The organism is Cryptosporangium phraense, from assembly GCF_006912135.1.
GTDB classification, from domain to species: Bacteria; Actinomycetota; Actinomycetes; order Mycobacteriales; family Cryptosporangiaceae; genus Cryptosporangium; species Cryptosporangium phraense.
Window position 1 is genome coordinate 1 of sequence record NZ_VIRS01000020.1, and the last position, 113832, is coordinate 113832.

A 113832-nucleotide genomic window follows, 5' to 3' on the forward strand; every position below is an offset into this window, starting at 1 on the left:
CCCCCGCCGACCGCGGCGCGCGCGTCGCAGGGCTCAACGGCCTGGCCGTGTCCGCGGTCGCGACGATCGCGCTCACGGTGGCCGGCGGTCTCGGCCTCACCTCGGGATTCCTGCTGCTCATCGTCCCGCTGCTCGCCGTGCTCTTCCTCTGGCAGGCGATCTGGAGCGTCATCCTCCGACGCTTCGGCGCCCCGGCCTGGCTCATCGCCCCGGTCGGCGCGCTCGTCGTCGCCTGGCCGCTAGCGACGGCGCTCCCGCTCGTCTGAGTGCAGTGGTAGCCCGGTAGAAGAAAGCGGGCGAGCCCGACACCCTCGGAGCATCCACATTCGAGCCCTGGAGGAGAAAGAGATGGCGCTCCCGAACCGTGACGGCGCTCGCCGCCACTCTGCCATCGGGCAAATCCTGACCGGTCTCCGGCACGGCGCAGTGACCGTGACCGACGACCTGGAGAACACCACCACGTTCGGCTACCTGTTCCCGAACCTGGTCAAGGACGCCGACAAGCACCTACCCGTCGACGACCCGCCCACCGTCGTCGCGAACCTGACCGCGCTCGGCGAGGCGATGGCCGACGTCAACCCGGCGTTCGGCGAGTTCGGTGAGAGCAACGACTCGACGATCCCGGCCGTCTACACGTACCTCGGTCAGTTCGTCGACCACGACCTCACCGCGGCCACCGACCGCGACAACCCGGACGTCGGCACGGTCACCGACGACAACCTGCACCCGGCCGACCCGGACCTCATCGTCCAGAAGCTCCACAACGCCCGCTTCCCGGCGCTGAACCTGGACTCGCTCTACGGCGACGGCCCGACGTTCGATCCGGACGACCCGACCGCGGCCCAGGACTTCTACGACGGCATCAAGCTCAAGGTCGGCCAGGTCCAGAAGCTCGGTCAGAACATCGCCAAGAAGATCCCGCTCGAGGGCGACCTCGACCGCGACCTGCCCCGCACCCCCACCGGCGCCACCCCGGCCGAGAAGCGCGTGGCCCGCATCGGCGACGGCCGCAACGACGAGAACCTGATCATCGCCCAGCTGCACGTCGCGTTCCTGCGCTTCCACAACGCGGTCGTCGCCCAGGTCCGCGCCGGTTCCGGCCCGGAAGCCACCGACGAGGACGTGTTCACCGAGGCGCAGCGGCTGGTCCGCTGGCACTACCAGTGGATCGTCCTGCACGACTACCTGCCGACGATCGCGCTGCCCGGCGTCGTCGACAAGGTGCTGTCCGACCCGGCCAACCTGCTGGTGACCGCGGTCGGCCAGCGCGGCGACGACGAGCCGACGTTCATGCCGCTGGAGTTCGCGACGGCCGGCTTCCGGTTCGGGCACAGCATGGTCCGCGCGGTGTACGACTTCAACCGCAACTTCGGGCGCGGTGCGGCGGCCGGCGCGACCTTCGCCCAGCTGTTCCAGTTCACCGGCACCGGCGGCTTCCTTCCGGCGGCGACCGCGACGAAGCTCCCGTCGAACTGGATCGTCGAGTGGGACCGGTTCACCGAGTTCGACCCGCGGTTCCCCGACCGGTTCTCCCGGCGGATCGACACGAACCTCGCCGACCCGCTGTTCGACATGAAGAACCAGATCGCCGGCATCGACCCGCCGCCGTCGCCGACGGTGGCCCACGTCCTCAAGCACCTGGCTGTGCGCAACCTCCGGCGCGGGTACCTGCTGTCGCTGCCCACCGGCCAGGCGGTCGCAGCCGAGCTCGGCCTCGACGCGCTCACCGAGGACGAGCTGCTGCACGACACGACCAGCAAGGTCGCGGTCGCGCTGCAGAAGGGCGGCTTCCTCGAGCGGACCCCGCTCTGGTTCTACCTGCTCAAGGAGGCCGAGGTCCGGGCCGGCGGCAACTCGCTGGGCGAGGTGGGCAGCACGATCGTCGCCCAGACGCTCGTCGGCCAGCTGCGCCTCGACCCGGGCTCGTACCTCAACGTCCAGCCCGGCTGGGTGCCGGAGGACGGCGTCCGGCTGTCCGACGGCCGGGGCGTCCGCACGATCAAGGACCTGTTCCGGGTGGCCGGCGTCTTCCCGGTCCGGCCGTAGTTCCCGCCACTGTGCCGTCCGTCAGGACGGACGGCACAGGTCGGCGACGGCCCGCGCGAACTCCTCCGGCGCCTCCTGGGGCACGTTGTGCTCCGCGTCCAGCACCCGGTAGTCCACCAACGACGAGAACTTCCGCTCGTGCGCGCTGCGCGGCTGGGGCGGGCGCACGGTGTCGTGCTCCCCGTCCAGAACGATCGTGGGGACGTCGATCCGCGGCAGTTTCGCGATCGCGTCCTCGGTGGCCGCGTACGCGGGGTCCCCGTCGACGAGGCCGAACCGGTGCCGGTAGGAGTGCACGACGACGTCGACGTAGTCGGCGTTGTCGAACGACGGCGCGGTGGCCGCGAACTCGGCGTCGGTGAACGACCAGGTCGGCGACCACTCGCTCCACAGCAGCCGGGCGTACTCGGCGCGGTACCGGGTCAGCCCGCGGACCCCGCGCTCGCCGTGCAGGTAGTACTGGTACCAGAGCCGCCGCTCCGACGCCGGATGCGTCGGGGCGTCCGACCCGGCGATGTCCTGGACGTTGTAGCCGTTCGCGGTGACCAGCCCGCGCACCCGGTCCGGCCACAGCGCGGCGACCAGGCAGGCCGCGCGCCCGCCCCAGTCGTACCCGGCCACCACCGGCCGGTCGAGCCCGAGGGCGTCGATCAGCGTCAGCAGGTCGTGGGCCAGCGCGGCCTGCTGACCCGAGCGGACGGTCCCGGCGTCGAGGAACCGGGTCGGCCCGTAGCCCCGCAGGTAGGGCACGATCACGTCGGCCTCGGGGAGCGTCACCCGGTCGAACGACCGCACGTCGTACGGGAAGCCGTGCAGCAGGACCACCGGCGGGCCGTCCGGGTCGCCGCGCCGTTCGTAGGCGACGTCGAGGACTCCGGCGCGGACGTGGTGCAGAGGGTCGGTCACTCAACTACTCAACCGCATCAGGCTCTCCGCCGTCGCCAGGATCGCCTCCTCCGGAGGCCGCGGGTTCCAGCCCAGCTCGGTGCGGATCCGCGCGATCCGCAGCTGCTTCGGCGTCACGTCCGGCCCGTCGGCCTCGGCCGCCGGGAGCCGGTCGGCGAGCTCCGGGTACCGGTCGCGGAGGATCCGCGCGATCTCCAGGTAGCTCGCCTGCGCGCCGAGGTACGGATCGTCCGGCGCGGCCGCCGTCGCCAGGTAGCGCCGGCCGGCCGCGGCCGGCGCGGTCATCGCGCGCACGTGCGCGTCGGCCACGTCCCGCACGTCGACGATCCCGAACGACGACTTGGGGACGGTCGGGAGCGCGCCCTGGAGCATCGCCGCGACCATGCCGACCGACGCCGAGAGCGACGGGTGCAGGGCCGGCCCGAAGATGCCGGTCGGGTTGATCACGACGAGTTCGAGCCCGTCGTCGTGCGCGTAGTCCCAGGCCGCGCGTTCGGCGATCGTCTTCGAGCGGACGTAGGCGGGCAGGTCGTCGGCCGGGTCGGTCCAGTCGGACTCGTCGTAGGGGCGTCCGACCGGCGGGGCGCTGTACCCGATCGCCGCGAACGAGGACGTCATCACGGCCCGCCGGGCCTTCCGGGCGGCTCGGAGCACCCGGAGCGCCCCGTCCCGGGCCGGGACGATCACGTCGTCCGGGTTCTCGGGCTCACGCGCCGGGAACGGGGACGCGACGTGCAGCACGTACTCGCAGCCGTCGACCGCGCGCTCCCATCCGTCGTCCGAGAGGAGGTTCGCTTCGACGACGTCGACGTCGTGGTCGAACGTGGGGGACCGGTCGAGGGACCGGACCGTCGTCCGCACGCGGTGGCCGTCTTCCCGCAGGCGGGCGATGGTGTGTGACCCGAGGAACCCGGTGCCGCCGGTGACCAGGACGTCGGCCATCAGCGCAGCTCCCCGGTGACCGCGATGGTCTCGTCGATGGCGGCCTGCTCGGCGGCCACGTCGCCGCGCTCGCGGGCGGCCCAGAGCCGGACCTTGGCGTCGAGGTAGCGCCGGCGGACCTGCAGCCGCTCGATCTCGTCGGCCAGCCGGGCCGAGTGACGCTCGAACAGCTCGCGCTGGTGGCTCGGGTCGGTCATGCCGCGCAGGTAGGCGCGCATGTCGTCGATGCCCATCCCGGCCGTGCGCAGGCAGGCCAGGGCCTCGATCGTGTCGACGGTGCCGTCGTCGTAGCGGCGGTGGCCGCTCTGCGGATCGCGCGGGACCGGGGCGATCAGCCCGATGCGTTCGTAGTACCGGAGGGTCGCCTCGGGGAGCCCGCTGCGCCGGGTGACCTCCTGGATCGATGTCATGCTCCTACTCTGCAAAACCTGAAGTGCTTCAGGTCAAGAGCGACGAGGGAGCCGGATGCGCGCTCGCCCAAGTTCGCCCGCCTGCGCTGCCGCGGGCGGAGGCGGCCAGACCCCGCGCCGCCCGGGGCTTCGATCCGTCGGCGCGGCGGCCGCACCAGGTGCAGAACGGCCCGGCCTGGGTTGGCCCTAACGGTTGGTGCGGCCGAGGTCGACGGGGAGCTGGATGCCGGTGACGTGGCGGGCCTCGTCGGACGCGATCCACGCGACCGCGGCCGCGATGTCGTCGGCCTGACTGATGCCGTCCGGCAGCGACCCCATGTACAGCGGCCCGAGCGCCGGGTTGGCGCCGATCAGGTCGTTGATCTCAGTCATCGCCAACCCGGTCTGCACGCCGTACGGATGCACCGAGTTGACCCGGATCCGGTACTCGGCCAGCTCGTTGGCCAGCGTCTTCGACAGCCCGGTGACGCCGTGCTTGGCCGACACGTAGTCGGCCAGGAACGGCAGCCCGACGAGCCCGGCGACCGAGCTCGTGAACGTGATCGACCCGCCGGTGGCCTGCTCGATCATCGTCGGGATGGCGGCCTTCGCGGTGTGGAACGCACCGGTCAGGTTGATGTCGATCGTGGTCTTCCAGTGCTCGGCGTCGATCTCCCAGGCCCGCGCACCGGTCGTCATGCCCGCGTTGGCGATCACCACGTCGAGCCGGCCGAGTTCGGCGACCCCGGCGTCCACCGTGGCCTTCACCGCGTCGTAGTCGCGGGTGTCGGCCTGGCGGGCCACGATCCGCCGGTCCAGCTTCTCGACCAGCCGGACGGTCTCGGCCAGGTCCTCGGGCGTCGACCCGGCGTAGGTGGTGGTCGGGATGTCGGCGCAGAGGTCGAGCGCGATGATGTCCGCGCCCTCGGCGGCCAGGCGCAGCGCCTCGGCCCGGCCCTGCCCGCGGGCGGCGCCGGTGATGAACGCGACCTTGCCGACGAAACGCCGGGCGATCGGGGTGTTCGGGACCGGCGCGGCCGGAATCTCCGTCATAGGACTCTCCTTGTGACCAGCACTAAATCGCTTTAGCGGACGCTACCCTAGAGCCATGCCGCGCACGAGGGTCACGCTGAAGGACGTCGCCCGCCTCAGCGGTGTCTCGCCGGCCACCGCGAGCTTCGTGCTCAACCAGGTGCCCGGGCAGACGATCCCGGCGGCCACCCAGGCCCGGGTGCGGCAGGCCGCCGACGAGCTGGGTTACGTCCCGCACGGCATCGCCCGGGCGCTGCGCGAGGGCACGTCCCGGATCGTGATCCTCAACGTCGGGCGGCTACCGCGCCGCTCCACGCTGGAGAGCTTCGTCGACGGGCTGGACGCCGAGCTCACCCGGCTCGACCACACGCTGCTGGTCCGGTACGGCGGATCGCTCAGCCGGGCCGTCGGCGCGGCGGCGCCCCGGGCCGTGCTCGACCTGGCCGGCCTGTACGCGAGCGAGGACCCGGACGCGCTGGACGGCGGCTGGATCGCCGGACTGGCCGCGCACACGCTGACCCAGATCGCCCATCTCGCGCGCACCGGCCACACCGCGATCGGGTTCGCGGTGCCCGAGGATCCCCGCGTCGCCCGGCTGGCCGAGCTGCGGTCGGCGCAGGCCCGGACGGCGGCGGCCGGCCTCGGCCTGGCCGAGCCGGTCACGTTCCCGGTCGGCGAGTCGGCCGTCGCCGGCCTGGCCGCGCTGCGCGCCGGCCATCCCGAGATCACCGCGGTAGCGGCCTTCGACGACGACGTCGCGATCCGCCTCCTCGCCGCCGCCCGCGAGCTGGACGTACCGGTGCCCGGTCGGCTCGCGGTGATCGGCTTCGACGACGCCGACTACGGGGCACTGTGGACCCCGGCGCTGACCACGGTCCGGATCGACGGCGCCGCCTACGGCCGCTGCGCCGCCCGGGTAGCCCTCGGCCTCCCGCCGGGTTCCCTACCCCCCGACGCGGCGGTCGTCGTCGAGCGCCAGTCGGCATAGCCCGGCCGATCGACGCGAAACCGGGGTTGTGAGGCACCCCGAAGCCCCGATTACCGGCCAATCCGCGGGTCAGGGCAGCGGGCTGACCGGCGCGAGCCACAGGCCCACCAGCGCGTCGGTCAGGCCGGACGCGGCGGACGACCAGCCGACCCAGGGGCCGTGCCCGCCCTCGGCCAGCACCCGTTCGCACTCGGCGAGCAGGTCGACGATGAGCAACCGGGTCATGTAGTTGCGCTGCAGCCGCACCTCGAGCGGCAGCGGGGGCGAGCAGCGGTTGAGGCCGTCGAGCACGTCGGTGAGGATCGGGTCCTCGAGCGCCTCGGACGTGACCAGGTCGCGATAGGCCGGGTCGGCCATCAGCTGCGCGCTGAAGCGGGCGAACCACGTCGGGGCGCCGAGTGACTCCAGGTAGTCGGTGGCGGGCCGGACCCAGCAGCTGATCCAGTCGCGGGGGTCCTCCGAGCCGCGGATGCTCTCCACCAGCGCCCGGCGTCGCTCGATCACCGGGCCGTGGTGCCTGCGGAGGATCGCCCGGACCAGGTCGGTCTTCGTGCCGAAGTGGTAGTTCACCGCCGCGTTGTTGCCCTGACCGGCCGCTTCGCTCACCTGACGGTTCGACACCACGGTGAGCCCGCGCTCGGCGAACAGGCGCTCGGCCGCGTCGAGGATCGCCTCGCGCGTCGCCGTCGCTCTGGTCGTCTCCATCCGGCCATCTCCTCGCTGTGGCTCACGACACCTGCGGCCAGCTTGACGCTTGTATCAAGCAACCGATTACATGTGGGTAGTCAAGCAGGTGATTTAAACACTCTCACTAAGGCGCAGTCGTGCAAACATCCGAACGGTCCGAGCGGACGAATCTCGTCGTGGCCGTGCTGGCCGCGGCGGGCATCTCGGTCTCGCTGATGCAGACCCTGGTCATCCCGTTGATCCCGGAGCTGCCGAAGCTCCTGCACGCCGCCCCGAGCGACGCCGCCTGGGCCATCACCGCGACGCTGCTGGCCGCGGCGGTCGCGACCCCGGTCGTCGGCCGGCTCGGCGACATGATCGGCAAGCGCACGATGCTGCTGTTCAGCGTCGTCCTGATGATCGTCGGGTCGGTGATCGGGGCGCTGAGCGACAGCCTGACGCCGATGATCGTCGGACGCGCCCTGCAGGGCGCGGCGGCGGGCGTGATCCCGCTGGGCATCAGCCTGATGCGGGACACCGTCCCGGCCGAGCGTCTCGGCTCGGCGACCGCGCTGATGAGCGCGTCGCTCGGCATCGGCGGCGCGCTCGGGCTGCCGGCGGCCGCGCTGCTGGCCGACCACGCCGACTGGCACGCGCTGTTCTGGGTGTCGGCCGCGGTCGGCGCGCTGGTCGGCCTGCTGGTGCTGGCGTTCGTGCCGCACTCGACCGTGCGCACCGGCGGTCGCTTCGACTACGTGGGGGCCGTGGGACTGTCCGCCGCACTGATCTCCCTGCTGCTCGCGATCTCCAAGGGCGGCGACTGGGGCTGGACCAGCGGTCTGACGATCGGGCTGTTCGTCGTCGCGGTCGTCGTCGTGCTGGCCTGGGGCTTTTACGAGCTGCGCACCACTCAGCCGCTGGTCGACCTGCGGACGACGGCCCGGCGCCAGGTGCTGCTGACGAACCTCGCGTCGATCGGGATCGGCTTCGCGATGTTCGCGATGTCGCTGGTCATTCCGACGCTCCTGCAGCTGCCGACCGCGACCGGGTACGGGCTGGGCAAGAGCATGCTGACCGTCGGCCTGGTGATGGCGCCGTCCGGCCTGGTGATGCTGGTCGCGGCCCCGCTGGCGGCCCGGGTCGCCCGGGTGCGCGGCTTCAAGCTGACGCTGATCATCGGCGCGGTGATCATCGCCGCCGGGTACGGGTTCGACGCGCTGTTCATGGACGCGATCTGGCAGCTGGTGCTCGGCACCTGCATCATCGGCGCGGGCGTCGGCTTCGCCTACGGCTCGATGCCGGCCCTGGTGATGGCGGCCGTGCCGGTCTCCGAGACCGCGGCCGCGAACAGCCTGTCGACGCTGATGCGCTCGCTCGGGACGTCGTTCGCGAGCGCCGTCGGCGGGGCGATCATCGCGAACATGACCGTGGCGCTCGGGCCGGTGTCGGTGCCGTCGCAGAACGCGTTCCGGGTCGTGCTGCTGCTCGCGTCGGGCGCGGCCCTCGTCGGCGCGCTGATCGCGGTGTTCATCCCGCGGCACACGCGTCCGACGCCGGACGCGGCGATCCCGGCCGAGGAGGCCGACGGCCTCGAGGCCGCCGTCGCGCACTGACCTCGTCGACGACGACGGGGCGTCCCGTCGTTGTTTGAACCATTCCAGAGACGGACAGGAGACGAACGTAGGCAGACGATCCCAATCGACGACGTGAGGAGTCTGCGTATGACCAAGCCCACCACTACGGACGCGGGGATTCCCGTCGCCAGCGACGAGCATTCGCTGACGGTCGGGCCCAACGGTCCGCTGCTGCTCCAGGACCACTACCTGATCGAGCAGATGGCGAACTTCAACCGGGAACGCATTCCGGAGCGCCAGCCCCACGCCAAGGGCGGCGGGGCGTTCGGGTCGTTCGAGGTGACGCAGGACGTCAGCGCGTTCACCCGGGCCGCGGTGTTCCAGCCCGGCGCGTCGACCGACGTCCTGATCCGGTTCTCGACGGTCGCGGGAGAGCGGGGCAGCCCCGACACCTGGCGCGACCCGCGCGGGTTCGCGGTGAAGTTCTACACCAGCGAGGGCAACCTCGACATCGTCGGCAACAACACGCCGGTGTTCTTCGTCCGCGACCCGATGAAGTTCCAGCACTTCATCCGCTCGCAGAAGCGCCGGGTCGACAACAACCTGCGCGACCACGACATGCAGTGGGACTTCTGGACGCTGTCGCCGGAGTCGGCCCACCAGGTGACCTGGCTGATGGGGGACCGGGGCATCCCGCGGACCTGGCGCCACATGAACGGCTACTCCAGCCACACGTACATGTGGATCAACGCGGCCGGCGAGAAGTTCTGGGTGAAGTACCACTTCAAGACCGACCAGGGCGTGGAGTGCTTCACGCAGGACGAGGCTGACCAGATGGCCGCGATCGACACCGACTACCACCAGCGTGACCTGTTCGAGCACATCCGGGACGGGGAGTTCCCGAGCTGGACGCTGAAGATGCAGATCATGCCGTTCGAGGACGCGAAGACCTACCGGTTCAACCCGTTCGACCTCACGAAGGTGTGGCCGCACGCCGACTACCCCCTGCAGGGCGTCGGCCGTCTCACCCTCAACCGCAACGTGAGTGACTACCACACGGAAATGGAGCAGGCCGCGTTCGAGCCGAACAACGTCGTGGCCGGCACCGGGCTCTCGCCGGACAAGATGCTGCTCGCCCGGGGCTTCAGCTACTCCGACGCCCACCGGGCTCGGTTGGGCGTCAACTACCGGCAGATCCCGGTGAACTCGCCTCACGTCGAGACGCACGCGTACTCGAAGGACGGCGCGATGCGGATCCACAACAGCAAGGATCCGATCTACGCGCCGAACTCCTACGGCGGCCCGGCCGCCGACCCGGCCCTGACCGACGACGGCGGCACCTGGTACGCCGACGGCGACCTCGTGCGCAGCGCGTACACGCTGCGCCCGGAGGACGACGACTGGGGCCAGGCCGGGACGATGGTCCGGGACGTGCTGTCGGACGACGAGCGGGCGCGGCTGGTGGACAACATCGTCGGCCACCTGCTCAACGGGGTGAGCGAGCCGGTGCTGGTGCGCGCGTTCGAGTACTGGCACAACGTCGACAAGGGCCTGGGAGACCGGGTCGAGGCCGGCGTGCGGGCCAAGCAGTCGGAGAAGGACCCGAAGGCGGCGGACCAGGGCAACCCGGCCCGGTCCAGCGCCCAGGCCAAGGCGTAAGCCCACCGCGCGACGCCCCCGCAGCTGCGGGGGCGTCGTCGCGCGTCCGGCGTCAGCAGTCGGATTCGGCCTCGAGGCAGACCTGGACGGCCGGAGGGCCGTCGCACGGGCCGGTCTCGGCGGTTGGGCCGGCGCACGCGTCGCCCGGCGTGGCGCACGGGTCGGTGGCGGCGCGGGCGGCGGCGTCGCCGCCGGCGAAGCGTTCGGCGGCGGCGGCGAAGGCCGGCAGGTCCTCGGGCGTCACGTGCGCGAGCAGATGACGACGGACGCTCGCCAGGTGGGTGGGCCAGGCGGTCTCGAGACGGGCCAGGCCGGCGTCGGTGAGCACGGCGGTCCAGCCGCGGCCGTCGTCGCAGGCTCGTACCCGCTCGACCGCCCCGGTGCCCTCGAGCCGCGACACGATGCGGGACATCCCGCTCAGCGAGAGCGCGCAGCGGGCGGCCAGCTCGGTCATCCGGAGCCGCCGGTTCGGGGCCTCCGACAGCTGCATGAGCGCCGAGTACTCGCTCAGTGACATGCCCTGCTCACGCAGCAGGTCGGCGTCGAACACGCGCGGGACCGTGAGGATCGCCCGGCCGAAGGCGCGGACGAACGCCTCCTCGGACGGGTCGAGCGGCACGGGCGCGTCGGTCGTCACGTGAGGAATACTACTGCGACGGAGTGGTTGCTTGACAAAGCAAGTACTTCCAGATTTGCTTGAAGCGGCAAGTAAACCGACCCCTCAGCAGGAGACAACGCGTCATGACCCGTATCGGGATCATCCTGGGCAGCACCCGTCCCAACCGCAACGGCGAGCAGGTCGCCAAGTGGGTGCTCGACATCGCCTCGCAGCGTGGGGACGCCGAGTACGAGCTGGTCGATCTGCGTGACTTCCCGCTGCCGCACCTCGACGAGCCCATCCCGCCGTCGGCCGGGCAGTACCAGAACGACCACACCAAGGAGTGGGCCGCGAAGATCGCGTCGTTCGACGGCTACGTCTTCGTCACTCCGGAGTACAACCACAGCGTCTCGGGCGTCCTGAAGAACGCGATCGACTACCTCTACGCGGAGTGGAACAACAAGGCCGCCGGCGTCGTGTCCTACGGCGCGGTCGGTGGTGCGCGCGCGGCCGAGCAGCTGCGGCTCATCCTCGGCGAGCTCCAGATCGCCGACGTCCGCCAGCAGGTGACGGTCTCGCTGCTCACCGAGTTCGAGAACTTCAGCGTGTTCAAGCCGACCGACTACCTGGCCCAGGCGCTGGGCACCCTGCTCGACCAGACGGTGGCCTGGAGCAACGCGCTCGAGGCGGTCCGCACGCCGGCCGCGGTCGGAGCCTGATCACTCCCCAGCACTCCGCCCGGCCGGGAACGGCCGGTGCGGAGGACTGCGGGCAGCTGCCGGTCGAGAACGGCGAGTTCGTCCGGCGGATTCTGGACACGGTCGGAGGCCGGTGGCCCCTGCTCGTGCTCGCGCATCTGGACGGCGGCCCGCGTCGGTACCGCGAGCTGGAGCAGGTGCTGACCGGGATCTCGCAGCGCATGCTCACGCTCACGTTGCACCGGCTGGGGGAGGACGGCCTGATCAGCCGGGCCTCGTTCGCCGAGATGCCGCCGCGGGTCGAGTACTCCCTGACGCCGCTGGGAAAGTCGCTTCTCGACGCGGCGGCCGGGCTGGTGCGCTGGGTGTCCGACCACCATTCGGCTATTGATCGGGCGCGCCGACCCGGACGATGATCTTGCCGCGGAAGTGGCCGTGCTCATTCATTTTCTGGGCCTCGGCGAGTTCGCGGAGCGGAAATTCGGCGGCGATCTCCGTGGCGAATTCGTTCGCGGCGGCCCGAGGGAGTACGTCGCGGAACGAGTCGGCGAACAATTCGAGCGGGCCCGGCCCCATCGTGATCGGGACGCCCAGTGCCGGGGCGTCGAGATCCACGACGGTGAGGATTCTGTTGGCCGGGACCAGCGGAAGGATCCGGCGGACGAATCCGCGGCCACCGCAGTCGAGCGCCCGATCGACGCCGTCCGGAGCGACGGTGGCGAGCTGGTCGAGCATCGCGTCGCCGTATTCGATCGGGGTCGCGCCGAGCCGGCGGAGGTAGGCGTGGTTCTCCGGCCGCGCGGTGCCGACGACTTTCGTTCCGGACCCGGCGAGGAGCTGGACGGCGGCGCTGCCCACCGCGCCGGCGGCCCCGTTGACCAGCACTGTTTCCCCTGCGCTGACGGCGAGCTCGGCCAACGCCCGGCGAGCCGTCTCGACGCCCTGCGGGATCGTCACGGCGTTCCGCAGCGGTAATTCGTCGGGCACGATCGCGACCCGATTCGGCGTGGTGAGCACGTACTCGGCGTCGCCGCCGCCGCGCACGAACCCGGCCACCCGGTCGCCGACGCGGAAGTCGTGGTCGCCGTCTCCGACGTGGTCGACGATTCCGGAGATCTCGTTCCCGAGAATCACCGGGAAGTTCTGGGGGAGGATGTCGGCCAGGAGGCCGGAACGGATCTTCCATTCGATGGCATTGAGAGCCACGTAGGCGACGCGGATGCGGATTTCGCCGGGGCCGGGTGTGGGGGTGGGGATCTCGGTGTATTCGAGGACGTCGTGATCGCCGTAGCGGGAAATGACTTGAGCGAACATGGGCGCAATGATGCATCGCATTTCGATCGCCTACAAAACGCACATCGATGTTCGTTCGGAGTGTTCCAGTAGGGTGACCCGCGGCGTCTCCCGTGAGGCCGTCCGCCGCTCGGAGCTCGCCAGGCCGGCCGCCAGCACCTCGAGCAGCACGGTCGCCCCGACGGTGGCCACGAGCGGGCGCCGTGCCAGCCCCCGGCCGAGCGCGGCCCACCGACGCGGCTCCGGCCCGGAGTGGCCGAAGACCGGGATGCGCGGCCAGAACACCCGGCGTCCGAGCAGCACCAGCAGCGCCGCCACCACGAGACCGGTGATCAGCAGCAACGTCCCGTCGATCCCGTCGAACACCGCGTCGAGGTCGGCGCCGAGCGCAGCCGGTCCGGTGACCGCGACGGTCAGACCGGCCGGATGGTCGGCCACCAACGCGCGGGCCTTCGGCACCGCGTCTCCGCCCGGCCGGCCGACCGGAACGCGCACCACCATCGCGGTTCCGTCTGTCGAGATCTGGACGCTCCGCGGCGAGCCGCCCGGCGGGTCGACGCTCTGCGGCGGGCCGCTGGCGAACTCGGCGGTCAGAGTGCGGAGGTGCCGCTCGGCGGCCGCCCGGTCGGACGCCGTGACCCCGCCGTCCCGGTGGTACACCACCTGGAGGTCCTCGTCCGGAGGCGTCGGCAGGCTGTCCCTCCAGGCGGCGACCGTGACCCACGGACCGTAGCGGTCGGCGATCTTCACGGGTTCTCTCCGGTCGGAGCGGGATGCGACGCACCGAAGCGTCGCCCCCGACCCGGTGCCGGGTCGTCGGCGCGGAGCGGTCAGTCCGCCGTACTCCCGGAGGAGTACGAGGCCCCCCGGAACTGCGGCCGGCCGGCTGACCGCCGCCACTTCGCCTGATTCGCACGACAGAGCTCATCCGAACTCCTCGGCGCGAACTTCGTGAACCTCGGTCAGGGCCCGGCCGGCGGGGGCCGAGAACACGTCCGCGAGATCGGACCCCCGTGGCATCTCGGTCAAGACCGAACGGCAGAACTCTTCCAACACATCCAGGAACTCGCGGACCGCGTCATCGGGGCGCAGGAAGGCGGAAGTCAGCGACTGGCGCCCGCCGAGGGCGTCGGACAAGGCTTTGACATCGAGCGCATCCGAGCTCCGCAATCGCGCCCAATCGAACGGCTCGTTGCCGGCTTCGAGCCTCGCCGCATCGATCTCACTCTCGGTCTCGGAAACCTCTCGCCGAAATCGGTCGATGAGTAGCCGAACCTCTCCGGGCGCCGGAAAACGGAGTTCATTGGCGGGCGAGACGATGCCCACCTTATCGGTGGCGAGACGCTGTGTTTTGCGGCCGCCGAGGTAACTGATCAACAACCGCACCTGGTAGGCCAAGCGGTCGTCACCGGGCATGGCGTGGTCGAACAGCGTTCCGCCCCCGTGCGGTTCTACTTCGGCCCTGATGACGAATCGGTCGGACTCGCCGGCTTTCAACTCGTGAGACAGGTTCAGCCCGTCGGACCCTCGAACAGCGCGCTCCAAGGGGTGCGGAGCGGCCTTCGCGCCGGCGAACGATCGACCGACCGCCTTCTCCGGACTCGGCAGCAAAACCGTGTAGTGGGCGGACGGAGGGAGGAGAGCTGCACCGCTCCTGTCGTCCTTCGCGACCGGCGGCCGAACGTGCGTGAACCGGCGGGCCCAGACGACCTCCACATCGCAGCCGACGATGAGCGCCGTGCCGGTTCCGGAATTGACGAGACGGACGTCTATCGTCGGCGGCGTTTGGCCGAAAGTCCCCTGCGGGGTGTCGATCCCGCTCACATCGAGGTGCGGATATCCGTCGACGCGGAGGCCATTGGTACGAACGACTGGCCTGATCTTCGGTCTGCGATACCGATTCACGTACCAGGTGATTCCGCTTCCCAGAAGCGCAGCTAAGACAGCGGCCAGAGCGATCCAATTCGCTGCGTGCACCGTTCAACCGTAGTCCTGATCGTCAATGAGGCGGGGTCGTCAGTGGCGCCGAACTACGGAATTGCCGCCGCCGGGCTCAGCCGCCCAGGGATCGCTCCAGTTCCCGCTTGAGCAGCTTCCCGGTCGCCGAGTACGGCAGCGCGTCGACGAACCGGACGTGGGCGGGCACCTTGTAAGGCGCCAGGGTCAGCCCCACCCACTCCCGGACCTCCCGCGCGCTGAGCGACGACACGACCACCGCCAGCACCTCCTGGCCCAGATCGTCGTGCGGCACCCCGATCACCGCCGCGTCCAGGATCGCCGGATGCTCGGACAGCCGGTTCTCGATCTCGATCGGGTAGATGTTCTCGCCGCCGCGGATGATCATGTCGCGCAACCGCGACTCCAGCTGCAGCATGCCGCCGAGGATCCGGCCGTAGTCGCCGGTGCGGTACCAGCCGTCGGCGTCGAGCACCGCCGCGGTCGCGGCCGGGTCGCCCCAGTAGCCCAGGAACCCGCTCGGGCAGCGGATCGCGATCTCGCCGACCTCGTCGCCCTCGGAGAGCACCCGCACCTCGGACGTCGGCGTCGCGTACCCGATCGACTGCGGGTTGTCCACCAGCAGCTCACCGGCGATGTTGGTGCCCTGCCCGCAGGTCTCGCTCATCCCGAACCCCATGGCCGGCCGCGCCCCGGGGATCACCGACCCCAGCAGCGCGGCCAGCTCGGACGACATCGGCGCGCCGCCGAACCCGATCGTCCGCAGGGTGCTCACGTCGTAGGAGGCCAGAGCCGGATGGCGCAGCAGCCGCAGCAGCTGCGTCGGCACCCCCGACCACTGCGTGACCCCGTACCGCGCGGTCAGCGACAGATGGACCAGCGGGTCCCAGCGCCCGCGCGGCGGGAACACCATCGTCATCCCGTTGAACGGGCCGCCGGCCAGCAGCGGTCCGATCCCGGAGATGTGGAAGAACGGCCCTACCAGCAGCGAGACCGGCGGCGACGAGGGCGTCTCCCGGCCGGCCAGCAGCGCGTCGGCGGCCCCGCGGAACTGCGAGTCCTGGGCGAAGTTGACCAGGCCCCGGTGGGTGATCGTCGCGCCCTTCGGGCGCCCGGTCGTCCCGCTGGTGAACAGGATCGCGACCGGATCGTCCTCGCCGAGCTCCGGGTCCAGCGGTGCGGCGGCCCGTCCGAGCTGCGAGAACACCTCGCCGAAGGTGACGGTCGGCAGGCCCGGGTCCTCGGTCAGGCGGTCGAGCTGCCTCGGCTCGCCCACGAGCACCCGTGGCTGCGCCACGGCCAGGCCGTGACGCATCTCCGCGCCGGTCCACCAGCCGTTCAGACCGACGCTGATCGCGCCCAGCCAGGCCACCGCCCACAGCGTCAGCGCGTACTCCAGGCTGTTCGGTCCGACGACCGCGACCCGGTCGCCCCGCCCCACCCCGTAGACGTCCCGCAGGACGGCGGCCACCGCCGGGATCCGGTCGACGGCCTCCTTGTAGGTCAGCTGCCGGTCCGGAAACACCAGATACGGACGGTCGGAGTGCTGCTCGGCCGCGGCCAGCAGCACTGCGGGAAGATGGGGGTGACGACGCGCGAACACCGTCATCGGCACCCCGCGCACGTCGTCGCGGACGAGCTCGAACGGGCTGTCGGGCGCGAGCAGCCCGGATCTCAGGTCGGCGGGGAATCGGTCGAGGTCGTTCGCGAGCAGCGCCATTGCTGGTCCTTCCGAGGGGAGCGGGGAGGACGACCAATGGTTATCGACAATATTGAAACCGAAGTCTATTTTCAATGGCGAAACACCGGGCGCACGAAGGAGCGGCATGGCCATCGCGTTGACCGAGGAGCAGCAGGAACTCAGCGCCGCCGTCGAGGGATTCGTGGCGCGGTACGCGTCGCGCACCCGCGCGGACCTGGACTCGTTCGCGGCCGGCGAGCGGCCCGACCACTGGCGCGCGCTGGTCGCGCAGGGCCTGCACGCCGTGCACCTCCCGGAGTCCCACGGCGGCCAGGGCGGCGGCCTCGGCGACCTCGCGGTCGTCCTCGACGCGGTCGGCCGCGGCCTGCTCCCGGGCCCGTTCGTCCCGACGGTGCTGACGTCGGCCGTGGTGTCGCGCACGCCCGAAGGCCCGGCCCGCGACGACCTGCTCGACCTGCTCGTCCGCGGGGCGATGGCCGCGCTGGTCCAGCCCGGGAGCAACCTCACCGCGACCCCGTCGGCCGGCGGCTGGGTGCTCGGTGGGCAGTCCGCGCCGGTCCTCGGCCTGCTCGCCGCCGACGTCCTCGTGGTGGGCGCGGAGACCGGCAGCGGAACGGTCTGGCTGCGGCTCGACCCGGACGCCGACGGCGTCGAGCGGGTCGCCGAGGAGGGCGTCGACCTGACCCGGGACATCGGACGCCTGTACCTGGACGAGGTCGCGGTGCCGGCCGGCGCCGAACTGGGCGAGCTCGCCGACGTGCGTCACCTGGTCACCGCGCTGTCCGCGGCCGAGACCGCCGGGGTGATGTCGTGGTGCGTCCGCTCGGTCGTCGAGTACGCGCAGGTGCGTGAGCAGTTCGGCCGGCCGATCGGATCGTTCCAGGCGGTCAAGCACAAGACCGCGCGGCTGTTCGTCGCGGCCGAGCTCGCCGCCGCCGCGGCCTGGGACGCCGTCCGCAGCCTCGACCAGGACGCCGACCAGCAACGGCTCGCGGTCGGCAGCGCGGCCGTCGTCGCGCTGGGCCGGGCCGTGGACGCGTGCCTCGAAGCCGTGACGCTGTTCGGCGGCATCGGCTTCACCTGGGAGCACGACGTCCACCTGTACTGGCGGCGGGCGATGAGCCTGGCCGCGCTGACCGGCCCGCCCGGCACCTGGCTGGCCGACCTAGGCGAGGCCGCGCTCGATCACCGGCGGTCGGCGAGCGTCGTGCTGGCCGACGAGGACTCGGACTTCCGCCGAGCGATCGGCGCCACGATCGACACCGCTCTCGACCTCCCGGAGGACGGCAACGCCCGGCGCCGGTTCCTCGCCGACGCCGGGCTGATCTCCCCGCACTGGCCCGCGCCGTACGGTCTCGGCGCCACCCCGGCCCAGCAGCTCACGATCGCCGAGGAGTTCGCCCGCAGGAGCTACACCCCGCCGAGCACGGTCATCGGCGAGTGGGCGATGCCGACGATCCTCGCCCACGGCACCCCCGAGCAGGCCGAACGCTTCGCCGGCCCGACGCTGCGCGGCGAGCTCGTCTGGTGCCAGCTGTTCAGCGAGCCCGGCGCGGGCTCCGACCTGGCCGGCCTGTCCACGAAAGCCGTCAAGGTCGACGGCGGCTGGCGGCTGGACGGGCAGAAGGTCTGGAACTCCGGCGCCCACCAGGCCGACTGGGGGATCTGCCTGGCCCGCACCGACCCGGACGCTCCCAAGCACAAGGGCATCAGCTACTTCCTCGTCGACATGCGCGCCGACGGCGTCGACGTGCGCCCGCTGCGGCAGGCCACCGGAGCGTCGGAATTCAACGAGGTGTTCCTGACCGGGGTGTTCGTCCCCGACGACGGTGTCGTCGGCGCGCCCGGCGACGGGTGGCGGCTGACGATGACGACGCTCGGGAACGAGCGGACCTCGATCTCTTCGACGCTGGGAAGCCGCGACGAGGAGCCGCTCCGCGACCTGATCACCAAGAACCTCTACGCGGGCAGCCGGTCGGACGCGATCGCCGCCCTGGGCCGGACCGCCGCCTACGGGAACGCGCTCGGCGCGCTGACGCTCCGGGAGACACTGCGCCGGCTGGCCGGGCAGCAGCCCGGCGCGGGAGCCAGCGTCGCCAAGGTGGCCAGTGCCCAGCTGCACCGGGACGCGGCCGACCAGACGTTCGCGCTCGGCGGGCCGGAGGCCGCCGTGCGCAGCGGCGGGCCGGCCGACGTGGCCCGGCTGGAGCTCGGCGCGCCCGCCCAGCTGATCGGGGGCGGAACGGTGGAGATCCAGCTCAACGTCATCGCCGAGCGCGTGCTGAAGCTACCCCGCGGCTGACCCGCCGGGGTGACGAGTAGAAGGAGACTCCGAGTACCGTTCATCCAGTAATCCGAACAAAGGGCGGTTGGAGTGGCGGAGCAGACGCAGTCCCCGGCCGGCGGGCTCTCGATCGAGGGCATGCCCGCCTGGCAGCTCGCGCGCCGCGAGAAGATCGTCCTGGCCGGCCTGCACCTGCTCGAGTCGCAGGAGTACGACCGCATCCAGATCCGGGACGTCGCGGCCGAGGCCGGCGTCGCGCTGGGGACGCTCTACCGGTACTTCTCGTCCAAGGAGCACCTGTACGCGGCGGTGCTGATGGAGTGGTCGGCGCTCGGCAAGTCGGTCGAGCGCCGGTCGAGCAAGGGCAGCCCGGAGCAGCACCTGCGGTCCCGGATCCGCGGGGTCATCAAGGCGTTCGAGCGGCAGCCGCAGTTCTACAAGGTGCAGGTGCTGCTCCAGAGCAGCACCGACCCGAATGCGAAGACGCTGCTCAACGACTTCGGCGAGGCCGCCCAGGTGAGCCTGGTCTCCGACTTCGCCGCGCTCGGCCCGCAGCGCGCCGAGGACGCGGCGACGATGATGTGGGCGATCATCAGCTCGATGCTGACCCAGTCGATCTACCACGGCGTCCCCATGCGCGAGGTCTACCGCATCGCCGACGGGTTCCTCGACCTACTCGTGCCCGATCTGGGGTAGCACCACGACCCGGCGCAGGTAGGCCCGGAGCTTGGGCTCGGTCGACGTCCGGGGCGTGTCGTACATGAGCAGCGACAGCAGCCAGCGGACCAGCGTCTCGGTGATCTCGTCGAGGTGCGGCTCCAGCCGCGGGTCGTAGTCGACGATCGGCGCGAGGATCGCCCTGGTCATCGCCAGCGCCTCCTCGGTGAGCTGCTGGTCGACGGCCCACGGGTCGGTGCGGGCGTGGCTGATCGGGTAGAACGCCGGCTCCTTCCGGAATTCCCGCCGGGCGACGACCAGCGCCTCCACCGCGAACTCGGCCGCGGTCCTGGCCCGGCGCCGGGCCGAGGCCACCACCCGCCCGGCCACGTCGGCGGCGGTGCGTTCCATCGCCGCCCCGACCAGCGCGTCCCGGGTCTCGAAGTACGCGTAGACGGTCGGCCGGGAGACGCCCGCGCGCAGGGCGATCGCGCTGATCGAGGCCCGCTCGATGCCGTGCTGCCGGATGCAGGTGACGGCCGCGTCGACGATCGCCGTGTGCACCGACGACCCCGGGGGAGCCGCCCGTGCGGTCTCAGAGCGATACACCGTGCGGTGCGCTCGGGGTGAACGTCACCGGCAGGCCCTCGTACCCGCTGACGAACGACGCCGGCCGCAGGTCCGGCTCGTCGGGGGACGCCAGCGAGAGGTCGGGGAGCCGGTCGAGCAACGCGGTGAAGATCGACGTCAACTCGAGCCGGGCCAGCGAGTTGCCCAGGCAGAAGTGCGCGCCGACGCCGAACGCGAGGTGGTTGTTCGGGGTCCGGGTGATGTCGAAGCGAAACGGGTCCTCGAACACCTCGGCGTCGCGGTTGGCGCTCGGGTACAGCAGGAGCAGCTTCTGGCCCTGCTTCAGGGCCTTTCCCCGGAAGGTGACGTCCCGGGTCACGGTCCGGGCCATGTTCCGGATCGGGCTCACCCAGCGCAGCATCTCCTCGATCGCACCCGGCAGCAGCGATCGGTCGGCCCTTAGCCGTTCCCACTGCGACCGGTCACGCAGCAGCTGGTACAGGCCGCCGGTGATCACGTGGCGGGTCGTCTCGTCGCCGCCGATCAGCAGTAGCAGCGAATCGAAGTACAGCGCCTCGTCGTCCAGCCCGTGCCCGTCCACCGACGCCCGCACGAGAACGCCGATCAGGTCGTCGCCGCCGTTCTCCCGGCGGTCGGTCAGGACGCCGGTGATGTACTCGCCGTACTCGGCCGCGGCGACGAACATCTTCTCCTGGAGCGCGGCGTCGTCGGGGGTGCCCTGGCCCCGCATCATGTCGTCCGACCAGCGCAGCAGCCGGTCGTACTGGTCCTCGCGCACCCCCAGCTGGTCGCCGATGACGATCAGCGGCAGCCAGGCGGCCAGGTCCCAGACGAAGTCGCAGGCCCCGCGTTCACAGACGCGATCGATCAGCGCGTGGGTGATCTGATCGATCCGGGCCCGCTGATCGGCGACCCGCCGGGGCGTGAACCCCTTGCTGACCAGCCGCCGTCGCTGCAGGTGCTGCGGGTCGTCGAGGTCGATCATCATCGGGGTCGGGTCCTGGTCGGGCCGGATCCCGCCGGCGCTGGAGAACAGCTCCGGGTGCAGCGACACCTCCCGGACGTCGGCGTACCGGGTGATGCCCCAGACCTGGCCGTGCGGGTCCCAGTACACCGGGTCGTTCTCGCGCAGCCAGGTGAGCGCCGAGTGCGGGTCGGCGCCCCAGAAGGCGCCGACCGTCAGCCGAGGCTGATCAACCGTGGTCAAGGTCGATCACCCCGCGGATGTTCACCCCGGCGTGCATGTCCTTGTAGCCCTCGTTGATCGTGTCGAGCGTGTACCGGTTGGTGATCATCTCGTCGAGCATCAGCTGGCCGGACTGGTAGAGCCGGAGCAGCGTCGGGATCTCCTTGCGGCCGTTCGCCGCGCCGAACAGCGTCCCGCGCAGTTCCTTCTGCCAGATCGTCAGCTCGAACAGCGACATCGTGACCTGGGTGTCCTCCATCGGGGACACCGCGGTGACCACGACCCGGCCGCCCTTGGAGACCAGCGACATCAGCCCGGCGATCTCGTCGCCCCGGGCGATGCCGACCGTGTAGATCGCCGCGTCGGCCATCATCCCGCCCGGGGTGATCTCCTTGAGCAGCTCGACGGCGTCGGCGACGCTGGCCGCGGTGTGCGTGGCCCCGAACGTCTTGGCCTGGTCACGCTTGAACTCGACCGGGTCGACCGCGAGGATCTGCTCGGCCCCGGCGATCCGCGCGCCCTGCACCGCGGCCGCGCCGACCCCGCCGATACCGACGACGACGACGGTCTCGCCCGGCTGAACTTTCGCCGTGTTGACGGCCGAGCCGTAGCCGGTCGTCACCCCGCAGCCGACCAGCGCGGCCGCATCCAGCGGGATGTCGTCCGGGATCTTCACCAGCGAGTGCTCGTTCATCACCGCGTACTGGCTGAACGTCGACAGGAAGCACATCGTGAAGACGTCCTGCCCGCGGGCGTGCAGCCGGGTGGTGCCGTCCAGGCCGATGCCCATCATCAGCGTGCCGCCGACGTCGCACAGGTTCGAGCGGCCCTGCGCGCACCAGCGGCACTGACCGCAGGCCGGGATGAACATCGGCACGACGTGGTCGCCCGGCTTCAGCGCGGTGACGCCCTCACCGACCTCCTCGACGATGCCCGCTCCCTCGTGGCCGCCGACCATCGGCAGGATCGTCGGCATGTCTCCGGTGACCGCGTGGTCGTCGGAGTGGCACATGCCGGTGTGGATCAGCTTGACCAGCACCTCGCCCGCCTTCGGCGGGTCGAGGTCGATCTCTTCCACGCTCCACGGCTGGTTCCGGTCCCACAGCACCGCTGCCCTGGTCTTCATTTGGCGCTCCAGCCACTCGGGAGGTTGACGGACTGGTACTCGATGTAGGCCGCGAGCCCTTCGGGCCCGAGCTCCCGGCCGAGGCCGGACTCCTTGAACCCGCCGAACGGCGCGCAGTTCTCCAACATGAACGTGTTGACGTTGAACGTCCCGGTCCGGACGCGACGGGCGACGTCGAGCCCGGCGTCCGGGTCCTCGGTCCACACCGAGCCGGAGAGCCCGTAGCGGGAGTCGTTGGCGATCTTCACCGCGTCGTCGACGTCGCCGTACGGGATCACCGACAGGACCGGGCCGAAGATCTCCTCCTGCGCGATCGTCATCGAGTTGTCGACGTCGGTGAAGACCGTCGGTTCCACGTACCAGCCGCGGTCGAAGCCCTTGGGCCGGCCGCCGCCGAGCGCCACGGTCGCGCCCTCCTTCTTGCCCGCGGCTAGGTAGCCCTCGACGCGCTCGCGCTGGGTAGCGCTGACCAGCGGCCCGATGTGGGTGTCCTCGCCCAGCGGGTCGCCGACGACCTGCGCCGAGACCTGGTCGACGAGCGCGTCGACGACCTCGCGGTAGCGCTCGCGGGGGGCCAGGATGCGGGTCTGCGCGACGCACGCCTGCCCGTTGTTCATCAGCCCGACGTTGATCACCTGCGGCAACGCCGTCGCCAGGTCGACGTCGGGAAGGAGGACGGCGGCCGACTTGCCGCCGAGCTCCAGCGTCACCCGGCGGAGGTTCTCGCCGCAGAGGCTCGCGATCCGGCGGCCGGCCGCGGTGCTGCCGGTGAAGCTGACCTTGTCGATCCCCGGGTGCGTCACCAGGTACTCGCCGACCGCCCGGTCGGCCGGAACGATGTTGACGACGCCGGCCGGGAGGCCGGCCGCCTCGATCGCCTCGCCCAGCATCTGCCCGGAGATCGGGCTCGCCGGCGCCGGTTTGAGGACGACCGTGCAGCCCGCGGCCAGCGCCGGGGCCAGCTTCAACATGCTGACGTAGAGCGGGACGTTCCACGGCACGATCGCCGCGACCACCCCGACCGGGGCCCGCCGGACGACGGTCGGGCCGAGCAGACCGGCGCGGGTCTCCTCCCACTGGGTCTCGCGAGTCAGGCCGGCGTAGAAGTCCAGTGCCATCGTGGCCGCGAGCACCTGGCCGAAGCGCGAGAACTGGATCGGCGAGCCCATCTCGGTGCTGATCGTCCGGGCGAAGTCTTCGAGCTTCTCGTTGATGATCCCGGAGAGCCGGGCCATCGCGTCGGCGCGCTCCTCCGGGGTGGACCGCGGCCAGGGTCCTTCGTCGAAGGCCTTCCGGGCCGCGGCGACCGCTGCGTCGACGTCCGCCTTCTGCGCTTCCGGCACGCGCCCGACGATCTCTTCCGACGAGGGGGAGATGACGTCGAACGCGCTGGTGTCAGACGGGGCGACCCACTCGCCGCCGATGAAGAACGAGTCGTACGTGAGCATAAGAAGAGCCCTCTTCCGATTTCGGGTGGGCGGGCGGGGGGTGTAGGGCCGGAGCTCCTCAATTGACGCGGCGGTCGGATCCGGCCCAGTACTTGGCGCGGAGAGCCTTCTTGTCGGACTTGCCGACGGGGGTGAGCGGTAGCGACTCGGCGATGTCGACGGACTTGGGCGCGTGGATCGGGCCTTTCGCCTCACGGACCAGCGCGATCAAGGCGGCGACGTCGATCTCGGCGCCCGGGCGGGGCACGACGACGGCCTTGACGGCCTCGCCCCACTTCTCGTCCGGAACCCCGATCACCGCGGCCGCCGAGACGTCGGGGTGCGTGGTGAGCACGTCCTCGACCTCGCGCGGGAACACGTTGAACCCGCCGGAGACGATCATGTCCTTGGTGCGGTCGACGATCGTCCAGTAGCCGTCGTCGTCCTCGCGGGCGACGTCGCCGGTGTGCAGCCAGCCGCCCCGGAACGCCTCCTCGGTCTGTTCCGGCAGCTTGTGATACCCGGCCATGACCAGCGGGCCCTGGACGCAGATCTCGCCGGCCTCACCCCGGGGCACCGGCTCGCAGTTCTCGTCGAGCAGGGCGGCGCGCACCCAGGGCACCGGGCGGCCGCAGGTGGCCAGCCGGTCGGGCGTGTGCTCCTCCTTGCGGAGCACGGTGATCGTCATCGGGGCCTCGTTCTGCCCGTAGAACTGGAAGAACACCGGGCCGAACCGGTCGATGGCCTGCTGCAGCCGGGCCGGCGACGCGGCCGAGGCGCCGTAGAAGACCGTGTCCAGGCTGGACGTGTCGGTCGTGGCCAGGTCGGGGTGGTCGAGGATCGCGTACAACATCGCCGGCACGATCATCGTCGCCGTGATCTTGTGTTCCTCAACGGCGGCGAGCCACCCACCGGGCGTGAATCCGGGCAGCACGACGAACGAGCCGCCGCGCAGCAGCACCGGGATCGTGAACGCGGCCGCCGCGTGCGAGAGCGGCGCGGCGATCAGGAACCGGATGTCGTCCGGCCACTGCCACTCGGCCATCTGGATCCGGGTCAGCTCGGCGCCGCCCCGGTACGTGCTGAGCACGCCCTTCGGCCGGCCGGTGGTGCCGCCGGTGAACGACATCGAGGAGAGCGACCCGGAGTCGACCTTGGGCGGCTCGAGCGGGCCGGGCGTGTACTGCGCGGCCAGCGCGATCAGGTCCTCGCCGAGGTCGGACGGGCCGAGCGAGAGCAGCCGCCGGAGCCGGGGCGCCCTCTTGGCCACCTCGGCGACGTGCTCGGAGAGCGCCGGATCGAACACCAGCGTGTCGATCTCCGCGTTCTCCAGGACGTACGCGTGGTCGTCGGCCGACCCGAGCGGGTGCAGCGGCGTGCCGCGGCAGCCGGTCATCATCGAGGCCCCGGTGGCGAACAGGACCTCGGGCTTGTTGCGGGACAGGACCGAGATGCCGTCGCCGGGGCCGAGCCCGACGGCCCGGTACACCTGGGACCAGGTGCTGATCGCCTCGCGGTAGCCGCGGTAGGTGATCGTCTCGCCGTCCACGAAGACGGCCGGACGATCGTCGTAACGGGACAGTGCGTGGACCAACAAGTCCGGCATGAGGGGCGGTGTGTGCAACATCGTCGTCGACATGAGCGCCTCGCCGTAGCAGGGGAGCGAGCCGTAGCAGATTTACACATCCGCTCTCCAGTGACAAGGGATCCGCGCGGTAGAACGTGTTCTCATGATTGGTTCTTCAGAACTCTGAACGCCGATTCACTGCTCGGCGTACGGTGGTGATCCGGCGCACCGCGGCCGTTGGTAGAGCCCGAGAACGAGTTCTAGGAAGGACGGGTCGATGACGACGAGCGGCCGCCCCGAGACAGCCCTCGACGTGCACGGCGCCGCGTTCCGCGACGCCAACTACGCGATCTACGACGACCTGCGCGCGCGGTGTCCGGTCGCCTGGTCGACCGAGAACGGCGGCTTCTGGCTGCTGACCGACTACGACTCGGTGTTCGAGGCCACCCGCGACGACGAGCTCTTCACGTCCACGCCGGGCACGAACATCCCGTACGGCGCCGGCGACCGGGACGTCGGGCTGGCCACCGTGCTGCCGCCGATCCACACCGACCCGCCGCTGACCGGCGCGATGCGCGCGCTGACCGTCCGGCTGCTGTCGCCGGCCCGGGCCGAGGAGCTGGAGCCGGAGATCCGGGCGATCGCCGACGAGCTGATCGACGAGTTCATCGCCGACGGCCACGCCGACCTGGTCACCCAGCTCACGACCCCGCTGCCGGCCCGGGTCATCCTGCGCCTGCTCGGGTTCGTCGAGTCGGACTGGCCCGACTGGGTGCTGGTGATCCACACGTTCATCCACGGCAACGAGTACGGGATGACCCGGGAGCAGGCGACCGACCGCGTCACCACGCTGATCTTCGACGAGCTGAGCCGCCGGGAGCAGTACGACGCTCCGCCCGACGACCTGGTCGGCTCGATCCTGAACGGAACCGTCGACGGCCGGCCGCTGACGATCGAGGAGCAGTTCGGCTACATCCTGCTGCTGCTCTTCGGCGGCATGGACACGACCAGCGGCCTCACCGGCAACTCGCTGCTGCGCATGATCGAACAGCCCGAGCTGCGGCAACAGCTGATCGACCGGCCCGAGCTGATGCGCTCGGCGACCGAGGAGTTCCTGCGGCACGGCACCCCCACCCAGGGGCTGGCCCGCACGGTCAGCCGCGACACCGAGTGGCACGGCGTCCGGCTCGCGGCCGGCGACAAGGCGCTGCTGACCTGGGCCGCGGCCAACCGTGACCCGCAGGCGTTCGAGTGCCCGGCCGAGATCGACCTGGCCCGCGCGCCGAACCGGCACCTGGCGTTCGGCGTCGGCCAGCACCGGTGCCTCGGCTCCAACCTGGCCCGGGTGATGTTCCGGGTGATGATCGAGCAGATCCTGACCCGGTTGCCCGACTTCGCGCTCGACGGTGAGCCGGCCCGCTTCGACGACGCGTCCGCCGTCTACGCGCTCAAGGAGCTGCCGGTGCGCTTCACGCCCGGGGTGGCCCGGTGAGCCCTCGGGAGCAGCGTCGCGCGCAGCGCGTCGCGACGAGCCGCGAGCAGATCCTGGACGCGGCCGAGGAGCTGTTCGGCGACCAGGGCTACCGGGCGACGAGCCTGCAGCAGGTCGCCGGGCGGGCCGAGTTCTCGGTCGGTGCGCTCTACCAGTTCTTCGCGTCGAAGGACGAGCTGCTGAGGGCCGTGATGAAGCGGCGCGGGCTCGTGCAGCTGGCCGAGATGACCGCGGCCGCGGACGACGGGCTGCTCCCGCTGGTCGACACGATCCTCGCGTTCCACCGGCGGTACCCGGCGTTCGGCCGGCTGTCGGCCCGGGTCTACTCGCCGGGGTCGGACGCCCCGGCCGGGTACGACGCGACCGAGCCGACCTACCGCACGGCGATGGACCTCTACGCGACGGCGATCCGGCGGGGCCAGGCCGCGGGCCGGGTCCGGGGCGGGGACCCGCAGGCGCTGGCCCGGCTGCTGTCGAGCCTGGTCACCGCGTTCCACCGGGTCGACGCCGAGCTCGGCCAGGACGGCCCGACGCTGGACGACGGGACGTTCCGCCGGATCCTGACCCGGGCGTTCGCCGCGTGACGTCGCCGCGGCAGGCTCGCCGGGCCCAGCGGGTCGCGCTGTCCCGGGAGCAGATCCTGGACATCGCCGAGGAGCTGTTCGGCGGCCAGGGCTACCGGGCGACGAGCCTGCAGCAGGTCGCCGACCGGGCCGAGTTCTCGGTCGGGGCGCTGTACCAGTTCTTCGCGTCCAAGGAAGACCTGCTCCGGGCGGTGATGTACCGCCGGGGCGGCGACCTGCTCGCGCTCATGCGGGCCGCGATCACCCCGGCCGGGAGCCTGGTCGCGCTGGTCGGGGCCATCAGCGGGTACTTCGCCCGGTACCCGGCCTACGGCCTGCTCACCGTGCGGCTGGCGTCCCCCGGCGAGGACGCGCCGAAGGACCTCGGCCCCGGCGGCGACGGGTTCGCCGGCGCGCTCGCCCTGTTCGCCGACGTCCTGCGGGCCGGCCAGCGGGCCGGCACCGTCGGGCCCGGCGACCCCGCGGCGTTGGCCGAGCTCGCGTCCAGCATGATCACCGCCCACCTCCGGGACCCGACAGGCCTCCCGGCCGACGACTTCGCCGACATCCTGACCGCAGCCTTCGCCGCGTAGCGGTCCCACCGCTCGAAGGAAGGGCGCCCGCATGAGCACACGGATCCCGTTCGTCGACTACCTGGTCCTCGATCCCCAGCCGCACCTGGTCGCGGCCGAGTGCACCGGCTGCGCCGCCCGCTACTTCGGCCGGCGCAACGCCTGCGCCCGCTGCTCGGGCACCGGCTTCCGGTCCGTCGACGTCGCCTCGTCCGGCGAGGTCCGGGCGTTCACGATCGTGACGTTCGCCGCGCCCGGCGTTCCGGTCCCGTTCGTCGCCGCGGTCGTCGACTGCGACGGCACGAGCGTCCGGACGAACCTCACCGACGTCGACGCGAGCCCGGAACACGTCCACCTGGGAATGAAGGTCGAGCTGACGACGACGGTCGTCGGAACCGACGACGACGGCGTCGAAGCCGTGAACTACGCCTTCCGACCGGCCGGGGAGCACTGACATGGCCGAGGACCTCTGGATCCTCGGGATCCACATGACGAAGTTCGGGAAGCACCCGTCTGCTGACCTGGTGGACCTGGCGTCCGAGGCCGCGCTCGGCGCGCTGGCCGACGGCGGGGTCACGATGACGCAGATCGGCGTGCTCGCCGCGGGCAACCTGCTCGGCGGCGGAGGCATCGGCCAGCTGCTGCAGAAGCAGATCGGGCAGACCGGCATCCCGGTCTACAACGTGGCCAACGCCTGCGCGACCGGGGCCACCGCGCTGCGGACCGTCTGCCTGGCGATCAAGGCCGGCGAGGCCGACCTGGGCCTGGCCGTCGGCGTCGAGAAGCTCTCCGGAGCCGGGCTGCTGGGCGCCCGGCCGCGGAAGGAGAACACCGGCACCTGGACCCGGTCGGGCCGCGACGGCGCGGTCGGCACCGTCGACGGACGCATCGGCACCGAGACGATGGCCGGGGTGTTCGCGCAGGTCGGCATGGAGTACGGCCACAAATACGGCGGGACGTCGTTCGAGCTGTTCGCGCGCATCTCGGAGAAGAACCACGCCCATTCGACGCTCAACCCGCTGGCCGCGTACCAGAAGAAGATGAGCCTCGAGCAGATCATGAACGACGTCATGATCGCCTACCCGAACACCCGGCCGATGTGCTCGGCGAACACCGACGGGGCGGCGGCGGCCGTGGTGATCAGCGGTTCGGCGCTGGCTCGTCTGAGCCGGGAGCAGCGGCGGCGGGCGGTGAAGATCTCGGCGTCGGTGCTGACGTCCGACCCCTGGTCGGAGTCCTGCCAGATCCTGCCGGACGTCAACACGCTGACCCGCAACGCCGCCACGCAGGCCTACGAAGCGGCCGGGATCGGGCCGGACGCGCTCGACCTGGTCGAGCTGCACGACTGCTTCGCCACCGCGGAGCTCGTGCACTACGACAACCTGATGCTGTGCGAGCCGGGCGGGGCGGTGGACTTCTTCGAGTCGGGCGCGCCCTGGCGGGACGGGTCGATGCCGGTGAACGTGTCCGGCGGGCTGCAGTCGAAGGGGCACCCGATCGCCGCGACCGGCATCGCGAACGTCTGGGAGGTCGCGACCCATCTGCGCGGCGAGGCCGGTCCGCGCCAGATCGAGGGCGCGCGGGTGGGGCTGGCCCACGTCATCGGGCTGGGCTCGGCGTGCGGGGTGCACATCCTGGAGAGGGCGGTGACCGGGTGAGTCCCGTCCTGCGGGACGCCGGGTTCGGTGGCAGGCTGGGGCGATGGAGTCGGTGTGGGACTACCCGAGGCCGCCGCGGCTGGAGCGCACCTCGGCACGGGTGACGATCGTGCACGCGGGGGAGACGATCGTCGACAGCGACCGGTGCTGGCGGGTGCTCGAGACGTCGCACCCGCCGGTCTACTACGTGCCCCGCGGTGATATCGCCGAGGGTGTGCTGGAGCCGAGCGCGGGCCGGTCGTTCTGCGAGTTCAAGGGCGTCGCCGACTACTGGGACGTCGTCGTCGGGGCGGCCCGGGTGCGCCAGGCCGGCTGGTCCTACGCCCACCCCACCCCGGCGTACGCCGACATCACCGACGCGGTCGCGTTCTACCCGAGCCGGGTCGACGAGTGCCGGGTCGACGGCGAGGTGGTCCAGCCGCAGGAGGGCGACTTCTACGGCGGCTGGATCACCGCGGACATCACCGGCCCGTTCAAGGGCGCCCCGGGCACCATGGGCTGGTGAGCCGGTGATCACCGGGCGGCGGCGCCCAGCGCCTGGCGGGCGATGATGACCTGCTGGATCTGCGACGTCCCCTCGTAGATGCGGAACAGCCGGGCGTCCCGGTAGAAGCGCTCGACCGCGACCCCGCGCATGTACCCGGCGCCGCCGTGGATCTGCACCGCCCGGTCGGCGACCCGTCCGACCATCTCCGAGCAGAAGTACTTCGCCGCCGACGGTCCGCTCACCTGGTCGGTGCCGGCGTCGTAGTTGCGGGCCACGTCCAGCACCAGGGCCCGGCCCGCGTAGTGGTCGGTGATCGAGTCCGCGATCAGGCCCTGGATCAGCTGGAACCGTGCGATCGGCGCCCCGCCCTGCTCCCGCGTCCGCGCGAACTCGACCGACTCGTGCACCAGCCGCCCGGCCATGCCCACGCACAGCGCGGCGATGTGCGCGCGCCCGTGCGCGAGGCACCGCGCGGCGATCCGGAACCCGTTGTTCACGCCGTCGTCGCCGCCGACGACCGCGTCCAGCGGAATGCGGACGTCGTCGAGGTGCACGTCCGCGGTGTGCGCGCCGAACTGCCCCATCTTCCGGTCGGCCGGTCCGATCGAGACGCCCGGCGTGTCCGCCGGGACCAGGAACGCGGAGATGCCCCGGTTCCCGGCCGCGGTCGGATCCGTCCGGGCGAAGACCATGAGGACGTCGGCGACGGGCGCGTTCGTGATGTAGCGCTTCGAGCCGTCGAGCACCCAGTGCGAGCCGTCGACGCGGGCCGAGGTGGACAGCGCCGACGGGTCCGACCCGGCGTCCGCCTCGGTGAGCCCGAACGACGCCGTGACCTCGCCGGACGCCAGGCGCGGCAGCCAGGTCTTCTTCTGCTCCTCGGTCGCGCCCTCGAGCAGCACGTGCCCGGCGATGCCGTTGTTCGTGCCGAACAGCGACCGCAGCGCCGGCGTGGTCCAGCCGAGCTCGAAGACCAGCTCGACCTCCTGGGCGACGGTGAGCCCGAGGCCGCCGTACTGCTCCGGGATCGTGAACCCGTACAGCCCCATGGCCTTGCAGGCCTCGACCAGCGACTCCGGGATCGTGTCGGTCGCGTCGATCTCCTCTTCCCGGGGGACGACCTCGGTGCGGACGAACGTGCGCACGGCGTCGATGATGTCGGCCAGGTCGGCGGCGTCCATGGGGCTCCTTTGTTCTCGGCCTGCGATGCCATCTTCGTCCCGAACGCGGCGCCGCGCATCGGCAGGAACACCCGGCCGGGTCCGGGCCCGGCCGGGGGAGCCGGTGACGCGGATGCGCGCGGACCTCGGTCGAGTCGACCGACACCTCCCACGTCGTTGGTCCACGGACCTGCGGTCTCGACGGCGGATCGGACACCACCTGCGCCCGCGTGCCACTGCGCTGCCGAGCCCGGAACAGCGCCTGACGCTCGGGCAGGTCGCGCCACGAAGCGCCGATCCGTGCGCGCTGTTCGTCGGATGAACGGGTGAGCGCATCGTGCGTACTCGGGCGGATGGAATAATGTATATCGCCAGCGCGATCCGAGGAGGCTCACGATCGTTCCGCGAACAGGGGCAGCGCGTCAGGACGTCGACTTCGTGGACTTCGTCGCCGAGGAGACCGGCGGGCTGTCCCGCCCGACCAGCGCCCAGCAGGTCGCCGCACACATCCGGCGGATGATCTTCGACCAGCGGCTGCGGGCCGGCGAACGCGTCCCGCAGGACGAGATCGCGGCCGAGCTCCGGGTCAGCCGGGTCCCGGTGCGGGAGGCGGTCATCGCGCTCGACCGGGAGGGCTGGGTCACGTCCCGCCCGCACCTCGGCGCGTTCGTGAACGGGCTCGACGAGAACTCGGTCCGCGACCACTACGAGCTGCTCGGGCTGATGTACGGTCTGGCGGCTCGCCGGGCGGTCGAGCGCGGGTCCGACGAGGGGCTGGCCGCGCTCGGTGAGATCGCCAAGGAGCTGCAGGCCACCTCGGACCCCGAGCGGTTCGGTGCGCTGAACGTCGCGTTCCTGCGTCAGTTGCTGCTGATGGCGGGTTCGCGACGGATCACCGCGGTGGCGCGGGTGATCACGACGAACATCGTGCCGGGGAACTTCTTCGCCGAGGTGCCGGGGGTGATCCGGATCCGTAAGCGTGGGGTTCGGGCAGTGCTCAAGGCGCTGAAGGCCGCCGACGGCCCGGCCGCCGAGGCCGCCCTCCTCGAGCTCCTCCGAACCGAAACCGACAGCGTGGTAACCCTCCTCGAGACCCGCGGTCTCCTCTCGTAGTGGGCGGCCCGCTGAGAACGACGCTGCCGAGCGGGCGCGACCACTTGAGTACGACCTGGTACGCGGCGTAGTCGCGCCCGATCGGCAGCGCCGCCCTCAGCGGGCTCCAGCTCACTACCACCGCGCTGCGGCGCGTACGGCGATGTGCGTGGGGGAGTGGCCGGCTTCCGCGCCCAGCGCCGGCCGGCCCCCGAACCGCGGCCGGTAGATAGTTTATACATTATTTACTCCACCAAGCACTTGCTCGGGCGAACGAAGCCGTGAAAGCTGGCCCACCCGGGGACGATGCTGCCCCCACTTGACGCCCCACCAAATAAGCCGGTCCGAACCGTTTCAGCAACATTTACGAAGCATTGACCGAAGATGAATTCCAGTTCTACTATTCGCCCACGCCGTGGCGGCGCCGCACCCCCGCACCGCCCGAGCGCCGGAGCCCGCAGCGCCTCGGCGACCACCAAGGCCACGGCAGCCCGCACCACGCTCCTCCCGTAGACCGCAGCCGAAGTATCTGGATCAACGGCGATCGGATGGTGTCCAATGACTGCTGCTTCTGACCCGAGCCTCACGGGCGAGCGGGTCGCGACCCCACCGCCGCAGGTGGCGCCGCCCCCGCCCCACACCCCGCCCGCGCCCCACACCCCGCCCGCGCCCCCGCCCCACACCGCGGCCCCACCGTCCACACCGGCCGCCCCACCGGCCCAGCCGCTGCCCTCCCGCCAGTACGCGTCGGGCGAGCCGCCGCGGCACCGGGTGCTGCGCAGCGTCCTGATCGGGCTCGGGGTGTTCTTCCTGGTGGTCGCGATCCTGGTCCCGCTGTACGTCTACCCGCGGGTGGCGGTGCTGCCGGCCGATCCGCAGCAGGAGCAACAACTGCAGGCCACCGGCGCGAAGATCCTCATGCCGGACGCGAACGACCCGGCCGGCGCCCGGGTGCTGGAGAACGTCGACGTCACGGTCACGAACTACATCTCGAAGGCCACCGACGCCGACGGCAGCGGCGACGACAACGTCTGGGACCTCGCGACCGAGATCTCGGTGCCCGGCCACGGCATGGTCAACGCCCGGGTCGAGCGGATCTCGATCGACCCCCGCACCGCGAAGCTGACGAACTGCTGCGGCGACCGCCTGGTCGCCGACCTCGACAAGCCCGACGGCAAGCCGATCACCCACGAGGGGTACATCGCCTGGCCGTTCGAGGTCGAGAAGCACTCGTACCCGGTCTGGGACATCAACTCGCTGCACGCGGTCACCGCGAACTACATCGGTGAGGCCGAGCGCGACGGCATCCACACCTACATGTTCAAGACCGAGCAGCCGATGCAGAAGGTCGGCACGATGGACCTGCCCGGCGGGCTGTTCGGCTCCAAGGAACCGAACGTCACCGCCGACGCGATGTACGCCGACACCAAGGTCTATTACATCGAGCCCGCGTCCGGGAACGTGATCGGCGTCAAGGACGACATCACCCAGCAGTACGTGTACAACGGCACGACGCTGACCGCGTTCGAGGCCAAGCTCGAGAGCCCGTCGATGCGCGGCGACACGCTCACCCAGGCCAAGCAGGCCGCGACGATGCTGCCCTGGATGCGCGGCCGGGTGTCGATCGTGCTGGTGCTGCTCGGTCTGGCGTTCTTCGTCGCCGCGTTCCTCATCGGCCGCCCCCGCCGAGCCAAGCACGTCGCCGGGTAGCCCGGGTCACGACCGGTCGGCCTGCTCGCCCCGCCGTCGCGGGGCGAGCAGGTCGACGAACGCGTCGGCGATCCGGTGGATCTCGCCGAGGTCGCCGCCGCGGTAGATCGCCTGGCTGAGGCGGGAGGTGATCAGCGCCCAGAGCATCGTCGCCGCGTCGTCCGCCCGGGCCGGGCCGAGCCCGGCCACCTCCGCGGCCAGCGCGGCCCGCGCGACCTGGCCGGACGCGGTGAGCAGGGCCCGCGCGTTGGGATCCGCGCTGCTCTGCAGCGCCACGTGCGCCTTGTAGAACTGCGGACGCCGCTGGCAGGCGGCGATCACCGCGTGCGCCCGGGCCCGGACGCCGGCGGCGGGGGCGCGCCCGACGTCGGTGAGCCAGTCGAGCAGGACCGCGGCGTAGAGGTGTTCCTTCGAGCTGAAACAGCGGTAGAGCGTGCCGAGCGCGACGCCGGCCCCCTGGGCGACGTCACGCATCTGGATCTGCTCGTACTCGTGGCGTTCGAGCGCGGCCCGGGCCGCGGCGAGGATCCGCTCGCGCCGGTCCTGCTCCTCCACGGCCGCTCCTCTGGGAGAGAGAGTGACTACTGTATATTCTATTCAACGCGAGAGGGATCTGATCATGCGGGTGTTCACGTCGGTCGACGAACTCGAGCAGGCCGTGGGCACCGAGGTCGGGGCGAGCGAGTGGCTGACCGTCACGCAGGATCGGGTCGACCTGTTCGCCGACGCCACCGACGACCACCAGTGGATCCACGTCGACGTCGAGCGGGCCGCGGCCGGGCCGTTCGGCGCCCCGATCGCGCACGGTTACCTCACGCTCTCGCTGCTGCCGTCGTTCGCCCGTCAGATCTTCCGGGTCGAGGCCCGGATGGCGGTCAACTACGGGCTGAACAAAGTGCGGTTCCCGGCGCCGGTCGCGGTCGGCTCGTCGATCCGCGCGGTGGTCCGGCTCCTCGAGGTCACGCGGGTGGGGGAGGCGGTCCAGGTCGTCTCGTCGACCACGGTCGAGATCCGGGGCGGAACCAAGCCGGCGGTCGTCGCCGAGACCGTCGGTCGCTTTTATCTGTAATCACTCGGTACGGATCTGTACCAAGAGTCGAAATTCGGTTTCGGAAATTGGTCCGGCCGTTACAGACTGAGAGATTTTGCTGAATCTGCACCAAGAAATCGAATTCTACTTACACTGGTGTATGCCGGTTTCCTACCGGCCACGATCGAAATAGCCAGCTCGGTACAGAGGAGGTGGGTGTGCGAATCGGCTTGCTCTCGTACCGCAGTAAACCGCACTGTGGTGGCCAGGGGGTATACGTCCGTTACCTGAGTCGCGGTCTGGTCGAGTTGGGGCACGAGGTAGAGGTGTTCTCGGGCCAACCCTATCCGGAAGAGCTCGACCCGCGAGTGAAACTCACCAAGGTCCCGAGCCTCGACATGTTCGGCGGTCCGGACTTTCCCCGCCGCGTCCGGTGGCAGGAGTTCCGCGACCGGTACGACTGGCTCGAGTACCTCACGACCAAGACCGGGACGTTCGCCGAGCCGCTGGCCTTCACCTACCGGATCGCGCACCTGATGCGTGCCCGCGCCGCCGACTTCGACGTGATCCACGACAACCAGTCGCTCGGCTACGGGCTGCTCTCGCTCAAGCGGCGGGGGATCCCGCTGGTCGCGACGCTGCACCACCCGATCAGCCGCGACCGCCGGGTCGAGCTGTCGGCCGCGCCGCTGCGTAAGAAGTACGGCGTCGCCCGCTGGTACGGCTTCGTACGGATGCAGGCCCGGGTGGCCCGGCGGATGCCGATGCTGATCGGCGTCTCCGACGTCGCCAGCGCCGACGCCGTGGCCGACTTCAAGCTTCCGCCGGGCCGCTTCCGCGTGGTGCCGCTCGGCGTCGACGTCGACGTGTTCCGCCCGGTCGCCGACCGCGTCCCGGGCCGGATCGTCGCGGTCGCCAGCGCGGACCGCCCGCTGAAGGGCGTCGCCTATCTGCTGGACGCGGTAGCGAAGCTCCGCGTCGACCACCCGGTCGAGCTGCAGCTCGTCTCGGCGCTCGAGCCGGGCGGCGCGACCGAGCGCCGGATCGCCGAGCTCGGCCTGCAGGACTGCGTGACGGTCCGCACCGGGCTGACCGACGCGGAGCTGGCCGCGCTCCTCGGATCGGCCGAGATCATGTGCGTGCCGTCCCTCTACGAGGGATTCTCGTTACCCACCGTCGAGGGCCTCGCCTGCGGGACCCCGATCGTCGCGAGCCGTGCCGGAGCGTTGCCCGAGGTCATCGGCGACGCCGGCGTCCTGGTCGAGCCGGGCGACGCGGGTGCGCTGGTCACCGCGCTCGACGCGCTGCTGCGCTCGCCCGCCGAGCGCGCCCGGCTGAGCGCGGCCGGCCGCGCGCGGGCCGAGGAGAAGTACAGCTGGCTCTCGGTCGCCCGGGCGACCGTCGAGGCCTATTCGGACGCTATCCGCGAGGGGAAGGTGGCCTGACCGTGCTGACCGTGGACTTCGATCGGTTACGGGTCGGGCGCCGCACCCGCTTCATCGACGTCGGCGCGGGTGGGGGCAGGCACTCCTACGAGGCGCTGCGCCGCGGAGCCGAGGTCGTCGCCTACGACCTCGACGAACCCGAGCTCAAGAGCGTCGCGGACATGTTCGCGGCGATGGTCGAGGCCGGCGAGGTGCCGCCCGGCGGCAGCGGCCGGGTGCAGGTCGGCAACATCCTCGACATGCCCTACGACGACGGCCACTTCGACGTCGTGCTGGCCTCGGAGATCCTCGAACACGTCCCCGAGGACGACGCGGCGATCGCCGAGCTCGTGCGCATCCTGGCCCCGGGCGGAACGCTCGCGGTCACCGTGCCGCGCTGGCTGCCCGAGGCGGTCTGCTGGGCGCTGTCGGACGAGTACCACGCCAACGAGGGCGGCCACATCCGGATCTACCGGGCCGACGCGCTGGAGAAGAAGCTGGTCGCGGCCGGTCTGGAGGCGACCCACAAGCACCACGCCCACGCGCTGCACTCGCCGTACTGGTGGCTGAAGTGCGCGGTCGGCCCGAACCGGGAGAACCATCCGGCGGTCAAGGCCTACCACCAGCTGCTGGTCTGGGACCTGATGAAGAAGCCGGCCGCGACCCGGCTGGCCGAGAAGGCGCTCGACCCGCTGATCGGCAAGAGCGTCTCGCTGTACTTCCGCAAGCCGGTGACGCCGTGAGCGATGTCCCCGCGCTCGAGGGCGTGCTGACGTCGTCGGAAGTTCTTCGTACCGCGGAGGCGATCGCGGAGGTGCAGGAGCCGGCCGGAGCCATCCCGTGGTTCCGCGACGGCCACCTCGATCCCTGGGACCACGTCCAGAGCGCGATGGCGCTGACCGCGGCCGGCCTGACCGGCCGGGCCGAGGCCGCGTACGAGTGGTGCCGTCAGACCCAGCGTCCGGACGGCTCCTGGGCGTCGAAGTACGTGGCCGGTCGGGTCGAGGACGCGAGCGCGGACGCGAACTTCACCGCGTACGTCGCCACCGGCGTCTGGCACCACTGGACGATCACCCGCGACCGGGCGTTCGTCGAGCGGATGTGGCCGGTGGTCCGGGCGGCGATCGGCGCGGTGCTGTCGCTGCAGACGTCGGGCGGGGAGATCCACTGGGGCCGGGAGCCGTCCGGCGCGGTCAAGCCCGAGATCCTGCTGACCGGGAACGCGAGCGTCCACCTGAGCCTGCGCTGCGCGGTCGCGCTGGCCGAGGTGGTCGGCGAGCTCGCGCCGGAGTGGGAGCTGGCCGCGGCCCGGCTGGGTCACGTGGTCGAGCGTCACCCCGAGCGGTTCGCCGACAAGCACCGCTACTCGATGGACTGGTACTACCCGATCCTGTCCGGCGTGCTGAGCCGAGCGGACGCCGACGCCCGGCTGGCCGCCCGCTGGGACGACTTCGTGGTGCCGGGCCTGGGCATCCGCTGCGTCGCCGACCAGCCCTGGGTCACCGGGGCCGAGACGTGCGAGCTGGTGCTGGCGCTGGACGCGATCGGGCGCCCGGACGACGCCCGCGAACAGCTCGCGGCCATGCAGCACCTGCGCCACGACGACGGCTCGTACTGGACCGGCTACGTGTACCCGGACGCGACCCGGTGGCCGGTAGAGCAGACGGCCTGGACCGCGGCCACGGTCATACTGGCCACCGACGCGCTGTCCCGGACGACGCCGGGCAGTGGACTGTTCCGCGGCGAGGGGCTGCCCAGCGGCGTCCTCGCCGGAGCTCTGGAGGGAACCTGCTCATGTCCGGCGAACCGGTGACGTTTCCTGCTTCTCTGGCTTCCCTGGCGTCGTCCGTACGCGGGTTCATGCCGTCGGACGAGGGACTGGCGTTGCACTCGGCGGCGGTGCGGTACCTCGGCGCCGGAGGCGTCGCGGTGGAGATCGGCACGTACTGCGGGAAGTCGACGCTCTACCTCGGCCACGCGGCCTCGGTGACCGGCGGGACCGTCGTCACGGTGGACCACCACCGCGGGTCGGAGGAGCACCAGGAGGGCTGGGAGTACCACGACCGGTCGCTGGTGGACTCGACCGGACAGCTCGACACGCTGCCGGTGCTGCGGGAGACGCTGGCGTCGGCCGGGCTGGAGAACGTCGTGACGCCGATCGTCGGACGCTCGGCGGCGGTCGCGGCCTGGTGGGGCTGCCCGATCGACCTGCTGTTCATCGACGGCGGGCACACCGACGAGGCGGCCCAGGCCGATCTGCGCGGCTGGGCACCGCACGTGCGGCCCGGGGGAGCGCTGGTGATCCACGACGTGTTCCCGGACCCGGCCGACGGCGGTCAGGCGCCGTACCGGATCTACCGCTCGGCGCTGGACTCCGGGTTCACCGAGGTGAGCGTGGTGGGGTCGCTGCGGGTACTGGAGCGAAAAAGCTGATCGGACTGTTGACCGTGTGACGGGCCATAACTAGAGTCCGATCCCAGTTTCGGCTCTCATCCTCCGCACGTGAACCTTGCGTGTCCGCGCGGAAGGCTCCGTCATGTCGTCACCCGGTAGTAGACGCCTGCGCACCGGCCACCTGCTGATCTTTCTGCTCGTCACCCACACGCCGCTCACCCTGCTCTGGGGCGCGGTTCCCGAGACCTACCGGGTCGGTCAGGTGGAGGCGACGCCACTGGTGTTCGCGCTGGCCGGGCTCGTGCTGCTCGGGTTCGTGTTCGGCTACAGCGGCATGGCCAAGCGGCTGCGCCACCCCGGCGGCGTGTACGTCCAGGTCGCCCACGGCCTCGGACGCCCGGCCGGCATCGGCGCAGCCGCGGTCATCCTCGTCGCGTATCTGGGGCTGGTCGCCGGGCTTTACAGCTTCTTCGGCGGGATCCTGAAGGGGTTGCTGTTCAACCTGTTCGGGGTGAACGTCCCGATCGGGTTCGGGATCGCGATCTGCGTGGCCGGTGGGGCGCTGCTGAGCCGGTTCCGCGCCCGGCAGGTGCTCCCGATCTTCGCCGTCATCCTGGTGATCCAGCTGGTCACGCTGGTCGTGACGCTGGTCGCGGCGTTCTCCTCGCCTGCTGGCGGGGTCATGTCGTTTGAAGGGCTGGAGCCCGGTGGGCTGCTGACCGGGTCGTTCGGGGTGACGCTGGTGTTCGCGCTGATGGCGTCCAGCGGCACCGAGACCGCGGCCAACTACACCGCCGAGCTGGCCGACCCGGCGCGGTCGCTGCCCCGGGCGACGTACTTCTCCTACACGGTGACGACGTGCGTCACGGTCGCCGGTGCGCTCGCGGTCAGCGGGCTGGTCGGACCGGCGAACGCGCCGCTGATCGCCCAGCGGACCGGCCCGGCGCTGTTCCCGGTGCTGGTCGCGCAGGTCGTCGGGCCGGCCCAGGCCGCGACCGTGGTGAACGTGCTGATGGCGGTGCTGCTGACCGGGATCTTCGGGGCGACCGCGGGGTTGCAGGGTGCGCTGGTCCGGCAGCTCTTCGGGCTGGCCGGCGACGGCGTGCTGCCGTCGGTGCTGGTCCGGAAGCGTCCGGTCCTGCTCTCCGTTCTGCACCCGGTCGTCGGGGGGTTGGTCGCAGTGTTCGGGGCGGACGCGACCGGTGCGCTGAAGCCGTGGGTGCTGATCGGGTGCACGCTCGGGTTGTTCGGGATGCTGGCGCTGGCGTCGCTGTCGGCCGCGGTGTGGTTCCTGCGGGGTGAGGCGGACGAGGCCGGGTTCTTCGGGTGGGAGGGTCAGGTCGTAGCGGCGGGGTTCTCGGCGCTGACGCTGTTCTTGATCGTCGGGTACGGGTTCACGCATGTGGGGGAGTTGGATACCGGGCATACGGCGGGGGCTACGGGGTTGGTGGTGGGGGTGGTGGCGGTTCCGTTCGTGGGTGGGGTGGTGTGGGCGGGGTTCTTGCGGGTGGTGAGGCCGAAGGTTTACGCGAGAATCGGCCGGAGCGGTTTGGCATCATTCGATGCGCCGGAGGCTCCGGGGACGGCGAGTGTGTCGGATGCTTCGGGGATATCGGATGCGCTGGGGGTGCAGGTCGCGCCGGGGGCTCTGGGGGCGCCGGGGGTGCCTGGCTTGGCCTCGGCCGCCGGACCGGGCTACTCGGCTGCGGCTGCGGGCGCGCCGCCCTACGCAATGCCGCACCAGCCGGCGGCGGTCCTGTCTCCGGCAGCGGACCCGTACGCGGGACCACAGCCGTACGCGGCGCCCCAGCCATACGCGACGGCCCAGTCACACGGTGCGCCTCAGCACCACGGTGCGCCTCAGCAGTACGCGCCGCCTCAGCCGGCGGCGGCCCAGCCCTACGCATCGCCTCAGCGGCACGCTGCGTCACTGCCGTTCGTGTCGTCGGCTCAGCCGTATGCCCAGCCTCAGCCAGCGGCGGCCCAGCCACACGTGTTGCCTCAGCCGTACGCGGCGGCTCAACTGCCTGTGTCGGCTGAGCCCGCGGTGACCGCGCCACATTCAACGGATCAGCCACCGGCGGCGTTGAATCCGGAGGTTCCGCCTCCGGTGGAGTTGTACCGGTCGCCGGGGCCGCCCGCATCGCCCGAGCCGTATGCACCGCCCGAGCCGTACGCAGCGCACGGGTCGCCCGGACCGCACGCGTCGCCCGAGCCGCATGCGTTCTCCGGGTTGCCCGGGCCGCAGGCGGCCGCTCCACCGAGCGGGGCCGCTGAGTCGCAGGCCGCGCCGGGCTTGTATTCGGCGCCGAATCTGCACGCGGCGCCGGAGCCGTTCGCGGTGCGGCCGCACCCGGAGGCGCGGGCGGTTGCAGAAGAGGCGGACCCGACGGTGACCCGGCCGTACGTGGCGGCGGCGGAGCCCGAAGGCCCGCCCGCCCAATGGGAGCCTCCGCGGCCACGATCGGCGCTGGACAACTTCCGCCGCGACACGCCGGTGACCGCCCGCGACTGGTGGGACCGCCCGCCGAACTGATCGCCGCCCAGCCCGGACGCGCACTTCGATCGCCGGACCGCACCCCGCAGCGGCCCCCCACCCACCGGCGACCCGCAGGAGTCGGCCGCCGCCCCGCGGCCCGCCGCCCCGCGGCCCGGTGTGCGGTGGCCCGGTGTGCGGTGGTCCGCCACCCGGTGGTCCGCCGTCCGGTGGTCCGCCGCCCGGTGGCCCGGTGCACTCTTCGATCACGTGTCGTCCTCACCCGCGAGGCATCGGCGCGCGCGAGCGCGACGCACATCACGACACACGGCACGCGCCCCGACGTCGTAGTGAACGACTTCATGGACGGCTCATGGCCACCGCACAGAAACTTTGCGGACAGTCGACCTGTGACCGAAACCGTCCACGCCCGCCCCGCGGCGCCGCCCAGACCCCGAACCCCGCTCTGGTGGGGCGACTCCGCCGTCACGGCGGTCGGGCTGAGCCTCCTGGTCGTCGTCGCGCTCTGGGTCTCGCACGGCGGCGCCACGCAGCTCTCGAGCGGCCACTGGGCTGCGGTGAGCGCGGGCGGGCGGCTGGCCGGCCTGCTGGCGTCCGACCTGATGCTCGTGCAGGTGCTGCTCCTGGCCCGCATCCCGCTGGTCGAGCGCGCGTTCGGCCAGGACCGCCTGGCCCGCTGGCACCGCTGGACCGGCTTCGCGTCGTTCGACCTCATGCTCGTGCACATCGTGCTGATCACGCTCGGTTATGCCGGGCCGGTGCACACCCCGGTGCTGCGCGAGTTCTGGGACCTCGTCACCACGTACCCCGGCATGCTGCTAGCCGCGGCCGGCAGCGGGTTTCTCGTCCTCGTCGTCGTGACCTCGGTCCGAGCCGCACGGCGGCGGCTGCGCTACGAGTCGTGGCACCTCCTGCACCTGTACGCCTACCTCGGCGTCGGTCTGGCGCTGCCGCACCAGCTCTGGACCGGGGACGACTTCATCGCGTCACCGTGGGCCCGGGCCTACTGGTGGACGCTGTACGCGGCCGCCGCGGCCGCGGTGCTGGTGTTCCGGATCGGGGTGCCGGTCTGGCGGTCGTGGCGGCACGACCTGCGCGTGGTCGACGTCGTGCCGGAAGGACCGGGGCTGACGTCGGTGTATCTCCGCGGGACGCACATGGACCGGCTCCCGGTCCGTGCGGGCCAGTTCTTCCAATGGCGGTTCCTCGACGGTCCGGGATGGTCGCGGGCGCACCCGTACTCTCTCTCATCCGCGCCGGGGCGCGACGACCTGCTGCGGATCACCGTGAAGGACCTCGGCGACGGGAGCGCCCGGGTGAGCACGCTCCGGCCGGGCACCCGCGCGCTGATCGAAGGGCCGTACGGGCGGCTCACCGCCGAGACGTATCCGGGCGGTCCGGTCCTGTTGCTGGCGTCCGGGGTCGGCATCACGCCGCTGCTGGCTCTGCTGCAGGAGCTGCCGTACGGACCGGGCGAGGCCACGCTGGTCTACCGGGCGCGCACCGAGGCCGACCTGGCCTTCCGGGCCGAGCTCGACACGTTGGCCACCGAGCGGGGCGTCCGGATCGTGCCGCTGGTCGGGCCGCGGGCGGCGGCCGGCTCATGGCTTCCGGCCGGGTATCCGGAGCTCACCGACGCCGAGGCGCTGCGTGCGCTGGCCCCCGAGGTCGAGCGCCATCAGCTGTACGTCTGCGGGCCCGAGGGCTGGACCCACGCGGTCCGGGCGGCGGCGCACGCGGCCGGGGTGCCGGGCGGTTCCATCCACATCGAACAGTTCGCCTGGTAGGAGGGTCGGTCTCGATGCGCAAGATCACGCTGTGGCTGCTGTCGACGGTAGCGGTCGTCGTGCTGCTGTTCAGCTACCGCACGAGCACGGGCGGGAGCGGCTCCCCGACGACGGCGGCCGCGGCCGCCGCGCCGTCGTCGTCCGGCTCCGCGGCCGCCGCGCCGTCGTCCGGCTCCGCGGCCGCCTCGGGACGCACCTACTCCGGGTCCGTGGCCTCCACCCAGTGGGGGAACGTGCAGGTCACGATCACGGTCTCGGACGGGAAGATCACCGCCGTCGACGTGCCGGTCTATCCGGACGGCAACCGGCGGGACGCCGAGATCAACGAGTACGCGCTGCCGGCGCTCGAGAAGGAAGTGATCGCCGCGCAGAGCGCCGACATCGACACGATCTCCGGCGCGACCGTCACCAGCGACGGCTACCGCGAGTCGCTCCAGGCGGCGATCGACGCGGCGCACCTGTCGTGAGCGCCGACCGGAAGGCCTGGGTCCAGCAGATCATGGGGTTGCCGGTGAGCGTGCACGTCCGAGGGCCGGATCCGGCCTCGGCGCAGCCCCGGGTAGAGGCCCTGTTCGACGCGCTGCGCGCCGCCGACCGGGTGTTCAGCACCTATCGGGACGACAGCGATCTCGCGCGGTGGGAGCGGGGGGCCGTCGACGTGGATCCGGCGCTGGGCGAGGTGTTCGCGCTCTGCGAGGAGGCTCGGGTGCGCACCGGCGGATGGTTCGACGCCCGGTCGCTGCCCGATCCGCGCACCGGGCGGCTCCGGTACGACCCGTCCGGCCTGGTCAAGGGCTGGGCGGTCCAACGAGCGGCCGAGCCGCTACGCGGCCTCCCCGGCCACGACTGGTGCATCAACGCCGGCGGCGACGTCTACGCCGCCGCCACGCCGACCGCCGCGGCCACCGCCGCCACGACCGCGGCCACCGCCGCCGACAAGACCGACTCCGGGCGGCCCTGGCGCGTCGGCATCGAAGACCCGGCCGACCCCCGGCAAGTGGCCGCCGTCGTACCGCTCACGACCGGAGCCGTAGCCACCTCCGGCACCACCCACCGCGGAGCCCACATCCTCGACCCCACCACCGGCCGCCCGGCGACCGCCGTCCGGGCCGCCACGGTCACCGGCCCGTCCCTCCTCTGGGCCGACGTCTACGCCACCGCCGCCGTCGCCCGCGGCACCGACGCCCTGCCCTGGCTGGAGGAAATGCCCCACTACGAAGCCAGGCTGACCCTCGCCGACGGCACCGTCCGAACAACCACATCGTTCGGTCCGAAGCCCACACCGCTCGCTTGACAGAACTAGAATTTCGTTTCAGAGTACTGCCATGACTTTCCCGGCTGGCGCCCCGGTCATCGACACGATGATCGGCTTCCCGCACGAGGGCTTCGCCGTCTACGACTTCATCCGGAAGCAGACGAAGGACCAGGGCTCCAAGGACTCGGAGTTCCCGGCCGAGTACATGTTCAAGAACGTCCCCAAGGACCTCCCGACCTCCGACCCGGTCAGCGTCACGCTGCACGAGATGGACCGCTTCGGCATCGAGAAGGGCCTGATCGGCGTCGCCGACGAAACCTCCCGGCTGGCCCTGAAACAGCACCCCGACCGCTTCGTCCCGGCCGGCAACGTCACCGACCCGAACGACGTCGTCGGCAGCGTGCGCGCGCTCAAGCGCGAGTACGAGGAATTCGGCATCCGGGCCACGAGCGCTTTCCCCTCCGGCACGTTCCCGCAGGTCCCGATCGACGACCCGAAGATGTACCCGATCTACGCCACCTGCGTGGAGCTCGGCATCCCGATCTTCGTCTGCGCCGGCGTCCCCGGGCCGCGGCTCAAGTTCGCGCCGCAGGAGGTCTCGCGCATCGACACGGTCATGTTCGACTTCCCCGACCTGGTGTTCGTCACCCGGCACGGCTGCGAGCCGTGGGAGCAGCTGGCCTGCAAGCTCATGCTGAAGTGGCCGAACCTGTACTACTCGACCTCGGCGTTCGCCCCGAAGTACTACCCGAAGGCCGTCGTCGACTTCGCGAACACCCGCGGCGCCGACAAGGTGATCTACGCCGGGTACTTCCCGATGGGGCTCTCCCTGGAGCGGATCTTCCGGGACATGCCGACCGTCCCGTTCAAGGACGAGGTCTGGCCGAAGTTCCTCTACGAGAACGCTGCCCGCGTCCTCGGGCTGAAGGGCAAAACGACATGACCGAGCTCCCCTTCCAGATGTTCGACTGCGACAACCACTACTACGAGGCCTTGGACGCGTTCACCCGGCACCTCGAGCCGGAGTACAAGAAGCGGACGATGCAGTGGGCGCAGATCGGCGGCAAGACCCGCTTGCTCGTCGGCGGCAAGGTGAACAAGTTCATCCCGAACCCGACGTTCGACCCGGTGGCCGCGCCCGGCGTCATGGACGAGTACTTCCGCGGCCGCAACCCGAAGAGCGCCGACCCCAAAGTGCTGTTCGGTGAGCTCGAGCCGATCCGGGCCGAGTACCGCGACCGGGACGCCCGGCTGGCCTGCATGGACCGGCAGGGCATGGAGGGCTGCATCATGCTGCCGACGCTCGGCGTCGGCATGGAGCAGGCCCTGATCGACGACATCCCGGCGATGACCGCGGCCTTCCGGGCGTTCAACCGCTGGCTGCACGAGGACTGGGGCTTCTCCTACCGGAACCGGATCTTCGCCGCTCCCTACATCACGCTCTCCGACCCGGCCAACGCCGTGGCCGAGCTCGAATGGGCCCTCGAGCGGGACGCTCGCTTCGTCGTCATGGTCGGCGGCCCGGTGATGACCGCGTCCGGCTCCCGGGCCCCGGCCGACCGCGTCTTCGACGGCTTCTGGCAGCTGGCCAACGACGCCGGCATCACCGTGCTCTACCACGGTGGCGAATCGCCCTACACGAAGTACCTCAAGGACTGGGGCGAGAACGACTTCACCGAGGCCTTCCGGGCCAACGCGTTCCGCGGGCTGGTGAGTGCCAACCCGCTCCAGGACACGATCGCCTCGCACCTCGCCCACGGCCTGTTCGCGCGGTTCCCGAACCTGCGGCTCGCGTCGATCGAGGTCGGGTCGGACTGGGTGTTCCACCTGTTCGAGAAGCTGACCAAGTCCTACGGCCAGGTCCCGCACCTCTACCCGGAAGACCCGCGGGAGACGTTCAAGCGGCACATCTGGGTCTCGCCGTTCTACGAGGACGAGCTCAAGTCGCTGCTCGAACTGCTCGGGCCCGACCACATCCTGATGGGCTCGGACTACCCGCACGTCGAGGGCCTCACCGACCCGTCGCTGTACATCAAGGACCTGCAGAACTACGACTACAGCCCGGAAGAGTGCCAGCGGGTGATGCGCGACAACGGGCTGTTCCTGGCCACCCGTCGTCCGGCGGTCTGACGTGCGCGTCGCCAAGAACAGCCTGATCGGCCTGCTGATGGAGGAGGGGGAGGAGGACCTCGCGGTCCTCATCGCCCGCTCCGACCTGCCCGAGTACCTGCTCACCGAGCGGGACGCGGGCGCGCTCGCCGCGATCGGGCTCTCCAACGACGAGCTGTACGCGCTGCTGCCCGAGATCGAGGGCGCCGAGCGTCGGGAGGGCGAGGGGATGAGCGTCGGCGACCTGGCCCGGCTGGAGCAGACGGTCTCGGACCGGTGGGCCCACTTGGTGCAGGACTGGAACGGGAAGCCGCGGGCCTGAGGAAAGCTGCCCCCCGAAGGGGGGCCGGAACATACAATATACGTACCTCCCAGGGTGTCAGTGAGCCGCGTCCGCTGCTTCGGACGCGGCTTTCTGGCACCGAGGGACAATAGTCCCGTGGACGTTGTCATCGTGGGCGCCGGAACGGCCGGCTGCGTGCTCGCGGCCCGGCTGACGGAAGACCCCTCCCGGCAGGTGCTGCTGCTCGAAGCCGGCCCGGTCTTCGGCTCGGCCGGCGAGTTCCCGGAGGAGCTCCTGCGGGTCTCGTCGCTCTCGGCCGTGCTGCCCGGCCACCCGTTCAACGAGCCGCACCCGGCCTACCTGACCCCGGACCTGCCCTGGACCATCCCGCGGGGCCGGGTGCTCGGCGGGTCCGGCGCGATGAACGGCGCGAACTACGTCCGTCCGACGCGCGCGGACTTCGACGACTGGGTCGGGCTGGGCCACGACCGGTGGTCGTACGACGCCTGCCTCCCGTTCTTCGTCCGGGCCGAGACCGACCTCGACTTCGGCGGGGACCTCCACGGCCGCGAGGGCCCGCTGCCGGTGCAGCGGGTAAAGGGTTCCGCGGTCAGTCCGCTGTCCGGTGCTTTTCTGGACGCCTGCCTGGCGGCCGGCTTCGCCGAGGAGAAGGACAAGAACGGGGACGAGGCGCCGGGCGTCGGCTGGATGCCCGGCAATTTCGTGGACGGGGTGCGGGTGAACACCGCGATCTCGCACCTGCTGCCCCACCTGGACCGCCCGAATCTGACCGTGCGGGGGAACGCGCCGGTCACCCGGGTCGTGATCGAGAACGGCCGGGCCGTCGGCGTCGCCGTGGGCGACGAGATCATCCGGGCCGACGAGGTCGTGCTGGCGGCCGGGTCGGTGAAGTCGCCGCACCTGCTGATGCTCTCCGGGGTCGGGCCGGCGTCCGCGCTGCGGGCCGCCGGCGTCGACGTCGTCGTGGACCTGTCCGAGGTCGGGCAGGGGTTCTCGGACCACCCGGACGTTTACGTCGGGTTCACCGCGAAGCAGGACGTGCCGTTCGACCCGGACACGCTCACCGCCCAGGTCGCGCTCGACCTCGACTCGGGCGCCGACCCGGCCGGCGACCTCGAGCTGCTGCTCTTCGTGATCCCGCTGGGCGCGATGATGACCGACACCGGAAGCGGCCGGACGTCGCTGCGCAAGGGCGCCACCGACGTCCTGCGCCGCCCGCGCCGGACGCTCTCGGCGCTGCGCGGGGTGTCGCTGCGCCGGCTGGCGACCCAGGTGATCCGGCAGGGCGACCTCAACCTGATGGTCGCGCTGCAGCACCCGGAGAGCCGGGGTCACCTCCGCCTGCTCCCCGATCGCGGGCTGGAGCTGCACTACGAGTACCTCAGCACCGAGAGCGACCGGGCCCGGCTGCGCACCGGCGTGCGGACCGCGGTGGACCTGCTGCGGTCGGGGCCGATGTCACCCTGGGTAGGGGCGATCACCGGCCCCGACCCGGCCGCGCTGGAGTCCGACGCGTCGCTCGACCGCTGGGTACGGCGTCACCTGAACTCGAACTTCCATCTGTCGGGCAGCGCGCGGATGGGACCGGTCGTCGACCAGGAGCTGCGCGTCCTCGGGGTGGAGGGCCTGCGGGTCGTCGACACGTCGGTCTGGCCCACGGTGCCCCGCCGGGGCACGAACGCCAGCGCGGTGCTGCTCGGCGAACGTGCGGCCACGTTCTCCTAGGCGTCCCACGCGCCGGACGCGGCCGCGTCGCGGGCGTAGGCGGCGAAGTCCCTGGCCTCGCGTCCGAGAGCCCGGCGGACGCCGTCCTGCGGCACCGCGTTCCGGCCGTCCAGCACCTCCCTGAACAGGAAGCCGATCAGCCCGCTCACCTCGTCGGGCACCCCGGCGGCCCGCAGGCCATCGAGGTACTCGTCCAGGCCGACCGGCTCGAACTTCAGGTCGCGTCCGGTCGCGGCCGCGATCTCGGCCGTGGCCTCGGCGAACGTGACCGCGCGGGGGCCGGTCAGCTCGTACAGCTGCCCGGCGTGCCTGGCGTCGGTCAGCGCGGCCACGGCGACGTCGGCGATGTCGTCCGCGTCGACGAACGGCTCCCGGACGTCGGTCGCCGGAACCCGGACGGTCCCACCCAGGACGTCGCCGAGCAGGAAGTCCTCGCTGAAGTTCTGGGCGAACCAGCTGCAGCGCAGCACGGTCCACTCGAGCCCGGACGCGGCCACCACCTGCTCGCACCGCTCGGCCTCGGCTTCGCCGCGTCCGGACAACAGCACCAGCCGGCGGACGCCCTGGCGGCCGGCCTCGGCGGCGACGGCCTCGATCGCCTGCCGCCCACCCGGCACGGTCAGGTCCGGGATGAACGCCAGGTAGGCGGCGTCGACGCCGTGCAGTGCGGCGGGCCAGGTGGACGGCGCGTACCAGTCGAACGGCGGGGTCCCACCGCGGGACCCGACCCGGGTGGGGAGGCCGCGCGCCGCGAGGCGGGAGACGATGCGACGGCCGGTCTTTCCGTGTCCTGCGGTCACCAGAATTGTCATGCCTCCAGGAGACCGTCCGGGCGGAGACGCTTCCATGGCGGAAGCCCGCACGCGCATACGCGGGCGTCTACGCTGGGCGATCGTGGACACTCTCGCCGGTCTCCTCGACGGGCCCCGCGCCCGCGGTGCGTTCCTGGTCCGGTCACTGCTGACCCCGCCGTGGTCGATCCTGCTGCGCGACGAGTCGCCGGTCGCGCTGTGCGCGGTGGTGGCCGGGGACGTGTGCGTGCGGCCCGCGTCCGGCGGGGTCATCCACTTGACGACGGGCGACGTGGCGATCTTCCGCGGTCCCGATCACTACGTCATCGCCGACGATCCGGAGACGCCGCCGCAGGTGCACATCCTGCCCGGCCAGGAGTGCCGGACGCCGGAGGGCGTGCCGCTGGGCACGATGAGCGACCTCATGACCCGGCCGGGGGAGCTGGGCGTGCGGACCTGGGGCAACGACGCGGCCGGGGCCACCGAGCTGTTGACCGGGGTGTACGAGGTGCACAGCGAGGTCAGCAGCCGGCTGCTGGCGACGCTGCCTCCGGTGCTGGTCATCCGGCACGACACCTGGGACAACCCGCTGGTCGGGTTTCTCGCCGACGAGATCGTCAAGGACGAGCCGGGGCAGAGCGCGGTGCTCGACCGGCTGCTGGACCTGCTGCTGATCGGCGCGCTGCGGACCTGGTTCGCCCGCCAGGACGAGGGTGCGCCGGGCTGGTACCGCGCGCACAGCGATCCGGTCGTCGGGCCGGCGGTGCGGATGCTGCAGAGCGACCCGGCCTCGCCGTGGACGGTGGCGTCGCTCGCGAAGAAGACCGGGGTCTCCCGGGCCGCGCTCGCGCGGCGGTTCACCGAGCTGGTCGGGGAGCCGCCGATGGCGTTCCTGACCGGCTGGCGGCTGGCGCTCGCCGCCGACCTGCTCCGGGAGCCGGACGCGACGCTGGCCGCGGTCGCGCGCAAGGTCGGCTACTCCGGCCCGTTCGCGCTGAGCGCCGCGTTCAAGCGGGTACACGGCATCAGCCCCCAGGAGTTCCGCAACGCCGGATAGAACACGTTCTCTCCGGCCACCGTGCAGGATGACCGAGCTCCATGAGGGACTGCGTCCGCGACACCTCCGGATGATCGCGATCGGCGGCGTGATAGGCGCCGGGCTGTTCGTCGGATCCGGCGCGGTGATCGACGACGTCGGCCCGGCCGCGTTCCTGACCTACGCGGCCACCGGCATCCTGATCGTGCTGGTCATGCGGATGCTCGGCGAGATGGCGACGGCCCACCCGTCTACCGGGAGCTTCGCCGACTACGCGCGGGAGGCGCTGGGCGCGCTCGTACGGCGAGTTCGAGTACCGGTTCGCCGGCATCAAGGTGTTCGCGATCTGCGCGATGCTGGCTCTCGGGGCCTGCTTCGTGCTGGGGCTCTGGCCCGGGCGCGACGCCGACTTCTCGAACCTCACGGCGCACGGCGGGTTCCTGCCGAACGGGCCCGGGGTGATCTTCTCGTCGATCGTCGTGGTGATCTTCTCGATGGTCGGCGCGGAGATCGCGACGATCGCCGCGGCCGAGTCGCAGGACCCGGCCCGGGCGATCGCCAACGCCACGAACTCGGTGATCGTCCGGATCTTGATCTTCTCCGTCGGGTCCGTCTTCCTGCTCGCGGTGATCCTGCCGTGGAACTCCACGAAGCTGGGGGAGTCGCCGTACGTCAGCGCGTTCGAGGTGATCGGCATCCCGGGCGCGGCCGATCTGATGAACGCGGTCGTGCTGACCGCGGTGCCCGACACGGTGTTCCTGTTCCTGCTGAACTCGTCCGGGGCGGTCATCCTCTTCGTCTATCTGTTCATCTGCGTGGCCCAGCTGATCCTGCGCCGCCGGACCCCGGACGACGCATTGCCGGTGACGATGTGGGGCTATCCGGTGCTGACCGGGCTGGTTGTTGGGCCTGGGTTCGCTGGGCGTCGTCCTGGTCGTGCATCGGCTCACGAAAAGGCGGACGGGAATAGCGTCCGAATGGCGACCCCCGCGCCCTTGCCGGATAGGCCAAGATGGACGACATGGATGGGGTCAGATTCACTATCACTTTGTCGGGGGCGGCGTCGGATCACGACGAGGACTTGGGTGATGCCGCACTGGACCTCCGGAAAGAGCTGTCCGAACTCGCCGGAGTCCACGTCGAAACCGCACCGGGCGCGGCCTCGGTCCGCCCGACGCGCAGCCCGAACGATTACGCCGCCTATGCGGGATTGGCGGTCGTCATCGGCACGACGGTCGTGCGGCCGACGGTCGAAGCCCTGAAAGCGTGGCTCGGTCGCCATAGCGGAAAGAGCGTCACGGTCGAGACCGAAGACGGCGACAAATACGAATTCAACGGCTACAACGGATTGGAAGCCGAACGACTCATCGAGGCGTCCAAGAGCGGTCATTCCGGCCAGGAACCCCTCGTTGGCGACTGACGATCCGTTCGGGCCGGGAATCCGGCGGGCGCTCGTCATCGCGAACGGCAAATACCGGCATCGGGGCCTCCCCGATCTGGAATCGCCGACCAACGACGCGCAACTCGCCAAGCGCGTCCTGGAGAACCCCGACCTCGGCCGCTTCGACCACGTCGAGGTCCACGAAGACCGGGACGTCGCGTCGATGCAGCGCGCGCTCTTCGCGTTCTTCAAATCCGCCCAGCCGGAAGACTTCCTCTTCGTCTACATCTCGTCCCACGGCAAGATCGACGACGACACCCACCGCCTCTACCTGTGCGCGATCGACACCGACCCCGACCTGCTGCTCCCGACCGCGATGCCGGCCGACTTCCTCGCCCAGGCCTTCGAGGCCTGCCGGGCCAGCCGGGTGGTCACCGTGCTCGACTGCTGCCACGCGGGCGCGTTCGAGGGCGAGATCCGCCAGCGCCGGGGCGACAGCCGCATCCTGATCCTCACCGCCAGCCGCTACGAGCGCGCCCATGAGGCCGACGAGCACCCGGCCCACGTCGGCCCGTCGGCCTTCGCCGGAGCGTTCTTCGGCGGGCTGGAGTCCGGCGCGGCCGACGTCGACGAAAACGGCTGGATCAGCGTCCGGGAGGCGTTCAACCACGCGCTGAACGCGCTGCGGAACACCAAGCAGACGCCGCAGATGCGCGGAGTGCTCACCAGCGACCTGTTCCTGGCCAAGTCGCCGATCACCGCGCAGTCGCTGCCGCCGGAGATCGCCTCGCTGGTCAAGCACCAGTGGCCGGCCGCCCGGCTGCTCGCCGTCGACGAGCTCGGCCACTGGATCGGCTCCGAGCAGCCCGACCGGCAGACGATCGCCGAGGACCTGCTGACCCGCCTGCGCAACGACCCCGACCAGCGGGTCTCCCACGCCGCCGGCCAGCGGCTGGCCGGGCGGCACGCGTCGGAACCGGGCGCGACCGCCGGGCCGGCCGCGGCCGAACTGCCCCCGGACCCGGACTGGCACCGCCGGACGATCTTCTACGAGATCCGCGTCCGCAGCTTCGCCGACGGCAACGGCGACGGCATCGGCGACTTCGCCGGCCTCACCGAGCGCCTCGACTACCTGCAGTGGCTCGGCGTCGGCACGCTGGTGCTGACCCCGATCTACGACTCGCCGCTCGAGGACGACGGCCACGACACCAGCGACTTCCACCGCGTCCACCCCGACCTCGGCACGCTCGACGAGTTCCTCGACTTCGTCACCGCCGCGCACCGGCGGGGCATCCGCGTCATGCTCGACCTCGTCCTGAACCACACCAGCAGGCAGCACCGCTGGTTCCAGGAGTCCCGGCGCGATCCTACGGGTCGCTACGGCGATTTCTACGTCTGGCAGGAGGCCTCGGAGCCCTCGGCCGACGGTGACGACCACTGGACCCTCGACCGCGTCCGCGGTCAGTACTACTGGCACCGGTTCGGCGTCTGCGAACCCGACCTCAACTTCGATTCCGACGACGTCCAGCAGGCGATGATCGACGTCCTGCGGTACTGGCTCGACCGCGGGGTGGACGGGTTCCGGCTGGTCACCGCCCCGTACCTGTACGAGCGGGTCGGCGTCGGCGGCGAGGGGCTCGACGAGACCCACACGTACCTGCACCGGCTGCGCCGCGAGGTCGACGAGCACTACACCGGCCGGCTGCTGCTGGGCTGGGCCGACCGGTGGCCGTCCGGGGCGTCGGAGTACTTCGGCAGCGCCGAGCGTCCTGAGTGCGGTGTCGTGCTCTACACGTCGCTGATGCCGCGGATCTTCCTCGGGATGCGTCAGGAGACGCACTACCCGGTGTCCGAGGTGCTGTCGGAGACGACGCGGATCCGCGACGACTGCCAATGGGCCAGCTTCCTGCGCAACGGCGACGAGCTGTCGCTGGAGAACGTCGGCGAGAACGACCGGGCGTATCTGCGGAACATGTACGCGCCGTCGCCGCGCATGCTGACCGACTCCGGCATCCGGCGGCGCCTGGCGCCGCTGCTCGACGGCGACCGCAGCCAGCTCGAGCTGTGCATGGCGCTGCTGCTCTCGCTGCCCGGCTCGCCGGTGCTGTACTACGGCGACGAGATCGGCATGGGGGAGAACCTCGCGCTGCCCGACTGCGCGGCGATCCGGACGCCGATGCAGTGGACGGCCGACCGCGGGGCCGGGTTCTCCACCGCCGAACCCGACAACCTGGCCAGCCCGCTGGTCGTGAGCCCGGCGTACGCGCCGGCGGTCGTGAACGTCGAGTCGCAGCGGGTCGAGCGGCGGTCGGTGCTCAAGACCGTGCGCGGGCTGGTGCAGACCCGGCGCAAGAGCGAGGCGCTGACGATCGGCGCGTTCGAGCCGGTGGCCAGCCACAACGCGGCCGTGCTGGCGTACCTGCGTCGCACCCGGACGTCGGCCGTGCTCTGTCTGGCCAACTTCTCGCAGTACGCCCAGGCGGCGGCGCTTAGCTTGGAGGAGTTCGCCGGCCGGCAGCCGATCGAGATGAGCGGCCACACCCGGTTCGCGCTGATCGGCGCCGACGAGTACCCGGTGACGCTCTCCGGCCACGGCTTCTTCTGGTTCGACCTGGCCGAGACCGCTGGAGGCACGGCGTGATCGATTTGATTCCGGTGGGGTTCAACTCGTCCGGGGCGCGCGACGGGGTGGCCCGGGCTCCCGGGGCGCTGCTGGACGCCGGCCTGCTGGCCGCGCTGCCCGAGTCGCGGGTGTCCGAGTTGACCCTCCGGCGGGCCGACCCGGCCCGGGGGCCGAGCGGGCTCGCCGCGGAGGCGGCGCTCGGCGCGATGGTGGGCACGGTGGAAGACCGCGTGCTCGACGCCTGGGCGGGCGACCGGGTGCCGGTCGTGCTCGGCGGCGACTGCCCGGTGCTGCTGGGTGGGCTGGCCGCGGCCGAGTCCCGCGGTTACGGCGCCGGCCTGGTGTTCGTCGACGGGCACGAGGACGCGTGGGACCCGCACCGCTCGCCGACCGGCGAGGCCGCCGACAGCGAGATCGCGCTCGCGCTCGGCTGGGCGGCGCCGCCCGAGAGCCTGGAGTCGATGGTGCCGTGCCTGCGGGCGTCCGACCTGCTCCAACTCGGCCCGCGCGACGCGGCCGAACTCGCCGAAGCGGGCCAGCCCAGCATCGCCGACCAGGTCGGCACGATCGACGGCCGCCGCCTGGCGTCCCCCGGCGGTATCGAGGCCGCGGTGGAGGCCGCCGAAACGCTGATCACCCGCACCCGGCACTGGTGGCTCCATGTCGACCTCGACGTGCTCAGCACCGACGCCCTTCCGGCCGTCGACTACCCGCAGCCCGGGGGCCTGTCCTGGGCGCAGCTCGAGACGCTCACCGAGTCGCTGCTCCGCCTCGGCGGCTGCGGCGGCCTGAGCGTCTGCATCTACAACCCCGACCTCGACGCCGGCCGCGCCGCCCCCCGCATCGTCGAGTACGTAGCCTCCGCCGCGCGCCTCCTGCAGCCCTAAATGGTTGATTGCGATGTTCAGTGGTCGCAGGCGATCAGTGTTCGGGTGGGCGGTTGGCTGGTGTGGTCGTGGTGCCTGATCGCGGCGGTCAGCGCGAGGAGGCGTTGGGTGACACGGACCCAGACTCCGGTGATGGTCCGCGTGTCGTGTACTTCGATGTCGAGTTGGTCTTTGAGGGTCTGGTAGACCGATTCGATGACGTGCCGGAACGGTTTGAGCGGGTGCTCGCCGGGTCGTGGTTTGCGGTTGCGGGATCAGCAGCCGGGCGTCTTTGTCGGTCAATTGGTGTTCGAACTCGCAGCGCTGGTAGCCCTTGTCAGCGGGAATGGTCTGCCCGGGCCGGTAGGCGGGGTCGGTGTCGAAGAAGTGGAGCAACACGTCGGGTTCGTCGGTTTTCCCGCCGGCCAACGCCCAGGTGATCGGGGTGCAGACCAGAGGCGGGCGCAGGCCCCAGAACCATCGCGAGTGTGACGCGTAGTAGCCGTAGTGGTCGTGGCCGCCCGAATCGGTGCGTTCCGCGGTGTCCCGGGAGGCGTCGCAGCCGACCGAGGTGGAGCCGGCCAGCCACAGGTCGTCGTGCCGGAACGTGGTGTCGGGGCCAGTTCACGCAGCATCCGGGCTGGCAGGCCACCCGCGGCGGGCAGTCGGCCGGTGACCAGGCGCAGCCAGCGACGTTCGGAGGTGACCCGGAGCAGGGCCTGCGCTGTTGCGGCGGTCAGCAATTGCGCGTCGCAGAACGCCGGCGGGCGCCGTCAGGAATCAATCATCTAGGGCTGCGCGCGGACCGCGCGACGGTCCACACTGGTCATATGGCGACGTCCGGCGCGCACATCGAGGCCGCGCTGCGCCGCACGATGGTGGGGCAGCTCGAGACCTGGGGCGCCGACACCGGGATCGCGCTCGATCCGGCCGTGCTCGACGCGATGCTGCTCGTTTCGCGGGCGCACTTCACCCGCGGCGCGGCACCGGAGGACGCCTACGACGCGCACGCGGCGATCGTCACGAAACGGGATCCGGCCGGCCTGGCGATCAGCTCGGTGTCCGCGCCGACGATCGTCGCGATGATGGTGACCCAGCTCGCGGTCCGGCCCGGGCACCGCGTGCTGGAGATCGGCAGCGGCGGGTACAACGCGGCGCTGCTGCGCGAGCTCGTCGGCCCGTCCGGGCAGGTCACGACCCTCGACGTCGACCCCGACGTCGCCACCGGGGCGCTCGAGCGGCTGCGCTCGGCCGGGTACGAGGACGTCGAGGTCCGGTTCGCCGACGGCGAGTTCGGTGCGCCCGACCGCGCGTTGTTCGACCGGATCGTCGTGACGGTCGAGGCCGCCGACGTCCCGCCGGCCTGGGTCGGCCAACTGCGCCCCGGCGGGCGCCTGGTGGTTCCGCTGCGGATGTGCGGGCTCACCCGCTCGGTCGCGTTCACCGACGTCGAGGGGGTGCTGGTCAGTTCCGGGTACGAGCTCTGCGGATTCGTCCCCATGCAGGGCGCGGGGGAACACCGCGAGCAGCGCGTACCGCTGGCCGAGGGCGTCGAACTCCGGCTCGACGACGGCCAGCGGGCCGACGGCGAGGCGCTGCGCTCGGCGCTGGCCGGGTCGCGGGCCGAGGTCGGGACCGGGCTGCGGGTGGCGAACCAGGAGCCGTTCACCGAGCACCTCGACCTCTGGCTGGCCACGATGCTGCCGGGGTTCGGCCTGCTGACGGCCGGGGCGGCAGCGGTCGACCGGGGCCTGGTGAACCCGGCCTGGCCCGGCGGCCGGACGCCGGCGATCACCCGGGGCGGCACGCTCGCCTACCGGTCGTGGCGGCGGTTCGACGGCGGCGCGGAGGTGCGGGTGACCGCCCACGGCCCCGACGCCGCCGACGTCGCGGCCGAGTTCGCGCAGGCCCACCGGGTCTGGGCCGGGACGCGCCGTCCGGGTTCGCCGGCCCGGATCGCGGTGTACCCGGCCGGCACCCCGGACGCCGAACTCCCGGCCGGTTACCGGCTCGATCGGCGTCACTCCCGGACCGTGATCACCTGGAGTTGAGTTAACCTCTCTTAACATGAGCGTCCGGAGCGAGCAGAAGGCCGACCGGCGTCGTCAGCTGCTCCGGGCCGGCGCGGTGCTCATCGCCGAGCGCGGCTTTCCCGGCGTCCGGCTGGAGGATCTGGGCGCGGCGGCCGGCATCAGCGGCCCGGCCGTCTACCGGCATTTCCCGAACAAGGAAGCGTTGCTGGTGGAGCTGCTGGTCGGCATCAGCGACCGGTTGCTGCGCGGCGGTCACGCCGTCGTCGTCGCGGCCGGGTCGCCGGAGGCGGCCCTGCGCGGGCTGGTCGACTTCCACCTCGACTTCGCCCTCAGCGAGCCGGAGCTGATCGGGATCCACGACCGCGACCTGGCCAGCCTGCCGCCGGACGCGCTGCACCGGGTCCGGCAGACCCAGCGGACCTACGTCGAGCTCTGGGTGGCGGTGCTCTGCGGGGTCCGCCCGGCGCTGGCCGAGGACGACGCCCGGGTGGCCGCGCACGCGGTGTTCGGGCTGCTCAACTCGACGCCCTACAGCGCGGTCGGGCCGCGCGCCCGGGACGTGCTCCGCGCGATGGCGCTGGCCGCTACCCTGTACTCAGTTAACGACGACTAACTGAGGCGGGCAGCGATGGACCTCCTTTCCAACGACTACCGGGACCTCGCGCTGACCGTCCGAGAGTTCGCGCGGGACGTGGTCGCGCCGGTCTCGGCCCAGCACGACGCGGCCTACACGTTCCCCTACGAGGTGGTCGCCGGGATGGCCTCGATGGGGCTGTTCGGCCTGCCGTTCCCCGAGGAGTACGGCGGCCAGGGCGGCGACTACTTCGGGCTGTGCCTGGCGCTGGAGGAGCTCGGCAAGGTCGACCAGAGCGTCGCGATCACGCTCGAGGCCGGGGTGTCGCTCGGCGCGATGCCGGTGTACCGGTTCGGGAACGAGGCCCAGAAGAAGGAGTGGCTGCCGTCGCTGACCAGCGGGCAGGCCCTGGCCGCGTTCGGGCTCACCGAGGCCGGGGCCGGGAGCGACGCGTCCGGCACCCGCACCACCGCGGTGCTCGACGGCGACCACTGGGTGATCAACGGCTCGAAGCAGTTCATCACGAACTCGGGGACCTCGATCACCCGGCTGGTGACCGTGACGGCTCGCACCGGGCCGGAGGAGATCTCCACGATCCTGGTGCCGACCGACACGCCCGGTTTCCGCGCCGAACCCGCCTACGACAAGGTCGGCTGGCACGCGTCCGACACGCACCCGCTCTCGTTCGACGACGTCCGGGTGCCGGCCGAGAACCTGCTGGGCGAGCGGGGCCGCGGGTACGCGAACTTCCTGCGGATCCTCGACGAGGGCCGGATCGCGATCGCCGCGCTGGCGACCGGCGCGGCTCAGGGCTGCGTCGACGAGAGCGTGAAGTACGCGTCCGAGCGGGTCGCGTTCGGGCAGCCGATCGGGCGGCACCAGTCGATCGCGTTCACGATCGCCCGGATGGAGGCCCGGGCCCACACCGCGCGCACCGCCTACTACGACGCGGCGGCGCGGATGCTGGCCGGGAAGCCGTTCAAGAAGGAGGCGTCGATCGCCAAGCTGGTGGCGAGCGAGGCCGCGATGGACAACGCTCGGGACGCGACCCAGATCCACGGCGGCTACGGGTTCATGAACGAGTACGCGGTGGCCCGGCACTACCGGGACAGCAAGGTCCTGGAGATCGGCGAAGGCACGACGGAGGTCCAGCTCATGCTCATCGCCCGGCAGGTCGGTCTGTGAGGCGCGAGGTCCAGCGCGGGCTCTGGTTCGAGGAGTTCGAGACCGGCGTCGTCTACGAGCACCGCCCCGGCCGGACGATCACCGAGGCCGACAACGTGCTGTTCACGACGCTGACGATGAACACCCAGGCGCTGCACCTGGATGCGGCGTTCGCCGAGGGCACCGCGTTCGGGCAGCGGCTGGTCAACTCGATGTTCACGCTGTCGACGCTGGTCGGGCTGTCGGTGGCCCAGCTCACCCAGGGCACGATCGTCGCGAACCTGGGCTTCAGCGAGATAGCGTTCCCGAAGCCGCTGTTCCACGGCGACACGCTGTACGCCGAGACGGTGGTCACCGAGAAGCGGGAGTCGAAGAGCCGTCCGGGCGAGGGGATCGTCACGTTCGTACACACCGGCCGCAACCAGCACGGGGACGTGGTCGCGACCGCCACCCGCAAGACCCTGGTCCACCTGCGGCCGACGCCCTGATCCGTTTCCCGGAGGTATCCGCCATGTGGCCCCCGACCAGCCCGCTTCCGGTCGACGCCGGCGCGGCGACCCTCGTCGGCCGCGTCTGGCGGCCCGGGCTCGGCCCGTCGGTCGTCGCCGTCCGGGACGGCTCGCTGGTCGACGTCACCTCGACCTTTCCGACCGTCCGGGAGTTGACCGAGACCGAGAACCCGGCCGCTGAGCTGCGGAAGGCCGAGGGCGAAGCCCTCGGGACGCTCGACGACGTCCTCGCCAACACCCCGCCGGAGAGCCGCGACCCCGAGCACCCGCGCCTGCTCTCGCCGATCGACCTGCACGTCGTCAAGGCGGCCGGCGTCACGTTCGCCGCCTCGATGCTCGAGCGGGTGATCGAGGAGCGGGTCCGCGGCGACGCCGGCGCGGCCGCTCAGGCCCGCGCCGACATTCACGCGCTCATCGGCACGTCCACGCCGCAACCCGGTTCGCCCGAGGCCGCGCGACTGCGCGCGATGCTCGTCGGCCGGGGCCTCTGGAGCCAGTACCTCGAGGTCGGCCTCGGCCCCGACGCGGAGATCTTCACCAAGGCCCCGGTGCTGGCCACGGTCGGCACCGCGGTCGACGCCGGGGTCCGCCGCGACTCCACCTGGAACAACCCCGAACCCGAGGTGGTACTCGCCGTCGCGTCCACCGGCCGGATCGTCGGCGCGACGCTCGGCAACGACGTCAACCTCCGCGACATCGAGGGACGCTCCGCCCTGCTCCTCCCGCAGGCCAAGGACAACAACGCGTCGGCCGCCCTCGGCCCGTTCCTCCGCCTCGTCGACGGTGATTTCACTCTGGACGACGTCCGGCGCGCCGTCGTCACGCTGACCGTCGACGGCGAAGACGGGTACCACCTGGACGGCGAGTCGTCGATGACCGAGATCAGCCGGGACCCGGCCGAGCTGGCCGCCCAGCTCTTCACCGGTCACTCCTATCCCGACGGCGCGGTGCTGTACCTCGGCACGATGTTCGCCCCGACCGCCGACCGGCACACGCCCGGCCTCGGGTTCACGCACGAGACCGGCGACATCGTGAGCGTGTCCTCGCCGAAACTGGGCACCCTCACCAACCGGATCCGCCCGGCCGACGAGTGCGAGCCCTGGACGTTCGGGATCGCCGACCTGATGCACACCCTGCGGAATCGGGAGTCCTCGTGAACACTTCAGTCGCCGACCCGGCGTCCGTCGGGACCGTGACGCGGGCGGCCGCGGACGCGACCGCCGGGCTGGCCGCGCTGGGACGGGCCGGGCGCGCCCGCCTGCTCCGCGCGGCCGCCGACGAGATCGAGGCCCGCCGGGAGGCGCTGGTCGCGGTCGCGTCCCGCGAGACCCACCTGGCCGACGCCCGGCTGAACGGCGAAGTGACCCGCACCGCGTACCAGCTGCGGCTCTTCGCCGACGTCGTCGAGGAGGGCTCCTATCTGGAGGCCACGATCGACCACGCCGGCGACACCCCGATGGGGCCGGGCCCGGACCTGCGCCGGATGCTCGTGCCGCTCGGGCCGGTCGCGGTGTTCGGGGCGTCGAACTTCCCGCTGGCGTTCTCGGTGCCGGGCGGAGACACCGCGTCGGCGCTGGCGGCGGGGTGCCCGGTCGTGCTGAAGGCGCACGAGTCACATCCGGAGACGTCCGCGCTCGCGTTCGAGGCGCTGCTGGCGGCGGCCAAATCCGCGGGTGCCCCGGACGGCACGGTCGGGCTCGTCTTCGGGCGCGAGGCCGGGGCCGCGCTCGTCACCGACCCGCACATCACCGCGGTCGGGTTCACCGGGTCGCTGGCCGGTGGCCAGGCGCTGCGCGCGCTGATCGAGTCCCGGCCGCAGCCGATCCCGTTCTACGGCGAGTTGGCCAGCCTGAACCCGCTGGTGGTCACCCCGGCCGCGGCCGCCGCCCGTGCGTCGGAGATCGCGTCCGGGCTGGCCACGTCGATCACCGGTTCGCTGGGTCAGCTCTGCACCAAGCCCGGCCTGGTCTTCCTGCCCGGCGGTCCGGCCGGCGATGCGCTGCTGGCCGAGGTCTCGGCCTTGGTGGACGCCGTCCCGGCGGGGGAGCTGCTCAACGACCGGGTCGCCGAGGGCTACCGCTCGATCGGCACCGCCCTGCGCGCCGAACCGGGCGTGCGGGTCGCCGCCGGTGGCGCGGTCGGCGTCGCCGCGGTGCTGACCGTCGACGCGGGCGACTTCACCGCCGCGCTCGCCGAGGAGTGCTTCGGCCCGCTGGCCGTGGTCGTGCGGTACTCGTCCGAGGACGAGCTCCTCGGGGTGCTCGCGACGCTGCCCGGCTCGCTGACCGCGACCGTCCACTCGCAACCGACCGACGACCTGGCGCCGCTGCTGGCCGTCCTCCAGCCCCGGGCCGGTCGCCTGCTCTTCGACGGCTACCCGACCGGGGTGCTCGTCGCCTGGGCGCAGACCCACGGCGGCCCCTGGCCGTCCACCAACACCGTCCACACCTCGGTCGGCCCGACCGCGATCCGCCGTTTCCTGCGTCCCGTCACCTGGCAGAACGCCCCCGAACGGGTCCTCCCGGACGAGCTGCGCGACGACTACACCGGCATTCCCCGCCGCATCGACGGAGTACTGCTCCCGACCGGATAGGGCCCGGCCAGGCCGGCCAGGCCGGTGACGACCAGCCCGATCCCGGCCGCGAACCCGAGCGCGAGAGCGTTGGCCAGCGCGGCCGTCGCGGTCGGCGACAGGGCCGCGACGGGGTCCGGTTCGGCGACGGCGCCGAGCATCAGCGTCCCCCACGCGGTGATCGGGAGGACGAGAAGGAGGGCCGCACCGGCCACCCGGGCGGTCACCGCGCCGCGGCGCCGACCGGCCCCGGCCCCGGCTCCGACGGCTCCGACGGCGGCCACGGTGAGCAGTACGCCGTGGACGGACAGCAGGACGGTGAGAGCGCCGGCAGACCAGTCCCAGTCGACCTCGCCGACCGTGAACGTGCTCAGCGGCCAGACGACGACCAGCGCGACGTCGGCCACGGCCACCAGGACCAGCGCGGTCCAGAACCGCCCCGGAGCCGCCCCCCGGCCCGCGAGCGCCCCGGAGCCGCCCCGCGCCACGAGAGCCCCCGGGCCACCCCGCGCCACGAGCGCCTCGGGGCCGCGCCCCACCGCAACACCTCCGGCCGACAGGCGTCGCGATGGTCGCGGCCCCAGCCGGAGCACGGCGAGCGGAAGCGCGAGCGTCGCCACCCCGGCCGCAGCCGCACCGAGCAACGCCGGCCCGCGGATCGCCCAGCCGAAGAAGTCACCGAACCCGAAGATGCCGGAGAAGACGGTCGTCAGCAGCGCCCACGGCACCGCAGCACCGGCCAGCCACCGGGTCGCCGTGCGGCCGGCGTCGTGGCCGCGGCCGAGCAGCGTCAGGCCCACGATCAAGCCGCCGCCGGCCAGCGCGTCCATCTCGGCGGTACCGACCGTGGCCGGAGCATTCACCCAGAAGCGGGGTTCGCCGAGGTAGAGGACCGCGGTGATGACCGCGCCCGTCGCCGCGCCGAGCAGCAGCCCGAGCACCCCGACCGCCGCCGCGGCCCCGCCGGACCGCCTCACACGATCCGCACGAGCCGGAGAGGGCCACGCGGGAGGATGCGGGAGGGGCTGCACGCGGCCACCGTAGCGGCGCCCGAGTGCACTGTGGATCGCCCGTCAGGGCAGGTCGAGGTCGGCCCAGACGGCGGCGTGATCGGAACCCGCGTGCACCGGGCCGGTCATCGTGGGATAGATCGGCCAGAGCGTCCCGCGCTTGCCGCCCCACACGCCCCGCCGGTGGATCCCGCCTCCGGTCGCGCGGGCGAACAGCGCCGGCGACAACAGCACGTAGTCGAGCTTGTTCCGGGCCGTGCAGTAGCCGTAGGTCCCCGGGCGGCCACCGTCGTCGAAGTCCCGGTGGGCCGAGATGTCGCGCAGGTCGGTCTCCCGCAGCAGCGGCGCCAGTGGCTCGCTGTCCGGGGTGTCGTTGAGGTCGCCGAGCACGACCACGTACTCGGTCTCCAGCGACCGGTAGATCTCGGCCACCCGCACCGCCTGCCTGCGTCGGGTCGCGTCGGAGGCGACCTTCCCGCCGTACCCCTTGCTCTTGAAGTGATTGACGAGGACGACGACCAACGCGCCTTCCGGGGTGCGGACGTGGTACTCCGCGCAATCCCGGCTGAAGATCCGGCCGCCGGAATCCACGTCGTCCACATGGCTGCGCTGCGCCACCAGCGGGAACTTCGACAGCACCCCGACGTCGATACCGCGCTCGTCGTTGCCGTCGACGACCATGACGTGCGGGTACCGCGGACGGCCGCCCTCGACCAGGCCGGCGTCGGCGAAGCGCTTGAGCGCGAAGCGGTTCTCGGTCTCGATCACCCCGACGACGTCGGCGCCGACGTCCTCGAGGACCATCGCGGTGTGGGTGAGCGCGAGCTCGTCGACGCGGTCGGTGGTCAGCTCGACCCAGCCGATCCAGTCCGCGCGCCCGTTCGCGACGACGGTCACCGTGCCGTCGCGGGAGCGGCGCAGCAGGCGCCCGCGGTTCTGACGCAGTCGCGCGAGGCGGGCCGAGTCGCCGTTGCGCAGGCCCAGCCGGCTCAGCTCGCGCAGGATCTCCCGCTTGACCTCGTCGGTGTACGACGGCTCCTCGAACAGCGTGTTCACCCGCTGGTGGGCCTCCAGCGCCGGCCGCCCGGCGGCCCAGTTGCGGGAGTCGAGCGCCCGGGCCCGGTTGAACAGATTTTCGACGTTGAAGGTCGCGATCCGCACGAGTCAGTACAGCCCGGCCAGGACGCTCGGCGCCAGGCCGAGCGCGGTGGTCATCCCGATCCCGGTCGTCACCGCGACCACCCGGACGCCCGGGGCCGGCGCCTCGATCAGGAAGTTCTGCATCGGGGAGCTCGCGTACACCCCGGCCCAGCGCTCGCGCACCCGCAGCGACGGCACCCCGAGCAGCGCGGCCGTCTCGTGCAGCAGCAACTCGTCGTACTCCTCGGGGCGGAAGGGCTCCGGCGTCCGCCCGTAGGAATGCGTGTCGCCGATCGTCAGCTCGCCGGTGGGTCGCTGGGTGAACATCAGGTTCACCTGGGCGTCCAACAGATCGGGACGCTCGGCCGCGAAGCGGGCGCGGATCGACGCGGCCGACGGGCAGGCGGCGAAGCCGTCGTAACGCAGCAGCGACAGGCCGGTGAGCACGGCCGGATCGAACCGGACGCCGCCCGGCGCCTCGACCCGGAGCATGTGCAGGACGCAGCGGCGCAGCGCGATCGGCTCGGTGAGCCCGGGGAACAGCCGATCGGTGTCGTGGCCGGTGGCGACCACCACCGCGCTCCCGTCGACCCGGCCTCGGCTGGTGTGGACGGTGCCGGTCTCGACGCCGAGCACGTTCGTCGCCCACCGGAAGTCGACGCCCTGCTCGGCCAGCCAGGAGGCGATGGCCGGGATCGCGGTGCGGGGGTCGACGCGCACGTCGAGCGGTAACCAGGCCCCGCCGAGCACCGTGCGCGGGTTCAGCGGGACCCGCTCGAGCACGGTCTGGCGGTCGAGCAGCTCGACCGGTTGCGCGCTGCGCTCCTGGAACTCGGCCAGCACGGCCAGCTCGTCGTCGGCTCGGGCGGCGACCACGGTGCCCGCGGTCGAGACGTCGAACCCGGCTTTGGCACCGAGGTCGAGCCAGCGCTCGCGGGCGATCAGCCCGTACTCCAGGGCCGGCCCGGCCTGCCCGGTGACGCAGCCGTGCCCGAAGTTGCGCACGGATGCGCCGGACGCGAAGTCGTCCCGGTCGACGACCACGGTGGACAGGCCGCGGCGGACCGCCTCCACGGCATGGGCGAGGCCCACGATCCCGGCTCCGACGATGACGACATCCGCAGTCATGGCGCTCAGCGTGCCATGGCTCCCGGGGATGTCCAGACAGGTTGTCGCGAAGTTCGCCCTTTCAGAGCGGGCAATTCATCTTCTCGGTCGTTATTAGCACGAGTTGTATAGTCAACTGCATGGCCCTGCACCAGACGATCGCCGACGACCTGCGCCGCCGGATCTCCACCGGCGAACTGGGCGTCGGCGACCCCCTGCCGTCGGAGGCGCAGCTCGGCGTCGAGTGGAGCGCGTCCCGGGGGACGGTCCGGCAGGCGCTCGGCGCGCTGCGGGCCGAGGGTCTGATCGGCGGCGGCCGGGGCCGGCCGCCGGTCGTGCGCGCGACCCAGGTCGCGCAGCCGTTCGAGGACTTCCTCTCGTTCTCCCGCTGGGCCCGGCAGATCGGCCGGGAGCCCGGCCAGCACACGCTCGAGGTCGCCCGGCGGCCGGTCGGCCGCGACGCGGCCGACGCGCTCGGCCTCGACGAGGGCGAGCCGGTCGTGCAGGTCCTGCGCCAGCGTCTGCTCGACGGGCGTCCGGTCCTGGTCGAGCGGACGACGTTCGTCCTGCCGGTCGGCCGTCTGCTGTTCGACTTCGACCCCGACTCCGGCTCGATCTACGACCACCTGACCCGCTGCGGAGTCGACCTCACGGTCGCCCGCCACGTGTTCGACGCGGTCGCCGCCGACGAGACCGACGTCTCCCTTCTGGACGTCGCCCCGGGCGCGCCGCTGCTCCGGGAACGCCGGCGGGCCTGCGGGCCCGACGGCGAGCCGCTCGAGTACTCCGACGACCGCTACCGGCCCGACCTCGTCACGTTCACCATCGAGAACGCCCAGCAGTCCGCTCCGGCGCTGAGCCGGACGCCACTTCCCGCGGGAGCGCAGTGATGAAGATCGATCTCGCCGTCTTCGACATGGCCGGCACCACGATCGACGAAGGCCAGCACGTCTACCGGATCCTCAGCGAGACCTCGGTCGCGCACGGCGGCCCGGCGGACGTCGACCAGTGGCACGGGGCGGCCAAGCACGAGGCGCTGGGGGCGCTGCTGAACCTCGCCCCCGGCGACGAGAAGCTGGAGCTCGTCGTGGCCGACTTCCGGGCCCGGCTCGCCGCGGCCTACGCCGAGTTCCCGCCGAAGCCGCTGCCCGGGGTGCCGGACGCACTGGCCGCGCTCCGGGCCGCCGGGGTCCGGGTCGCGCTGTCGACCGGGTTCGACCGGGAGATCGTCGGCTCGCTGCTGCCCGCGCTGGGCTGGGACGACTCGGTCGTGGACGTCGTCGTGTGCGGGAGCGACGTGCCGGCCGGGCGGCCGGCGCCGTACATGATCTTCCGGGCCATGGAGACGCTGGGCGTGACCGACGTGTCCCGGGTTCTCGTCGCCGGTGACACCCCGCGCGACCTGCGGTCGGGGCGGAACGCCGGGGCCGGGTTCGTCGTCGGGGTGCTGTCGGGGGCCGGGACGGTCGCCGAGCTCGGCGCCGAGCGGCACACCCACCTGCTGCCGTCGGTGGCCGAGGTGCCGGGGCTGGTCGCGTGATCCCGTTACGCGGTGGGCACGTGCTCGACGTCCAGCTCGACCAGGTGAGCCGGGAAGCGCGTGTAGCCGACCGACAGCGGTTCCCCGCCGGGCAGCGCGTCGAGAGCCCGGGCCACCAGCACCACCGCGCCGGGTGAGAGCTCGAGATCGCTCAGCTCGTCCGCGGTGGCGTGCCGGGCGCTGATCGTCGTCGAGACCCGGACGTAGTCGTCGATGCCGCCGGCCTCCAGCGACCGGGTGATCGAGCCGGTGCGCCGGAAGTGCGCGGCCAGGTCGGGCGCCCGGCCGAGGCCGAACCAGTGGGTGCCCCGCGAGATCGGACGCCCGGACAGCGACCGGACGACCTCCAGCCGCACCACCTGCTCACCCAGCACCGCGGCCACGTCCGGGGGCGGGACCTCGATCGCGGTCTCCAGCAGCCGGGCCGACGCGTCGCCGGAGCGCGGGCCGAGCGAGTCGGTCATCCGGGTGCGGGTGCCGATCCGGTGCGTGACCAGCGTGTGCGGGGCCACGAACGTGCCGCTGCCCCGGCGGGCCTCGACCAGCCCCTCGGCCGCCAGCGCGGCCACCGCCCGGCGGACCGTGTGCCGGTTGACCGCGAACCGCTCGGCCAGCTCGGCCTCGCTCGGGAGCCTCCCGCCGACCGGGATCCGGCCGTCGGTGACGTCGACGCGCAGCTCCTCGGCGATGAGCCGCCAGGCGGCATAGCCGCTGGGCCCCTCGTTCGCTGTCACCGCGTTCACCGACCCTCCCCTCACCGGATGTTCACCTTAAAGGGCTCGCCGCGCTCCGGGTCGCCCGGCTAAGTTGTCTAACGTACTAGACAACTTGGAGGCGCGATGGAGACCGACAGGCGCCGATGGATGCGGGCGCTGGCCGGGGCGGCCACGACCGAGCTGGCCGAGGCCTGGGAGCGCTGCGGCCCGGCCCCGGACGCCGAGTGGATCCGCGGCCCGGAGGCCGGGCTGGTCATGGTGCGCGGGCGGATCGGCGGCGGCGGCGACCGCTTCAACCTCGGCGAGGCGACCGTGACCAGGGCGACCGTCCGGGTGGCCGGCTTCACCGGCTCGTCCTACGTGCTCGGCAGCGACCTCGACCACGCCCGCTACGGGGCGCTGTTCGACGCGGTCCTGCAGGACCCGGCTCAGCACCATCAGATCCTGACCGGGGTCATCGAACCGCTCGAAGCCGCCCAGAAAGCCCGCGACCTCGACGTCCGGGAACGATCACGGGCTACCGTCGTCGACTTCTTCACGGTCGCCCGGGAGCACGAATGAGCTTCACCGATCCGACCCGCGACGCCCAGCGCGCGTTCCGGGCCGTCCTCGACGCGCTGGCCCATCCGACCCGTCCGTTCCCGATCACCGGCCCGGACCGGCCTCCGGCCCCGCTGGGCCGGGCCGCCGCCGCGGTCGGCCTGACCCTCTGCGACGACGACACCCCGGTCTGGATCGACCCGGTCCTGGCCGCCGACGGCGCGGTCGCGGCCTGGTTCGCGTTCCACACCGGAGCGCCGGTGCTGTCCGGCCCGGCCGAGGCCGCGTTCGTGTTCGCGACCGGCTTCGACGCGCTGCCCCCGCTGACCGCCCTGGCCGCCGGGACGCCCGAGCAGCCGCACACGTCGGCCACGATCGTTCTGGAAACGACCGGCCGGAACGGCCGGGAGTACCGCGCCACCGGGCCCGGCATCGACGGCGAGGCCGGCCTCGTCGCCCCGGCCGCGTTCGGCGAGTTCTGGCGGCAGAACACCGAACGGTTCCCGCTCGGCGTCGACCTGTTGCTGGTCGAGGGCGACCGCGTCCGCGGGCTGCCGCGCACCACCACGCTCGAAGGAGTCTCCTGATGTACGTCGCGGTGAAAGGCGGCGAGGAGGCGATCGCCAACGCGCACGCGTTGCTCGCCCAGCGCGGCCGGGGCGACACGACGCTGCCCGAGATCGACGCCCGGCAGGTCGCCGGCCAGCTCGGCGTGCTCGTGTCGCGGGTGATGGCCGAGGGGTCGCTGTACGACCCGGAGCTCGCCGCCCGGGCCGTCGTCCAGGCCCAGGGTGACGTGCTCGAGGCCGTCACGCTGGTGCGCTCGTACCGCACGACGCTGCCGCGTTTCGGCGCGACCGAGCCGGTCGACACGGCCGGGCTCCCGCCCGAGCGGCGGATCTCGGCCACGTTCAAGGACCTGCCCGGCGGCCAGCAGCTCGGGGCGACGTTCGACTACACCCACCGCCTGTTCACCGAGGCGCCGCCGGCCGAGCCCAGACGGAAGCCCGACGACGACACCACGATGCCCCGGATCACCGAGCTGCTCGGCGCCCAGTCCCTGCTGGAATCCGACGGCGGCCACCCGGACGACCCCGAACCCGGCGACCTCACCCGCGACCCCACCGTGTTCCCGCTGAGCCGCCCCGAGCGCCTGCAGGCGCTGGCCCGCGGCGACGAGGGTTTCCTGCTCGGCCTGGCCTACTCCACCCAGCGCGGCTTCGGCACCACCCACCCGTTCGCCGGGGAGATCCGGGCCGGCGAGGTCGAGGTCGAGTTCGAGGCCCCGGAGCTCGGGTTCCCGGTCCCGCTGGGCCGGATCGAGCTGACCGAGTGCCAGATGGTCAACCAGTTCGTCGGCAGCGCCGAGGCGCCGGCCCAGTTCACCCGCGGCTACGGCCTGGTCTTCGGACGGGCCGAGCGCAAGGCGATGTCGATGTCGATCGTCGACCGGGCGCTGCGCGCGGAGGAGCTCGGCGAACGCACGGGCAGCCCGGCCCAGGACGAGGAGTTCGTCGTCAGCCACGCCGACAACGTCCAGGCGGCCGGGTTCGTCGAGCACCTCAAGCTGCCCCACTACGTCGACTTCCAGGCCGAGCTCGGCCTGGTCCGTCGCCTCCGCAAGGAAGCCGAAGCCGATGTATAACCACGGCTACCTCGACGAACAGACCAAACGCAGCATCCGCCGGGGCCTGCTCAAGGCCGTCGCGATCCCCGGGTTCCAGGTGCCGTTCGCGTCCCGCGAGGTGCCGATGCCCCGCGGCTGGGGCACCGGGGGCGTCCAGGTGACCGCGAGCGTCCTCGGCGACGACGACACGCTCAAGGTCATCGACCAGGGCGCCGACGACACGACGAACGCGGTCTCGATCCGGGCCTTCTTCGCCCGGATGACCGGCGCGTCGACGACCACCCGCACCGAGGACGCGACCGTCATCCAGACCCGGCACCGCATCCCGGAGACGCCGCTGGCCGAGGGTCAGATCCTCGTCTACCAGGTGCCGCTGCCGGAGCCGCTGCGCTTCCTCGAACCCCGGGAGACCGAGACCCGGCGGCTGCACGCGCTGGAGGAGTACGGCTCGATGTACGTCAAGCTCTACGAGGACATCGCCCGGTTCGGGCACATCGCGACGACCTACGACTACCCGGTGCTGGTCAACGACCGGTACCTGATGGCGCCGTCGCCGATCCCGAGCTTCGACAACCCGAAGATGCACCTCAACCCGGCCCTGCAGCTGTTCGGCGCCGGACGGGAGAAGCGCCTCTACGCGGTGCCGCCGTACACGAAGGTCGAGAGCCTCGGCTTCACCGACCACCCGTTCGAGCCGCAGCGCTTCGAGCAGCCGTGCGCGCTCTGCGGCTCCGAGGGCGTCTACCTCGACGAGGTGATCACCGACGACGACGGGACCGCGATGTACGTCTGCTCGGACACCGACCACTGCGAACGGAGCCGGTCGTGACCCCGCTGCTCCGCGCCGACGGTGTCGGCCACGCCTACGGGAAGCGGTTCGGCTGCCGGGACGTCAGCTTCGAGCTCTGGCCCGGTGAGGTGCTCGCCGTCGTCGGCGAGTCCGGTTCCGGCAAGTCGACGCTGCTGTCCGCGCTGGCCGGACGTCTCGACCTGACCGAAGGGTCGGTCCACTACGGCGACCGGTCGATCGCCGAGTTGCCGGAGAGCCGGCTGCGCAAGCTCTGGCGCAGCGAGTGGGGGTTCGTCCACCAGAACCCGGCCGACGGGCTGCGCATGCACGTCAGCGCCGGAGGCAACATCGGCGAGCCGCTGATGGCCAACGGCTGGCGCCACTACGGCGAGATCCGGGCGGCCGCGGCCGAGTGGCTGGCCCGGGTCGAGATCCCGGTCGACCGCATCGACGACCCGCCGACGACGTTCTCCGGCGGGATGCGTCAGCGGCTGCAGATCGCCCGCAACCTCGTCGTCTCGCCCCGGCTGGTGTTCATGGACGAGCCGACCAGCGGGCTCGACGTCTCGGTGCAGGCCCGGCTGCTCGACCTGATCCGCTCGCTGGTGCGCGAGCTGGGGCTGTCCCTGGTGATCGTGACCCACGATCTGGGGGTGGCCCGGCTCGTCTCCGACCGCACTCTCGTGATGAAGGACGGTGCCGTGATCGAATCCGGCCTCACCGACCGGGTCCTCGACGACCCCCAGTCCGGTTACGCCCAGCTGCTCGTCGCGTCGGTGCTGCGATGACGCTCCTCACCGTCGAGGACGTCTCGAAGACGTTCACCATGCACCTGCACGGAGGCTCCCGGCTGCCGGTCCTGCGCGGGCTGTCGCTGTCGGTCGCGCCGGGGGAGTGCGTCGTGCTCGGCGGCCCGTCGGGCGTCGGCAAGAGCTCGATCCTGAAGATGATCTACGGCAACTATCTGACCGACGCCGGGCGGATCTCGGTCGGCGGCCTCGACATCGCCACCGCGTCGCCGCGGGAGGTGCTGGCCGCCCGCCGGGGGACCGTCGGGTACGTGAGCCAGTTCCTGCGCTGCGTGCCGCGCGTCGGCGCGCTGCCGGTGGTGGCCGAGCCGCTGATCGAGCGGGGCACCGACCGCGGCGACGCCGAGGAGCGGGCGGCCGCGCTGCTTCGTCGCCTCGACATCCCCGAGCGGCTCTGGGCGCTGCCCCCGGCGACGTTCTCCGGCGGCGAGCAGCAGCGCGTCAACATCGCCCGCGGCCTGATCGCCGGCCTGCCCCTGCTGCTGCTCGACGAGCCGACCGCGTCGCTGGACGTCGCCAACCGCGCGATCGTCGTCGGGCTGCTGCGCGAGCAGCTCGCGGCCGGGGTCGGGATGCTGGCCATCTTCCACGACCCCGAGGTCCGCGAGGCGCTGGCCGACCGGGTCGTCGACGTGAGCGGCTTCGCGCCGTGACCCGCTACGCGATCTACGTCGTCCCCGACCGGCCCGAGGCGGCCACCTGGTTCGGACGTCCGGAGGTGCGGCCGATCTCCGTCGACGCCCGCCGGTACGGGTTCCACGCCACGGTGAAGGCCCCGTTCCGGTTGGCCTCCGGTCGAACGGCCACCGATCTGGACGCCCGGCTGGCGGCGTTCGCGGCCCAGCAGGAGCCGGTCACCGTGCCGGCCCTGAGGCTGGCGTGCCTCGACGGCTTCTTCGCGCTGATCCCGAGCCACCCGCAACCGGCCCTTCAGACGCTCGCCGCCGACGTCGTCGTGGAGTTCGACGACCTGCGGGCGCCCCTCACCGAAGCCGAGATCGCCCGGCGCCGGCCCGAGCGGCTGGACGACCGCGAGCGGCATCTCTTGCACACCTACGGCTATCCGTACGTCCTCGACCGCTTCCTGTTCCACCTCACGCTGACCGACCGCCTGCCCGTCGACCGCTGGGCACCGGTCGAGCAGGACCTGCGCTCTCACTTCGACGCGATGATCGGCCACGACCTCGTCATCGGGTCGTTGGCGCTGTGCATCGAGCCCGCTCCCGGGCAACCCTTCGAGATCTCCTCCACGCACGCCTTCAAGGGGACCCTGTGACCGAGACCGTCCTCCGTAACGCGACCCTCGTCCTTCCCGACTCCGTCCTCACCGGCAGCGTCGTCGTTCGCGACGGCGTCATCGTCGACCTCGACACCGGCGGGACCACCGGCTCGGCCGGCTCGGCCGGCGAGGACCTGGACGGCGACTACCTGTTGCCGGGCCTGGTCGAGGTGCACACCGACCACCTCGAGTACCACGTCAAGCCCCGCCCCGGCACCGAGTGGGACGCGGTGCCCGCGGTGCTGGCCCACGACGCCCAGCTGACCTCGTCCGGCGTCACGACCGTGCTGGACGCGCTGCGGGTCGGCTCCGACCCCCGCCACTACGACACCGCGGCCCTGCAGGACGCGGCCCCGGCGCTGGCCCCGCGGATGGCCGCGGCCATCGCGCACAGCGCGGACGCCGGGATCCTGCGCGCCGACCACTACCTGCACCTGCGCTGCGAGGTGCCGGCCCCGGACTGCGTCGACGTGTTCGACACGTTCGCCGGCGACCCCCGGGTACTGCTGGTGTCGCTGATGGACCACACCCCGGGCGCCCGCCAGTTCGCCAGCCTCGACGCGTTCCGCCGCTACACGGTCGGCAAGGGCCGGGTGTCGGACGCCGAGTTCGACGAGTACGTCCGGTTCCTGCAGAGCGTCGGGGCCGAGTACGCCGACAAGCACCGGGCGGCGATCGCCGAGCGGGTCCGCGAGCGCGGGCTGCGGCTGGCGACGCACGACGACGCGACCGTCGAGCACGTGGCCGAGTCGGTCGCGATCGGCGGCACGATCGCCGAGTTCCCGACCACGGTGGCGGCGGCCCGGGCCGCGGTCGAGAGCGGCCAGCAGACCGTGATGGGCGCCCCGAACCTGGTGCTCGGCGGGTCCCAGTCGGGCAACGTGTCGGCGGCCGAGATCCTGGCCGAGGGCCTGCTCGACATCCTGTCGTCGGACTACGTGCCGTCCAGCCCGCTGCAGGCGGTGTTCCACCTGCACTCCGCGGGGACGTTGCCGATCGAGGCCGGCGCCCGGCTGGTCAGCACGAACCCGGCCCGGGCGGTCGGGCTCGACGACCGGGGCGAGATCGCGATCGGACAGCGCGCCGACCTGGTGCGGGTGCACGCCCACGACAGCGCGAACGGCCCGCGCTCCTCGTTCCCCGTGGTGCGGGGGGTGTGGAGGGCGGGCCGCCGGGTGTGCTGAGTACTACCGGAAGACCCGCCGCAGCCAGGTCGAGATGCCCTCGAGGGCGAGCACGCTGACCAGCACCATCAGCACGAGCGTCGTCACCTGGCCGTGCAGGTCCTGCACGGTCGACGCGTTCGTCAGGTAGAAGCCGATGCCGCTCCCGCCGACGATGCCGAGGATCGTCGCCGCCCGGATGTTCGTATCGACCAGGTAGAGCGAGTTGCTGATCAGCGCGGGCAGCCCCTGCGTCCAGGTGGCGGACGCGTACCGCTGGGCCCGGGTGGCGCCCGCGGCGGTCAGCGCTCGCTCCGGGCCGGCCGGGACCTCCTCGAACGAGTCGGCGATGAGCTTGCCGAGCAGGCCGATGCCACCGAACGCCAGCGCGATCGCCCCGGCCTGGTTACCGAGGCCGGTGACCATGATCAGGAAGATCGCCAGCACCAGTTCCGGGACGCCCCGGAAGATCACCAGCACCACCCGGAACGCATTCCGGGTCGGGCCGTTGGGGGCCACGTTCCGGGCCGCCAGCGACCCGAAGATCAGCGAGAACACCAGCGAGAGCAGCGCGGCCGCGAACGCGACCTCGACGGTCACGAGCAGGGCCTGCCCGAACTCGCCGAAGCTGTGGCTGCCGAGGTCGGGCGGCCAGAAGCTCTGCAACGTCGGGACGACCTGGTTCCAGGCGATGTCGTCGAACTTGACGTCCGACCAGAACCAGCTGCCGACGATCACGGCGAGCGCGGCCAGCACCCAGGCCAGGTTGCTCACGCGCTCGCGCGTCCACGGGCGTCGCATCATCTCGTCGACCGTCGATTTCCCCGGACCGGGGGCGGTCTTCTCGCGCGCCGGACGTCCCTTCGTGGCCCGGCGCACGATCCGATCGCCGAGGCTCAGCCCGGTCGGCTGGACGCCGAGCAGCGTGCGCCGGATCGTCGACGAGACGACCTCGAGCACGACGCAGAGGACGAAGATGACGATCGCGATGCCCAGGCCGCGGCCGTAGCCGGTCGGGAAGTCCTGGAAGGCCAGCCGCATCGCGTAGCCGAGGCCGCCGACGCCGGCGTAGCCGAGGATGGCCGAGCCGCGCAGGTTGATGTCGAAGCGGTGCAGCACGGTCGCGATCCACGAGGGCAGGACCTGCGGGAAGACCCCGGACCAGAACTCCTGGGCGCGCGAGCCGCCGGCCGCCCGGATCGCCAGCCGCGGCCCGTTGTCGGACTGCTCGATCGCGTCCGCGAACAGCTTCGAGATCATGCCGATCGAGTGGATCCCGATCGCGAACACGCCGGGGAGCGGACTGCCCAGCGCGAACGTGAGCGAGAAGGCCAGCGCGAGCACGACGTCCGGCAGCGCCCGGGTCAGGACGCTGATCGTGCGGCCGACCCAGCGCAGCCACCCGGCCGGCGTCGTGTTGTCGGCCGAGATCCAGGCGACCGGCACCGAGATGATCGCCGCGACCAGCGTGCCGAGCACCACGATGCCGACCGTGAGCCCGATCAGGTACATCAGGTCCCCGAACGCGGGGAGGCTGATCGGGTCCATCTTCTCGAAGACCGTGGCCGCGTTGTCGAGGCTCGAGAGGATGTTGTCCCAGGTGAAGTCCAGCCGGGTCAGCGAGTGGACCGCGAAGACCAGCAGCGCCAGGACGACGACCAGCCCGGAGATCTTCTCGATCTGCACCGGCCGCCGCGGGGCCCGCGCGGCGACGTCGTCGTTCTCCGGCGGGGCCGCCAGCGTGGTCGTCACCGTGCGTCGTCCAGATCGGACGGCTGCTCGGCGTCGGCGGTCGTGACCCGGACCGCGGCCAGCTCGGCCTCGATCGCCGCGAACTCCGCGGTCGACGTCGTGACCCGGCCGTAGATCTCCATGACCTCGGCCTTCGACAGCCCGGTGGCCGGCGTGTCGAGCACGACCTCGCCGTGGCGCAGGCCGACGATCCGGTCGCCCCAGTCCAGCGCGATGTCGACCTGGTGCAGGCTGCAGACGACGGTGAGGCCGTCGTCGGCGGCGATCTCGCGGATCAGCGCCATCACCTGGTTGCTCGACTCAGGGTCGAGCGAGGCGACCGGCTCGTCGGCGAGCAGGATCTCCGGGCTCTGCATCAGCGCCCGGGCGATCGCGACCCGCTGCTGCTGACCGCCGGAGAGCTGGTCGGCGCGGTGGTACGCCCGGTCCAGCAGCCCGACCCGGTCCAGGTGGGTCAGCGCGGTCACCTTCATGGCCCTGGGGTAGGCCCACAGCCCGAGCCGCGGGCCGGACAGCGCGCCCAGCCCGCCGGTGAGCACGTTCTCCAGCGCGGTCAGCGAGGGAACGAGCTCGAACTGCTGGAAGATCATGCCGACCCGGCCCCGCAGGGCCCGCAGGCCCTTCGGGCCGAGCGCCGGGACGTTCTCGCCGAGCACCTCGACGGTGCCCGACGTGGGGAACTCGAGGCCGTTCAGGTGACGCAGCAGCGTGGACTTCCCGGACCCGGAGAGCCCGAGCAGCACGACGACCTCCCCCCGGTCCACCCGGACGTTCACGTCGTTGAGCGCCTGCGTGGCGCCGAATTTCTTCGTGACTCCGGAGACGGAGATGATGCCGGAGGTCGTCGTGTCGCTCATGGCCTATGTCCCGATCAGCTGGTGGGCGCGCACTTCGCGGCCGGGATCTGCTCGCAGATGTCCCGGATCGACTTGTAGTAGTCGTCGGTCTCCGGCTTGGCCGCCTGGAAGCCCTCCTGGAACGCCTCGGTGGCGTCGACGCCGGCCGCGGTGATCTGGTCGAGCGTGATGCTGCTCAGGACCGGCTTGATCTTGTCCTGGGCGTCCTGCGGCAGGTTCTTCGAGTACACCAGCGGACCGCCGGGCACGTACTCCTTGCCGATGACCTTGAGCGTGCCCTTCTTGGCGGCCGGCTCGGCCTCGGAGTCCTCGGCGAAGCCGACGTCGCACTGCTTGGCCCCGACGGCCTGGACCGACTTGTCGTGCGAGCCCGCGAACGTCGCGGTGAAGTCGTCGAACTTGGGGGCGCCGCTGGCGTCCTGGCCGCTCGACTTCACGTTCAGGCCGGCCTTCTGCAGGGCCAGCAGGCCGAACAGGAAACCCGAGGTCGAGTTCGGGTCGACGAAGCAGACCTTCTTGCCCTTGGCGCCGGCCAGCGTCGTGATCGACGAGCCGGCCGGGACGATCGCCTCGGAGTAGTAGCCCGGGTCGGTCAGGCCCTTCGACGCGATGACCGACGAGGCGACGTTCAGCTCGGCGCCCTTGTTGGTGGCCTGCACGTAGGTGAGGCCGGAGAACGCGGCCACGTCGACCTTGCCCGCGACCGCGGCGGCGATCAGCGCGGTGTAGTCGGCGGTCGGGTAGAACTCGACCTTGTAGCCGGTCTTCTTGGCGATGTAGTCCTCGAGCGGCTTCCAGTTCGAGTCCGAGCCGGCCTTGTCGGGCACGGTGCCGAAGACGAGCGTGCCGGACGACTTGGCCCACTTGCCGCCGCCGCCCGAACCGCTGTCGTCGGAGTCGGAGGAGCAGCCGGCTAAGGCGGTGACGACGAGCAGGGCCGCGGCGGCTGCGCCGGCGACTGCCTTGATGCGATTGAGGCGCATGGGGACCTTCCGGGTTCGTGATCGGAAGCACACCGATTCGGGACGGTTTTCCTGGTGAGCCCGCACGGGTGTGCCTCTATATCGATCGCCAAGCTAGGGAAGCCGGGTGAACACCCGACCTACAGTTGCGCGGCGCACTGACAAACCCAAGTTGACCTAGAGCGACGGACTCGACAAACCGCGGATTCCGCCTTATGGCGAGGTCACGGGAGGGTCACGCGCAACCGGGCGCGACGGGATGGCGCCGAAACGAGCCCGAAACGCCTCCGTCGATGACACGCTGGGTCGTACCCAGCTCGACGCGGAGCGAGGAGTGCCCATGAAGACGCAGGCCGCAGTCGTCTACGAGACCGGCAAACCGATCGAGATCGAAGAAGTCGAACTGTCCAAGCCCCAGGACGGCGAAGTCCTGATCCGCTATCTGTACGCGGGGTTGTGCCACTCCGACGTCCACATCGCGCACGGCGACCTCGAGGCGCGCCTGCCGATGGTCCTCGGCCACGAGGGCGCGGGCGTGATCGAGGAGGTCGGGCCCGGGGTCACCCGGGTGAAGCCGGGCGACCGGGTGGTCTGCTCGTTCATCCCGAACTGCGGGGTGTGCCGGTACTGCGCCAACGGTCAGCAGTCGATCTGCGACCTCGGGGCGACGCTGCTGGAGGGTTCGCTGCCCGGCGGCCGGTTCCCGATCACCGGGCGCAGCGGGGAGTACGGCGCGATGTGCCTGCTCGGCACGTTCAGCCAGTACGGCGTCATCCATCAGAGCTCGGTCGTGAAGGTCGACGACTCGCTGCCGCTGGACAAGGCGGTGCTGGTGGGCTGCGGTGTCCCGACCGGGTTCGGCTCGGTCGTCAATACCGCGGAGACGAAGCCGGGTGACACGGTCGTCGTGGTCGGCGTCGGCGGGATCGGCATCAACGCCGTGCAGGGTGCGGCGATCGCCGGCGCGAAGCACGTCGTCGCGGTGGACCCGCTGGCGCTGAAGCGGGACAAGGCGCTGGAACTGGGGGCGACGCACGCGTTCCCGAGCGTGGCCGACGCGATGGAGACGGTCTGGGCGATCACCGGAGGCCAGATGGCCGACGCGGCGATCCTCACGCCCGGGCTGCTGTCGACCGAGAACGTCACCGATGGGTTCAACATCGTCGGCAAGGCCGGCATCGTCGTACTGACCGCGCTCAACAAGCTGGACGAGGTCAACGTCCAGCTGCCGGGCACGATCATGACGCTGTTCCGCAAGCAGTTGCGGGGCAGCCTGTTCGGGGACAGCAACCCGACCGTGGACATCCCGCGGCTGCTGGGGCTGTACCAGGACGGGCGGCTGAAGCTGGACGAGATCATCACCCGGACGTACCGGCTCGAGGAGGTCAACCAGGGGTACGAGGACCTGCTGAACGGCGAGAACGTGCGCGGGGTGGTCGTCCACTCGCACTGAGCCCGCCCGGCGATCTCCGGTCCGACGCGCCCCGAGGCGGCATAATGCCGGTGGGCCGGAGATCGCGGGGGGCGAGCATGCGGCAACGATCGCCACGACGAGTGTTCCTGTCGTACACGAGCGAGCTGGCCACATCGGTAGCGGGCGGACGGTCGTTCGTCCAGGCCGCAACGGACGCCATCAACCGAGCCGGCGACGTACCAGTGGCGATGCAGTTCTTCGCCAGTTCGGCCCGTCCCCCCGCCGAAGAATGCGCGGAGGCGGTGCGGACGTGCGAGTTGTACGTCGGTCTTCTCGGGCATCGATACGGCTCGCTGGTTCCCGGGACGGCGGATCAGTCGTACGTGAAGCTGGAGTTCACGGTCGCGGGGGAATCGCCGGCCCTTCCACGCCTGATGTTCCTGCTCAGTGACGGCCCCGGCATCGAAGCGCCGCAAAGCGACTTCCGCGCGACGGCGCGCCAAGAACGATTGGTGTCGACGTTCACCACCCCGGATGAGCTCCAGATGCGGGTGTACCAGGCCCTCGTCGAGCTCGACCGGTACACGCCCGCGCCGTACCAGGTACCGGCTCCGGCCACCGAGCTCGTCGATCGGCCGGCGCTGGTCGACGACCTCCTCACCGAACTGCTCGGGGGCCGGGCGGGGACCGTAGCCGTTACCGCCGTGTACGGCACCGGCGGCTTCGGGAAGACCACGCTGGCCCAGATGGTCTGCTCCCGGCCCGAGGTCACGGAGCGCTTCCCGGGCGGGATCCTGTGGGTCACGCTCGGCGAGGAAGTCCAGGGCGTCCAACTCGCCGACAAGGTGTCGAACGTGGTCGCCAGGCTCGGCGGCCAGCGCGTCTACACCGACCCGGAGCAAGCGGGTCTCTCACTCGGAGAGCTGCTCGACGAACGACCGGCCACCTTGCTCGTCGTCGACGACGTCTGGTCAGAGCAGCAGCTGCGGCCTTTCCTCTCCGGGGGACGCGACTGCACGAGGCTCGTCACTACGCGGCTGCCCGGCGTCCTGCCCCGCGGAGTGCAGCCGATTCGGGTGGACCGGATGGGACGTGCGGAGGCCGAGAAGCTCCTCACCGCCGGTCTTCCTGCCCTCGACGACGCGACCATCGACCGGTTACTCGACCTGACCGGCGGATGGCCTCTACTCCTCTCGTTGGTCAGCGGCGCCATAGACCAGGCCACCGAATACGTTTCCGATCCCCAGGAATTCGCGGACGAACTGGCCGGGGAACTGCTCACCGACGGTCCGGCCACCGCGCTGCTCGACACCGAGGACGGCCGGGGGCGTGCAGTGCGCGCCACGGTCGAGGCGAGCCTGGCCAAGCTCGGCGACGGTGAGCGCGACCGATTCCTCGAGCTGGCGATATTTCCGGAGGACGTCGACATTCCACTGGACGTCCTCACCCTGCTCTGGGGCCGTACCGGCCGGCTTTCGCCGCGCGAGGTGCAGCATCTGTGCTGGAGGCTTGCCGGACGTTCGCTGGTGGCCGGGTACCGATCGGACGCCGGGGCCAAAGCCCTGAGACTCCATGACGTGATCCGGGCCTACGTGCGGACCGTCGCCGGCGCTGATCGTCTCCGGCGGGTCAATCGGGCGTTCATCGAGTCCGCGGCGGAGTTTGCCGGCAGCGACGACCAGGGCGCGACTCTCTGGTGGAACCTGCCGATATCGTCCCGCTACCTGTGGGACCACATCGTCGAGCACCTGGCCGACGCCGCGAATGACGACCAGGCCGAGGAACTGGCGTGTGACTGGCAGTGGATCGCCGCCAAGCTGGTGCTGTACGGTCCAGCGGCCGTCGAATCCGACCTGGCCCGAGTGGATTCGCCGATCTCGGTCGCGCTCGGCCGGGCGGTCGGTCGGACCGCGTACCTCCTCGCGCCCAGCGATCCACCGGAGGCCGTCGTCGACACGCTTCGGTCACGGCTCGGAAGTGAGGTGCAGCTGTCGGACTACGCGGCGGCGCTGTCCTCGGAGCCGAGCCGGTCGCTCCTCGAAGCGCGGTGGCCGGTGCCTGACCTTCCCGACCCCGCACTTCGACGGGTGCTGTCCGGACACGCGGGCCGGGTGAACGACTGCACCTTCGCTCCGGACGGCAGTTGGCTGGCCACCGTCGGGGAGGATGCGACCATCCGGGTCTTCGACCTACCGTCCGGCGCAGAGCGATTCGTACTGAGCGAGCACCGGGCAACGGCCTGCGCAGCCTCGCCGGACGGGACCTGGTTCGTCACCGGTGGCCGGGACCGCACGCTACGCGTGTGGGATCCCGCAAGCGGGACACGACGTGCGGCGTTCGCGCTGGCCTCACCCGGCACCGTGCTTGCCTGCACGGTAGGGGGACACGGCCGGTGGATCGCGGCGGCGACCCACCGCGGGACGATCGAGATCGTCTCGGCTTCCGACGGCGCATCGCTTGCCGTGCTGCGCGGTCACAGTGGTCCGGTGACCGGATGTGCGATCTCGGCGGACAGCAGCGTGCTCGTGTCGGTCGGCAACGACGGAACGATCCGGACGTGGGATCCGATACGCGGTCGCGAGCTGAGCGTCCATCGCGCGCATACGAGCGGGATCGCAGCGTGCGCTCTTGCGCCCGACGGCAGGGTCGGAGTGTCCGCCAGTTCCGACGGGACCCTGAGCTTGTGGACGGTCGGGGAGGATCATCGCCACGAGGTGACGCTCACCGGCCACGTGGGTGGAGTGACCGCCTGCGCGATTGGTCCGGCCGGCGACTGGGTGGCCTCCGGAGGTCTCGACACCAGGATTCGCGTGTGGGAGGCCGCGTCGGGGGCGGTGCGCTCCGTGTTGGTCGGGCACACCGCTGGCGTGACAGCCTGTGTGGTGTCGGCCGATGGCCGCCGGTTGGCCTCCTCTTCGGAGGACGGCACGGTCCGGATCTGGGATCCCGCCGCCGGCGTTCCGGACGCCCACGGCGCCGGACGTTCCGTGGGTGTGAGCGGCTGCGCGGTCTCGCCGGACGGCACGTGGATCGCAAGCGCGGGGCAAGACCACCGGGTCGATGTGTGGGACACCGAACGCGGGGCGGTCCGACTGTCGCTGAGCGGGCACGAAGCGCGGTTGACGTCCTGTGCCGTGTCGCCCAGGGGCAGTTGGCTCCTCTCCACCAGCGAGGACGGCACCGCCCGTCTGTGGGATCCGGAAACTGGCCGCGCCGAGGCCGTAGCGACCGGCCATTCCGGTGCGGTGTCCGACTGCGCGGTGTCACCGGACGGCACGTGGTTCGCGACCGCTGGGGCTGACGATTGGACGGTTCGGCTCTGGGATGCGTCCGGCGCGAAGCCCAGGGCGACTCTGTCCGGCCACGATGATGCGGTGACCGGCTGCGCGATCAGCGCCGACGGTCGCCAAGTGGTCAGTGTGGGTGCCGACCGGACAGTCCGGATCTGGGACGCCTGGGCGCACGAGCTCCTGCGGACCTGGGTCGGCCACGACGACGTCATCACCGGCTGCGCTGTGGATCCGAAGGGCCGCTGGATCATCACCACCAGCCGCGACGGGACGGTCGTCCGTTGGGACGTTGCGACCGGCAAAGGGTCCACCCTGGTTCACCTGGCCGACTGGGCCACCGCATGTGATGCGGATCGGAGCGGCCGGTGGATCGTCGCCGTCGGCCACGACCGCATGGTGCGCGTGTGGGACGCCCAGACCGGCTCGTGCCAGGCAGGGATCAGGGTCGAAGGCATCCTGGACGCGGTGACGTGGGATCCGAGCCGGGATCGAGTCTGCGCCGGCGGCGATCGCGGGCTGTACCTGCTCGACTTTCAGCGGTCGTGAGCGGCTTTTCCCTCACGACGACTTCGGTACAACGCGCGGATCACGTCCTGAGCCAGGGTCATCGTCAGCCCTGGCTCACGATCGAGTGCCCGGCCGGCCTCGTCGAGGGTCGTCCGGAGAGCGGTGAAATCGGTTCCTGTCCCGGCCGAGTCGGACTGCGGATCGAGCAGCACGCGGTCGAGACCGTGAGTGGCCTCATTCAGCAGATCCCGTGCGATCGACGTCAAGAGGTCACTCACGGGCAGCGGTTCGGCCGCCGCCTCGGCCATCACGACGAGGCATTCCATGATCTGCTCGGTGAGCGACCAGGACGGTCCGTCATCGGGATCTTTCGACGGGGCGCCCCAAAGCCCGTTCGGGAGCCGCCGCTGAGTAGCGAGCCGATCCCAGATTGCCTCGGCCAGGGCGAGCAGCGCCTCCCGGTCGGCGCCGGACGTCGTCGTGGACGCGCTCGTCAGCGCGGCTTTCATGAGACTCGGCGCGAGCTCGATGGGCCAGCGCAGCGCGGGTCCCCGGGTGTCGCTGCCGGCCAGGTCGACGGAGTACTGCGCGTAGGCAGGTGGGGCGCTTCCGGGCTCGTCGATCCGGTCCCAGACCCGGGTGCGGCTGGCGAAGTCACGCAGCAGCGACGCGAATCGCTGGTCGTCCTTCGGCAGATGCGGGCGGGCGCTCAGATCGTTCCCGGTCAGCCGAATGACCGACAACGTGATCTGGTCACCGGAGGCTCCGTCGGGCAAGTGCCAGGGCTGATCCTCCACCGGCCACCGTGCGTCGCCGAACATCGCCAGCGTGCCCCAGTACCGACGGGCGAGGTCGAGGCGTAACTGGAGTGCGGTGGCTATGCGTTGTTGCTCGTCGTGCAGCAGCCCCTGCACCCGAGTGGTCTCGGAGGTGGCATCAGCGATGCCCGCGCAGGCCAGGCGCGTGAAGTACGGATGCGGCGACGCGACCGCGATACCGGCCGGCTGGTGATGGCGATCCCACGGGGGTGCCACCTCCACCTTGGGGGCATCCGCGGTGACCCCCCACGTCCATCCACAGCTGAACAGCAGGTTCGGGTTGGCCAGGTGGAGGTTGCGCCCGGTCCCGATCGTGAGGTCACGGAGGCCGGCGCGAACATCGGACAGTTCGTGCTGCAGCGCTGCCGCCACGGCCTGAGGTGGGGCTCCGGTCTGGTTGACCATGGCGCAGAGGTCCCGGGCCTCCGGAGAGTCGAGGTCGAAGACCTCGATGGCGAAGCTCCGGACTAGTCCACCATGGCGGCGGTCAGCCGGGCGCTCGCCAGGTCCTCCAATTCGTCGACGGCCCCGTTGGCTTCTTTGCGCTGCATCTGGCGGCGGAAACTACGGATGAAGCCCAGCGCCGACAACGCGACCGAGAGCGACACCGAGTACGACGGAACCACGTCGAGCTCCTCCTGGTCGCGGGTCGGCGCGTCGTCGGCGATCAGCCGGGCCGGAGCCGAGAACACCGGGGAGCCGTCCTCCGCTCGATAGGCGCGCATGTACTCGAGGAACGCTTGAACGAGCTTCATCGGGATGGTTTGGCTGTTGCCGAACACGTCCAGGGCTCGAAGCACGTCCGCCGCCGTGTCGGCCGGCCGATCAACACCCAGGCTCGCCAGTTGCTGGGCCGGATAGATCAAGCTCAGCAGTTGCTCGGCATCGCCCAGGGAGTCGGCGCCCTCGGCACCTCCCCACTCCCAGTTGTTCTTGGCATAGGTATGGCTCGCCAGCGCGTGCCACAGTCGAACGATTTCGGTACGCGGTTGAATGCGCACAGCGACCCCTTCCCACCCCGGAATCCATCCTGGCAGAGCGCGATGGCTTCGTTACTCGGGTCCGCGGTTTCGGGGGCGACCCCTACGGCATAGTGAGCTCGTGGCTGAACGTTCCGGGCGCGAACGCCGCGGGGATGGTCCCGGGCTGATTCTGGCCGGTGTGGACGGTAGTCCCACGTCCGTCCGGGCCGGCGCGTACGCGGCCGGTCTGGCCCGGCGTCAGCATGCCGAGTTCCTCGTCGTGTACGTGGCGTCGCGTCCGGCGCTGGCGGCGATGTCGCCGGAGGCGGTGCAGGTCGCGGAGGAGGCGGTCGAGGCGTCGATCGCCGAGGTGCGGGCCGAGATCGAGTCGGCGGCGGCGTGGGCGGGGGTTGCGGTGCAGTTCCGGTCGGTGCGGGGGGATCCGTTCACCGAGCTGTGCCGGATCGCCGGGGAGGAACGGGCCGACGCCGTGGTGGTGGGGGCTTCGGCGCATGCGGGGCATCGGTGGGTGGGGTCGCTGGCGGTGCGCCTGGTGAAGGCCGGCAAGTGGCCGGTCACCGTCGTCCCCTGAGCCGTTCCGGTGTCTGGCGTCGCTCGGGCGGGCGCCCGTGCCGGTCCGTCGGCACAGCGGGATCGGGCCGGCGGCCTCGCGCGGTTCGGCCGGGGCGGCTGGCTGGCGCAGTGGGCGGTAGAGGATCCGGTCGAAGGCCGGGGCCGGTCTCCGGCGGAGCCGTTCGCGGCGCGCCGAGCGATCTGGTCGCAGCGCCGAGCTGATTGGTGGAGCCCTATTTTCGCCACCTGGCACCGCGGGCCCCGGCGGTGTGTTGATGCGCACGAACGACGCGCGATTCGACGTGAAGGTCCACCTGATTTCCCTGGTCGGGTCGTCGTGAACCTGTACGTGTTCCGGGATCCGATCCCGGGTCCCGTCCGTCCAACCTGGGCGGCCGCGGATCGCGGGACGGGACCTAGGCGAAGGGGAGGTGGTCCTCGTTGGTGGTGGTTTGGGGGAGGCCGCTGGTGGTGGCGACGAAGCGGACGGTTTCTTCGAACGTCATCGTCGGGGGGATCAGGTGCTCGTCGGGGGTGCCCAGGACGTCGTGGGGGGTGAACCAGGTGCGTAGGTCGGATTCGGTGAAGTCGGGGGACGGCTTGGTCTCGTGGCGGCGGATCGTTTCTTCGAGGGGAACGTCGAAGTAGTAGAACGTCGTGCGGCCGTGGGAGGCCAGGGCTAGCAGGGCTTCTCGGTAGCGGTGGGTGTGGAGGATCCCCTCCAGGATCGCCGCGTAGCCGTGGGTCAGGGCGGTTCGGGCGGTCTCGGCGATCAGGAGGGGTGCCAGGCCGCCGTCGAGGTCGCGTTCGCGGAGCAGGTGGCGGCGGAGATAGTCCTGTTCCAGGAGCGCGCAGCCCCGGCCGTGCCGCCGGCGGAGCTCGCGGGCCACCGACGTCTTGCCGGAGCCCGAATTGCCGCGGAGGACCACCAGTACGGGCGGTGAGGTCACGCCTCTCTATTATCAGAGGTCACAGGCCCGGGGGAGGGAGCGCGGTGAGCCCGCGTCACAGACGGCGATCGACCTGGCAGCAACGGCTCTGGCCGGTCCTCGTCGTCGCGGTGCTGCTCGGCTTCGGGATCGCCTCGGCGCTGTCGGTGAGCTCGGTCGATTCGCCGGGCGGTCCGGGCACCGACGGCATCCCGCAGACGCTGCCCAGCGGGCACGCGTCATCAAAAACACCGGAAGCGATGAGGGTCCCGGCGCCGGGGGCGGGTCGGTCACCGTCTCCGACGCGGTCCGCGGCCCCGCGGGCCGGGTGCCCGGGCGACTCCGGTCCGGCGACGCTGACGGTCGGGAACGGCGGGAAGTACCCGACGATCGGCGCCGCGGTCGAGGCGGCCGGGGCCGGAGACGTGATCGAGATCGCCGGCGGGACGTACCACGAGGTCGTGGACATCCGGGTGAATCGGCTGACGCTGCGGGCGAAAGCCGGACAGACCGTGACGATCGACGGGTGGAACACGCTGCCGTCGACCGGATCGCAGACGCGCGGGCTGATCACCGCCGACAATCGGACCGGCGTCACGATCTCCGGGCTGACCGTGAAGAACTCGCTCCGGCACGGCATCTACGCCGGTTTCGCCAGCAACATCACGATCCGGAACAGCGAGATCGCCGACTCGCACGACGGCGGGATTCTGATCGGTGACGGGTCGGGCGCTCAGCTCGAGTGCAACCGCATTCACGGCAACAACAGCGCGGCGGGCGGCGGCGACATCGGCGCGGCCGAGAACGAGGGGCTGACGCTGTTCAATTACTCCGATTTCACGATCACGAACAACGACGTCTACGACAACGACGAAGAGGGCATCGACGTCAAGAACGGCACCCGGAACGGGACGATCACCGGTAACGACGTGTACCGGAACAACGGTCCGAACATCTATGTCGACGGGGCCAGCGACGTGAAGATCTCGGCGAACCGGATCTACGATGCGCGGGGGTCGTCGAAGGCGGGGATCGGGCTGGCGGTGGAGTCCGGGGGTTCGGCGAGCAATGTGCAGATCTACAACAATGTGATCTGGGGTAATCCGGGGGGTGGGGTCGACTTCTGGATCGGGCGTTATTCGAATGTGCAGGTGTTCTACAACACGATCTATTCGAACGGGCGGGCGGCGATCCGGGCGGCGAGCGGGTCGGTGAGTGACTCGGTGGCGCGGGACAATATCGCTTATCAGAATCCGTTGAGTGCGGTGTCGGGGTTCACGTTGCAGCGGAATGTGACGGGTGATCCGAAGTTCGTGGATGTGGGTGCGGGGGATGTGCGGTTGCGGGCCGGGTCGCCGGCGATCGATGCGGGGTCGAATGGGCCGGCGACTGATTTTGCCGGGGTGGGGCGGCCGGTTGGGCGGGGGCCGGATATCGGGGCTTACGAGTCGCGCTGAGCGGGGTGCGGGTGGGTGAGGTCTCGCGGATTGACGAGAAATCGAGGTCAAAAGGCCCCCGGAAGCACCGATTTACCGTCAATCGGCGTTCGGGATGGGGCTCGAGGCTATCGCGGAACTTTCGGTCGGTTGAGGCAGCGTTCGACGAGATTGCGCTGCCGGTAGAGGACTGGGCCGAAGCTCCGGGGGCGGCCTGCGGCCGAGCCCCTCGCCGCGCGACCCTCTTCGCAGCCTCTTTCGCCATCTGCGGCCTGCGGGCCGCGTTGATGCGCACGAACGACGCTCGAATCGCCGTGGAAGATCCACTCGTGTCGTCATGGATCTGCACGTGTCAGAGGGATCCGACCCCAGGTCCCGTCCGCAGCCCAACGGCGCAGCGGATCATGAGCGGGTTCTAAGACCCGTTGCGCTCGGAGATGTCGCGCCACGGCGTGCCCGTGCAGACCTCTACGCAATGGCGTTCAGGGTCACTCCGGCCTGCGCTGACCGGCATGACGGCACGATCCGATCCCTCGCCGCCTCGGTGGAATGTGCGACACACACGTCGTTGTGCGGGAATGTGATGTCGCAGGAGGCCCGACCCGTCGGAGGGGTCAGTGACTCCGCGCGGGAGGACACCGGCTGACCACCGATCTGGCGGCGGGCGCAGGTTCGTCGATCCCTGCGCAGAATGCGGTCGGGAGGCGTCGACGTCTTCGGTCACACCACTGGAAGGTCCGCTGTGTGCAGCTGGTCTGCGTCGCTGTCGGCCGGAGTGGACGGCGACCGCCGTCGGACCGACCGACGGAAATGCCGGCGACAGCCCGCACCGGACCGCCCACGGCGCCGAGCGTCCGGCGTGACCATCGCCGAGTGGTCGGGCCTCCGGCCGCCCACGGGCGGCCGAAAACCAGACCATCGAGTGCGGCGCGAGCTCGATGAACGTGGCCGCCGCCGGCTCGGGCGGGCGCGTGCTAGTCGGTGCCGGATTCGATGGCGGCGTGGTCGAGTAGTTCGTCGTCCGTGGGGACGGACGTGCGCTCGCCGCGCGCGGCGATCATCTCCGCGCCACCCTCGTCCATTGCTCCGATCAGGCCGGTCGCGGCGGCCTGGGCCGCCCCGGTGAGCACCGGCGCGGTCGACGCGGCACCGACGATGCCCAGGCTGACGTACTGCTCGAGCCGGGACCGCGAGTCGGCGATGTCGAGGTTGCGCATCGTGAGCTGGCCGATCCGGTCGACCGGGCCGAACGCCGCGTCCTCCGTGCGCTCCATCGACAGCTTGTCGGGGTGGTAGCTGAAGCCGGTGCCGGTCGTGTCGAGGATCGTGTAGTCCTCGCCGCGGCGCAGCCGCAGCGTGACCTCGCCGGTGACCGCCGAGCCGACCCAGCGCTGCAGCGACTCGCGCAGCATGAGCGCCTGCGGGTCGAGCCAGCGGCCCTCGTACATCAGCCGGCCGAGGCGACGGCCCTCGGTGTGGTAGCTCGCGAGCGTGTCCTCGTTGTGGATCGCGTTGACCAGCCGCTCGTACGCGGCGTGCAGAAGCGCCATGCCCGGCGCCTCGTAGATCCCGCGGCTCTTGGCCTCGATGATCCGGTTCTCGATCTGGTCCGACATGCCCAGGCCGTGGCGCCCGCCGATGGCGTTCGCCTCCAGCACCAGATCGACGGCCGACGCGAACTCCTTGCCGTTGATCGTGACCGGCCGGCCCTGGGCGAAGCCGATCGTGACGTCCTCGGGCGCGATCTCGACGTCGGCGTCCCAGAACTTCACGCCCATGATCGGGTCGACGATCTCGATGCCCTGGTCGAGGTGTTCGAGCGACTTGGCCTCGTGGGTCGCGCCCCAGATGTTCGCGTCGGTCGAGTACGCCTTCTCGACGCTGGAGCGGTACGGCAGTTCGCGGGCGAGCAGCCACTGCGACATCTCGGTGCGGCCGCCGAGTTCGGAGACGAAGTCGGCGTCGAGCCACGGCTTGTAGATCCGCAGCGACGGGTTGGCGAGCAGCCCGTACCGGTAGAACCGCTCGATGTCGTTGCCCTTGAACGTGCTGCCGTCGCCCCAGATCTGCACGCCGTCGTCGAGCATGGCCCGGACGAGCAGCGTGCCGGTGACGGCCCGGCCCAGCGGCGTCGTGTTGAAGTACGCGCGGCCGCCCGAGCGGATGTGGAACGCGCCGCAGGCGAGCGCGGCCAGACCCTCCTCGACCAGCGCCTCACGCCCGTCGACCAGGCGCGCGATCTCGGCGCCGTACTGACCGGCGCGGCCGGGTACCGACGCGATGTCGGGCTCGTCGTACTGCCCGATGTCGGCGGTGTAGGTGCACGGGACGGCACCCTTCTCGCGCATCCACGCGACGGCCACCGACGTATCGAGACCGCCGGAGAAAGCGATTCCGACACGTTCGCCAACAGGGAGGGAGGTCAGCACCTTGGACACGGGGGTAAGTATGCAGACATGTGTATGTTCATGCAAGCCCCCTGGAACCGGAGACGGCTTCTCGGTATCGTGGCGGCCATGTCGCACGGCGGGGACGTCGTACCGGAGCGTCCGCTCCGGCGCGACGCCGAGCGCAACCGGCAGCGGATCCTGGCCGCCGCTCGGGAAGTGTTCGCCGCCCGGGGCGTCGACGTCACGCTCGACGACATCGCGCATCACGCCGGGCTCGGGGTCGGGACGCTGTACCGGCGGTTCGCGAGCCGGGAGATGCTCGTCGAGGCGCTGTTCTCGGAGCGACTGGACGAGATGGTGCGGTGGGCGACCGAGGCCTTGCAGGCCTCGTCGCCGGGTGAGGGCGTCCGGTGGTTCGCCGAGCGGTCGGCGTCGGCGATGGCGGACGACCGCGGCCTGCGTGACGTGATCTTCAGCCGGGCGTACGGGCACGAGCGGGTCGAGGCGGCGCGGGCCCGGTTGGAGCCGTTGCTGGATGCGCTGGTGGTGCGGGCGCGGGCGGCCGGGGCGTTGCGGCCCGGGGTCGAGGGCGGTGACCTGGCGATGATCCAGTTCATGCTCGGTGCCGTGCTCGAGTATTCGGAGCCGGTCGATCCGGGGTTGTGGCGGCGGTATCTGGTGGTGGTGCTGGACGGGCTGCGGGCCGGCCCGGGCTCCGGCCCGCTGCCCGGGGCCGCGCCCGGTCCGGCCGAGTTGGCTCAGGTGGCCGATCACTGGAAGCCGCCCCGCCGGCCGGGCTAGAGCGTGAGCACCGCGGCGACGAGCAGGGCGTCGGCCGCGATCGAAAAGGCGGCGGTGGTCCAGCGCCAGGCCGGGCGGCCGGTGGTCAGTAGTGGCAGGGTTCGGGCCCGGAGGGCCAGGAGTGCGGCGCCCGCAGCGGCGCCCCCGAGCGCCACCGCCCAGAACACCGGCGGCAGCGTGAGCCAGTCGCCGACCCGATGGACCAGCACCGCGACCGCCGCCGCCGAACCGACCCCGACAACGACCCGCAACCGATCGACCTCAGGCCACCACCTCCCGCCGCCGACGCCCCTCCCGCCCCCGCCGCGGACGCGGCTCCCGCCCCCGCCCCCGCCGCCGGCGCGGCTCCCGGCGGCGCGGCTCCCGCCGCCCCCGCTCCCGCCGCCCCCGCTCCCGGCGGCGCGGCTTCCGGCGGCGCGGCTTCCGGCGGCGGCTCCGCCGGCCAGGAGCGGCAACGTCACGGCCAGGTAGGCCAGTAGCACGATCGTGACGGCCAGCGCGGCCGGGTTGCGGGGGCGCTCGTTCGGGACGTCCAGGCCCAGCAACCGCTGCCCGATCGCGTCCACGTCCCGATCGGTGTTGCCGAGCACGACGACGCCTCGCTGGGCGTCCGCATCGAAACCGACGTACGAGCGGAAGCCGCCCGTCCCACCGTTGTGCCAGGTGACCTGGCGATCGGTGAACCAGCCATAACCGATGCGCCGACCTCCGCCGGCGTCGAACCGCGGCCGGGCCGCGTCCGCGCCGGGCGCGCGGCCGGAGAGCATCGCGGCGACGAGCGTCGCGAGGTCGTCCGCGGTCGACCGGGTCCCGACCCCGGCCGGGGCGTACCCGACGCCGGACCAGGCGTCGACCGCCCGGCCCCCGGCCCGGTACCCCTGGGCGAGCCCGGACGGAGAGGTCTCCAGCAGCGTCGAACTCAGGCCCAGCGGACGCAGGATCCGCTCGGTCACCAGCGAGACGTACGGCCTGCCGACGTGCGCCGCGAGCACCTGCCCCAGCAGAGCCATCCCGAAGTTCGAGTAGTGCACCTCACCGCGGCCGTCGCCGAGCTTCGCGGTGCGGGCCGCGTCGAGGATCGCGGGCGCATCCTGGCCGTACGGATTGCCGCCGCTCAGGGACGCCCACAGCGACCGCACCGGGCTCACCCCGCCGAGCCCGGGGAGCCCCGAGCGGTGGCTGGCCAGTTCGGCGAGCGTGACGTCACCGACGTCCGCAGTGGACAGGGACGGGACCAGGGAACCGACGCGGTCGTCGGGCCGGACCGTACCGTCGGCCACCAGGTCGGCGAGGAGCATGCCGGTCAGGACCTTCGCCACCGAGCCGGTCTCGTAGACCGGCCGGCCGCCGGGGTCGCCGAGGAGCGCGGTCTCGGTGCGGGATCCCTCGATGACCGCGACCGAAAGGGAGCGGTATCCCTCGGAGCCGGCCGCCGCGCGGACGCGGTCGGCGAGCGCCGCCGACCCGGAAAACGAGGCGCCGAGCCGGTTCGGGTCGGGCAGGAACAGCATCGACACCGCGGCGACGACGACGCCGATGGCGGTGACCAGCACATACTTCATGATCTGACTCCCGACAGGATCGCGAGCAGGGGCACCACCCGGTCGCCGGGCACCGCGTACCGGCCCCGGCCCGACGACTCGAGCCAGCCGGCCGCGGTCAGCTGACGCAGGTGGTGGTAGAGCTGGCCGGTCGTGCCGAGCTCGTCGTCGGCGGCGAGCTCGGCGGTGCTGCGGGCCCCGTCGAGAACGCGGTGCAGCAACCGCAGACGGACCGGATGGCCGAGCGCGGCCAGGCGGTCGGCGAGCGCCGACCAGTCGGCGCCGAGCAGGGTCTCGACCGGCGTGCCGTACTGCCAGTCGTAGCGCTCCCCGGTGGGGAGCCCGACCGTGCCGGTGTAGAGCACGGCGCCGGCTCCGTCGGTGCGTTGCTTGAGCCCGTCCAGGGCCCAGAAAGCGCCTTCGGCCGGCTCGGGCGGCGGCGAGCCCTCCAGGGCGGCGACGCGCTCTTCGAGCGCGGCCACCCGATCGGCTAGCTTCTCCATTATTACGTAATACCATCACAACGCCACCTGGGTGCCCTGCCCCCACGACCGAGGAGTAAGTAGTTGAGTAGGCAAACAGATCCGAGAGGGGACCCATGATCGGCGACCTGCGAGCCGAGACCGTGCGCATTCCCGGCGCTTCCGGTGACGAGATCGAGGCCTACCTGGCCCAACCCCTGGACTCCGACCCGCGCGGCAGCGTCGTCGTGATCCACCACATGCCCGGCTACGACGCCCCGAGCAAGGAGATCGTCCGGACGTTCGCGGCCAACGGCTACGCGGCGATCTGCCCGAACCTGTACTCGCGCGAGTCGGCCCCCGGCGCCGACCCGGACGACGCCGCCGCGGCGGCCCGGGCCAACGGCGGGGTGCCGGACGACCGGCTGGTCGGTGACGTCGCCGGCGCGGCCGCCTACCTGCGCGGGCTCCCGTCCTCGAACGGCAAGGTCGGGACGATCGGCTACTGCTCCGGTGGCCGTCAGTCCTTCCTCGCCGCGCTCGAGGTCGACATCGACGCCGCCGTCGACTGCTACGGCGCGTTCGTCGTAGGGACGCCTCCCGACGGCTTCCCGCTGCGGGTCGGGCCGCTCGTCCAGCGGGCGTCCGAGCTGCGCGCCCCGGTGCTCGGGCTGTTCGGCAACGAAGACAAGTACCCGACCCCGGAGCACGTCGACGAGCTCGAGAAGGCGCTCACCGAGGCCGGCAAGCCGTTCGAGTTCCACCGCTACGACGGCGCCGGGCACGCGTTCTTCGCGGTCGACCGTCCGTCGTACCGGCCCGAGGCGGCGGTCGACGGCTGGAAGCGGATCTGGACGTTCTTCGGCACGTACCTGGGGGCCTGACCATGTGTACGTACGAGACCGCGACGCTGCCGATCAGCGGGGCCGGCAAGGGCCGCGACGGCTGGTTCCCGCTCACCGACGCGACCGTGTACTTCGACCACCCGGTGGCGGCGCCGCAGTCCCACACGCTGAACGTCGACTTCCGCAATCCCGGGCTCGGGGCGGCGGCCCGGGTCGCGGTGGAGCTGGATCCGGCCGCCGCCCGGGCGCTGGCCGAGAACATCCTGGCCATGCTCGACGCGGCCCCGCCCGCGCTGCTGGAGGAATCCCTCGCCTAGACGGGGAGGACCTGCATCGGGCCCCAGGCCTCGCCCGGGATCGTCGCCATCATCATCCGCGGGGTCTCGACCAGCGCCTGCGGCCAGGTGCGGGTGATCACCGGGATCAGCGGGGACGCGAGGTGCGCCTCCACGGCGTCCTCGCGGTACCCCTCCATCAGGTAGAACACCGTCGGGTCGTGGAGGTCGCGCGACCACCAGAAGTACAGGTTGCCGTCCTCGGCCCGGGACGCCCGGGTGAACTCGTCGACCAGTCCGGGCCAGCGGTCGGTCCACTCCGGCCGCACCCGGAAGCGCGCGGTGATCGTCAGCACGGCGCTACCTCCCGGGCCGCGCCGGTCCACTGCTCGTAGGCGGTGACCCAGCCGGCGTCGTCCAGGGATCCGGCCCAGGCGACGTAGCCATCCGGCCGGACCAGCAGCGCGGGTCCGTCGTCCGTGCGTTCGGCCTGGGCGACGCCCAAAGCCTCGGCGCACGGGACCGGCCGCCGGCCGGCCTCCCGCATCAGCACGAACCCCGGCCGCCGCTGCACGACGGTCAGCCGGTCGCCGGCCAGCGGCACCTCGGTCGCCCGGGTGCCGACGAGGGACCCGGCGCCGTAGCGCAGCGAGGTGCCGGCGAAGCTGCCCGCGATCGCGTCGCGCACCCGGGGACGCCGGAGCACCAGTGGTGCCACCCGGTCGCGGACCGCCCGGGCGGCCCGCGGCCGCAGCGTCACCGCCCGCATCATCAGCCCGGACTGCCGCAGCACCCGCTTCCCGATCGGGTGCCGCTCGTCGTGGTACGTGTCGAGCACCGCGTCGGGCGCCCCGCCGAGCACGGCGTCGAGCTTCCAGGCCAGGTTGGCCGCGTCCTGGATGCCGGTGTTCATGCCCTGGCCGCCCATCGGGGAGTGGACGTGGGCGGCGTCCCCGGCGAAGAACACCCGGCCGGCCCGGTACCGGCGGACCTGCCGTTCCTCGCAGTGGAACCGCGAGTGCCACCCGACCTCGGCGACGCCCACGTCCCGGCCCATCGCCCGGTCGAGCACGGTCACGATCTCGTCCGCGTCGACCGGCGCCGAGTCCGGCACCTGGTGGTGCCGGTCCCAGGTCATCGACCGGAACCACCCGTCGTGCCCGTACGGCGCGAGGAACCCGAAGCAGTCGGGCGTGCTCCCGAGCGTCAGCCCCGGGTCGGTCGGTCCGTCGGTGAGACGGACGTCGGCCAGGACGACCGACGACAGCACCGCCCGGCCCGGGAAGTCCTGGCCGAGCAGGCGCCGGACCGTGCTGTGCGCCCCGTCCGCCGCCACCAGGTAGCGCGCGGTGAACTCGCGCTGGTCGAGCGGGTCGGGGTCGTCCTTGGGCCGGGCGGTGACGCGGACGCCGTCCGCGTCCTGCTCCACCGCGACGACCTCGAGCCCGCGCAGGATCGTCGCCCCCTGCGCGGCGGCGTACCGGCCGAGCGCGCTGTCGACGTTCGTCTGCGGCGTGACGAACCCGAACGGATAGCGCGAGCGCAGGTGCGACAGGTCGAGCCGGGCCCCGGCGAACAGGTTCACCGACGGGGTCCGGGTGCCGTTGGCGAGCAGGTCGTCGGCCAGCGCGCGGCTGTCGAGCACCTCCAGCGTCCGGGCCATCGTGGCGAACGCCCGGCTGGCCGGGTTGGGGTGCGGCCAGCGCTCCAGCACGGCGACCGAGCGGCCGCTGCGCGCCAGGTCACCGGCGGCGGTCAGTCCCGTCGGGCCGGCTCCGACCACGATCACGTCCATGGGGGCCTCCTGTTCAACGAGTGTTGATCTGGACGCTACTCCGCATGTCAACGCCTGATGAACTACGCTCGCGCGGTGGCAGCTCGCAGCGCGGACCCCCAGGCCACCCGGGCCGCGATCCTCGGTGCGGCCCGGGTCCAGTTCGGACGGCACGGGTTCGAGCGCACGACGATCCGGGCCGTCGCGGCCGCTGCCGAGGTCGATCCGGCGCTGGTCATGCACTACTTCCGGAACAAGGACGGGTTGTTCGCGGCCGCGTCCGAGCTCGACGTCGAGATCCCCGACCTGACGTCGGTGCCGCCCGAGCGGGTCGCGTCGGTGCTGCTGCCGCTGTTCGCGAAGGCCTGGTCGCCGGAGGGGGCGCTGCTCCCGCTGCTCCGGGCCGCGGCCACCAACCGGGCCGCCGCGGACGCGCTGGCCGGCATGTTCACCCGGCTCGTCGCGCCCGCGCTCGGCACCGTGGCGGTCGACCGCCCGGACGAGCGCGCCGCGCTGATCGGGGCCCACCTGGTCGGCGTCGCCGTGGGACGGCACATCATCGGGCTGCCACCGCTGGTGGCGATGGACGACGACACGCTGGCCGAGTGGCTCGGCCCGGTGTTCGCCCACTACCTCACATCTCGGGCGCCCACCGGCGCGGTATAGGTTTGACGAATGCTCCTTGCGACGTCAGTGGTGGGAAGTCTGCCGCAGCCGGACTGGCTGATCGACCGGTCCAAGCTCGCCGGGCGCATGCCTCCGCGGGTCCGCGCCAAGGAACTCTGGCGCGTCGAGCCCGACAACCTCACCGAGGCGCAGAACGACGCCACCCGGGTCGCGGTCCGGGCCCAGGAGGAAGCTGGCCTCGACATCGTGACCGACGGCGAGATGCGCCGGGAGAGCTACTCGAACCACTTCGCGACCGCGCTCGACGGCGTCGACCTCGACAACCCGGGCACCACGATCAACCGGAACGGCGAGCCGTACCCGGTGCCCCGGATCGCCGGCCCGATCCGCAGGCAGAAGCCGATCCAGGTCGACGACGTCCGGTTCCTGCGCGTGCACACCGATCGGATCGTCAAGATGACGGTGCCCGGGCCGTTCACGATGTCCCAGCAGGCGCAGAACGACTACTACCCCGACGCCGAGGCCGCCGCGATGGACTACGCGGCCGCGGTGAACGCCGAGATCAAGGACCTGCATGCGGCCGGGGCGGACATCGTCCAGATCGACGAGCCGTGGCTCCAGGCCCGTCCGGACGAAGCCCGGTCCTACGGCGTGCAAGCGCTCAACCGGGCGCTGGAGGGCGTCACCGGCACCACCGCGGTGCACCTGTGCTTCGGGTACGCGGCCCTGGTGCACGAGCGGCCGGCGGGCTACTCGTTCCTGCCCGAGCTGGCCGCCTGCACGGCCGACCAGATCTCGATCGAGACCGCGCAGTCGAAGCTCGATCTCGGCGTGCTCGCCGACCTGTCCGGGAAGACGATCATCCTGGGCGTCATCGACTTGTCGACCCCGGAGGTCGAGTCGGCCGACGTCGTGGCCGGTCGGGTGCGGCGGGCGTTCGAATACGTCCCGCCGGAGCGGCTGGTGATCTCGACCGACTGCGGCATGAAGTACCTGCCCCGCGAGTCGGCCGACGGCAAGATGCGATCGATGGCGGCCGCCGCCGCAACCCTCCGCGCCGAACTCTCCTGACCTCCGATACCGAAGGCCCGGCCGCCGAAGCGGCCGGGCCTTCGTCGTGCTTGTGCGGCGCACCATGGTCGATCGAGCAGAAAACTGTCACACAAAGCCGCTAACTCTTGACGCGCCCCCCGTATGACGTACGACACTCTGTCGCACAACGCGTGACACTACTCGTTGCGCACGTCATCGAATCGTCTCACTGACGAAGGGGTCAGAGATGTGGACTCGGAGCGCCCTCGCCGCCCTGTTAGGCGCCGTCGTACTCGCCGTCTCCGCCTGCGGAGGCACCACCTCCTCGTCCGACGAGACTCCGGCGAAGAGCGACCTCTTCCGCCAGGACCTGCACGACCGGCTCCCGCCGTCGGTGAAGGACTCCGGCGAGCTCGTCTTCGCCGGCGACCCGCACCCGCCCTACCGGGTCGTCGCCCAGGGCGGCAAGGTCACCGGCTTCGACCCCGACCTGCAGCAGGCGCTCGGTGACGTCCTCGGCGTCAAGACCCGGATCGAGGTCATCGCCGGCCTCCCGGCCGCGCTCACCGGCATGAAGGCCAAGCGCTTCGACGCGTTCAACGGCCCGGTCAAGGACACCGCCGAGCGCGAGGCCGACTTCGACGCGGTCGTCTACATGACCTCGCGCACCGCCTACCTGTTCCCGGCCGAGAAAGGCCTGGCCAAGGCCGCGGACCTCTGCGGCAAGACGGTCTCCTACGTCGCCGGCAGCATCGTCGAGGGCCAGCTCAAGGCGCTCTCGACCTGGTGCTCCGAGCAGGGCGCGCCGGCCGTCGAGGCCCAGCCGCTGGCCGACACGAACGCGACGATCCTGGCCGTCCGCTCCGGCCGGGCCGACGCGCTGGGCGCGACCCAGTCCGGCGTCGTCGACATCGTCAACAAGGCCCCGAAGGGCACGTACAAGTACGTGCTGCAGGAGGACGCCCAGGGCGCCGGGGTCGACAACCTCGCGCTGCTGGCCCCGAAGGCGAGCAAGCTCGGCCCGGTGATCCTGGAGGCGTTCAAGGTCCTGTTCGCGAAGGGTGCCTACCAGACCCTGATGAAGAAGTACGGGCTGACCGACGTCGCGGTCGACGCGCCGGCGATCAACCTCGCGGAGAAGGCATGACTCTGGCGGCCGACCCGAAGAGCGATTACGCCGCCCACGCCCGGTCCCGCATCCCGTGGGCGCACTGGCTGATCGGCGCGGTCCTGCTCGTCCTGGCCGCGCAGCTGGTCCACTTCCTGGTGTTCAACCCGGCGTTCGAGTGGGACGTCGTCGGCCGGTACCTGTTCGAGCCCTCGGTGCTGCGCGGGCTCGGCACGACCGTGCTGCTCGCGGTCGCGGCGATGGTCGTCGGGCTGCTGCTCGGCACGACGATCGCGGCCTGCCGGCTGTCGGCGTTCGCGCCGCTGCGCTGGGCCGGCACCGCGTACGTGACCGTGTTCCGGTCGATCCCGCCGCTGGTCCAGCTGATCTTCTGGTTCAACCTCGGCTACCTGCTGCCGAAGATCTCGCTCGGCCTCCCGTTCGGGCCCGAGTTCGTCCGGTGGAGCAGCAACGACCTGATCACGCCGGTCACCGCGGCCGTGCTCGGCCTCGGGCTCAACGAGGCCGCGTACCTGGCCGAGATCGTCCGGGCCGGGCTGATCGGCGTCGACTCCGGGCAGCGCGACGCGGCCCGGTCGCTCGGCTACACCGGCGGCCAGACGTTCTTCCGGGTCACGCTGCCGCAGGCCATGCGCGTGATCATCCCGCCCACCGGGAGCCAGTTCATCACCGTGCTGAAGGGAACTTCGCTGGTCAGCGTCATCGCGATGGCCGACCTGCTGTACTCGGTGCAGGCGATCTACGGGCAGACCTACCAGGTCGTGCCGCTGCTCGTCGTCGCCTGCGCCTGGTACCTGGTCGTGGTCTCGCTGTTCAGCCTCGGCCAGCAGCGCCTGGAACGCCACTTCGCCCGAGGGGAGCGCCGATGAGCGACCCCGTCCTCTCCGTCCGCGGCCTGAAGAAGGTCTACGGCGACCACGTCGCGCTCGACGGCGTCGACCTCGACGTCCACGCCGGGGAGGTCGTCGCGGTCATCGGCCCCTCCGGGTCCGGCAAATCCACGCTCGCGCGCTGCGTCCACCAGCTGGAGACGATCGACGACGGCGCGATGTACCTCGACGGGGAGCTCCTCGGGCACGTGCGGTCCGGTGACCGTCTGCGGACGCTCCCGGAGAAGGCGATCGCCGCGCAGCGGCGCCGGATGGGAATGGTCTTCCAGCAGTTCAACCTGTTCCCGCACCGGACGGTCCTGCAGAACGTCACCGACCCGCCGATGCTGGTGCACCGTACTTCCAAGATCGACGCCGAGCGGCGAGCCACCGAACTCCTGGAGAAGATGGGCCTGGCGGAAAAACTAGCCGCCTTCCCGCGTCAGCTCTCCGGAGGCCAGCAGCAGCGGGTGGCGATCGCGCGCGCGATGGCGACCCGGCCCCGGATCATGCTGTTCGACGAGCCGACCAGCGCGCTCGACCCCGAGCTGGTCGACGAAGTGCTCCGGGTCATCCGCGACCTGGCCACCGCCGGCCTGACGATGTTGCTGGTCACCCACGAGATGGCGTTCGCTCGGGACGTCGCCGACCGGGTCGTGTTCATGGCCGCCGGGCGGGTCGTCGAGACCGGCCCGGCCGCCACCTTGTTCGATGCGCCACAGACCCCGCGGCTGCGGGAGTTCCTGGCGCGCTACACCGCGGGAGCAGCGAAATGATCACGGTACTGGCGGTCGGGGACATCATTCTGGACGAGCCGGACCCGTCCCGGTTCTTCGACGGGACCCGCGACACGCTGGCGACCGGCGACGTCGTGATCGGGCACGTCGAGGTGCCGCACAGCACGTCGACCGTGCAGATCAGCACCGACGTCCCGGCGCCACCGGCCGACCCGGCCCACCTGAAGGCGATGGGCGCGGCCGGCTTCGACGTCGCCACGCTGGCCGGCAACCACGTGTTCGACGTCGGCGAGCAGGGCATCTTCGACACGATCGAGGCCTGCCGGGCGGCCGGCCTGGCCACCACCGGCGCCGGGCCGTCGCTCGACGCGGCCCGCACCCCGGCGCTGGTGACGACGTCCGGGCCGACGGTCGCGGTGCTCAGCTACAACGCGGTCGGACCGCGGGAGTCGTGGGCGACCAGCCGGAAGGCCGGGTGCGCGTACGTCCGGGTGCTCACCCACTACGAGCTCGACCACGCCAGCCCGGGCGGCCCGCCCGAGGTGTTCACGTTCGCCGACCCGGCGTCGCTCGAGCGGATGGCCGCCGACGTGGGCGCGGCCCGGGAGAGCGCCGACGTCGTCGTGGTCGCGTTCCACAAGGGCGTCGGGCACACGCCGGCGGCGATCGCGATGTACGAGCGGCCGCTCGCCCACGCGGCCGTGGACGCCGGAGCGTCGATGGTGGTCGCGCACCACGCGCACATCATGCGCGGGGTCGAGATGTACCGCGGGGCGCCGATCTACCACGGGCTGGGCAACTTCGTGACCGTCACCAGGGCGCTGAACCCGAAGGGCGGCGAGAGCGCCGAACGCACGACCTGGGCCAGGAAGCGGGTCGAGCTCTACGGGTTCGCCCCCGACCCGGACATGCCCTACTACCCGTTCCACCCGGAGAGTCGCAACACCGCGATCGCCGCCTGCCGGTTCGCCGACGACGGCACGCTGGCCGAGGCCGGCCTGATCCCGTGCTGGATCGACGCGACGGGAACACCGCACGTGGGGGAGTACCCCGAGGTCACCGGCTACATCGAGGACATCAGCCGGCGGGCCGGGCTGCCCACGACGTTCACCCCGCAGAACGGGCGAGTGGTGCTCAGCGCGTAGCGAACGTGACCCGGGCGAGGAGCGTGCGCAACGTCGCGCGCTCCTCGTCGGTGAGCGGTGCCAGCGTCTCCTCCAGTGCCTTCGCCGCGCGCCCGGCTGCCCGCTCGCCCGCGGCGATCCCGGCCTCGGTGGGGACGACGACCTTCGTGCGACGGTCGGCCGGGGACGGGCGACGCTCGACCAGGCCGGCCGCGTCCAGGTCGTCGACCAGCGCGACGACCTGACTCGGGTCGAGCCCGAGCACCGCGGCCAGCTCGCGCTGTGACGAGCCGCCCGACTCGCACACCACGCTGAGCACCGAGTACTGGCGCACCCGCAGCCCTTCCGACCCCAGGGCCGCGTTGGTCGCGCGCACCAGCTGCCCGCTCGCCCGGGACATCAGGAAACCGATGTTGTCGACGAACGGCATTGGTGAGCTCCTCAATTATTGACACCCTCAACGGTTAACTCTAGCGTCATCAGCCAGGAGGTAACGACATGGATTTATCCGGCAAGGTCGCCATCGTTACTGGTAGCGGACGTGGTCTGGGTCTCGCCTACGCGCGGATGCTGGCTGCTCACGGCGCCAGAGTCGTCGTGAACGACGTCGACAGCGATACCGCCGACGCGGCGGTCGGCGCGATCCGGGACGCCGGCGGCACCGCGGTCGCCGAGGTCGTCCCGGTGGGCACGTCCGAGGCCGCGCAGGCCCTGGTCGACCGGGCCGTGACCGAGTTCGGCGGCCTCGACGTCCTGGTCAACAACGCCGGGATCCTTCGCGACGCGACGCTGTGGAAGATGACCGACGAACAGTTCGACGCGGTGATCACCACGCACCTGCGGGGCACGTTCACCTGCACCCGCGCCGCCGCGACCTGGATGCGGACGAACAAGGTCCCGGGCCGGATCATCTGCGTCGGCTCGCCGACCGGGCAGGTCGGCAACTTCGGCCAGACGAACTACGCCGCGGCCAAGGCGGGCATCGTCGGGATGGTGCGGACCTGGGCCCTGGAGCTGGCGCGGGCGCAGATCACGGTCAACGCGGTCGTGCCGGTCGCGGCCACCGCGATGACCGAGACCATGCCGTTCCTGAAGCCGTACGTCGACGCGCTGGAGAACGGCGACGAGCTGCCCCGGTTCGCGCGTCAGGAGCTCGGGTTCGGCACGGCCCAGGACGCGGCCGGCCTGGTCGCGTTCCTGGCCTCCGACGCGGCCGCCGACATCACCGGCCAGGCCATCGGCATCGGCGGCGACCGGCTGGCCCTGTGGTCGCACCCGGCCGAGATCGCGATCGAGTTCGCCGACGGCACCGGCTGGTCGGCCGACGCCATCGCCGACGCCTGGCCGGCCGCGTTCGCCGCCCACCAGCAGACCGTCGGCCAGCAGCTGCCCTCGCCGGAGAGCGCCCAGTGACCGGCGGGCGGCTCGACGTCGCCTCGCTGGCCGCGATCGACGTGCACGTCCACGTGCACGCCGACACCCACGGCCACCTCGCGCTCGACGACGAGCTGGGCGCGGCCGCGGCCCGGTACTTCAAGGGCGACCCCTACGACCCGGCCGTCCCCGACATCGCCGAGGACTACCGCCGGCTGAACATGGCCGCGGTCATCTTCACGGTCGACGCCGAGGCCGCCACCGGCCAGCCCGCGCTCTCCAACTCCGAGATCGCCGACCTGGCCGCCCAGCACCCCGACGTGCTGATCCCGTTCGGCTCGATCGACCCGGCCCGGGGCACGGCCGGCCTCAAGCTGGCCCGCCGGCTGGTCGAGGAGCACGGCGTCCGGGGCTTCAAGTTCCACCCGAGCTTCCAGAACTTCGTGCCGAACGACCCGGCCGTCTACCCTCTCTACGCCGAGATCGAGGCGCTCGGCGTGCCGGCCCTGTTCCACACCGGCCAGACCGGCATCGGCGCCGGCCTGCCGGGCGGCCGGGGCATCAAGCTGCGCTACTCCGACCCGATGCTGCTCGACGACGTCGCCGCCGACTTCCCGGGCCTGACGATCATCATGGCCCACCCGTCGGTGCCTTGGCAGGACGCGGCGATTTCGGTCGCCACGCACAAGGCGAACGTCTACATCGACCTCTCCGGGTGGTCGCCGAAGTACTTCCCGCCGCAGCTCGTCCACGCGGCGAACCGGCAGCTCAAGCACAAGGTGCTGTTCGGGTCGGACTACCCGCTGATCCGTCCCGAACGCTGGCTCGCCGACTTCGAGAAGCTCGAGATCAGAGACGAGGTCCGTCCGCTCGTCCTCAAGGACAACGCGATCAAGGCGCTGGGCCTTGCGTAACGCCGGCCTGGGCTCCTGGCCCGAGCGGCGCCGCCGGATGAGCCCGGAGCGGCCCGCTCTCTGGTTCGACGGCGGAACGACCACGCACGAGCAGTTCGCCGACCGGGTCCGCCGGGTCGCCGGCGGACTGAGCCGGCTCGGGGTCCGGAGGGACGACCGCGTCGCCTGGTTCGGCGCCAACCACCCGGCCGCGCTCGAGACCCTGTACGCGTGCGGCCAGCTCGGCGCGATCTGGGTCCCGGTCAACGCCCGCTTCACGGCGTCCGAGGCCCGGTACGTCCTCGAGCACAGCGGCGCGTCGCTCGTCGTCCACGGGAAGGGGCACGGAGCGGTCGCAGCGCAGCTGCGGACGACGACGACGATCCCGACCTGGGTCGCGGCCGAGCCCGACGGGACCGACTCGCTGCCCTACGAGGAGATCCTGGCCGACCCCGAGGCCCGCGACGAGCCGGTCACCCTCGACGACCCCTGCCTGATCATGTACACGTCCGGCACCACCGGACGCCCGAAGGGCGCGGTCCTCACCCACGGCAACATGACCTGGGCCTGCCTCAACCAGATCCTCGGGTTCGACTTCGCCCAGGACGAGCGGACGCTGGCGCTCGCCCCGCTCTTCCACATCGGCGGCCTCAACGGCACGGTCAACCCGACGCTGCTCCGCGGCGGCAGCGTGGTCATCGTCCGCGCGTTCGACCCGGCCAGCATCCTGGCCACGATCGAGGAGCAGCGCATCACGAGCTTCTTCGCGGTGCCCACGATGCTCGACGCGATGGCCCGCGACCCCGGTTTCACCAGCCGCGACCTGTCGTCGCTGCGCACGGTCGCGGCGGCCGGCGCGCCGCTGCCGATGCACACGCTGCGCACCTGGCTCGACCGCGGCCTCACCGTCCAGCAGGCCTACGGCATGACCGAGACCGCTCCGGCCGGCACCGTGCTCGACTCCGCCGACGCGATCGCGCACGTCGGTTCGGCCGGGCGTCCGCAGTTCTTCACCGACGTCCGCGTGGTCCGCACGGACGGGACCGAGACGGCGCCGGACGAGATCGGCGAGGTGGTCCTGCAGGGACCGAACGTCATGGCCGGCTACTGGCGGGAGCCCGAGCGCAGCGCCGAGGTGCTGGTCGACGGGTGGTACCACTCCGGCGACGCGGGCAGCGTCGACGCGGACGGGTTCCTCACGATCCGCGACCGGTACCGGGACATGTACATCTCCGGCGGCGAGAACGTGTACCCGGCCGAGGTCGAGTCCGCGCTCCGCGACCTGCCGTCGGTCGCCGAGGCGGCGGTCGTCGGCGTCGCCGACGAGACCTGGGGCGAGGTCGGGCGCGCGTTCGTCGTGCTCACCGACGGTGCCGATCCGGACGCTGCGCAGCTGCGCGCCGCCCTGCGGGAGAGGCTCGCGGGCTTCAAGGTGCCGCGGGACTTCTCGTTCGTTCCCGAGCTTCCCAAGACGGCGACCGGCAAGATCCGTAAGGCGGAACTCCGAGAGGACGGGCACCGATGACCACCACGACGACGATTGCCGAGCTGCCGTCGCTGAAGGGCACCGAACTGGGCTCCAGCGACTGGTTCGAGGTCACCCAGGAGCGGGTGAACCTGTTCGCCGACGCGACCGACGACCACCAGTGGATCCACGTCGACCCGGAGCGTGCGGCGGCCGAGAGCCCGTTCGGCGGCCCGATCGGCCACGGCTACCTCACGCTGTCGCTGCTGATCCCGATGTACGCGCAGGTGCTGCGGGTGACCGACGCGACGATGGGCGTGAACTACGGCCTGAACAAGGTCCGGTTCCCGGCCCCGGTGCCGGTCGGGGCGAAGATCCGGCTGACCGCGACGCTCAAGGATGTCGAGGAGGTCGCGGGCGGTTATCAGCTGACGATCGGGGCGGTGATCGAGGCCGAGGGCGCGTCCAAGCCGGTGTGCATCGCCGAGCCGATATTCCGTACCTACGGCCCGAGGTAACTGGTTACCGTTCCCCGGTGGACCGCAGCACCGAGGACTTCATCGACACGTTCCGCACGTTCCTCGAGGAGGTCGTGCACGGTGAGCGGCGGAATCGGCAGTCCGACGCGACCGCGCTGATCCCGCCGCTCACCGAGCATCTCGGCACCGATCCCCGGCGGCTGCCGGTCGTCACCGAGCCGCACGCCGGGCACCTGCTGGTGAACCTCGACCTGGCCCTCGACGCGGTCGCCGGCCCGGACGCCCGGCTGCTCGGCATCGGCGGCGGAACCCAGCGGCGGCACAGCTCGCTGAGCGAGATCCTCGAGGCCGCCGACCGGTTCGGGCAGTTCCCGGTGGGCGCGGTCGACTACGTGAACGTCGCCATCGGCCCGGACGACACGAGGCCGGCGATCTCGTTCGGCCTGCGGCTGTTCTCGGTCGACGGGTCGCCGGTCGTCGTGCTGCAGCGCGGGCCGGATCCGCAGTACGGACAGCCGACCGCGCAGATGGAGATTCTCGCGGTCGAGGCGGGCGTCGCGCTGCGGCTGATCGAGAGCGTCCGGGTCGAGATGCTGCGGCTCTCGGTGTTCCGGGGGCAGGTGCTCTCGCTCGGCGGCTCGGACTACGCGGCCGGCGTAGGCGGCATCACGTTCCACCGGCGGCCGGCGCTGGCCCCGGACGACATCATCCTGCCCGACGGCGTGCTCGAGCGGGTGCGGCGGCACGTCGCGGGCGTCGCCGAGCACCGGGATCGGTTGCGGGCCGCAGGGCAGCACCTGAAGCGGGGGTTGCTGCTGCACGGGCCGCCCGGGACCGGTAAGACGCACACGGTCCGGTACCTGCTCGGGGCCCTGCCGGACCTGACCGTCGTGCTGCTCGCCGGGCCGTCGATCCAGTACGTGTCCGAGGCCGCGCAGATGGCGCGGGCCCTGCAGCCCGCGCTGGTGGTGCTCGAGGACTGCGACCTGGTCGCCGAGGACCGCGACCACTACCCGGGGTCGCAGCCGCTGCTGTTCGCGGTCCTGGAGGCCCTCGACGGCCTGTCCGACGACGCCGACGTCGCGTTCCTGCTGACGACCAACCGGGTGGACGTGCTGGAGCCGGCGCTGGCCCAGCGGCCCGGGCGCGTCGACCTGGCGATCGAGGTGCCGCTGCCGGATACGTCGTCGCGGCGGCGGTTGATCGCGCTGTACGCGCGCGGCCTGCCGTTCAGCGTCTCGGCGCTGGACGCGGCGGCTCGCCGCTCCGAGGGGACGACCGCGTCGTTCGCGAAGGAGCTGGTGCGGCGGGCGGTGCTGATCGCGGCCGAGGCCGGCCGGGACGCCGGGGACGCCGACCTGGCCGGGGCGCTCGACGAGATGCTCTCGGACGCCCAGGCGATCACCCGGTCCCTGCTCGGCTCGGACGGGCTCGTGGATGGGGCTGGCGGTCTGGGCGGGGCTGGCGGTCTGGATGGGGGCGACCGGTGGGCGGGCGGGCGCGGTTAGGCTCGCGGGTATGGCTGCCGAACCGCTGCCCGTCGAGATTCTGGTCCTCCGGCGGGCGCTCGAGGGATCGGTGCTCCCGCGTCACCAGACCGGTGGCTCGCCCCAGCGACTGCTGACCGGCCTGCTCGGCGAGCACTGGCTCGACGCCGGGGCCGCCCTGCCGCTCGGCGTCCTCATCGACCTGGTCGCGGAGTTCGGGATCAGCGAGACCAGTGCCCGCGCCACCGCGAACCGGCTGGTCAAACGCGGGGTGCTGGACACGACCCGGGTCGGGCGCCACGCGTACTACCGGCTCTCGGAGATCGGGCAGCAGGACATCCGGCACAAGAACGGCACCGTGCTGGAGTTCGGCCCGTCGGCCCGCGAGTGGGACGGCCGCTGGACGCTGGCCGCGTTCAGCATCCCCGAGGAACAGCGAAGGCTGCGCCACCAGTTGCGCAGCTACCTGCGCTGGCTCGGGTTCGCGCCGCTCTTCGACGGGCTCTGGATCTCCCCGCACGCCGGCCTGGACGCGCTGCGCGAGGTGTTCCAGGCCGTGGGCGTCGACAATCTCAGCGCGTTCCGCGTCGTCGAGACCGCGGTCGGGTGCGCGCCGCTGACCGCGTGGGACCTGACCGGGATCCAGTCGGCCTACCAGACGTTCCTGGCCGAGCACCAGGCGCTGGCCGAGGAGGTCCGGGCCGGGTCGGTGACGCCGGCCGCCGCGCTGACCGCCCGGACCCGTCTGCTCGAGGACTGGCGGGTGTTCCCCGGACTCGACCCTGATCTGCCCGCTGAGCTCCTACCGGCCGACTGGCCCCGTCCGGCCGCCCACGCGCTGTTCAGTGAGCTCTACGACGGTCTGGGGGAGCTGGCCGCCCTGCGCTTCCGGCAGATCGTCGCCCGGCACGACCCCGACCTGGCCGGCCGGACCGCCCACCACAGGACGGCGTCCGCTTCCCGCCAGCAGTAGCCGGCCGATTTCGGCACGCTCGAGGCCGTGAGCGGATACGTCGAGGGGATCGTCGAGCGGTACGTTCTCGCCGGCGCGGGGTTCGAACGGCGGCTGCGCCGCGTGCGGCCGGGGCAGTGGGCCGGGCCGACGCCGTGCCGGGAGTGGGACGTCCGGGCGCTGGTGAACCACATGACCCGGGGAAACCTCAACTACGTGGCGCTGCTGCGCGGTGCGACCGCGGCGGATTTCCTCCGTCTGCGGGACGCCGACGCGCTCGGGGAGGACCCGGTCGAGACGTTCGTCTCGTCGGTCCGGGCCTGCGCGGACGCCTTCGCGGAGCCCGGCGCGCTCGACCGGCCCCTGGACTACCCCCTCGGCCCGGCCGACGGCGCCCAGGTCCTGGCCGTGCGCACGACCGACACGCTGATCCACACCTGGGACCTGGCCCGGGCGATCGGCGACGACGAGATCCTGGACCCCGGGCTGGTCGAGTGGGCTGTGACGTCGCTCGGCGCGATCTACGAGGGGCTGGCCGAGACCCCGGCCGACGCGGGCACCACCCACCGCTATTTCGACCCCGCTCCGGAGGTTTCAGAGGGCGCCGAGCGGCAAACGGAGTTGTTGGCACAGATGGGACGGAACCCGCGAACAGCCATGCACTAGGCTGGCGCGACACGCTCATAGACGTTGTTTTGCGCGTGGAGATTTTGCAGTGTGGCTGCGACCTGGCAGCCTGTCATCCAGTGGTCCGCAATGGGACCGCGCTTTCGAGGGATACACCGTATGGCTACTGGCACCGTGAAGTGGTTCAACGCAGAGAAGGGGTTCGGGTTCATCGCGCCCGACGGGGGCGGTCCGGATGTCTTCGCCCACTACTCGGCGATCCAGACTCAGGGCTACAAGGAACTGACCGACGGACAGGCGGTTGAGTTCGACGTCACCCAGGGTCAGAAGGGCCCGCAGGCGGCGAACATCCGACCGCTGTAGGCATCACACCGCACACGACAGGCCCTCGTCCGGTTCCCGGGCGGGGGCCTTTCGCTTGCCCGCCTCTCCCTGGACATCGTTCACGGCGGCGGCGAACTCGACTTCAGCGCCTACGCGGACGGGGGACCGCGGGCACTCGCCGCCTCGAAGGCTGACGTCGGCGGGCAGGTCGCGCCGCGGGCGGTCGCCACGCACCGGGCGTCCGATGGGCCCTCTCTCGCGGAGGCAGCGGGACCGAGGTGCTGGCGCTGGAGCGGCGGGTCCGGCTGCCCGCCGGGCGGCCGGAGGCTGCCCGCCGGGCGGCCGCTGGCACGTGAGCCGCCGAAGCGCGACGCGCGCTGTACTGGACCGGCGGAACCAATACTCCGTCCCATCTCGACCGCGTCTCGGCCGCCGACCCGAGCCCGGACCGACGGCCGCACCCGACGGCCCTGGCCGGCCAGCGCTCGCGCCTGCAGCGGCTGGCCTGTATGCCACGTCCGCGAGGTGCGGTCACGCTACGTCCCGCCAGGTGCGGTCACGCCACGTTGCGCGAGGCGCATCCGGCCCGGTCGCATTCCGGGCCTTCTCTGGACGCCGCGTGGCCCGGAGCCGACCCGCGCGAGGGGGATGCTGCGGGCGGGCCTGTCTCTAACGATCGACAGCAGCTGGTCGGCGAGCGCGGCGGGATCGGCGTGTGCCTGTATCCCACCGACCACCCTGGTGTGGCCAACACAGTCGAGGTCACGCTCACGGTCCCACCGGCCTGGTCGCGCCGTTCACCGCGCCTCCGCTCGTCGAGGCCTCCGACTGCGTTCCGCGCCCGCTCGGCGCGGTCACCCTGGTCGATCGGTCCAGCCCCGCCCCGACGAGCGTCGCGCCCACCGCTCCCCGGCGCGCTGCGGTCGGCGGCGCGGGACCTTCCGCACGGGCCGGGCGGGCTGGTGTTCCGGGGTGCTGCGGTTGGCGGTGGGGCGGCTTCCCGGCGGGCCGGGCGGGCTGCCGTGCCGGGGTGCTGCGGTCGGCGGTGCGGGGGTTTCCGCGCGGACCGGGTGCGCTGCCGCGCCGGGGCGCTGCGGTTGGCGGCGGGGCGATCTGCGCGAGTTGGGCGGGCTGCCGCGTCGGGGTGCTGCGGTTGGCGATGCGTGGGTTTCCGCGCGGACCGGGCGGGCTGCCGCGCCGGGGCGCTGCCGCGGGCCGGGCGGGGCGGGCGCGCTGCCGCGCCGACGGGCTGCGGCTACCGGCGGGGCTATATGCGCGGGCCGGACGGGCTGCCGCGCCGGGGCGCTGCGGTTGGTGGCGGGGGGATCTGCGCGGGTCGGGCGGGCTGCGCGTCGGGGCGCTGGCCGAGGTTAGTCGGTCGGGCGCGCCCGGGGTGCGGCGCCAGGAGGTCCCGGTGTTCCGCCGCGCGGCGAGCGGCTGCAACGACCGGGACGTCGCGGGGCTGCCCGGCGGCGCGCGGCGAACGGTGGCGGTCAGCGAGTCTTGAGGTACGCCTCGACTCCGTCCAGGATGCGCTCCAGGCCGAACGTCAGTGCGTCATCCCGGCCGCCCCCGGCAGCCGACGCCCAGGCCGCGGCCACTGCCGGGTACCGGTCGGAGTGACGGGTCAACGCGACCCGGAACCCCGCCTCCACCGCCCCCTCCCCACCGGTCGCGATCCCCTGCTGAGCCAGGTTGCGGGCGTGCCCGGCCAGCGTCGCCACCAGGTCGAGCGCCTCGGCGCCGGTCAGCCCCGTCTCGGTCAGCGCGGCCAGCGCGGACTCGGTCCAGGCCGTCTCGTTCGGCCCGATCACCCGGGGGCCGAGGGTCGCCTCCAGCGCCCACGGGTGGGCCCAGAACCGCGCGAAGATCCCGCGCGTCCAGGCATCGAGAACAGCCCGCCACCCCGCTTCGCCCGGCCCCCCTGCTTCGCCCGGCCCCCCTGCTTCGGCCGGCTTCCCCGCTTCGCCCGGCCGCCCTGCTTCGCCCGGCCCTCCTGCTTCGGACGGCCGCCCCGCTTCGGCCCGCGAGCCGGTCCCGAACGGCTCCGGCGGGCCCATTCCGATGTCGACCATCAGCGCCACCAGCTCGGCCTTCCCCGGCACATACCGGTACAGCGCCATCTTCGTCACCCCCAGCGCCTCGGCGATGCGCTGCATGGTCACCGCGGCCAGCCCCTCGGCGTCGGCCAGGTCGATGCCCGCCCGGGCGATGTCGGTCCGGGTGAACGCCGGCCGCGGGCCGCGCTTGGGTGTCGGCGGCTCGTCCCACAACACAGAGATCTGATCCATAACAGCGTCTAGCGTAATCTGTATCCAACGGATACAGTTTTGACATGCCCAAGATCCTGATCTCCGGCGCCGGAATTGCCGGCCCCGCCCTCGCCTCCGCCCTGTCCCGCCGCGGCCACGGCCCCGGCCCCGGCCACGGCCACGGCCACGGCCACGGCCACGGCCACGACCACGACGTCACGGTCGTCGAGGTAGCCCCGAACCTGCGCGAGTCCGGCTTCGCCGTGGACTTCCGCGGCCCCACCCACGAACGCGTGCTCGAGCGCCTCGGCGTCCTCGACGAACTGCGCGCCCTCCAGACCGGCGGGTCGGCGATGATCACCGTCGACGCCCAGGACCGGGAGATCTTCCGGCTCCCGGCCGAGTTCACCGGCGGCGACCTCGAGGTACTCCGCCGCGACCTCTCGGCGGTGCTGTACCGGCGCAGCGCCCCGCACACCGACTACCGCTTCGGCACGTCGATCACCGCGCTCAGCGAGTCGCCGGAAGGCGTCCGCGTGGAATTGAGCAGTGGGGAGCGGCTGACCGCGGACCTGGTGGTCGGAGCGGACGGAGTCCGGTCGGCGGTCCGCCGGCTGCGGTTCGGTCCGCACGAGCGGTTCGTGAAGAACCTCGGCTACTGCATCGCGGGCTGGAGCTTCCCGACCGACCTCGACCTCGGGCCGGACGCGCGCCACTACGGCGTGCCGGGCCGCACCGCGGCCCTGTCCGGCGGGAACGGCACCGCGACCGCGCTCGCGGTCTTCACCGCGCCCGAGGAGATCCCGTACGACGACCCCCGCGGCCTGATCCGGCGCACCTACGCCGACCTCGGGTGGCACGTCCCGGAGATGCTGGCTGGCCTCTCCGAGGCCTCCGACATCTACTTCGACGCGATCAGCCGCGTCTCGGCCCGGTCCTGGACGACCGGCCGCGTCGCGCTACTGGGGGACGCCGCCTGGGGCGTCACGCTGGGCGGAATGGGCGTCGGGACCGGGATCGTCGGGGCCTACGTGCTGGCCGGGGAGCTGGCGTCGTCCGGCGGTGACGTGGCCACCGCGCTGGCCGCCTACGAGCAGCGGATGCGCCCCTACGCGGGCCGCTGGCAGCGGGGCGCGCACCCGGGCCGGTTCCTGGCCCCGAAGACCGCCTACGGCCTGTGGGCCCGCAACACGATGCTGAGCAACGCGCTGGTCCGCCGCTCGATGCTCGGCGGCACCCGCAAGCTCGCCGACGAACCCGCCCTGCCGGCCTACAACTAAGGCGTGTTTCATGAGCCAGCAGCCCACCGTGGCCGCGACCCAGACGACGACCGGAGGCGTTGTCGCCTTGTCCGGATACAACAGCGGTATCCGGACAAGGCTCCGCCTTGCCGGATCGCCGCCTGGGCCACGCCCACGGCGTCCTGAACTCATGAAACACGCCTTAGACGTCCCGGGGCAACTCGCGGGCCAGGGCGACGAACGCGGTGGCGGCGGGCGAGAGCCCTCCGGTGCGCCAGGTCATGACCGCGCCGTGCCGCAGGCGCGGGGTGGTGGACACGACGACGGCGCCGCGGCCGGCCGCGTCCTCGGCCAGGCAGAGCGGGAGCAGCGTCGCGCCCGCCCCGGCCAGCACGAGCGGCACGATCGCGGCCCGGTGCGTGGTCTCGACCGCGACCCGCGGCGGCGCGCCGCACAGGCTCAGCTCGCGGTCGACCAGCGTCCGCATCGCGGTGCCCTCCGGGGTGGACACCAGCGGCCGCCCGGCCAGCTCGTCGACCGGGATCGGACGGCCCGGCTCGGCCCCGTCGCCGGGCGGGAGCACCGCGTAGAACTCCTGGTCGGGCAGGCGTAAGTGGTCCAGCCCGTCGACCCCGCCGGGCGACTCGGCCAACCCGAGCTCGCACTCCCCGGACAGCACCATCCGGGTCACCGCGTCGTCGAGCTCCGGGTCGGTGACCCGGACGTCCACCCGCTCGTGGTCGGACCGGAACCGTCCGATCAGGCCGGCCAGCGGGTCGACGGCCAGCGTGGTGAGCGCGACGATGTCGAGGCGGCCACCGGTCAGCCCGATCACGCTCTCGACCGACGCCCGCGCGGTCGCGAAGTCGCGCAGCACCTGCTTGGCCGGGCGGACCAGGGCCTCGCCGGCCGCGGTCAGGCCGACCCCGCGGCCCAGCCGGTCGAAGAGCGGGGTGCCGAGATCCCGTTCCAGGGCCCGGATCGCCTGCGAGAGCGAGGGCTGCGCCACCCGGAGCCGCCGTCCGGCGCTGGTGAAGCTGCCGGTCGCGACGATCGTGAGGAAGTATTCGAGCTGGCGGCGATCCATTGAGAAATCCTATGGGCTGAGTAGGAAATCGGTATCGCTCGGGTCCGGCGGGCGCGTTGCTCCGGTCGACGTGGACCGAGAGAGTTCGGGGGGTGAACTCCTGCTGCGGTTTGGACCATTCTGCTGGCAGCTACACCGATCGGCAGCGGGACGACCTCACGCGGGTGCTCGCGTTCAACCGCCGTCTGGCCGCGGCGATCGACGAGGGCCGGGACGTGTCCGCGGTCGTCGCGCTGCTGGACCCGGACCCGCTCCGGTACATGTGGGTCGACGAGGGCGGCGGCCGCCTCACCGACTACCTCGCCGCCGCCGGGTCCGCGCTCTCCGCCGCGCCGCCGTTGGCCGGCCACCGCCGGGTGGCCGGCTCGTCCGTCGGTGGGGAGGCGTCGGCCGCGCGGCCCTCGGTGGCGGTGGCCGAGGACGGGCGGACCCTGCACGCCTGGATCGAGTGGGAGGACGGCGCCGGCGAGCGGGTCGTCGCCCGCCTCGACCGGGACGCCCCCGTCGTGCTGACCGCGGAGGCCGCGGACTGCTTCCGCCCCACGGCCGCGTTCGACGCCGACGGCCGGCCCTGGGTGTTCTACGGCCAGGCCGACGAGAAAGGCCAGGTCGACGTCTACGCGCACCGGCTCGGCGGGGCGCCGGAGCGGATCGGCGGCGCCGGGCACCCGAGCTTCAACCAGGAGGTCGCCACCGGCCCGGGCGGCCTCGAGGTCGTCTGGCAGGGCCC

At 71.7% G+C, this 113832-nt stretch carries 108 protein-coding genes and 3 pseudogenes (1 of these 111 only partly in view); 75 read left to right on the top strand and 36 right to left on the bottom strand.

Features of this window, described 5'->3' with window-relative positions:
- Nucleotides 1-266, top strand: a pseudogene (locus FL583_RS40340) (dienelactone hydrolase); the annotation flags it as partial.
- Nucleotides 267-432: 166 nt separating this feature from the next.
- Nucleotides 433-2046: a peroxidase family protein gene (locus FL583_RS25795; RefSeq protein ID WP_170323867.1), complete on the top strand. Its 1614-nt coding sequence runs from the start codon at nt 433-435 to the stop codon at nt 2044-2046.
- Nucleotides 2047-2067: 21 nt separating this feature from the next.
- Here FL583_RS25795 and FL583_RS25800 read toward each other — a convergent pair whose 3' ends face one another.
- The 4 genes from FL583_RS25800 to FL583_RS25815 all read right to left on the bottom strand — a co-directional run bounded on the left by FL583_RS25800 (nt 2068) and on the right by FL583_RS25815 (nt 5336).
- The gene (locus tag FL583_RS25800; RefSeq protein WP_142707414.1) at nt 2068-2952 is read right to left on the bottom strand and encodes an alpha/beta fold hydrolase; all 885 of its coding nucleotides are present in this window, start codon (nt 2950-2952) and stop codon (nt 2068-2070) included.
- On the bottom strand, nt 2953-3894 hold the full coding sequence (locus tag FL583_RS25805; RefSeq protein WP_142707415.1) for an NAD-dependent epimerase/dehydratase family protein: 942 nt from the start codon (nt 3892-3894) through the stop codon (nt 2953-2955).
- Nucleotides 3894-4304 (bottom strand): MerR family transcriptional regulator, encoded by a 411-nt coding sequence (locus FL583_RS25810; protein WP_142707416.1) that lies wholly within the window; start codon nt 4302-4304, stop codon nt 3894-3896. The genes FL583_RS25805 and FL583_RS25810 overlap by 1 nt, the downstream gene beginning before the upstream one ends.
- Nucleotides 4305-4490: 186 nt before the next feature.
- A complete protein-coding gene (locus FL583_RS25815) occupies nt 4491-5336 on the bottom strand; it encodes a mycofactocin-coupled SDR family oxidoreductase (RefSeq protein ID WP_142707417.1) in 846 nt (281 codons plus the stop codon).
- Between the two features lie 55 nt (nt 5337-5391).
- Between FL583_RS25815 and FL583_RS25820 the strand changes: the two genes are divergently transcribed.
- A complete protein-coding gene (locus FL583_RS25820) occupies nt 5392-6303 on the top strand; it encodes a LacI family DNA-binding transcriptional regulator (protein ID WP_142707418.1) in 912 nt (303 codons plus the stop codon).
- Nucleotides 6304-6372: 69 nt separating this feature from the next.
- Here the strand turns inward: FL583_RS25820 and FL583_RS25825 are convergent, their stop codons facing one another.
- Nucleotides 6373-7008, bottom strand: a complete 636-nt coding sequence (locus tag FL583_RS25825; protein WP_142707419.1) for a TetR/AcrR family transcriptional regulator — start codon at nt 7006-7008, stop codon at nt 6373-6375.
- Between the two features lie 119 nt (nt 7009-7127).
- Here FL583_RS25825 and FL583_RS25830 point away from each other — a divergent pair, with 119 nt between their 5' ends.
- Both FL583_RS25830 and FL583_RS25835 read left to right on the top strand, forming a co-directional pair.
- Nucleotides 7128-8582, top strand: a complete 1455-nt coding sequence (locus FL583_RS25830) for an MFS transporter (protein ID WP_205752460.1) — start codon at nt 7128-7130, stop codon at nt 8580-8582.
- A 108-nt stretch (nt 8583-8690) separates the two neighbouring features.
- Entirely contained in the window at nt 8691-10202 is a 1512-nt protein-coding gene (locus FL583_RS25835; RefSeq protein ID WP_142707420.1) for a catalase, read from the top strand.
- 52 nt (nt 10203-10254) lie between these two features.
- Here the strand turns inward: FL583_RS25835 and FL583_RS25840 are convergent, their stop codons facing one another.
- Nucleotides 10255-10839: a MarR family winged helix-turn-helix transcriptional regulator gene (locus FL583_RS25840; protein WP_170323868.1), complete on the bottom strand. Its 585-nt coding sequence runs from the start codon at nt 10837-10839 to the stop codon at nt 10255-10257.
- A gap of 104 nt (nt 10840-10943) precedes the next feature.
- On the opposite strand from FL583_RS25840, the gene FL583_RS25845 reads away from it, so the two are divergent.
- Both FL583_RS25845 and FL583_RS25850 read left to right on the top strand, forming a co-directional pair.
- A complete protein-coding gene (locus FL583_RS25845) occupies nt 10944-11519 on the top strand; it encodes an NADPH-dependent FMN reductase (RefSeq protein WP_142707421.1) in 576 nt (191 codons plus the stop codon).
- Between the two features lie 92 nt (nt 11520-11611).
- The gene (locus FL583_RS25850; RefSeq protein ID WP_276611639.1) at nt 11612-11914 is read left to right on the top strand and encodes a winged helix-turn-helix transcriptional regulator; all 303 of its coding nucleotides are present in this window, start codon (nt 11612-11614) and stop codon (nt 11912-11914) included.
- Here FL583_RS25850 and FL583_RS25855 read toward each other — a convergent pair.
- From FL583_RS25855 to FL583_RS25870, 4 genes are all read right to left on the bottom strand, one after another.
- Nucleotides 11883-12812 (bottom strand): NADP-dependent oxidoreductase, encoded by a 930-nt coding sequence (locus FL583_RS25855; protein ID WP_170323869.1) that lies wholly within the window; start codon nt 12810-12812, stop codon nt 11883-11885. The two genes, FL583_RS25850 and FL583_RS25855, sit on opposite strands and share 32 nt — an antisense overlap.
- Nucleotides 12813-12842: 30 nt before the next feature.
- Nucleotides 12843-13541, bottom strand: a complete 699-nt coding sequence (locus FL583_RS25860; RefSeq protein WP_142707423.1) for an MMPL family transporter — start codon at nt 13539-13541, stop codon at nt 12843-12845.
- 174 nt (nt 13542-13715) lie between these two features.
- The gene (locus FL583_RS25865; protein WP_142707424.1) at nt 13716-14615 is read right to left on the bottom strand and encodes a hypothetical protein; all 900 of its coding nucleotides are present in this window, start codon (nt 14613-14615) and stop codon (nt 13716-13718) included.
- A 229-nt stretch (nt 14616-14844) separates the two neighbouring features.
- Nucleotides 14845-16467 (bottom strand): class I adenylate-forming enzyme family protein, encoded by a 1623-nt coding sequence (locus tag FL583_RS25870; protein WP_205752462.1) that lies wholly within the window; start codon nt 16465-16467, stop codon nt 14845-14847.
- Nucleotides 16468-16573: 106 nt separating this feature from the next.
- Here FL583_RS25870 and FL583_RS25875 point away from each other — a divergent pair, with 106 nt between their 5' ends.
- A complete protein-coding gene (locus tag FL583_RS25875) occupies nt 16574-18751 on the top strand; it encodes an acyl-CoA dehydrogenase family protein (RefSeq protein WP_142707425.1) in 2178 nt (725 codons plus the stop codon).
- Nucleotides 18752-18823: 72 nt separating this feature from the next.
- Nucleotides 18824-19429 (top strand): TetR/AcrR family transcriptional regulator, encoded by a 606-nt coding sequence (locus FL583_RS25880; RefSeq protein WP_240746805.1) that lies wholly within the window; start codon nt 18824-18826, stop codon nt 19427-19429.
- On the opposite strand, the gene FL583_RS25885 is transcribed toward FL583_RS25880, so the two are convergent.
- From FL583_RS25885 to FL583_RS25905, 5 genes are read right to left on the bottom strand one after another with little or no spacing between them, the layout of a single operon-like run.
- The gene (locus tag FL583_RS25885) at nt 19406-19999 is read right to left on the bottom strand and encodes a TetR/AcrR family transcriptional regulator (protein WP_142707426.1); all 594 of its coding nucleotides are present in this window, start codon (nt 19997-19999) and stop codon (nt 19406-19408) included. The two genes, FL583_RS25880 and FL583_RS25885, sit on opposite strands and share 24 nt — an antisense overlap.
- Complete coding sequence (locus FL583_RS25890) at nt 19986-21188, bottom strand: cytochrome P450 (protein WP_142707427.1); 1203 nt, start codon at nt 21186-21188, stop codon at nt 19986-19988. The genes FL583_RS25885 and FL583_RS25890 overlap by 14 nt, the downstream gene beginning before the upstream one ends.
- Nucleotides 21175-22293 (bottom strand): NDMA-dependent alcohol dehydrogenase, encoded by a 1119-nt coding sequence (locus FL583_RS25895; RefSeq protein WP_142707428.1) that lies wholly within the window; start codon nt 22291-22293, stop codon nt 21175-21177. Before FL583_RS25895 ends, FL583_RS25890 begins: the two co-directional genes overlap by 14 nt.
- Entirely contained in the window at nt 22290-23741 is a 1452-nt protein-coding gene (locus FL583_RS25900) for an aldehyde dehydrogenase (protein WP_142707429.1), read from the bottom strand. Before FL583_RS25900 ends, FL583_RS25895 begins: the two co-directional genes overlap by 4 nt.
- A gap of 58 nt (nt 23742-23799) precedes the next feature.
- Complete coding sequence (locus tag FL583_RS25905; RefSeq protein WP_240746806.1) at nt 23800-25326, bottom strand: AMP-binding protein; 1527 nt, start codon at nt 25324-25326, stop codon at nt 23800-23802.
- A 238-nt stretch (nt 25327-25564) separates the two neighbouring features.
- Between FL583_RS25905 and FL583_RS25910 the strand changes: the two genes are divergently transcribed.
- The 6 genes from FL583_RS25910 to FL583_RS25935 are packed head-to-tail and all read left to right on the top strand — an operon-like array spanning nt 25565 to nt 30077.
- Complete coding sequence (locus FL583_RS25910) at nt 25565-26779, top strand: cytochrome P450 (RefSeq protein WP_142707431.1); 1215 nt, start codon at nt 25565-25567, stop codon at nt 26777-26779.
- A complete protein-coding gene (locus FL583_RS25915; protein WP_142707432.1) occupies nt 26776-27363 on the top strand; it encodes a TetR/AcrR family transcriptional regulator in 588 nt (195 codons plus the stop codon). The genes FL583_RS25910 and FL583_RS25915 overlap by 4 nt, the downstream gene beginning before the upstream one ends.
- Complete coding sequence (locus FL583_RS25920) at nt 27360-27935, top strand: TetR/AcrR family transcriptional regulator (protein WP_142707433.1); 576 nt, start codon at nt 27360-27362, stop codon at nt 27933-27935. The genes FL583_RS25915 and FL583_RS25920 overlap by 4 nt, the downstream gene beginning before the upstream one ends.
- A gap of 31 nt (nt 27936-27966) precedes the next feature.
- The gene (locus tag FL583_RS25925) at nt 27967-28368 is read left to right on the top strand and encodes a Zn-ribbon domain-containing OB-fold protein (protein WP_142707434.1); all 402 of its coding nucleotides are present in this window, start codon (nt 27967-27969) and stop codon (nt 28366-28368) included.
- Between the two features lies 1 nt (nt 28369).
- A complete protein-coding gene (locus FL583_RS25930; protein ID WP_142707435.1) occupies nt 28370-29572 on the top strand; it encodes a thiolase family protein in 1203 nt (400 codons plus the stop codon).
- Between the two features lie 43 nt (nt 29573-29615).
- Nucleotides 29616-30077 (top strand): DUF427 domain-containing protein, encoded by a 462-nt coding sequence (locus FL583_RS25935; RefSeq protein WP_142707436.1) that lies wholly within the window; start codon nt 29616-29618, stop codon nt 30075-30077.
- Nucleotides 30078-30085: 8 nt separating this feature from the next.
- Here the strand turns inward: FL583_RS25935 and FL583_RS25940 are convergent, their stop codons facing one another.
- Nucleotides 30086-31240, bottom strand: coding sequence for an acyl-CoA dehydrogenase family protein (locus FL583_RS25940; protein WP_142707437.1), 1155 nt, complete (start codon nt 31238-31240; stop codon nt 30086-30088).
- Nucleotides 31241-31657: 417 nt separating this feature from the next.
- Here FL583_RS25940 and FL583_RS25945 point away from each other — a divergent pair, with 417 nt between their 5' ends.
- A complete protein-coding gene (locus tag FL583_RS25945; protein ID WP_205752463.1) occupies nt 31658-32332 on the top strand; it encodes a GntR family transcriptional regulator in 675 nt (224 codons plus the stop codon).
- 537 nt (nt 32333-32869) lie between these two features.
- On the top strand, nt 32870-34021 hold the full coding sequence (pgfA, locus tag FL583_RS25950; RefSeq protein ID WP_142707438.1) for a cell envelope lipid trafficking protein PgfA: 1152 nt from the start codon (nt 32870-32872) through the stop codon (nt 34019-34021).
- Between the two features lie 6 nt (nt 34022-34027).
- On the opposite strand, the gene FL583_RS25955 is transcribed toward pgfA, so the two are convergent.
- Nucleotides 34028-34576, bottom strand: a complete 549-nt coding sequence (locus FL583_RS25955) for a TetR/AcrR family transcriptional regulator (protein WP_205752464.1) — start codon at nt 34574-34576, stop codon at nt 34028-34030.
- Nucleotides 34577-34640: 64 nt separating this feature from the next.
- Here FL583_RS25955 and FL583_RS25960 point away from each other — a divergent pair, with 64 nt between their 5' ends.
- From FL583_RS25960 to FL583_RS26020, 13 genes are all read left to right on the top strand, one after another.
- Nucleotides 34641-35090, top strand: a complete 450-nt coding sequence (locus FL583_RS25960) for a MaoC family dehydratase (RefSeq protein WP_142707440.1) — start codon at nt 34641-34643, stop codon at nt 35088-35090.
- 179 nt (nt 35091-35269) lie between these two features.
- Nucleotides 35270-36496, top strand: a complete 1227-nt coding sequence (locus tag FL583_RS25965; RefSeq protein WP_142707441.1) for a glycosyltransferase family 4 protein — start codon at nt 35270-35272, stop codon at nt 36494-36496.
- A 2-nt stretch (nt 36497-36498) separates the two neighbouring features.
- Complete coding sequence (locus FL583_RS25970; RefSeq protein ID WP_142707442.1) at nt 36499-37218, top strand: class I SAM-dependent methyltransferase; 720 nt, start codon at nt 36499-36501, stop codon at nt 37216-37218.
- On the top strand, nt 37215-38288 hold the full coding sequence (locus FL583_RS25975; RefSeq protein ID WP_142707443.1) for a glucosidase family protein: 1074 nt from the start codon (nt 37215-37217) through the stop codon (nt 38286-38288). The genes FL583_RS25970 and FL583_RS25975 overlap by 4 nt, the downstream gene beginning before the upstream one ends.
- Nucleotides 38270-38908 carry a class I SAM-dependent methyltransferase gene (locus tag FL583_RS25980; protein ID WP_142707444.1) on the top strand — a complete coding sequence of 213 codons (639 nt, stop codon included), beginning with the start codon at nt 38270-38272 and terminating at the stop codon, nt 38906-38908. The genes FL583_RS25975 and FL583_RS25980 overlap by 19 nt, the downstream gene beginning before the upstream one ends.
- Nucleotides 38909-39011: 103 nt before the next feature.
- The gene (locus FL583_RS42525; RefSeq protein WP_142707445.1) at nt 39012-41405 is read left to right on the top strand and encodes an APC family permease; all 2394 of its coding nucleotides are present in this window, start codon (nt 39012-39014) and stop codon (nt 41403-41405) included.
- Between the two features lie 350 nt (nt 41406-41755).
- Complete coding sequence (locus tag FL583_RS25990; protein ID WP_205752465.1) at nt 41756-43153, top strand: ferredoxin reductase family protein; 1398 nt, start codon at nt 41756-41758, stop codon at nt 43151-43153.
- Nucleotides 43154-43167: 14 nt separating this feature from the next.
- Complete coding sequence (locus tag FL583_RS25995; RefSeq protein WP_142707447.1) at nt 43168-43620, top strand: FMN-binding protein; 453 nt, start codon at nt 43168-43170, stop codon at nt 43618-43620.
- Nucleotides 43617-44447: an FAD:protein FMN transferase gene (locus FL583_RS26000; protein ID WP_205752466.1), complete on the top strand. Its 831-nt coding sequence runs from the start codon at nt 43617-43619 to the stop codon at nt 44445-44447. The genes FL583_RS25995 and FL583_RS26000 overlap by 4 nt, the downstream gene beginning before the upstream one ends.
- A 31-nt stretch (nt 44448-44478) precedes the next feature.
- Nucleotides 44479-45351, top strand: coding sequence for an amidohydrolase family protein (locus FL583_RS26005; protein WP_142707448.1), 873 nt, complete (start codon nt 44479-44481; stop codon nt 45349-45351).
- Entirely contained in the window at nt 45348-46538 is a 1191-nt protein-coding gene (locus FL583_RS26010) for an amidohydrolase family protein (protein WP_142707449.1), read from the top strand. The genes FL583_RS26005 and FL583_RS26010 overlap by 4 nt, the downstream gene beginning before the upstream one ends.
- A 1-nt stretch (nt 46539) precedes the next feature.
- Entirely contained in the window at nt 46540-46839 is a 300-nt protein-coding gene (locus tag FL583_RS26015; protein WP_142707450.1) for a hypothetical protein, read from the top strand.
- A 117-nt stretch (nt 46840-46956) separates the two neighbouring features.
- Entirely contained in the window at nt 46957-48546 is a 1590-nt protein-coding gene (locus FL583_RS26020) for a GMC family oxidoreductase (protein ID WP_142707451.1), read from the top strand.
- Here FL583_RS26020 and FL583_RS26025 read toward each other — a convergent pair.
- Entirely contained in the window at nt 48543-49358 is an 816-nt protein-coding gene (locus tag FL583_RS26025) for an NAD(P)H-binding protein (RefSeq protein ID WP_170323870.1), read from the bottom strand. The two genes, FL583_RS26020 and FL583_RS26025, sit on opposite strands and share 4 nt — an antisense overlap.
- An 82-nt stretch (nt 49359-49440) precedes the next feature.
- Between FL583_RS26025 and FL583_RS26030 the strand changes: the two genes are divergently transcribed.
- The 12 genes and pseudogenes from FL583_RS26030 (at nt 49441) to FL583_RS26080 (ending at nt 62116) form a co-directional block, all read left to right on the top strand.
- Nucleotides 49441-50394, top strand: a complete 954-nt coding sequence (locus tag FL583_RS26030; RefSeq protein WP_142707453.1) for an AraC family transcriptional regulator — start codon at nt 49441-49443, stop codon at nt 50392-50394.
- 28 nt (nt 50395-50422) lie between these two features.
- Nucleotides 50423-51266, top strand: a pseudogene (locus FL583_RS43110) (hypothetical protein); the annotation flags it as partial.
- Between the two features lie 119 nt (nt 51267-51385).
- Nucleotides 51386-51793 carry a hypothetical protein gene (locus FL583_RS41135; RefSeq protein WP_205752468.1) on the top strand — a complete coding sequence of 136 codons (408 nt, stop codon included), beginning with the start codon at nt 51386-51388 and terminating at the stop codon, nt 51791-51793.
- A pseudogene (locus tag FL583_RS43115) lies at nt 51783-52475 on the top strand (caspase family protein); the annotation flags it as partial. The gene FL583_RS41135 and the pseudogene FL583_RS43115, both read left to right, overlap by 11 nt.
- Nucleotides 52476-52658: 183 nt before the next feature.
- A complete protein-coding gene (locus tag FL583_RS26045; RefSeq protein WP_420843199.1) occupies nt 52659-54395 on the top strand; it encodes an alpha-amylase family glycosyl hydrolase in 1737 nt (578 codons plus the stop codon).
- Nucleotides 54392-55264, top strand: a complete 873-nt coding sequence (locus FL583_RS26050; protein WP_170323871.1) for an arginase family protein — start codon at nt 54392-54394, stop codon at nt 55262-55264. The genes FL583_RS26045 and FL583_RS26050 overlap by 4 nt, the downstream gene beginning before the upstream one ends.
- A gap of 809 nt (nt 55265-56073) precedes the next feature.
- Nucleotides 56074-57294: a methyltransferase, FxLD system gene (fxlM, locus tag FL583_RS26055; RefSeq protein WP_142707457.1), complete on the top strand. Its 1221-nt coding sequence runs from the start codon at nt 56074-56076 to the stop codon at nt 57292-57294.
- Nucleotides 57295-57310: 16 nt separating this feature from the next.
- Nucleotides 57311-57889 (top strand): SACE_7040 family transcriptional regulator, encoded by a 579-nt coding sequence (locus tag FL583_RS26060; RefSeq protein WP_142707458.1) that lies wholly within the window; start codon nt 57311-57313, stop codon nt 57887-57889.
- 15 nt (nt 57890-57904) lie between these two features.
- Nucleotides 57905-59035, top strand: coding sequence for an acyl-CoA dehydrogenase family protein (locus tag FL583_RS26065; RefSeq protein WP_142707459.1), 1131 nt, complete (start codon nt 57905-57907; stop codon nt 59033-59035).
- Nucleotides 59032-59502, top strand: coding sequence for a MaoC family dehydratase (locus FL583_RS26070; RefSeq protein ID WP_142707460.1), 471 nt, complete (start codon nt 59032-59034; stop codon nt 59500-59502). The genes FL583_RS26065 and FL583_RS26070 overlap by 4 nt, the downstream gene beginning before the upstream one ends.
- 23 nt (nt 59503-59525) lie before the next feature.
- On the top strand, nt 59526-60680 hold the full coding sequence (locus FL583_RS26075; RefSeq protein ID WP_142707461.1) for a fumarylacetoacetate hydrolase family protein: 1155 nt from the start codon (nt 59526-59528) through the stop codon (nt 60678-60680).
- A complete protein-coding gene (locus FL583_RS26080; protein WP_205752469.1) occupies nt 60677-62116 on the top strand; it encodes an aldehyde dehydrogenase (NADP(+)) in 1440 nt (479 codons plus the stop codon). The genes FL583_RS26075 and FL583_RS26080 overlap by 4 nt, the downstream gene beginning before the upstream one ends.
- On the opposite strand, the gene FL583_RS26085 is transcribed toward FL583_RS26080, so the two are convergent.
- The 3 genes from FL583_RS26085 to FL583_RS26095 form a co-directional block, all read right to left on the bottom strand.
- On the bottom strand, nt 62065-63072 hold the full coding sequence (locus FL583_RS26085) for a hypothetical protein (protein ID WP_142707462.1): 1008 nt from the start codon (nt 63070-63072) through the stop codon (nt 62065-62067). The genes FL583_RS26080 and FL583_RS26085 overlap by 52 nt on opposite strands.
- A 96-nt stretch (nt 63073-63168) precedes the next feature.
- Nucleotides 63169-64266 (bottom strand): endonuclease/exonuclease/phosphatase family protein, encoded by a 1098-nt coding sequence (locus FL583_RS26090; protein ID WP_142707463.1) that lies wholly within the window; start codon nt 64264-64266, stop codon nt 63169-63171.
- A 3-nt stretch (nt 64267-64269) separates the two neighbouring features.
- Nucleotides 64270-65373 carry a TIGR03364 family FAD-dependent oxidoreductase gene (locus tag FL583_RS26095; RefSeq protein WP_142707464.1) on the bottom strand — a complete coding sequence of 368 codons (1104 nt, stop codon included), beginning with the start codon at nt 65371-65373 and terminating at the stop codon, nt 64270-64272.
- Between the two features lie 119 nt (nt 65374-65492).
- On the opposite strand from FL583_RS26095, the gene FL583_RS26100 reads away from it, so the two are divergent.
- Nucleotides 65493-66242, top strand: a complete 750-nt coding sequence (locus tag FL583_RS26100) for a GntR family transcriptional regulator (protein WP_142707465.1) — start codon at nt 65493-65495, stop codon at nt 66240-66242.
- On the top strand, nt 66242-66892 hold the full coding sequence (locus tag FL583_RS26105; protein WP_142707466.1) for a phosphonatase-like hydrolase: 651 nt from the start codon (nt 66242-66244) through the stop codon (nt 66890-66892). The genes FL583_RS26100 and FL583_RS26105 overlap by 1 nt, the downstream gene beginning before the upstream one ends.
- Before the next feature lie 5 nt (nt 66893-66897).
- Here FL583_RS26105 and phnF read toward each other — a convergent pair whose 3' ends face one another.
- Complete coding sequence (gene phnF, locus FL583_RS26110; protein ID WP_205752470.1) at nt 66898-67635, bottom strand: phosphonate metabolism transcriptional regulator PhnF; 738 nt, start codon at nt 67633-67635, stop codon at nt 66898-66900.
- Between the two features lie 96 nt (nt 67636-67731).
- Between phnF and phnG the strand changes: the two genes are divergently transcribed.
- From phnG to FL583_RS26150, 8 genes are read left to right on the top strand one after another with little or no spacing between them, the layout of a single operon-like run.
- Complete coding sequence (gene phnG, locus FL583_RS26115) at nt 67732-68169, top strand: phosphonate C-P lyase system protein PhnG (RefSeq protein WP_142707467.1); 438 nt, start codon at nt 67732-67734, stop codon at nt 68167-68169.
- Nucleotides 68166-68735, top strand: a complete 570-nt coding sequence (gene phnH / locus FL583_RS26120) for a phosphonate C-P lyase system protein PhnH (protein ID WP_142707468.1) — start codon at nt 68166-68168, stop codon at nt 68733-68735. The genes phnG and phnH overlap by 4 nt, the downstream gene beginning before the upstream one ends.
- On the top strand, nt 68735-69793 hold the full coding sequence (locus FL583_RS26125) for a carbon-phosphorus lyase complex subunit (protein WP_142707469.1): 1059 nt from the start codon (nt 68735-68737) through the stop codon (nt 69791-69793). Before phnH ends, FL583_RS26125 begins: the two co-directional genes overlap by 1 nt.
- A complete protein-coding gene (locus FL583_RS26130; RefSeq protein WP_142707470.1) occupies nt 69786-70604 on the top strand; it encodes an alpha-D-ribose 1-methylphosphonate 5-phosphate C-P-lyase PhnJ in 819 nt (272 codons plus the stop codon). The genes FL583_RS26125 and FL583_RS26130 overlap by 8 nt, the downstream gene beginning before the upstream one ends.
- Nucleotides 70601-71353 (top strand): phosphonate C-P lyase system protein PhnK, encoded by a 753-nt coding sequence (gene phnK, locus FL583_RS26135; RefSeq protein ID WP_142707471.1) that lies wholly within the window; start codon nt 70601-70603, stop codon nt 71351-71353. The genes FL583_RS26130 and phnK overlap by 4 nt, the downstream gene beginning before the upstream one ends.
- Nucleotides 71350-72027 (top strand): phosphonate C-P lyase system protein PhnL, encoded by a 678-nt coding sequence (phnL, locus tag FL583_RS26140; protein ID WP_142707472.1) that lies wholly within the window; start codon nt 71350-71352, stop codon nt 72025-72027. The genes phnK and phnL overlap by 4 nt, the downstream gene beginning before the upstream one ends.
- A complete protein-coding gene (locus tag FL583_RS26145) occupies nt 72024-72650 on the top strand; it encodes a DUF1045 domain-containing protein (RefSeq protein WP_142707473.1) in 627 nt (208 codons plus the stop codon). Before phnL ends, FL583_RS26145 begins: the two co-directional genes overlap by 4 nt.
- The gene (locus FL583_RS26150) at nt 72647-73837 is read left to right on the top strand and encodes an alpha-D-ribose 1-methylphosphonate 5-triphosphate diphosphatase (protein ID WP_142707474.1); all 1191 of its coding nucleotides are present in this window, start codon (nt 72647-72649) and stop codon (nt 73835-73837) included. The genes FL583_RS26145 and FL583_RS26150 overlap by 4 nt, the downstream gene beginning before the upstream one ends.
- Nucleotides 73838-73840: 3 nt before the next feature.
- Here the strand turns inward: FL583_RS26150 and FL583_RS26155 are convergent, their stop codons facing one another.
- Genes FL583_RS26155 through FL583_RS26165 form a run of 3 tightly spaced genes read right to left on the bottom strand, consistent with a single transcriptional unit; the run spans nt 73841 to nt 77408 of the window.
- On the bottom strand, nt 73841-75568 hold the full coding sequence (locus FL583_RS26155; RefSeq protein WP_205752471.1) for a PhnE/PtxC family ABC transporter permease: 1728 nt from the start codon (nt 75566-75568) through the stop codon (nt 73841-73843).
- Nucleotides 75565-76425 carry a phosphonate ABC transporter ATP-binding protein gene (gene phnC, locus FL583_RS26160; protein ID WP_142707475.1) on the bottom strand — a complete coding sequence of 287 codons (861 nt, stop codon included), beginning with the start codon at nt 76423-76425 and terminating at the stop codon, nt 75565-75567. The genes FL583_RS26155 and phnC overlap by 4 nt, the downstream gene beginning before the upstream one ends.
- 14 nt (nt 76426-76439) lie before the next feature.
- The gene (locus tag FL583_RS26165) at nt 76440-77408 is read right to left on the bottom strand and encodes a phosphate/phosphite/phosphonate ABC transporter substrate-binding protein (RefSeq protein ID WP_142707476.1); all 969 of its coding nucleotides are present in this window, start codon (nt 77406-77408) and stop codon (nt 76440-76442) included.
- A gap of 319 nt (nt 77409-77727) precedes the next feature.
- Here FL583_RS26165 and FL583_RS26170 point away from each other — a divergent pair, with 319 nt between their 5' ends.
- Both FL583_RS26170 and FL583_RS26175 read left to right on the top strand, forming a co-directional pair.
- Entirely contained in the window at nt 77728-78840 is a 1113-nt protein-coding gene (locus tag FL583_RS26170; RefSeq protein WP_142707477.1) for an NDMA-dependent alcohol dehydrogenase, read from the top strand.
- Nucleotides 78841-78917: 77 nt separating this feature from the next.
- Nucleotides 78918-82637 carry an NB-ARC domain-containing protein gene (locus FL583_RS26175; RefSeq protein WP_170323872.1) on the top strand — a complete coding sequence of 1240 codons (3720 nt, stop codon included), beginning with the start codon at nt 78918-78920 and terminating at the stop codon, nt 82635-82637.
- Here the strand turns inward: FL583_RS26175 and FL583_RS26180 are convergent.
- Both FL583_RS26180 and FL583_RS26185 read right to left on the bottom strand, forming a co-directional pair.
- Nucleotides 82625-83932, bottom strand: coding sequence for an SCO2524 family protein (locus tag FL583_RS26180; RefSeq protein WP_338081134.1), 1308 nt, complete (start codon nt 83930-83932; stop codon nt 82625-82627). The genes FL583_RS26175 and FL583_RS26180 overlap by 13 nt on opposite strands.
- Nucleotides 83884-84417 carry a hypothetical protein gene (locus tag FL583_RS26185; RefSeq protein ID WP_142707480.1) on the bottom strand — a complete coding sequence of 178 codons (534 nt, stop codon included), beginning with the start codon at nt 84415-84417 and terminating at the stop codon, nt 83884-83886. The genes FL583_RS26180 and FL583_RS26185 overlap by 49 nt, the downstream gene beginning before the upstream one ends.
- 100 nt (nt 84418-84517) lie before the next feature.
- Here FL583_RS26185 and FL583_RS26190 point away from each other — a divergent pair, with 100 nt between their 5' ends.
- Entirely contained in the window at nt 84518-84970 is a 453-nt protein-coding gene (locus tag FL583_RS26190) for a universal stress protein (protein ID WP_240746808.1), read from the top strand.
- A 397-nt stretch (nt 84971-85367) separates the two neighbouring features.
- Here the strand turns inward: FL583_RS26190 and FL583_RS26195 are convergent, their stop codons facing one another.
- Complete coding sequence (locus tag FL583_RS26195) at nt 85368-85901, bottom strand: AAA family ATPase (RefSeq protein ID WP_142707482.1); 534 nt, start codon at nt 85899-85901, stop codon at nt 85368-85370.
- Nucleotides 85902-85945: 44 nt separating this feature from the next.
- Between FL583_RS26195 and FL583_RS26200 the strand changes: the two genes are divergently transcribed.
- Nucleotides 85946-87337, top strand: coding sequence for a right-handed parallel beta-helix repeat-containing protein (locus tag FL583_RS26200; RefSeq protein ID WP_142707483.1), 1392 nt, complete (start codon nt 85946-85948; stop codon nt 87335-87337).
- Between the two features lie 953 nt (nt 87338-88290).
- On the opposite strand, the gene argG is transcribed toward FL583_RS26200, so the two are convergent.
- Nucleotides 88291-89754: an argininosuccinate synthase gene (argG, locus tag FL583_RS26205; protein ID WP_142707484.1), complete on the bottom strand. Its 1464-nt coding sequence runs from the start codon at nt 89752-89754 to the stop codon at nt 88291-88293.
- A gap of 78 nt (nt 89755-89832) precedes the next feature.
- On the opposite strand from argG, the gene FL583_RS26210 reads away from it, so the two are divergent.
- A complete protein-coding gene (locus FL583_RS26210) occupies nt 89833-90507 on the top strand; it encodes a TetR/AcrR family transcriptional regulator (protein WP_170323873.1) in 675 nt (224 codons plus the stop codon).
- Here the strand turns inward: FL583_RS26210 and FL583_RS26215 are convergent.
- Together FL583_RS26215 and FL583_RS26220 are read right to left on the bottom strand one after the other, a co-directional pair.
- A complete protein-coding gene (locus FL583_RS26215) occupies nt 90504-92069 on the bottom strand; it encodes a serine hydrolase domain-containing protein (RefSeq protein ID WP_142707486.1) in 1566 nt (521 codons plus the stop codon). The two genes, FL583_RS26210 and FL583_RS26215, sit on opposite strands and share 4 nt — an antisense overlap.
- Entirely contained in the window at nt 92066-92551 is a 486-nt protein-coding gene (locus FL583_RS26220) for an ArsR/SmtB family transcription factor (RefSeq protein WP_142707487.1), read from the bottom strand. The genes FL583_RS26215 and FL583_RS26220 overlap by 4 nt, the downstream gene beginning before the upstream one ends.
- Nucleotides 92552-92646: 95 nt before the next feature.
- Here FL583_RS26220 and FL583_RS26225 point away from each other — a divergent pair, with 95 nt between their 5' ends.
- A complete protein-coding gene (locus FL583_RS26225; protein WP_142707488.1) occupies nt 92647-93393 on the top strand; it encodes a dienelactone hydrolase family protein in 747 nt (248 codons plus the stop codon).
- A 2-nt stretch (nt 93394-93395) separates the two neighbouring features.
- Entirely contained in the window at nt 93396-93671 is a 276-nt protein-coding gene (locus FL583_RS26230; protein WP_142707489.1) for a DUF6295 family protein, read from the top strand.
- Here the strand turns inward: FL583_RS26230 and FL583_RS26235 are convergent.
- Nucleotides 93668-93985: a putative quinol monooxygenase gene (locus tag FL583_RS26235; RefSeq protein WP_142707490.1), complete on the bottom strand. Its 318-nt coding sequence runs from the start codon at nt 93983-93985 to the stop codon at nt 93668-93670. The genes FL583_RS26230 and FL583_RS26235 overlap by 4 nt on opposite strands.
- Complete coding sequence (locus FL583_RS26240; protein WP_142707491.1) at nt 93979-95424, bottom strand: FAD-dependent oxidoreductase; 1446 nt, start codon at nt 95422-95424, stop codon at nt 93979-93981. The genes FL583_RS26235 and FL583_RS26240 overlap by 7 nt, the downstream gene beginning before the upstream one ends.
- Nucleotides 95425-95499: 75 nt before the next feature.
- Between FL583_RS26240 and FL583_RS26245 the strand changes: the two genes are divergently transcribed.
- The 6 genes from FL583_RS26245 (at nt 95500) to FL583_RS26270 (ending at nt 100942) form a co-directional block, all read left to right on the top strand.
- Nucleotides 95500-96069: a TetR/AcrR family transcriptional regulator gene (locus FL583_RS26245; protein WP_205752472.1), complete on the top strand. Its 570-nt coding sequence runs from the start codon at nt 95500-95502 to the stop codon at nt 96067-96069.
- 9 nt (nt 96070-96078) lie between these two features.
- Entirely contained in the window at nt 96079-97101 is a 1023-nt protein-coding gene (locus FL583_RS26250; RefSeq protein ID WP_142707493.1) for a uroporphyrinogen decarboxylase family protein, read from the top strand.
- Nucleotides 97102-97309: 208 nt separating this feature from the next.
- A complete protein-coding gene (locus tag FL583_RS26255; RefSeq protein ID WP_142707494.1) occupies nt 97310-98209 on the top strand; it encodes a transporter substrate-binding domain-containing protein in 900 nt (299 codons plus the stop codon).
- Nucleotides 98206-99060, top strand: coding sequence for an amino acid ABC transporter permease (locus FL583_RS26260; protein WP_142707495.1), 855 nt, complete (start codon nt 98206-98208; stop codon nt 99058-99060). The genes FL583_RS26255 and FL583_RS26260 overlap by 4 nt, the downstream gene beginning before the upstream one ends.
- On the top strand, nt 99057-99836 hold the full coding sequence (locus tag FL583_RS26265; RefSeq protein ID WP_142707496.1) for an amino acid ABC transporter ATP-binding protein: 780 nt from the start codon (nt 99057-99059) through the stop codon (nt 99834-99836). The genes FL583_RS26260 and FL583_RS26265 overlap by 4 nt, the downstream gene beginning before the upstream one ends.
- Nucleotides 99833-100942: a CapA family protein gene (locus FL583_RS26270; protein WP_142707497.1), complete on the top strand. Its 1110-nt coding sequence runs from the start codon at nt 99833-99835 to the stop codon at nt 100940-100942. Before FL583_RS26265 ends, FL583_RS26270 begins: the two co-directional genes overlap by 4 nt.
- Here FL583_RS26270 and FL583_RS26275 read toward each other — a convergent pair.
- Nucleotides 100932-101351, bottom strand: coding sequence for a MarR family winged helix-turn-helix transcriptional regulator (locus FL583_RS26275; RefSeq protein WP_142707498.1), 420 nt, complete (start codon nt 101349-101351; stop codon nt 100932-100934). The two genes, FL583_RS26270 and FL583_RS26275, sit on opposite strands and share 11 nt — an antisense overlap.
- 68 nt (nt 101352-101419) lie before the next feature.
- Here FL583_RS26275 and FL583_RS26280 point away from each other — a divergent pair, with 68 nt between their 5' ends.
- The 8 genes from FL583_RS26280 to FL583_RS26315 all read left to right on the top strand — a co-directional run bounded on the left by FL583_RS26280 (nt 101420) and on the right by FL583_RS26315 (nt 108561).
- Nucleotides 101420-102334, top strand: a complete 915-nt coding sequence (locus FL583_RS26280; RefSeq protein WP_142707499.1) for an SDR family NAD(P)-dependent oxidoreductase — start codon at nt 101420-101422, stop codon at nt 102332-102334.
- Complete coding sequence (locus FL583_RS26285; RefSeq protein ID WP_142707500.1) at nt 102331-103209, top strand: amidohydrolase family protein; 879 nt, start codon at nt 102331-102333, stop codon at nt 103207-103209. Before FL583_RS26280 ends, FL583_RS26285 begins: the two co-directional genes overlap by 4 nt.
- Entirely contained in the window at nt 103202-104713 is a 1512-nt protein-coding gene (locus tag FL583_RS26290; RefSeq protein WP_142707501.1) for an acyl-CoA synthetase, read from the top strand. Before FL583_RS26285 ends, FL583_RS26290 begins: the two co-directional genes overlap by 8 nt.
- Entirely contained in the window at nt 104710-105171 is a 462-nt protein-coding gene (locus FL583_RS26295; protein ID WP_142707502.1) for a MaoC family dehydratase, read from the top strand. Before FL583_RS26290 ends, FL583_RS26295 begins: the two co-directional genes overlap by 4 nt.
- A 17-nt stretch (nt 105172-105188) precedes the next feature.
- Nucleotides 105189-106640 (top strand): AAA family ATPase, encoded by a 1452-nt coding sequence (locus tag FL583_RS26300; RefSeq protein ID WP_142707503.1) that lies wholly within the window; start codon nt 105189-105191, stop codon nt 106638-106640.
- A 10-nt stretch (nt 106641-106650) separates the two neighbouring features.
- Nucleotides 106651-107592 (top strand): PaaX family transcriptional regulator, encoded by a 942-nt coding sequence (locus FL583_RS26305; RefSeq protein ID WP_142707504.1) that lies wholly within the window; start codon nt 106651-106653, stop codon nt 107590-107592.
- Between the two features lie 27 nt (nt 107593-107619).
- Nucleotides 107620-108237, top strand: coding sequence for a TIGR03086 family metal-binding protein (locus tag FL583_RS26310; protein ID WP_142707505.1), 618 nt, complete (start codon nt 107620-107622; stop codon nt 108235-108237).
- Nucleotides 108238-108357: 120 nt separating this feature from the next.
- Nucleotides 108358-108561, top strand: coding sequence for a cold-shock protein (locus FL583_RS26315; protein ID WP_073266715.1), 204 nt, complete (start codon nt 108358-108360; stop codon nt 108559-108561).
- A gap of 1454 nt (nt 108562-110015) precedes the next feature.
- Here the strand turns inward: FL583_RS26315 and FL583_RS26320 are convergent.
- Nucleotides 110016-110813 (bottom strand): TetR/AcrR family transcriptional regulator, encoded by a 798-nt coding sequence (locus tag FL583_RS26320; RefSeq protein ID WP_142707506.1) that lies wholly within the window; start codon nt 110811-110813, stop codon nt 110016-110018.
- A gap of 44 nt (nt 110814-110857) precedes the next feature.
- Here FL583_RS26320 and FL583_RS26325 point away from each other — a divergent pair, with 44 nt between their 5' ends.
- Nucleotides 110858-112054: an FAD-dependent monooxygenase gene (locus tag FL583_RS26325; RefSeq protein ID WP_142707507.1), complete on the top strand. Its 1197-nt coding sequence runs from the start codon at nt 110858-110860 to the stop codon at nt 112052-112054.
- Between the two features lie 163 nt (nt 112055-112217).
- On the opposite strand, the gene FL583_RS26330 is transcribed toward FL583_RS26325, so the two are convergent.
- On the bottom strand, nt 112218-113102 hold the full coding sequence (locus FL583_RS26330) for a LysR family transcriptional regulator (protein ID WP_142707508.1): 885 nt from the start codon (nt 113100-113102) through the stop codon (nt 112218-112220).
- 110 nt (nt 113103-113212) lie between these two features.
- Here FL583_RS26330 and FL583_RS26335 point away from each other — a divergent pair, with 110 nt between their 5' ends.
- Nucleotides 113213-113832, top strand: the start of a protein-coding gene (locus tag FL583_RS26335; RefSeq protein WP_142707509.1) for a DUF3604 domain-containing protein. The gene runs 2347 nt beyond the window's last position; only the first 620 of its 2967 coding nucleotides appear in the window; the start codon lies at nt 113213-113215; the stop codon falls past the right edge of the window.

Coding starts and splice junctions, on each gene's coding strand:
- FL583_RS25805 (WP_142707415.1), bottom strand. CDS start 3,894: ATGGCCGACGTCCTGGTCACCGGCGGCACCGGGTTCCTCGGGTCACAC.
- FL583_RS25810 (WP_142707416.1), bottom strand. CDS start 4,304: ATGACATCGATCCAGGAGGTCACCCGGCGCAGCGGGCTCCCCGAGGCG.
- FL583_RS25815 (WP_142707417.1), bottom strand. CDS start 5,336: ATGACGGAGATTCCGGCCGCGCCGGTCCCGAACACCCCGATCGCCCGG.
- FL583_RS25820 (WP_142707418.1), top strand. CDS start 5,392: ATGCCGCGCACGAGGGTCACGCTGAAGGACGTCGCCCGCCTCAGCGGT.
- FL583_RS25825 (WP_142707419.1), bottom strand. CDS start 7,008: ATGGAGACGACCAGAGCGACGGCGACGCGCGAGGCGATCCTCGACGCG.
- FL583_RS25835 (WP_142707420.1), top strand. CDS start 8,691: ATGACCAAGCCCACCACTACGGACGCGGGGATTCCCGTCGCCAGCGAC.
- FL583_RS25845 (WP_142707421.1), top strand. CDS start 10,944: ATGACCCGTATCGGGATCATCCTGGGCAGCACCCGTCCCAACCGCAAC.
- FL583_RS25855 (WP_170323869.1), bottom strand. CDS start 12,812: ATGTTCGCTCAAGTCATTTCCCGCTACGGCGATCACGACGTCCTCGAA.
- FL583_RS25870 (WP_205752462.1), bottom strand. CDS start 16,467: ATGGCGCTGCTCGCGAACGACCTCGACCGATTCCCCGCCGACCTGAGA.
- FL583_RS25875 (WP_142707425.1), top strand. CDS start 16,574: ATGGCCATCGCGTTGACCGAGGAGCAGCAGGAACTCAGCGCCGCCGTC.
- FL583_RS25895 (WP_142707428.1), bottom strand. CDS start 22,293: ATGAAGACCAGGGCAGCGGTGCTGTGGGACCGGAACCAGCCGTGGAGC.
- FL583_RS25900 (WP_142707429.1), bottom strand. CDS start 23,741: ATGCTCACGTACGACTCGTTCTTCATCGGCGGCGAGTGGGTCGCCCCG.
- FL583_RS25905 (WP_240746806.1), bottom strand. CDS start 25,326: ATGCCGGACTTGTTGGTCCACGCACTGTCCCGTTACGACGATCGTCCG.
- FL583_RS25910 (WP_142707431.1), top strand. CDS start 25,565: ATGACGACGAGCGGCCGCCCCGAGACAGCCCTCGACGTGCACGGCGCC.
- FL583_RS25925 (WP_142707434.1), top strand. CDS start 27,967: ATGAGCACACGGATCCCGTTCGTCGACTACCTGGTCCTCGATCCCCAG.
- FL583_RS25930 (WP_142707435.1), top strand. CDS start 28,370: ATGGCCGAGGACCTCTGGATCCTCGGGATCCACATGACGAAGTTCGGG.
- FL583_RS25935 (WP_142707436.1), top strand. CDS start 29,616: ATGGAGTCGGTGTGGGACTACCCGAGGCCGCCGCGGCTGGAGCGCACC.
- FL583_RS25940 (WP_142707437.1), bottom strand. CDS start 31,240: ATGGACGCCGCCGACCTGGCCGACATCATCGACGCCGTGCGCACGTTC.
- pgfA (WP_142707438.1), top strand. CDS start 32,870: ATGACTGCTGCTTCTGACCCGAGCCTCACGGGCGAGCGGGTCGCGACC.
- FL583_RS25960 (WP_142707440.1), top strand. CDS start 34,641: ATGCGGGTGTTCACGTCGGTCGACGAACTCGAGCAGGCCGTGGGCACC.
- FL583_RS25980 (WP_142707444.1), top strand. CDS start 38,270: ATGTCCGGCGAACCGGTGACGTTTCCTGCTTCTCTGGCTTCCCTGGCG.
- FL583_RS42525 (WP_142707445.1), top strand. CDS start 39,012: ATGTCGTCACCCGGTAGTAGACGCCTGCGCACCGGCCACCTGCTGATC.
- FL583_RS25995 (WP_142707447.1), top strand. CDS start 43,168: ATGCGCAAGATCACGCTGTGGCTGCTGTCGACGGTAGCGGTCGTCGTG.
- FL583_RS26005 (WP_142707448.1), top strand. CDS start 44,479: ATGACTTTCCCGGCTGGCGCCCCGGTCATCGACACGATGATCGGCTTC.
- FL583_RS26010 (WP_142707449.1), top strand. CDS start 45,348: ATGACCGAGCTCCCCTTCCAGATGTTCGACTGCGACAACCACTACTAC.
- FL583_RS26025 (WP_170323870.1), bottom strand. CDS start 49,358: ATGACAATTCTGGTGACCGCAGGACACGGAAAGACCGGCCGTCGCATC.
- FL583_RS41135 (WP_205752468.1), top strand. CDS start 51,386: ATGGACGACATGGATGGGGTCAGATTCACTATCACTTTGTCGGGGGCG.
- fxlM (WP_142707457.1), top strand. CDS start 56,074: ATGGCGACGTCCGGCGCGCACATCGAGGCCGCGCTGCGCCGCACGATG.
- FL583_RS26060 (WP_142707458.1), top strand. CDS start 57,311: ATGAGCGTCCGGAGCGAGCAGAAGGCCGACCGGCGTCGTCAGCTGCTC.
- FL583_RS26065 (WP_142707459.1), top strand. CDS start 57,905: ATGGACCTCCTTTCCAACGACTACCGGGACCTCGCGCTGACCGTCCGA.
- FL583_RS26075 (WP_142707461.1), top strand. CDS start 59,526: ATGTGGCCCCCGACCAGCCCGCTTCCGGTCGACGCCGGCGCGGCGACC.
- FL583_RS26095 (WP_142707464.1), bottom strand. CDS start 65,373: ATGACTGCGGATGTCGTCATCGTCGGAGCCGGGATCGTGGGCCTCGCC.
- FL583_RS26100 (WP_142707465.1), top strand. CDS start 65,493: ATGGCCCTGCACCAGACGATCGCCGACGACCTGCGCCGCCGGATCTCC.
- FL583_RS26105 (WP_142707466.1), top strand. CDS start 66,242: ATGAAGATCGATCTCGCCGTCTTCGACATGGCCGGCACCACGATCGAC.
- phnG (WP_142707467.1), top strand. CDS start 67,732: ATGGAGACCGACAGGCGCCGATGGATGCGGGCGCTGGCCGGGGCGGCC.
- phnH (WP_142707468.1), top strand. CDS start 68,166: ATGAGCTTCACCGATCCGACCCGCGACGCCCAGCGCGCGTTCCGGGCC.
- FL583_RS26125 (WP_142707469.1), top strand. CDS start 68,735: ATGTACGTCGCGGTGAAAGGCGGCGAGGAGGCGATCGCCAACGCGCAC.
- FL583_RS26130 (WP_142707470.1), top strand. CDS start 69,786: ATGTATAACCACGGCTACCTCGACGAACAGACCAAACGCAGCATCCGC.
- phnL (WP_142707472.1), top strand. CDS start 71,350: ATGACGCTCCTCACCGTCGAGGACGTCTCGAAGACGTTCACCATGCAC.
- phnC (WP_142707475.1), bottom strand. CDS start 76,425: ATGAGCGACACGACGACCTCCGGCATCATCTCCGTCTCCGGAGTCACG.
- FL583_RS26165 (WP_142707476.1), bottom strand. CDS start 77,408: ATGCGCCTCAATCGCATCAAGGCAGTCGCCGGCGCAGCCGCCGCGGCC.
- FL583_RS26170 (WP_142707477.1), top strand. CDS start 77,728: ATGAAGACGCAGGCCGCAGTCGTCTACGAGACCGGCAAACCGATCGAG.
- FL583_RS26175 (WP_170323872.1), top strand. CDS start 78,918: ATGCGGCAACGATCGCCACGACGAGTGTTCCTGTCGTACACGAGCGAG.
- FL583_RS26210 (WP_170323873.1), top strand. CDS start 89,833: ATGTCGCACGGCGGGGACGTCGTACCGGAGCGTCCGCTCCGGCGCGAC.
- FL583_RS26215 (WP_142707486.1), bottom strand. CDS start 92,069: ATGAAGTATGTGCTGGTCACCGCCATCGGCGTCGTCGTCGCCGCGGTG.
- FL583_RS26220 (WP_142707487.1), bottom strand. CDS start 92,551: ATGGAGAAGCTAGCCGATCGGGTGGCCGCGCTCGAAGAGCGCGTCGCC.
- FL583_RS26225 (WP_142707488.1), top strand. CDS start 92,647: ATGATCGGCGACCTGCGAGCCGAGACCGTGCGCATTCCCGGCGCTTCC.
- FL583_RS26230 (WP_142707489.1), top strand. CDS start 93,396: ATGTGTACGTACGAGACCGCGACGCTGCCGATCAGCGGGGCCGGCAAG.
- FL583_RS26240 (WP_142707491.1), bottom strand. CDS start 95,424: ATGGACGTGATCGTGGTCGGAGCCGGCCCGACGGGACTGACCGCCGCC.
- FL583_RS26250 (WP_142707493.1), top strand. CDS start 96,079: ATGCTCCTTGCGACGTCAGTGGTGGGAAGTCTGCCGCAGCCGGACTGG.
- FL583_RS26255 (WP_142707494.1), top strand. CDS start 97,310: ATGTGGACTCGGAGCGCCCTCGCCGCCCTGTTAGGCGCCGTCGTACTC.
- FL583_RS26260 (WP_142707495.1), top strand. CDS start 98,206: ATGACTCTGGCGGCCGACCCGAAGAGCGATTACGCCGCCCACGCCCGG.
- FL583_RS26265 (WP_142707496.1), top strand. CDS start 99,057: ATGAGCGACCCCGTCCTCTCCGTCCGCGGCCTGAAGAAGGTCTACGGC.
- FL583_RS26270 (WP_142707497.1), top strand. CDS start 99,833: ATGATCACGGTACTGGCGGTCGGGGACATCATTCTGGACGAGCCGGAC.
- FL583_RS26275 (WP_142707498.1), bottom strand. CDS start 101,351: ATGCCGTTCGTCGACAACATCGGTTTCCTGATGTCCCGGGCGAGCGGG.
- FL583_RS26280 (WP_142707499.1), top strand. CDS start 101,420: ATGGATTTATCCGGCAAGGTCGCCATCGTTACTGGTAGCGGACGTGGT.
- FL583_RS26295 (WP_142707502.1), top strand. CDS start 104,710: ATGACCACCACGACGACGATTGCCGAGCTGCCGTCGCTGAAGGGCACC.
- FL583_RS26305 (WP_142707504.1), top strand. CDS start 106,651: ATGGCTGCCGAACCGCTGCCCGTCGAGATTCTGGTCCTCCGGCGGGCG.
- FL583_RS26315 (WP_073266715.1), top strand. CDS start 108,358: ATGGCTACTGGCACCGTGAAGTGGTTCAACGCAGAGAAGGGGTTCGGG.
- FL583_RS26320 (WP_142707506.1), bottom strand. CDS start 110,813: ATGGATCAGATCTCTGTGTTGTGGGACGAGCCGCCGACACCCAAGCGC.
- FL583_RS26325 (WP_142707507.1), top strand. CDS start 110,858: ATGCCCAAGATCCTGATCTCCGGCGCCGGAATTGCCGGCCCCGCCCTC.
- FL583_RS26330 (WP_142707508.1), bottom strand. CDS start 113,102: ATGGATCGCCGCCAGCTCGAATACTTCCTCACGATCGTCGCGACCGGC.